This window comes from Providencia sp. PROV255 (genome assembly GCF_028478065.1).
In the GTDB taxonomy this organism is placed as follows: Bacteria; Pseudomonadota; Gammaproteobacteria; order Enterobacterales; family Enterobacteriaceae; genus Providencia; species Providencia rettgeri.
In genome coordinates this window covers 230687-346029 of sequence record NZ_JAMPMI010000005.1, presented here as the reverse complement: position 1 = coordinate 346029, position 115343 = coordinate 230687, and the positions used below count along the sequence as shown (strand labels likewise).

Genomic DNA, 115343 nt, shown 5'->3' with positions numbered 1-115343 from the left:
GCCAAGTGCTGCAAGCACACTATTCTATTACTATATTAACTTGCTAATTTATCAACCAGCCCATCTATTAGGACTTGTGGCACACCTTGCGAACAACGTTCAATACGACCCCGCACGCCATAAACCTCAGCAAGGCTTTCGGGGGTAATAACCTCAGCGGGTTCGCCTTGAGCAATTAAATTACCTTGTTTCAACATTAATACATGCTCCGCATGTTTGAGCGCAATATTAATATCATGAACCACCACAACCGTGATTATATTTCGACGTTTCGTCTCTTTTGCGACTAAATCCATCACATGATATTGGTAATTTAAATCTAACGCACTTAAAGGCTCATCTAATAACAATAAGTTGGGTTGACGAATTAAAGATTGTGCCAAACCCACTAATTGTTTTTGACCACCTGAGAGTTGGTCTAAATAACTTAACGCCAAATGCTCAATACCCAATTGACGTAATAACCCCATCACTTCGTCTTTACTATTCTCATTCCTCAAACCGCCTGAAGCACGTTGAGCAACAATCACTGATTCTAAAACATACAGGTGCACACCAGCAGGTAACGTTTGCGGTAAATACACCACATTTTGTGCTCGCTGGGCAAAACTCTGTTGGGTTAAGTCTTGACCATCCAGTAATAACTGCCCTGTTGCCTTATTTAACCCCGCCAACGAACGCAATAATGTGGATTTGCCACTACCATTTGGCCCAAGTAATACCGTGATCTTGCCGCGAGGCAAGATATCCGTCGATAGGTTCTCAATTACGGGACGTTTAGGGTAACCTGCATTAAATTGGTTAATAATCAGGCCACTCATGATACGTTCCCTCTATGACGCAAAATAATACTTAGGAAGAACGGTACACCAACCAACGAGGTCACGATCCCAACAGGGATAATCACACCCGGAATAATATTCTTCGACGCTATTGAGGCCATGGATAAAATTAACGCCCCAATTAATGCACTTGCAGGCAGATAAAAACGGTGATCTTCACCAAAAATCAACCTTGCTATATGTGGCGCAACTAAACCAATAAAGGCAATAGGACCGACAAATGCCACTGCTAGCGCCGATAAAATACTAATGCGTAATAACGTTGTTAACCTTAAACGGCGCACATCAATACCGAAACTGATCGCCCTATCCTCACCCAATCTTAAAGCCGTTAGCTTCCATGAACTCATCATGGCAATTGGGAAAATAAGTGCGAAAACTAATGCCATCACCCCAAGTTTCACCCAAGTCGCTTTTGATAAACTGCCCATCGTCCAAAAGACTAAACCCTGCAAGGTATCTTCTGTTGCGATGAATTGCATCATGGAAACCAATGCATTAAAGGTGAACACAAGCGCAATACCAAACAGTACGACACCTGAAGTTGCTACACGCGTCCAACGAGTGACTGCGTCTAACATCAGTGCGGCTAACAGGGCAAAAATAAAGGCATTGGCTGATATCACCCATTGGTCAGGCACGCCTGGAATTGCAATACCAGAAACAATCGCTAATGCGGCACCGAATGCTGCTGCATTAGATACCCCTAATGTAAATGGGCTCGCTAACGGGTTATTGAGGATTGTCTGCATCTCAGCACCCGCAAGCCCTAATGACATGCCAATCACCACGGCCATCAATGCGTAAGGCAAGCGAATGTCCCATACAATGACACGCGTTCCTGCATCAACCGACTCTGGGGTCATCAACGTTTGCCATAAGCGCTCAAGAGATAACCCTGAAGGCCCCAAGGTAAAATCTATAACCAGTGATAATAAAATTGCCGCGATGATAACAACTATCCATGTCAATCGACGGCGTAACATAGTTTGATAATGCTGTTTTACATTATCGTCAACCTGAATAGCCGCTTTTTCAGCCGTAATCATTGGCTCGCTCGTAATACTCATCAACTCTTACCCGTTTTCATTACTTTTCGCTGACCCAATATACACCGGTTGGTTCGATGGCGAGAAACTCTCGATGCAATTCTTCTAGTGTTTTTTGCGGTTCTAGATCGGCAAATTGTTCTGGGTAGAACCATTTGGCGAAAACTTGCGTCGCAATCACATTGTATGGAGAGTTATAGTAATTGTGCCAGATAGCATAATCTTGCTTATCTTTTACGGCTGATAACGAGCTAATCCCTTTACGTTCAGTAATTTTTTTCAGGCTTTTTTGTGCATCTGTTAATGTGCTTTGTGCGCCTAATTGAACGCCGGCATCTTTACTACCCGGTGCTTTTGCACCAGATGCAATGTAAATATTTGGGTCTGCTGCAATAATTTTCTCTAAGTTCATCGTACCAAGCGCGCCCGGCAAAACACCTTTAGCAATATTTTTACCACCAGCTAAATCAATAAAATTCCCCATATTTCCATCGCCAGCGGTACCACAGCAATCTTCAAAAGCACCAGCGCGTAATTCAATAAAAACACTTGGTTTTTTATCTTCTGGTATTTTCGAAGTAATATCAGTGACTAATTTTTGGTTTCTTTCATAAAAATCGACATATTTATTTGCCGCCTGTTCGCGGTTCAATGCTTTACCAAGTAAACGCATGCTTGGTAAAGTGTTTTCCAGTGGTTTATCACGGAAATCCACAAATACGACAGGTACACCAGCTTTTTCGAGCTGGCTAACTAATTCACTATTTTTACCCGGCCCATGGCCTGACAAACCAAAAATCGCAATATCTGGATTTAGAGTTAATACTTTTTCTGAACTGACGCTATCTGCACTGGTATTACCAATTAATGGAATGTTATCAATTTCAGGAAATTTCGCTTTATAAACAGCATAGGTTTGCGGGTCTAGTTTTCGAAGGTCACCTTGCCAACCTACAATTCGCTCAATGGGTTTATCACCTTCTAGCAGAGCTATTGCACTAAATAGGCGCCCTTCGCCTAATAAAATGCGATTAACATTATCAGGAACCTCAACGGTACGACCTGCAATATCAGTCACTGTTACAGCCCAAGCGCTCATACTGGCACTTGCTAATAACGCTAAACTTATTCCTTTTACTACCGACCTAGCTACAGACTTCTTGGCTACCGACGACATAGTATTAAGCTCCACTCTTAACCTCATTGACTTACTTTTTTTTATGCGGTAACAATAAAGCAAATAAGAATACTTATCAATACGATTATTAGTTTAATCATGGCTTTCATCAATAGAATTCTGTGACCATCATCGTAAACCTAAACATTCAGCCTATTTTACCGCCAAAATGCAGGTTTATTGCGCTATATATAAAAAAACAGCACCCTATTAAGAGTGCTGTTATTGATGATAGATATTTAAAAAAACTATTTATCTAAATTTTCGCGGTAACTTGGAAAGCTCATGTCTTTATAACGGATAAACGTCGTTTTCTTCGCTATCTTATAACCAAACCAAATTGCTAAAAATAACGGAATTCCAATATAAGTTGCGGTAACCCCTACCCAATCAATTTTATCTTCTAAAAAAGCTTGGTAGTTTTGACCCAACGTGATTATTAAGCACAAAATAAAGGCAAAAATAGGACCGATTGGGAAAAAGCCTGAACGATAAGGTAAGTCATTAAGATCTCTCCCTTGTACAATATAGCCCCTACGGAAACGATAATGGCTAATGGCAATACCTAACCAAGCAATAAACCCTGTCATCCCCGATGTATTTAACAACCACAAGTACACCGTTTGGTTGCCAAACATGGAACTTAGGAAACATAACCCTGCAACAACCGTCGTTGCTAACAATGCATAACGAGGTACGCCACCTTTAGATAAACGGGCGAAAATACGTGGAGCCTTACCTTCTCGGGCTAAGGTATACAACATACGCGTTGATGCGTACATACCGGAGTTACCTGCCGATAATACCGCTGTTAAAATAACCGCATTCATTACTGCTGCCGCAGATAATAAGCCTGCATTTTCAAATACTAAAGTGAATGGGCTTACACTAATATCTTTGACATCATTACGCAGTAAGTTTGGATCAGTGTAAGGAATGATCAAACTAATAATTAAGATTGCAAAGATATAGAATAACAAGATACGCCAAAATACTTTGCGCACGGCTTTTGGAATATTTTTAGCGGGGTCTTTCGATTCACCCGCAGCAATACCGATTAATTCAGTTCCTTGGAATGAGAACCCAACTATCATTGCCACACCAATCATGGCTGAAAAACCACCAGCAAAAGGCGCATCACCAATTTCCCAATTATGCCACCCGGCATTTTCCGCACCGCTCATGATGCCAAAAATCATTAATACGCCGACAACAATAAAAATGACGACCGTGGTGACTTTTATTAATGAGAACCAGTATTCAGCCTCACCAAACCCTTTAACCGAGATGAAATTCAGTAAGAAAATAATGGCAAGGAAAATGGCGCTCCAAATCCAACCGGGGGTATCTGGGAACCAGTAAGTCATCACTAATTGAGCGGCAACTAAGTCAACCGCAATGGTCACAGCCCAGTTGTACCAATAGTTCCACCCAAGCGCAAAGCCAAAGCCTTCATCGACATATTTTGCACCATAGGTTGCAAATGAACCTGAAACGGGCATATATGCGGCTAACTCACCTAAACTGGTCATCAAAAAATAGACCATTAAGCCAATGATAGCATAAGAAAGGAGTGCTCCGCCGGGGCCTGCTTGTGCAACCGTTGCCCCAGAGGCAACAAATAAACCTGTACCGATGGACCCACCGATAGCAATCATCGCAAGATGGCGTGCCTTTAGCTCACGGCGTAGTCTTTGTGGGCCGCCCTGCGAGATAGTATTGGTATGTTGTTCTGACATTTGTTCCCTGCATTTTATTATTCAGCTAATATCGCAGGGATTCTAGCAAAATAGGCTGTGAGAACTAAGCAACTCTTCACTGTTATAAGATACCTTCATAATTCACACAAAATTATAAGTAAAATGCGTTATCTCAAAAAATTCAGTATACCCTCTTAATAAGAGGACGACGTCTTATTTTCTTTATCGTGTCAGTAGCGGCAAATGTGACTGTTCAAGGCACATAAAAAGTGCAGCCAACAACGCGATAGCCTATCACAAGTGCAACACATTCACTGCAATCCTCTATAGCTTTTAGCGTGTCGCTAGGCGGCAATTGAGACTATCCAAGGAGCATACATTAGTATGTGACTTGGGTCGTCGATTGCAGCCAACAACGCGACAGGTTAAAAGATGACGAGGATTTTTAATTACAGTAAGACAGAAGGTTAGTAATCGCATTCGAAAGATGCTTTTGGCGGTGATAAATTAAATATAGCGTTCTTTCTAAATGAAGTTCATCTATTTTTAGTTCAACTAGAGAGCCATTTTCTAATTGCTCTTCGATCACCCGACGAGATAAACAACTTATACCTATTCCATAACGAACTGCATGTTTGATAGCTTCTGAATTCCCTAGCTCCATTAAAATATGAAAGCCAGGAAGATGTGCAAATAATAATTGGTCGAGCACGTCCCGCGTACCTGAACCTCTTTCACGCAAAATCCAAGGCGCATCACGCAAATCTTTTAAAGAAACTTTTTTATTCGCCAATGGATTTTGGGGTGAAACAAAAATAACGAGTTCATCTTTTAACCATGCTTTTGAAATTAACTCAGGGCTATGACAAACGCCTTCGATTAACCCAACATCGGCTCTAAATTCCATGACTGCTTTAATAATTTCTTCTGTGTTACTGATAAAAAGCTCTAAAGGAATATCCGGGTGGTCATGACGGTAACCCGCTAAGACTTCTGGTAAAATATAATTACCAATCGTTGTACTTGCTGCAAGACGCACTGCGCCCATCTCTTTTTTAAATAATTGCTCGACTTCTAACCCTTGCTCTAATAACGCTAAAGCTTTGGGATATAGCAGCCTTCCGTGCTCATTCGTAACAAGTCGTTTACCCACACGGTCAAATAATTGAACGCCTAATTGACCTTCTAAATCCGTTAGCGACGCGCTGACAGCCGATTGTGAAAGTGCTAATAACTGAGATGCCTGCGTCGTGGAGCCACTTTTTAATACTTCCGTAAAAACCTCAAGTTGCCTAAGTGTAATTCGCATAAAGGTAAGCCCCAACGTGATTTTTAGTATTTGTAATAATAATGTTAATATTAACGATTTATTCGCAATATTCCAGAAGAAACTTATAATCTATTTTGGTGGTAGATTATATAAAGATACTCAATTTAAATTATTATTACTTTTGTTATATCCTTATTACTAAATCTTATAAGCGGTAATAAAGAGTATTATCATGAATAAAAGTGACACCAACACCCTTGAGCAGAATAGCCTAAACCCTATATTTAAACTCATACCAGGTATTATTCTAGCGGGTATTCTAACTGCTATTGCAATTTACCTCGGTGACCAACCCTGGTTTATGGATATTGGTTTAGGTGCATTAACTCTCGCAATATTATTAGGAATTATTGTCGGGAATACTTTTTACCCCGTAGCCAGTCAATCTTGTGATGCTGGCATTAAATTTGCCAAACACTATTTTTTACGTGCCGGGATTATTTTGTATGGCTTTCGCCTTACTTTTCAACAGATCACTGACGTAGGCGCTACTGGTGTAATTATTGATGCTTTAACATTAACATCGACATTTTTATTAGCGTATTGGCTAGGCAAAAAAGTGTTCGGTCTTGATGAAGAAACAACATTATTAATTGGTGCTGGCAGTAGTATCTGTGGCGCAGCCGCGGTCATGGCAACTGAGCCTGTCGTTAAAGCATCCGCAAGTAAAGTCGCTGTTGCCGTTTCAACCGTTGTTATCTTTGGTACGATTTGTATCTTTGTTTACCCTTGGATTTACCAATTAAACGCACACTTTGGTTGGTTTCCGGCAACAGAAGAAACCTTTGGAATTTACATTGGTTCAACAGTACATGAAGTTGCACAGGTTGTTGCAGCAGGCCATACAATTGGTACAGATGCAGAAAATGCCTCTGTTATTGCCAAAATGATCCGTGTCATGATGCTTGCGCCATTTTTAATTATTTTATCTGCGTTTTTAAGCCGTAAAACGGCCGCTAACCAAACAATAAAGACCCAAAAAAGTAAAATTACTATTCCTTGGTTTGCTGTATTTTTTATTGTTGTCGCAGGTTTTAACTCACTCAATTTACTGCCTCAGGCATTAGTACAGCAAGTTATTGCTTTGGATACCATTTTACTTGCTATGGCAATGGTTGCTTTAGGGTTGACTACCCATGTTAGCGCTATTCGCCAAGCGGGCATTAAACCATTGCTAATGGCGTTGATACTGTTTGTTTGGTTGATAGTTGGCGGGCTATTAATTAACTTACTGATTCAAAACATTTTTTAATCTACATTTTCCTCGTTTTTAGCCACCTTAACTGGTGGCTTGTTTGTTGATTTCATTTATTCACTTATTAATGGCATACTCCAATAAAAAGGAGTCAAAAATGAAATATATTGGAGCACATGTCAGCGCCTCTGGTGGCGTTGACCAAGCCGTTATTCGTGCACATGAAATCAACGCAACCGCTTTTGCATTGTTCACAAAAAATCAGCGTCAGTGGAAAGCTGCGCCACTGAGCGAAGAAGTGATTAAAAAATTTAAAGATAACTGCAAAAAATATGGATACGGTAAACACCAGATCCTGCCCCATGACAGCTATTTAATCAATTTAGGTCATCCTGAATTTGAAGCTCTAGAAAAATCTCGGGTCGCTTTTATCGATGAAATGCAGCGCTGTGAGCAATTAGGTATTGATTTACTTAATTTCCACCCAGGTAGTCATTTAAACAAAATTGAAATTGACGACTGTTTAGCGCGGATTGCTGAATCTATTAATATCGCGCTTGCTGAAACCGAGGGAGTGACTGCTGTCATTGAAAATACGGCAGGGCAAGGTACTAACTTAGGTTTTGACTTTACACATCTCGCAAAAATTATTGATGGGGTAAAAGATAAAAGCCGTGTAGGTGTGTGTATCGATACTTGTCATGCTTTTGCCGCAGGTTATGACCTACGCACTGCCGAAGATTGTGATAAAACATTTGACCAGTTTGCAGAAATTGTCGGGTTTGAATTTCTAAAAGGAATGCACCTTAATGATGCGAAAAGTGAATTTGCCAGCCGTGTCGACCGCCACCATAGTTTAGGTGAAGGGAATATTGGTTTTGCACCATTTACTTACATTATGCAAGATAACCGTTTCGATGGTATCCCTTTGATTTTAGAAACCGTAAACCCCGATATTTGGCCACAAGAAATTGCGTGGTTAAAAGCACAACAAAATAATTAGCGATTTAGCCTACTTTCTAATAACAAAAACCCCCGCATTTATCATATGGGGGTTTTATTTGAACTGAATGACCTATAACGATTTCATTTCAATTTTTGCCATCATATCCGCTAATTTATTTCTATTTTTTAAGCCGACATCTGGCTGGGAAACTGAGAGTGCAGAAATTGCAGTCGCCATACGTAAGGTATGCTCACTGGACTCACCATTGAGTAGCCCGTAAGCTAGCCCTGCCACCATCGAGTCACCAGCCCCAACCGTGCTTATCACTTCACAATGTGGTGGTTTAGCTAACCAAGAACCCGAAGCATTAACCCACAGAGCCCCTTCTTCCCCTAGCGATATGACAACATGGGAAATGCCTTTATCTCTTAATTCATGGGCTGCAGCTACGACATCTTGTAAGTCTGGTAGTTTTCGACCAACCCAACTTTCTAGCTCATGACGATTAGGTTTTACTAGCCATGGTGACGCTTTTAAACCCGCCTTTAAGGCTTCTCGACTGCTATCAAAAATAATACATGGGCATAATTGGCGAAGGCGAGTCATCCACCGAGTAAATTCTTCTGGATCAATACCACTTGGCAAACTTCCGCTAACCACAACCATATCAAAATGGCCAAGCCAATTGAGTGATTCTGTCGAGAAACGGTTCCAGTCTTCTTTGCTGACCTCAAAACCTGAAAAGTTGAAATCAGTCGATTCCCCATTGTTTTCCGTGAGTTTTACGTTAATTCGTGTCCGTCCTGGCACCATACTAAAGCGGTTAGCCATGCCATTTTCACTGAAAAAATGTTGGAATTCTTCTTGGTTATCCTTTCCCATAAAACCACTAACAGTGATATCAATACCTAAGTCACGGAGTACTTTTGCGACATTGACCCCTTTACCACCCGCATTGAGGCTAGCGGTTTTGACTAAATTGACTTCCCCCACTTCGATAGTAGAGCATAAGCCCACAAGGTCGTAAGCAGGATTTAATGTAATTGTAGCAACCCGGCGAGTCATAACCACTAATCTCCCTTATCATGATTATCGTGTCTTTAAATTTAAGTATAGTTATAACATTAAAGCATATTGTTTTCAGTGATATTTGTACTTTTTCCTGCTTGTTTTTCTACAAGATTATGTCAGGATCAGCGCGCTGAAAAATAAAATAATAAGGAGAATATATGTCTGAGCCTGCTTACGTCGTCGTTGGTGTCGGTGTGCTAATCACTAACAAGTATGGGCAAATTTTGATAGGTAAACGCAGTAGTAAACATGCGCCCTATTGGTCCATTTTCGGCGGACATGTCGACCCCGGTGAATCTTTTGAAACCTGTGCAATTCGCGAAATAAAAGAAGAGATAGGTATTGATATCCAAGCCCCCACTGTTTTTGGCATCAGCAATAATTTACAAACTCACCAACAAGAAGGTAAACACACCGTTTCTGTTTGCATGCATGTTGAATATGACGGTGATGTTGAGCCTCAAATTATGGAACCAGATAAATGTGAAAGCTTAATGTGGGTTTCACCAGACAAACTCCCAGAACCGCATTTTGAGGCTAGTCGCAACGCGGTTGACCTCTGGCTAACACAACGTTTCTATCGCCAAAACGCCTAATTAATCGTAAGCGTACAAACATTCTCGCGTTGTACGTTTATTATCCATCCCTTTCTAATTACTCATTTTTCCCTGTTTTATTCTATTTACTATATTTACAATACTTCATGCTTGCCGTATCATTTAGCTAGTACAGTGAAACAATATATTTAGGAGCCACCATGGCTATTGATGGAACAACACAACAAAAAAATCCTTCTATATTAGGAGGTGCTATGATCATTGCCGGTACCGCAGTGGGTGCTGGTATGTTTTCTATTCCTATGGTGACTTCTGGCGTATGGTTCACAGGCTCCGTCATACTGTTGATTTATACCTTTATTTGCATGTTACTTTCTGGGTTAATGATTTTAGAAGCCAATATGAATTACCCTGCGGGCGCTAGTTTCCATACGATGGTTAAAGATTTGTTGGGTTCGACATGGAATTCAATTAATAGTTTATCCGTCACCTTTGTGCTTTACATACTTACTTATGCCTATATTTCTGCGGGTAGCTCTATCATCGCAGCGAATTTGTCAGAAAAAATACAGATACCTCAAGCAGGTGCTGGCTTTATTTTTGCCTTCATAGTGGCTTTTTTTGTGTGGCTTTCTACGCGTGCTGTCGATAGGTTAAGCACTATTTTAATTGGTGGAATGGTAATCACCTTTATTATGTCAATCGGTGGAATGGTTTCAACTGCATCTCCAGCTATCTTATTTAACCAAACTGAACAAGGTGAAAGCCAGTATCTTCCATATGCCTTAGCCGCATTACCTTATTTATTAACTTCATTTGGTTATCACGGTAATGTGCCAGGATTAGTAAAATATTATAATAAAGATAGCCGCAGTGTTGTTAAGAGCCTCGTCTATGGCGCAACCATTACCGTGGTTATCTATATTTTGTGGCAGTATGCGATTCAAGGAAATATTCCAAGAACTTCATTTATTGAAATCAGAGAAAATGGTAATAATATTGATGCATTACTGACCCAAATGAATATTTCCACCCAAAGCAGTTTTATTTCTCAGTTTTTGAACCTGTTCTCCTATATGGCTTTAGCGAGTTCTTTCTTAGGTGTATCTTTAGGGCTATTTGATTTTATCGCTGATTTTTTCAAATTTGAAGATAACAAATTTGGCCGCCTTAAATCCATATTAGTCACCTTTTTACCACCAACAGTACTCGCTTTAATTTTTCCTAATGGGTTTATTTATGCGATTGGTTTTGCAGGGTTAGCAGCGACTATTTGGGCTGTTATTGTCCCTGCCCTGATGGCGAAAGCAAGTCGTAAACGCTACCCTAACAACAGTTATAAAGCACCAGGAGGGAGCTTTATCATTGGCTTCGTGATCCTCTTTGGATTAATTAATGCGGTCGCTCATTTATTATCGCTATCTGGTTTACTTCCTATCTATTAACCATTCGAGTATGAATATAACCTACGGGTTATATTCATACTGATATTTATCTAAAAATTTTTCACTGAAAATTGACTTCAGCATCTTGCCTAATTCCTTATCTGCGAGTAATTTTGTCGCACTCTTTTTGACAACCCTAAAGAAGGTTATTTATGGCCAAGGCCAACGAAATTAAACGTGGTTTAGCAATTAACTACAATGGCAAACTATTACTTGTAAAAGACATTGATATTCAAGCACCTAGCGCTCGTGGTGCAAGTACGCTATATAAAATGCGCTTTACTGATATCAAAACTGGCCAGAAAGTTGAAGAGCGTTTCAAAGGCGATGATATTTTAGAAACCATTTCGCTAACACGCCGTGGAGTGAGTTTTTCTTATATTGATGGTGATGAATATGTCTTCATGGACAATGAAGATTACACTCCTTACATTTTCAAAAAAGCGGATATTGAAGAAGAATTACTTTTTATTCCTGAAGAAGGGTTACCAGGAATGCAAGTATTAACAATGGATGGACAAGTTCTTGCATTAGAGCTACCACAAACGGTTGATATGGTGATTGTTGAAACAACACCTGCAATTAAAGGCGCATCAGCAAGCGCACGGACTAAACCCGCAACCATGGCTACAGGACTAACAGTCCAAGTCCCTGAATATTTAACCAGCGGAGAAAAAATTCGTATTCATATCGCCGAGCGTCGTTATATGGGCCGTTGTGACTAATTTTTGTTTTTAATTTGATAGAAACAATTTTTTATATGCCTATGAAGTTACTGTTCATAGGCATATGTCATTAAAATTAAACATTGCATACCCTTCTCATATTAGTTTGCTACATTCAATTCTTATTCAACTCAAGATTAATCGTATTTTATTGTATAAATACCTAAGGTTTTATCTTTATTAATCCAATTAAATTGTTGAGTACCTTTTTGATTCGGAAGCAACATTTCTTTATTTTTTAATTTACGAATATCTGCAGATGCAGTTTCCAATTTACCATTATCATTCCAGCATTTAGTTTCAACTTTATTAGCATTCGCTTCGACAACACAAGGTGATGCAACTATGGCACCAGTAAATCGAATAACGCCTGTACTACTGCGTTTCGTCTCACTATTTTCTGACGCAACGATTGAAAAACTTGTGCTTAATGCCGTTACTGCCAGAAAAGTCATGACCATTTTTTTTACTGAGCTATTCATAATGAAATCCCCTTTTAAAATTATGTTATCGTCACTTTCTGTAATTTATTTACAGTTAAAGTATTTAATTTGGCTGAATTGCCTGAGGACGACATACTAATTCCAAAGGGATATTAATAATTTCATTTATGGTCGTAGTTTTTTATTTTTTGTTTTAATTATTTATCAAAACAAAATAAAGGACTTACATCACACTTAATTAACCACACAAAATGCAACACTTTATAAATAATATCTATTAGCATTAGCCCTATAATTTATGAAAATCGTCGCAACGCCACTTAAGGCTCATCTATACATCAAAAACTTTAGAATCGTTAAAGATAGTGTTAATCATCATGCATAAGAATTTAAATAAAAAAATCGCATTACCCTCTATCAATTTGATCGCATCAGGCCGACAGCGTGCTTGTTATCAGCATCCTGAATATGATGACCTATGTGTAAAAGTTCATTTAAGTGGAAGAGATGATAAAGAAACATTAAGAGAGGTTCGCTATTATAAGCGTCTATATAAAAAAAACTTCACAATAAAAACAATTTCTCATTACTATGGAACCCAGCAAACTGATCGCGGATTAGGATATGTATTCCAATTAATCAAAGATAAAACTGGAAATGTTTCACATACTTTAGATTACTACCTAAAAAACAAACAACTTTTTTTAAAACATAAAAAAAATATGAAAATTGCTTATGAGCAATTTAAAAAGAATATTTATAAAGAGGCTATCGCCACGATGGCACTTAAGACTTACAACATTGTTTACCAATTAGGTTATAAACCTCACGGCCAATTTCTGATTATTGATAACCTTGGGTCATCTAACTTCATTCCCATGGATTATTTTTCAGCTAGAATTGCTCGTGCTACCCTCAATCGCCGGTTTAATGATTTCGAGCAACGGCTTTATCGTGACTACAATATCAAGATATAGCACATACACTGATGGTTCACCTACATTATTACCGTTTGGTGGTCGACATAAATTACCTCTCACTCGCCAGTATCTATTTCATAAAGAAAATCCGAACAACAAAACCCCCTGATAAACATACAGTGAATTGACTTTCTTCATTATTCTTTGTTTGTCTTTTATTCTAACCATCCTTTTTAAAGTCTACTAAGCTATTCGTTTTACTCACAAATAAGCCGTCATTAGATATAAATTTAAACTTCTTTACATTTCAAACTTAAAAAGCACATATTTATGTAATTACACTGAGATAATAACCAAGAAAATGTGATTTAGATCATATTTCATTGACTGCAATTACCTGTGTTATAAGTAAAGATCCTTCATTGTAGACAGTTATCACATAAACCAATGGCAAATAGGCACTTTTATCTAATGTTTTGTAAATTTCACCTCTATTAACTCGCCATTTTGCTTTTGTTTATGTATGCTCTTAAAGGTTTGATTTGGGATTATTGCGATACCAAATCTTTTATGTAAAAAATGTAAAGAATGTCTTAGTAAATTTAGTCGATATTGATATATATCCTATACTCAATAAGTCATTAAATATGACTAGTACATTCGAAATTTAGTAGTGCTGCGATAAACACTTTCTGCGAAAAACACAGTTTTGGCATCTATAATGCGTTTTTCACAGGGATAAGTTTAGTTTTTTGTGTCTTTTTACACAATAAAGTACTAAAAAAATGGTAAGGGATATATATAAGAATGCTAACTCCTGAAAAACTTAAGCGCTATGCTTGGCGCATTGTTCCGGCAATTGCAATCGCCGTAACTCTCACAGCATGTACCAACCCAAAGTCAGCTAAAAACACACAATATACTGCCAAATCAGATGCACGTATGCTAAATGGTTCTGCTGGCGACTCCTTGACGATGGCATCTCAAGATGAATTCGAAGAATTAGTACAAAGTGTTGATACTAAATCTAAAATAATGGATCAATACGCAAGCTGGAAAGGCGTGGCTTATCGTCTTGGCGGTACAACAAAGAAAGGTGTTGATTGTTCAAGTTTTGTACAACGCACATTCTTTGAACAATTTGGTGTTGAACTCCCTCGTACCACTTCTGAACAAGAATCCTCAGGCAAAAGCGTAAAACGTAATAACCTAAAAGTCGGTGATATTGTTTTATTTAAAACAGGCCGAACTATGAAGCATGTTGGTATCTATATTGGCGACCAAAAATTTGTTCATGCGTCAACCAGTAGTGGTGTTATCGTTTCTGAAATGACTAACTCCTACTGGAGCAAAAGATATTATGCCGGTAGACGTATTATTAATGGCTCATAAGTTTTTTTAACATTCTATATCCCCCTTCCAATAAAAAAGCTTCCATACAATGGAAGCTTTTTTATTGGAAATCTTTATTAACTAAATTTAGTATAGCTATTTGATTCTTTTTGATAAAAATAGCTTAAATACCAAACCCACCTCACGATAACGCTCATTCAAAAACAAGTTATAAAACATAGCTGAACTAAACTTGTAACTAAAATAATAATGAATCATCGAGCCAATATAACCAAGCAAATATACTCAAAACTAAGCACTATAAAAGCCAGAAGACAGTTCTGCAATCGCGACGCCAGAAGCTTTTAAGCGACACATAGCAGCTAGCTCATCATTAGCATGAATGAATAGGCAAATTTCTTTTTGCCACTCTAAGATTGCGTTAGCGATCTGCATATCTGACAATGATTCAGACAATTGCTGCATTGCAATACAATCTGTCGCACAGTCATGGCTAAGTAGCTTCAGCCCCACAAGCTTATCGCTATCGGCATCATTCATAGGCACGACTTCAACATCCGTACCTATTTTGCCTGATAACCAGCGGTAGCTTTGCGGTAGCCTGTGCACCACCGAAAGACCTAATTTTTCCACAAAGATATCCTATTGAAACATTTTAGTATTTTGCCAAGTACTGATACTTACATTCTTACTTGACCTAACACGGGCTTAAGCCAATCATTCATCGTTCAAACCGAACTTTTAGTCATCCAAAAAGTAACATGAATGTTAAATGTCGAACTTTAAATATAACATTAAAAAAACAAAATGTCGTTAAATTTTTGTGACACAAATCATTGCACATTCATTTTAGTAGTAAATATATTAAAATTTAAACTAATTTTGATCTCTAAGCTCAACATCTCACTCAAAACACTTAACTTTTTTTTACATTTATGAAATGAAAATAGTAAAAAACAGTTTGTTTTTGAAGTTAAACCAAATTTTTATTAATGAATAATGTTGCAATAAGCATTAATTAATAAAACATAAATTTAACAAATTTAGCTCGAATGATAATTGATTTAGATCATTTTTCATTAAGGATTTTAATACCCCTACATTACTACTCGCTTTTATCGAGCAATGTTACTTTATCTCTAATAGATAAAATGAATGATCTAGGGAAGTAACTAGAAAATATTCTATTTTAAAGAAAGGGGAATTGTGTGTTCTCAGTTTCATCCATGAAACTTGAAAACATATGGTTTACTTTGCTTTTTTCGCTAATAGAACAAATAACATTGATAATGCTACACAAGCAACCATAGAACCAACCATTGGCCATGCGCTCTGAGCGGGTATGAGTGATAATAAAGTCCCAACGAGTGCGCCAATTGAAAACCTTATTGTTCCTGCCAATGAAGAGACGGTTCCGGCAATATGTGGATAATTATCCAAGATCACTGCCATTGCATTAGAAGTAATCATCGCTATGCCACTAACATAGATTGCAACACCGATAACCAATGTCCAAAAATCTAATGCAAATGCCGTTGTAACAAGCAACCACACGCCCATCACAAATTGGATAATGATGCCAAAGTAAAGCATTTTTTCTGCGCCAAAATGCCTTACATAGCGGCTATTTATTGTCGTCATAATAAACAGGAAGATAATGTTGATACCAAAATAGTAGCCAAAATTCTGTGGAGACACCCCATTCAAATCGATATAGACAAAAGCACCTGCATTTAAGAACGAAAACATCCCGGCAAAAGAGAATGAACTCGCTAATATGTAGAACAGAACCTGTCTTGCTCTAAATAAAGTCGCAAATTGCCTTAATGTTGTACCAATATGAAACTTTTGCCTTTTAGCAACGGGCAATGTTTCCCGCACAAAACAGCTCACTAAAATAACGGCAACAACCGCAGCAATGGCGATACTCCAGAAAATGGCATGCCATGAAAACCAACGCATTAGTTCTCCCCCTAAAATAGGGGCTAATAACGGTGCCACCGTCATCACTAATACAACAAAAGACATACTTCTTGAGAATTCATCACGAGTAAACATATCTCGCATAAGTGCGTTAATCACAACACTTGCAGCTGCAGCGGCAAAACCATGTAAAAAACGTAACCAAATCAGTGAATCAATCGATTCAGTGATAGCGCAAGCCGCTGAAGCGATGGCAAAAACGACAACTCCACCCAAAATAACAGGTTTACGCCCAATGCTATCAGCCATAGGACCATAAAATAATTGCCCTATAGCAAAACCAAAAATGTAGCTATTGAGCGTCATTTGAATGCGCCCTTCATCTACATTAAAATAATGCATCATCGTCGGAAAGCTTGGTAGGTACATGTCGATAGCCAATGGCATTAGCATCGATAATAAACCTAGAATTAATATCAGCCCCAAATAGGATGAACGCTGCTGTTGCACTCTTTAAACTCCTGCTATTTTTTTACGTGGTACATTAATGCTGTTGATCTCTTCTTCCGTCAGTGGGCGGTATTCTCCTGGCTCAAGAGCATCATCGAGCCAAATTTCCCCAACACGTTCACGGTGTAACCCACAAACGTGGTTTCCTACCGCTGCAAACATACGTTTTACTTGATGATAACGCCCTTCGCTAATCGTCAGCCTGACATCTCTAGGGCTAATAATTTCCAGTCTCGCTGGTTTAGTTGGATGTTTTTCCCCATTGAGCATAACGCCCTGAGCAAACTTCTCAGCAACATCTTGAGCAATATCATCACTCAATTGAACTCGGTACGTTTTTTCACAATGATGCTTGGGTGAAGTAATGCGATGTGACCATTGGCCATCGTCCGTCAATAATACAAGGCCGGTTGTATCGATATCTAAACGCCCTGCTGAATGCAGTTTTTGTGCAAGAGGCTCATCAATAAAAAAAAGAATTGTTGGATGTGTTGGGTCATCTGTTGAGCAAATATAGCCTTGTGGTTTATGTAACATAAAATAACGCGGCCCAGTAACTTGTACGAGGACATTGCCATCATAAGCGACTTCATGGTCAATCGTAACTTGAAAAGCCCCTGATTTAACGATTTCATCATCAACCGTTACAAGCCCTGCGCGCAGTTCTCGCGCTACCAAACTTCGGCTTATCCCTAATTGCTGGGACAAAAATTTATCCAGTCGCATAGATTCTCTTAACTTGATGGAATGCCAGTGAAGCGTACAATAACGCTCAACTGTCAGAATATAGAGTGAAAGGTTGTTGTGATTGTTATCACATAATTCATTATAACAATAACCCTTGTGAAGTGATAGTTTCACCGAAACAACTCACATCTTTAGACAGAGTCATCGTTTTAAATTAAATTTAACGTCATTCACCTGATTTAATTACATAATGCTGAATAATATGCCTTTTGTTTTACGCCCATACCAACAAGAAGCTGTCGATGCGACGGTTGATTATTTCCGTAAACAGACTCACCCTGCCGTAATTGTCTTGCCAACTGGAGCAGGTAAAAGCTTAGTGATCGCTGAATTGGCGCGGCTTGCTCGTGGCCGAGTGCTGGTATTAGCACATGTAAAAGAATTAGTTGAGCAGAATCATGCTAAGTACCTCACATATGGCCTACAAGCCGATATATTTGCCGCAGGTCTAAATCGAAAAGAATCTCAAAGCAAAGTCGTGTTTGGTAGCGTGCAATCTGTTGCTCGAAACCTTAAAGCCTTTGATGCACATTTTTCGTTAGTGATTATTGATGAGTGTCACCGTATAAGTTTGAATGATAAAAGCCAATACCAACAAATCATCCAGGCTTTACAGTCCAATAACCCTTCATTACGTATTTTAGGATTAACCGCCACGCCCTACCGTCTCAACAGTGGTTGGATTTACCAATACCATTACCATGGTATGGTACGTGGCGATGAAAATTGTTTTTTCCGTGAGTGTATTTATGAACTACCTCTACATTATATGATTAAAAACAAATTCTTAGTACCACCTGAACGCTTAGATATGCCTGTTCTCCAATATGATTTTAGCCAAGTTTCACTGACATCATCAGGTATTTTTAATGAACAAGAGCTTAATCTGTCATTAAAAAAGCAGCAACGCATTACCCCTAAAATTATTGAGCAAGTTATTGAATATGCAGCACCATTACAAGGCTGTATGATTTTTGCAGCAACGGTTGAGCACGCAAAAGAAATTTTGGGCTATTTACCCCAAAACAGTGCGGCATTAGTGACAGCTGAAACCCCTGCTGCTGATAGGCAAGCAATTATTAACCAATTTAAAAACAAAGAATTACACTATCTCGTTAACGTTTCAGTATTAACAACTGGGTTTGATGCGCCTCATGTTGATGTGATTGCGATTTTACGACCCACAGAGTCAGTCAGCTTATACCAACAAATTGTTGGCCGAGGATTACGCCTATCCGAAGGAAAAACCCGCTGTTTAATCTTAGATTATGCCGGTAATCCACATGATTTGTTTCGGCCTGAAGTGGGTTCTAGTAGACCCAACTCAACCAGTGTTCCCGTGCAAGTTTTCTGTCCATTGTGCCAATTTGCGAATATTTTTTGGGGTAAATGTACCTCTGATGGGCAAATTATTGAACATTACGGCCGGCGCTGCCAAGGCTGGGAAGAGGATGAAAATAGGCAGAAAAAACAATGTGAATTTCGTTTTCGCTTCAAGCAATGTCCACATTGCGGTGCAGAAAATGATATTGCTGCTCGTCGCTGCCAAAAATGCCAAGAGGTGCTTACCGACCCTGACGATATGCTAAAAGCCGCATTAAAACTTAAAGATGCATTAATCATTCGTTGCGGTGGTATGCAATTCATTACTGGAAGTGATTCCAAAGGTGAATGGATTAAAATAAATTATTTTGATGAAGACGGAACTAGCGTTTCTGAACGTTTTCGCTTAGCGACGCCCGCACAAAAACGCGTATTCGAATATCGTTTTTTACGAGAGCATCAGCGTGCTCCGGGTGTTCCATTTAAATGGAATAGTGCAAATGATATATTATTGCAGCAATCTTTATTGCGTTATCCTCAATTTATTGTTGCACGCAAAAAAGAGCGTTTTTGGGAAATTAGAGAGAAAATCTTCGATTATCAAGGGCGTTTTCGCGTTGCAGATTCTCTATCATAAAGCGAAAACGATCATAATGATTGCTGGATGATGGATTTTTCGTTAAAATGCCGCCCGCCTTCCGATATCTTGTTCGCTGAATGAAGTATCCATAGGCCAAATCTCGAACCTGCTGCTGGGTCGCCTGTAGCAGGAATTTATATTTTCTTTTTATAGAGAAATAGTAATGTTAACTATCAATGCAATTGAACGTAAAGAGCAGGGTAAGGGTGCGAGCCGCCGCCTGCGCAGAGATAACCAGCTTCCAGCTATCGTTTACGGTGGCAACCAAGAAGCTATCTCTGTAACTCTTAACCACGATGAAATCATCAACCAAGAAAGCAAAGCAGAATTTTACGAAGTTCTGAACCTGGTTATCGATGGTAAAGAAACAAAAGTAAAAGTTCAGGCTGTTCAACGTCACCCATTTAAGCCAAAAGTGACGCACATTGACTTCCTGCGCGCTTAATTAAAGCCCACAGCCGAGCTTTAGAATTTTCGGGACGCCGAGTAAATAACGCCGCAATTGCGGCGTTATTTATTTCTACCGATTCAACGCCACAGCCTATTTAGCCCCCCGGCGTTGTAACTGGTCACGCAAATTAGGTGGTGTACCGCGAATGGTCAACGTATCAGTGACAGGGTCCCAAAAGATACGCTCTCCCATAAGCATCGCATCAAAGCTAATCGTGATCCCTCCGCCACTCCCTGAGAACTTCGTTAATTGCTTCAACGTTCCTCTATCGGCAGGGAAACTTTCTTCGAGTTGATAATCATTTTGGCGAGCGAAATCATCGAAGCTTTGTTCTTCAACCATTGGCAGCTCTTTTGCCAGCGCCTGTAACTCAATTTCCTCTCCAGACTGTAATTGTTCTGTACAATAACTATGCACTTGCTGGCGATAAGCTTGACGTGTGTTTTTGTCCATTTGTGCATTATCACAAAAATCGTCAAGTGCCTGTACCAAGCCTTTATTCTGAACTTTTGCATTTAATCCCTCTGATGCAGCCAAAAAGTCCATAAAGAAATCAGATACTTTTCGCCCTACTCTACCTTTTAAGAAAGTTAAATAGCGTTTTGATTCAGGATTGGTCTCCCATTCCGTTAAATCAATACGAGCGACAATATCTGCATGAGGAATATCTAAATAATGTGTGGTGCCTAAATCCAATGATTCCGTGACAAACATGCTGTCACAACTATTGAGCACCGCAATTAATAAATATTCGACCGCGAGGTAACGGTATTGACAAAAGAGAACCACGCCCCCTTCAGCAAAAGGATATTTGGCTAATTCATCTTTCAAGCGAACGGTCATCGCACGGCTGAACCCTAAAAACTCTTCCTCGCCTTTACGCAATAACTTTAACGCATCGGCAAGTTCACTTTCTTCGTTAAATTCGCCAAATGCTTTACTTTTTGCACTATAGACGCGGTGTAACTCTGCCATCATGTCTTGTACGACACCATCTGCTGTCAATAAAGAATCCCGCAACATCACCTCTAGGGTTTGCTCATCTCTTTTAATTAACTGGTGTAAAGCTATCTGGTTAATTTCCAGACTCATTGTTGGCTCCTTCGTTATAGCGAAAATAATGTTGCGCGTATTCAAACATTGATATTATTCCTCTGCAACAGAAACCATCATTTGTTCTATTTTCAGCCTAATTACGCTGAACTAATACGCACTTTACGAATCTGAATTAGCATTATTATCACTTAAACAAAAATTTGTTGCGAAGAAAGAAGAAAAACCAGCTGTGATACGCTATGATATGTAGCTTTCATTAATTTAGGATGTCTCAATTTATGCCACAATCATCTCGCTATAGTGATGAAAAAGTTGAAGGTTTACTTTCTGACCTCGTGAGCGTGTTAGAAAAAAACCACACCCCTGTTGACCTTTCCCTCATGGTGTTAGGTAATATGGTAACGAATCTGCTGAATACGTCGGTTGCGCCTGCGCAACGTAAAATGATTGCAGAATCATTCGCAAATGCATTACTTTCTTCTGTTAAAGAAGATCAATCACACTAATTGATTAATGAAATAAACAGTATGGTCACCCACCTGCGCTACCGTGACAAAGTCTCTAACATGATTGGTTGGGGGCACTGGTTTGCACTATTCAATATACTGCTTAGCCTCGTGTTAAGTAGTAGCTATCTGTTTATTTTTGATTGGCCAGATACCCTAACTGGCCGAATTTATGCTTTCGTCAGTTGGATTGGTCACTTTAGTTTTGTGGTCTTTGCGACTTACTTACTAATTGTTTTTCCACTGACCTTTATTGTTATGTCTCAGCGGCTGCTGAGGGTACTTTGTGTTGCCCTTGCAACGGCTGGTACAACGCTATTAATTTTTGATATCCGTGTTTTTAGCCAATTTGGTTTGCATTTAACACCACAAGTTTGGGACTTGGTCATCAACCCAACTAAGGGTGAGATGGCTCGTGAATGGCAACTGATGTTTATCAGCATTCCGATTATCTTTCTTGTTGAAATGTTATTTGCGACTTGGAGTTGGCAAAAATTACGTAGTTTAAATCGCCAAACATTTGGCAAACCGCTTGCGGGTATTTTTATTGTGACCTTTATTATGTCACACCTGATGTATGCATGGGCCGATGCTAATTTTTATCGCCCTATCACCATGCAACGCTACAATTATCCATTGTCACAACCCATGACAGCCCGCAAGCTCCTTGATAGATATGGCCTGTTAGACTTAACTGAACATCAAAACCGTGTATTCCAGCAAGGTAGCCCAACAGCACTTAAATTAAACTACCCATTGAAACCTTTAAGTTATTATGACCAAGGCGCCGATTACAACTTATTATTGTTGGTCATTGATGATCTTGGAGACAAATCTCAACAAGATTCTATGGGTGCGTTAAACGAATTTAAAGAAATCAGTACACAGTTTACGAATCACTACACTGCCGGTCTACGTAACGATACCGCGCTATTTGGCTTATTCTATGGTATTTCATCAACTTATTTCGATAATATTCTCAATGGTCGCCATCCATCAGCGCTAATCGAAGCCTTACAGCATCAAGGATATCAGTTTGGTTTATTCTCAACAGATGGCTTTAATTCTCCATTATTCAGGCAAGCTATTTTAGCGGATTACTCATTACCTGCAAAAACTGCAGATAATGACAACTTAACAGTGACACAATGGAGTAACTGGCTAGATAGCCTTAAGAATGACTCTCCTTGGTTCTCTTTCCTCAATATTAAAGGAACACCTGGAAGCGCGAAAACCAATGAACAAATCAATCGCGTGATGTCTGTATTACAGCGTGATAATCGCTTGCAAAACACCATTGTTGTTGTGACCGCAAATTACAATAACCAAGGAAAAGCAGAAAACGAGTGGTTAGATGGCAAACGCTTCAATCGTAATAATATGCAAGTGCCACTATTCATTTATTGGCCAAACACACCAGCGCAGCAAATAGATAAGCTAACTAGTCATCAAGATGTCATGACAACATTGATGCAGCGTTTACTACATGTCAGTAATCCACCCGATGATTACAGCCAAGGTGAGGATTTATTTAGTGTTAAACGTACTTACCCATGGGTGATCACCGGTGATAACGACGATGTTGTCATTACCACAGATAATGCCACCCTCTACATGGATCAAAATGGTCAGTTTAATATCTATGATAAACAAGGTGCTATAGAACGAAATGAAAAACCTGACTTGGCTGAGTTGTTGAAGATCTTTACTGAGTTAAAACGCTTTAATGAAAATTAGTGTTTAAATATCAACCAGTCGCATCTTCAGTCTATTGCTTTTAGAAGTAAAATGAGTAGTATTAATCAAAGTTCGGCATGTAGCGCAGCTTGGTAGCGCACCGTCATGGGGTGTCGGGGGTCGTAGGTTCAAATCCTATCATGCCGACCAAAATTCCCTAAGAAAACCAACCTATTACGGTTGGTTTTTTTGTATGTGTGATTTTAAAAAGGTAAAATGGCGGTAAAACTGGTGTAAAACCCCGACATGGTTATACTAGCTTTAACCAACTGCTTATACAGTCCAAAATACTCTCAATTCAATTGATAGATAGGTATACATGCCTATTTAAGCGCTACTTATTCATATTAATCTTTTACCTAAACCAATCCTATGCTGTAATATTTTCAAATTAAGACATTTAGCATTGATAAACAACTGATTGATAATGAAAACTAACTTTAGAGCCGCAACACTAATTGATATAAATGCTATATTTTCCATAGATACCATTGCGACGACAGAACGCTATGAAGACATTACCCAATGGCTCGAACAAGAAATATGTTATGTACTGGAAGCCAACAACGAAATATTGGCGTATGGTGTTCTACATTATTATTTCTATTCCCATGCTTTTATAGAGTTATTAATGGTAAATAAAAACCATCGTCGGCAAGGCCTTGGACTCACCTTAATTAATAAACTAAAAATGCAGAGTAAAACCCCAAAAATTTTTACATCTACAAACCAATCGAATACAGCCACTCAACAACTCTTAATAAAAACTGGCTTTATTCCTAGTGGATACATTGAAAATTTAGATGATAATGATCCCGAACTTATCTATTGCTATATATCTGATTAAAACCATCTAAATGGTGAACTATAATAGCGCTTTATTCATCACAACCGTTTGCAAGGTGTGATTAAATTGCTGATACACCTCTTGAGCTATCACTTCTGGATAGCTTAATACCCTAAGCTCATGCGGCTTATTTTCTGGGTAATAACTTGGATGTGCGTGAGCGTATTCAGTTTGTTGAAAACCGCAATGTTGATAAAAAGACCAACGTTTTTGGCTAACTTCATCAATAATGGGGTCTATTTCTAGAATCACTTTACCAACATCATGACAAAACAGTTTTAATACCTTTTGCCCATAACCTTGCCCTCTTAATATGAGGGAAATAGCAAGATGCTCAATGTAATAATAATCTTCGATTTTCCAACAACCAATGAAACCAATAAAAGTGTCATTCTCTTTGAAATTGAGCAAATAATAATCGCTATGATTTAATATTGCCTCTCTTCCTTGGTAGCTTCTTTGTTCATATAATGGAAAAGCTGTGTCATACAACTGGTTAATCATTGCTATCGCTTCGCTATCTTCACTTGAAACTCTTAAAGCATGTAACATTTAATCAAAACTCACCTTATAAAAAATATTTTCTAGCATACCTATTTTAAATTTTCTGACAATTATTTATCGTGCACTCATAACATTAACCTGTTGTTTTATCTTGCTATTATTTTTTCACTCCATTCGCTGATAAAAATATTTGTAGCACTATATTGACTTTTTTACCTAATAGTTCTAAAAATACTGTATATTAATACAGTCTTTACTAGAGGCTATCATGTTACGTATCGAAGTATTATTTGATAAGAACGCTCCACAAAAACCGAGTTCAATTGTTTTGCAAGCACTTGAAACTGAGATTTTACGCAAACTTCAAAACCAATATCCAGATATGATAACGCGGGTTGGGTTTAGCTCACAACAACGCGTTAACATCTCTGGAACTAAAATAACGGAAGATAAAATTCGTATTGAAGAGATACTGGAAGAAATATGGATGGATGATGGTTGGATCCCAGAAGAAACAACGGTGGATTAACCTAATACTTAAAGGAATGTTTACCCATTGTGTAACATTCCTTTTTCTTTTACTAAAAGTCGTAATTAAACCCAGCCTCATCAACAAAAACACTTCTACTTGCAGGAGAATAAAAGCAAGACAATACGTTGATTATTAAAGAAACTACTTATTTAATAATTTCTCATATCTAAATTTTACTCGTTGTTAATTAATAGATTTTATGCCTAAGAAAAGCTTTAATTTCTTTCACTGGATTTAATTTTTTATTTCCTTCACGAGTTATTCTAACTTGTGAAATACAGCTATCAACATTCACGCAAGTAGAAACTTCATTTAGCGTTAGAGTTGATAAGCTTACTGAGGGTGAATTATTGAAATCTTTCCCCATAAAGATTAAAGCAAATAGGATTGCTACTATAAATAATGGCACCTCATAAAATACTTGTTTCATTATCAATGCTCTTATTGTTTGAGTGATGAAATGATAATAAACAATCTATTTCTTTGTACCTTAAAAATGAGTTAAACCAACCTTAAGATATGCTTAAATCTGATTCAAACTTGAACTATGCATATTGTCTGACACTCACTGCCTGCTTATACTTGTTCGTAGAGGTGATAATATGAATATCCTATTAGTCGAAGATGATCTTCAGTTGGGAAAGGCACTATGTCGAGGGCTGGAATTGGCAGGCTTTAGTCCTTGTTGGGTAAGGCTACTTGCAGACGCAAAATTACAACTTGCATCCCGTAATTTTGACTTAATGCTCTTAGATTTAGGCTTGCCTGATGGCGATGGCCATGAAGAACTCATTACTTGGCGTAATATGGGGGAAACTATCCCAATAATTATTCTTACAGCAAGAAACCAAATGGATAACCTAGTCTCTAGTTTAGACTCAGGTGCAGATGATTTTTTAACGAAGCCATTCGCTATGCCTGAGCTTATTTCTCGAGTAAAAGCGGTTAGCCGCCGTATGGCTGGTTTTTCATCTGAAATATGGCAACTAGGTAACCTGCAATTAAATCCTCTTAATCACCAAGTGACCCTTAATGAACAATTGCTATTGCTCTCCGGGAAAGAATATTTATTACTCTATGAATTAATAAGAAATGCGGATAATGTTGTCAGAAAAACAGATTTAGAACAGCGTCTATTCGGGTTAGACGATGTGGAAAGTAACTCTTTAGAGGTTCATATTCATAATTTACGCCGAAAAATAGGTAAAGAGCGTATAATTACTATCCGTGGTATTGGTTATTTATTAAAAAAAGAAGCACCACTAAGTGAAAGTTAAATCATTTTTTATTTATACATTCGGACTACAAATTAGTTCAGTTATTTTTCTTTGGCTGTTATTAGTTGGTTGGCTACAATTTTTTTATTGGCCTTCAATTCATGATGAATTAAATGAACAACAGAACGTCATCACTCAAGGGTTTGCTAAAACACTTGATGTGGTTGCTGATAAGCCAGAATATTTCAATAAAATTGCTGATAATCTACAAGAACTTTATTCTACGGCGATGGAAAGTGGCGACAATATTAGTTATCGACCGTTTATGATTGTTAGAGATAAAGAAGGAAATGTCTATTATCGAAACAGTGACAAGCTACACGTTCCATCGCTGAAATCCGTTTCTGAGCTCGCTGTATTACATAAAGACTGGCACTTTACGTCTGCATGGAATGACAAAAATACCTTTGAAGTTGTGATTGCCGAATCTTATAGTGACCGTAAATCTTTATTAGGTAGCCCAGCCGAAGGCACCGCCATCCCCCTCGCTTTTATTTTGGCTATTATGCTGTTAGCGATTTTAATTACTGCTTACTTTAGCCTACGGCCTTTAAGGCAATCTGCAAAACTAATTTCTAGCCGCCAGCCGGGTAATTTAACGCCAATAGAAACGAAAGAACAATATAAAGAAATTAGGCCTATCATTGCGGCAATCAATAACCTTATGTCTCGTGTTGATGCTGCAAATCAACGCGAAAAGCGTTTCATGGCAGATGCCGCACATGAATTACGAACACCGATTGCAGCTGTCATAGCTCAATTACATTTATTAATGCAAATTGATAATCCCAAAGAAAAAGAAGAAATTATTAATGATATGCAAGAGACTTTAAATCGAGCAGCTTCTCTATCACATCAATTAATTGACTTAGCACGCTTAGAAACTGAAGATTTTTTATTAAATAAAGAGCAAATTGATCTTCCTGTATTAATCAGTCACTTAATATCCTCACATATACCTTACGCCATTAACAAAGACATTGATGTCGAACTACAAAGCCCAAAATCTTTTTATATCCTCACTGATAAACTTGCACTGAGTAATATTTTTACCAATTTGATAGAAAACGCGATTAAATACTGCCCAGAAAAAGGGAAAATAAAAGTTATTTTAAAAGACCTGACTCCATTTGGTGGAACTATTTCCGTTCAAGATAATGGCCGAGGAATTCCAGAAGAAAGCCGTCAACTTATATTTTCTCGTTTTTATCGAGTACCTGGAACAATGGAAACCGGAAGCGGTTTAGGTTTATCTATCGCCCAAAATTTAGCCCATAAAATCGGTGCTGTAATTAGAGTTACTGATGGATTAGACAATCGAGGCATTGGTTTTATTATTGACTTACCCTAAATCTAATTATGTTATTGAGTTAACAGCATTCACTATTTTTTCTAGCTAGAATACACCTTTTATAAGTTATTATACGTACACTTAAAAGAGGCAATAATGTCCAAGGCATTAGTTATTATTGATCTCATTGAAGAGATAATTGGTAAAAATGGCTTATCTAATTCAAGCTATCAACAGACTTGCTCTCGCAAAATTGTTGAAAAAGCCAATCAAGCAGCACAATATGCAAGAAGTCATCATATCCCAGTTATTTGGGTTAAAGTTGGGTTTTCAGACAATTACCACGATGTTCCTGCTGGCTCCCCAATGTTTCAGCAAGCCAAAAGCCTTGGTGCCTTAAAATTAAGTGGTAATGGGTGTAATTGGGCTCATGACCTTGAAGTGGCATTTCGTGACCCTGTTATGATTAAAAAAGGGGTTTCTGCATTTGCAGGAAACCATTTCCATAAATGGCTTACCGAAAATGGCATTACAGAATTGTTTATTGGCGGAGTTAGTACCGTAAAAGCCATTGAAAGTACGGCTCGGCAGGCTCATGACTTAGGGTATTATGTCACTGTACTTGAAGATTTATGTGCCGCTCCAACGCCAGAACTCCACCAGCAAAGTATTCAGGCATTGGATGGAATGGTAACGGTTTCTTCCGTTAAAGAATTTATGCAATTAAAATAACACTTAGGTATCTCATGAGATTATTTTAATTTTTGCAAGTATATCTCCCGTAGCCGGGTAGCAAGTTTCCCCGGCTTACCTTCCCCAATTAATTGGTTATTCACCATAATAACTGACCAAACTAATGTCGTTGCAGAAGTAATAAAAACTTCTTTTGCTTCTAACATTTCATCAATGCTAAATGACTTTTCAACAATGTCTATTTCTTGCTCCCGAGCAAGCTGTAAAATTGCTTGGCGAGTAATACCTGGCAATATCTTATTACTTAGCCCTCGTGTTTGTATTTGGTTCTGAGGGTTAATAATAAAACAATTACTGGAACTTCCTTCCGTAACATAGCCATTTTTAACAAAAATAGCGTCATCTGCACCTTGTTGCTTAGCGTATTCTTTCGCCATAGAAGCCGCTAATAAGGCGACTGTTTTAATATCACAACGTTGCCAACGAATATCATCGACAGTGATGACTTTTATTCCATATTTAGACTTTTCATTTTCAACAATCTTCGTCTTTTGTGTAAATAAGACCAATGTTGGCTTCGTTTTATTATCAGGATATAAAAAATTGCGTTGTTTTGCATTACCACGAGTCAATTGTAAATATACAAGCCCTTCCTCTATATTATTTTGTAGAACTAATTGAAGATGAATTTGCTTTAATTCTGCTAAATCGTAAGGTAATGATAGCTGTAATTCAGCACAAGAACGCTGCAAACGAGCCATATGATGTTCAAAGTCAACTAGCTTACCGTTAATTACTGCTGTCACTTCATATACTGCATCAGCAAATAAAAAACCACGGTCAAAAACAGATACTGATGCTTCTTCTACAGGTAAAAACTGGCCATTCACATAAGCAATCATGCGCTGTATTCCTTTATCAATCAAATCATTACCTAACCTCTAATTAACCATACACCATATTATAAAAATTACCTTTCAATTCTTCACATTTTTGTAGTCATTTATAGATTTTCATCCGTCTTATCGGAGTATCTTTCAACCAAAAAGAATTCCAGCAAAGAGATTAAAATATAGTTTAATATTTAAAATTATTTTTAATATTAACTTGACATTAACATGCTAATGGCTAAAATGCTCTCACGTGATCTGGATCACATTTTAATTTGGGGTTACCGATGAACAGCATCAAAGAATTTATCAGCAGTGTGCAAGAAGTTATTGAATTACTCTCTAAACGTTTTATGTAAGCAAGTTAATCATTTTTCAGTCAATCAAACCTTTTAGTTACCTAATCATTAGCGTTAATTGCATTTATTTTGCACAACGACCTTGCAATCAAGGTCGTTTTTTTTATTCAAAAACATTTTCAATAATTTCAGCTACAACCATTGTCCCTATCGCAACTAAAATAAGATCCTGACCACTTACTTTCCATTCATAGCCGACATAAACAGGTAATTGTGCCAAAAATGGTGAAGGTAACGTTTTTTTTGCAATACCTGGAGGAAGCGGTTTTCCCCTACTCACTTGCTTTGCAATACCTGGCGGCAAGCCTCGATATCCCGTCAAACCATATTCAATAGCCAAAGGCCTTACATGACCAAAACTCACATTAAAACTCACATTCGAACCCCGTTGTTTATCGTAATACTTGTTCGATTTGGCATGTTTTAGCTGTTGATTGCCATTCTCTTTATTTGGTTTATCTTTGTTCTGATTTCCTTTATTTCCATGAATTTTTTGATTCCCCTTACCATTTTCTTGACCTTGATTGCCATTAGAAGATGAATTTGCAAATAATGGCGTACAAGCAATAACAGGCAATAAGATATACTGCAAAAGAACTGAACAAATCGGTTTTTTAAATATGTTCATAATAAATTCCTGCAAAGTTAATATAATATTAGGAGTATTTTTAAGAACATTATGCTTAGTTATAGAGACTCACAATCAGAAAATACTTATCACACGTAATGTTATGTAAATGTTACTTAACCCATCAAATTAACGAATGTCCTCCTTTATAATAACCTTTATTATCATTAGTATTGCTTTCATATACTATGCAATACTTAGAACTAACAATAAGAATTAGGACGGAGTTTAATATTGTTCGCCATGAATTTTCATTACTAATATGATAAGGTCGTTTGACTATCTAATATTTTTATAAGTAATCGTTCCTAACCCCTAAAGAAGGAGAAACCATGCAGCAGCAACTGCTAGACTGGGTACGTCAGTTCAACCAAGATTACGCTAGCCTTGCCTCTTTACTGATAGTGCTCGGTTTAATTCTGATCGTCGCCTGCGTATTACATTTAATTCTACATAAAATATTACTTCCACAACTCGAAAAGCGCGGGCAAAAAAGTGCAGGAACTTGGGTTCATTTAATCACTCAACATAATCTTTTTAATCGCTTTGCTTTTGTTATTCAAGGTGTTGTTGTCAATATCCAAGCAACGCTATGGTTGCATTCAGGTTCGACAGCACAAGCCGTTCTAAAGGTCGGTTCACAAGCATGGTGCCTATTATTTGGCTTACTCACCCTCTATTCTGTTCTTGATATTATACTCGGTGTGCTCCAGCGTGCCGCCAAAACTGCGCATTTACCGCTTAGAGGAATATTCCAAAGCCTTAAGCTGATTGCCACAATTTTAATTGGCATCATGATAATTGCGCTATTAATTGGTAAATCCCCACTAATTATTCTCAGCGGTCTTGGCGCAATGACCGCCGTCATGATGTTAGTTTTTAAAGACCCCATTATGGGCTTAGTTGCAGGAATTCAACTTTCAGCCAATAACATGGTTAATATTGGTGATTGGTTAGAAATGCCTAAATACGGCGCTGATGGCGCTGTTGTAGATATTGGTTTGACCACAGTAAAAGTGCGTAACTGGGATAACACAGTTACAACCATTCCTACTTATGCCCTTATTTCTGATTCCTTCAAAAATTGGAAAGGAATGACTGAATCAGGTGGCCGCAGAATTAAGCGTAGTGTCCGCTTAGATGCCAGCAGTGTACATTTTTTAACACCTGAAGAAATAGAGCAATGCATTAAAGCAAATTTACTTGAACCCTATATCGAACAAAAAATATCGGAGATTCAAGTCTTTAACTCTAGTCTACCTGATGATAAAGCGGTTCCTTTAAATCAACGCCGTTTGACGAATATAGGGACTTTCCGAGCTTATATTGAAGCTTATTTAAAATCACACCCTAATATTCACAAAAATATGACGATCATGGTCAGGCAGCTAGAATCTGACACAAATGGTATCCCAATCGAAATATATGCATTTACCAATACAACTGTATGGGTGGAATATGAAAGAATACAGTCAGACATTTTTGACCATATTTTTTCTATCCTTCCGCAATTTAATCTGATGGTACATCAATCACCTACCGGAAATGATGTTAGAATGATAGGCAATTCCCCAGAAAAATAATTAATACTAAGTGATTAGTTAAATTTTCTTATTCATCTACATCTAAAGTGGTATTTAAAAGAGGGATATACCCCTCTTTTTACTTAGTTCTTGCCCCATCGCTATATAAAAATTAATATTTCGATAGTTAATAAAAATAAAACTAATTTATGTTCTGATGAATAAAAAACCCTTATAAATTAAATAAATACATTCACCTTATCAGGGATAACATTGATGTAAGTCATGTAACTCAACAGAAACTTTTTTTAACATATAAAACAAGAAAGTAATGTTGTTATTTACATATAGGCAATGTCAATGCATAAAAATAAAATAAATACTCAATTTGGAGAACTGAGCAGGAGGGAGTTTATACAAACCTCTACAACCGTTGCGGGTGTCGCTGCTGTTGCTGGCTCAATCACTCTTCCTTTTGCTGTTCAAGCAAAAACACCAGCAATCATGCCTGACGAAGTCAGTGAAAAAATTAGCTATAGCGCATGCTTAGTAAACTGTGGTAGCCGTTGTCCGTTAAAAGTTCATGTGAAAGATGGTGTTATCAGCCGTATTTCCAATGAAACGATGTATGACGACTCAACATTAGGTGAACACCAAATCCGTCCATGTTTACGTGGTCGTTCAGTGCGGTGGAAAACCTACAACCCAGATCGTTTAAAATACCCAATGGTTCGCGTTGGTAAACGTGGTGAAGGTAAATTTAAAAAGATTTCATGGGATGAGGCGACAACCATTATCGCCGAAAAACTGAAGTATACCATTGATAAATATGGAAGTGATGCCATTTATTACCAATATGGCTCGGGTTCAACAGGCGCAAACTTACACGGCCGTGCCGCTTGTAAACGTTTATTAAGCTTAACCGGTGGTTTCTTGGGTGATTATGGCACATATTCATATGCTCAATTAATGGAAATCACGCCTTACGTATATGGTAGCGTAGAAGAATCCTATTTATCTGAAATCCAAAATTCTGACTTAGTTGTCATGTTTGGCCACAACCTTGCTGAAACACGTATGTCTGGTGGCGGTCAATTTTACGAAACTCTCAATGCGTTAGATAAAAGCAAAGCAAAAGTTATTATCATTGACCCGCGCCGCACCGATAGCGTCACAACCCTTGGTGCAGAATGGATCCCAATTTATCCAGGTACTGATGCAGCATTAGTTGCGGCTCTCGGCTATGTCATGATCGAAGAACAGCTGACTGATGAAGAATTTCTGAAAAATTATTGTGTCGGCTGGGATGAATCGACCTTACCTGCTTCTGCACCGCGCAATGCATCATATAAAGATTATATTTTAGGAAATGGCCCTGATGGTATCGCTAAAACACCGGAGTGGGCAAGCAAATTAACGGGTATCTCAGTCGCACGTATTAAGCAACTTGCACGTGAAATCGGCAATGCAAATAGAGCATGGATCTCACAAGGCTGGGGCTTACAACGCACAGAAAATGGCGAGCAAGCTTGTCGCTCCATTATGATGTTACCTCTGATGTCCGGCAACATTGGTCGTGCTGGAACAAATACTGGGCTGTGGGGGAATAGCTATGCTTACCCTGTTGCAGGTTTTGCTTTACCTAACCCAGTAAAAGCCTTGATTCCGACTTATATGTGGTCAGAAGCGATTGTTCGCGGGAAAGAATTAACTGCAGAAAATGGTGGCATTAAAGGTGTTGATAAACTAAACAACGACATCAAGTTTATGTGGTGTTACTCCAGTAATGTCATTGGTAACCAACATGGCGATTTAAATAAAACGCATGAAATACTGGCGGATGAATCAAAATGTGAATTTATTTTAGTATGGGATAACCATGATACCCCATCCGCAAAATATGCAGATTTATTATTACCGGATGTCACAACGGTTGAAACCAACGATTTAATCAATAACTCCTATGCAAGTGGTGCGTATCACTATTTAGTTCGCCTACAAAATGCGATTGAGCCACTGTGGGAAAACCGCCCTAACTATGATGTTTTAGCCGAAATTGCTGAAAAAATGGGTGTAAAAGAGCAATTTACCGAAGGCCGTACCTACGCTGAATGGATTGAGTTCTGTTATAACAAAACACGTGAAAAAATGCCTCATTTACCTGAGTTCAGCGAAACCGACGGAGCGGGTATTATCGATCGTAAGTTCCTGAACAGCTCAGAAAATATTGCATTGAAGAAATTCCGTGATGACCCAATCAATAACCCATTAAAGACGCCGTCAGGTAAAGTGGAAATCTATTCAGAACAACTGGCTGAGCGTGTCAAAAATTGGGAGTTACCCGAAGGCCAGCGTATTCCTGCAATTCCTGAGTATTGCGTCAATAAAGAAGGCGTTGAAGCCCAAGCAAGCCAGCAAAAGCATCCGCTATTAATGACGGGCTTTCATGATAAAGGCCATGTACATTCATCATATTACAATGTTGCGATGCTCCGTGAAGCCATTCCACATCAGTTTTGGCTCAACCCAATCGATGCTCAGCAACGCGGCTTGAACAATGGTGATATGGCGGAAATATTTAATGACCGTGGGCGTATTCAAATTAAAGTGAAAGTAACAGAGCGTGTATTACCTGGTGTTATCGCCGTTCCACAAGGTGCATGGCGTACTCTCAATGATGATGGGCTAGATGTCGGTGGTTGTATCAATACACTAACCTCACATGTCCCTTCGCCATTGGCTAAAGGTACCCCACAACATACTAACCTTGTTGAAGTTAAACGCGCTTAAGGAGTTGAATGATGAAACAATATGGCTTTTACTTTGACTCCACAAAATGCACTGGCTGTAAAACGTGTCAAGTCAGTTGTAAGGATGAAAAAGATTTAGATTTAGGTCCAAAATTCCGTCGCGTCTACGAATTTGGCGGCGGTAGTTGGCAAAAGCAAGATGGTATCTGGCAACAAAACGTCTTTAATTACTATCTTTCTATTTCATGTAACCATTGCTCAAACCCGACTTGTGTCGCGGGTTGCCCAACTGGTGCAATGCATAAACGTGAAGAAGATGGGTTAGTCGTGGTTGACCAATCCATTTGTGTTGGTTGTCGTTATTGTGAGTTGCGCTGCCCGTATGGCGCACCACAATTTGATGAGAAGAAAAAACTGATGAGTAAATGCGACGGCTGTTATGAGCGTGTCGCAAAAGGGATGAAACCTGTTTGCGTTGAATCTTGCCCGCAGCGTGCTTTAGATTTTGATGATATTAATGTTCTTCGTGAATTACACGGCACGGAGTGTGGTATTGCGCCAATGCCAGACCCAAGCCTGACGAACCCGAATATTGTTATCAAACCACATAAAGATGCGAAGCCATTTGGCGATAAAAGTGGCGAATTAAAAAACCCTGCGGAGGTATAAGATGCATGAATTACCACTCGTTTTTTTCACCGTCTTAGGACAGTCAGCTGCTGGGCTTTTCTTACTCGCTTATATCAGCCGTAGAATGGGTTCTATTGACGATAAACAGTTAAAAACTGCCAATATCGTGGCCTTTATTATTATGATAATAGGCTTAGGTATCGGTGGATTACACGTTGGCCAACCACTACGCTTCTTTAATATGCTGCTGGGTGTAGGCCGTTCACCAATGAGTAATGAAGCGTTCTTGAGTGGCGTATTTGTTGGATGCGCTGCTGCAACGTTGTTTTTTACTTTGTTTTTCAAACATACGTTATTACGTGAACTGGCTAATATTGCCGCGGTAGTGTCAGGACTTGCATTTGTTTGGTCAATACCTCAGGTATACAACATCGCCACTATTGCTAACTGGAATACCGGTTACACCACACTACAAATGTGGATGACGATGTTAGTCGGAGGCGGTGCACTCGCCATTGCAATCGGTGCTCGTGGCCTAGGTATTGCTTCATTCTTAATAGGTACTTTCGCTATTTTTGCTAGCCGTGCTGGTTACCAAGCTTTCTTAACCGAAACTGGTCCAGCTCTTAGCAACGAACAAACTGGCTTCTGGGGTTTCCAAGTCGTTGTCTTAGCCATTGCTTTAGCCGCATTCGTTGGTATGGCGTTAAAGCACCGCGCACCAAAAGCGACATTAGCGACTTGTGCTGCTGCAGTATTATTAGCTGAACTTGCTGGCCGCATCGCATTCTATAACTTGTGGCAAATAACCATGTAAGACGTTGTTATTACTATGTTATAGTGTTTCATAAAAGAACCCCACTTGGGGTTCTTTGTTTAGAAATCCAACACCATCCTGCATCAATATAACTGCAGGAAATCAGATAATGATGTCAGCCTTTAGCACGAAATAAGACGGATAAAATAATATGATTGACACGACAATGATCCGCATCCTTGGTGCGTTTTTCTACTACCCTCCGCAATCGGACACTTTACGCAATGTCTACCCTGTCTTGGGTGAAATACCACAATTACATTCTTGGGAAAACCCGGAGCAAATTCAGGCTATTTGTACTTTGTTGTCACAAATACAACCTGATGATATTGCGTATGATTATTCAATTTTATTCGAAGGACAAGGTAGTATGCCCGCTCCGCCTTGGGGCTCAGTGTATTTAGAATATGATAATACGGTTATGGGAGAGTCAACAACGGCTTATCGCGACTTCTTGCAAACGAAAGGTCTAGTCACTGATACAGGGCTACGAGAACCAGAAGACCAATTTGGCTTAATGATGATGGCCGTTTCTGCTTTAGCGGAACAAGAGGACGACAGCGCCATTATTACTTTATTTGAGCAATATTTATTGCCTTGGGCATATCGCTATTTAAAGTTAGTGCAGCAAAGCAAAACAGAGACTGCTTTTTACCCTACCCTTGCACAACTCACTGAAATTTATCTTAAATCACTACAATTGGAATTAGCGTTATCTCCAGTCAATACTGAATTATTCCGCTAAATAAAATACTAAACCAAATGAGCTTATTAAACAAAACATGGGCTCATTTGGTTGCAACCTAAAAAGAAGAGTTTGGCTCTTGTAAAAATGCAATTTCTTCTTGTGTTGATGCACGGCCTAAAATTTCATTACGGTGCGGATAACGGCCAAATTTATCAATAATCGCTTTATGTCGCATTTCAAAATCTAATGTGCCATCGTCACCCAGCATGCGAAATAGCTCAACTGCCTGTAAATGAATAAAACTCGATTCAGAGTGCATAAATGGCATTAGAACAAACTTGCGCTGTGATAATGTCAGGAGATTATAATCATGTTGCTTAATCGCCTCTTGCGCTAATGCTAAAGCCATTGCGTCTTGAGCAAAAGACCTTGGCGTATCACGCCATAAATTACGAGAAAACTGGTCTAGAACAATAATTTCCGCTAAGCGCCCACGAATAGATGCCCGCCAATAAGCTAATTCTCCCTTAGCTGCACGTTCGCAAATATGCGCAAACCGTTGTGCTATCGTCAAATCAAATTTAGCGCTTTTTTCAAACCATTGTTTTGGTGTCGATTCCTCAAACCAAAATGAAAGCACTTCTTCCATGGCATTCATGATTTATTCCTATCTATTTTCTTATTAGTGGTTGTCATAATCCTAGTTAAAAAGAGCCTTAATTGACAGGCTTGAGCTCTAATATCGGTTAATTGCAGATAATTATTTTGTTTTTTGCGATCTAACACAAAAAAACACTCATTATCAACAAGGTAATTTTAACAATATTCCGCGTTATTTATTATTAAATCATTTATTTTCTATTTATAATAATTCGCAACTTTTTAATTTATAAAGATTTGCTTTTTAGTGTGCATGAGAGAATTCATCATGCCTAAATACATACATTTGGTTAACTCAATGTTAGAATTTAACCTATAATGCGTATGTGAATTAGATAGTTACTTACAGTCATTACTTTCAGCGGTTCATATTGGTTCTTATTAAGGAAGGCAATGTAAATGGCAGGACATATGGTACTCATTGGTTGGGCGTTATGGGTTAGCCCTTGTGGCACAGATTCATGTGATGCGTTACCGGTGACTGAAACTATTTTTACACAAGAACAATGTATTAGCCGAAAAAATTACCTAGAATCTAAGCGACCGAACCTCTATTTTCTCTGTGGTGAGGTCTATCGTGATAGCAATGAAATGACCGCTGAAGAGAAACATACCATACCCGCACCGCATCTCCCTCTCAGAACATTGCCAGAACGGCTTTCCCGTTAGTTTGAGCTAACTCCTTTAGCTCAAACTAAACAGGCACCAAATTAAATAATTTCAGCTATTGGGCTCTCTGCTTCAACAAAATCCCCTTTAATAGCCCCGTGTTTCAATGTTCCGGCTCGGTGTGCAACAATTTGCACTTCCATTTTCATTGCTTCCATTACACCGATTACATCCCCTTTTGAAACATTATTTCCCTGAGGGATCAGCCAATTAAACAATATCCCAGAGATGGGGGCATTGACCGCATCAGGATTGTGGACCTTCTGAGGCGCAGAATGGGCTGCTACGGAGTTATTACCTGAAAAACGAGAAAACAATTGAGTGGGTAAACCTAACTCGCAACGCTTTCCATCGATTTCAATGAAAGTACGTGTTATCTCAGGGTCCGATAATGGAATTTGCCGTTTTGCCGGTGGAATTTCCACATTAAATTCGGTCTCTATCCAACGCGTATGTACACTAAAATTATCACAAAAATCAGTTTGTTCCATTACTGCACGGTGGAATGGTAAAACTGATGCAACACCTTCAATAGTAAATTCAGCCAATGCACGGCGTGCACGCGAAATAGCTTGCTCTCGAGTACGACCCACTACAATTAATTTCGCCATTAACGAATCAAAGGTGCCCGGTATTGTTGTTCCAGCCATTACGCCACTGTCAACACGCACTCCAGGCCCCGATGGTGCATCAAAAACGGTAATGGTGCCAGGGGTCGGTAAAAACCCGTTTCCAGCATCTTCAGCATTAATACGAAATTCAAAAGCATGCCCTCGTGGGATCGGCATCTCCTTAATACTTAAAGGTAAGCCTTCTGCAATTCGTAACTGCTCAATCACCAAGTCAATACCTGCGGTTTCCTCTGTGACTGGGTGCTCAACTTGTAAGCGCGTATTCACTTCTAGAAATGACAGCGTTCCATCTTGGCTTAACAAAAATTCAACGGTTCCTGCTCCAACATAACCTGCTTTACGGCAAATATCGGTAGAGGCTTGAATAATTTGTTGTTGTTGACTTTCGGATAAAAAAGGTGCTGGCGACTCTTCAACCAGTTTCTGATTACGACGCTGCAGTGAACAGTCACGGGTTCCCACCACCAGCACGTTGCCATGCGTATCCGCAATAACTTGTGCTTCAATGTGCCGAGGGTTATGCAAAAACTGTTCAATAAAGCATTCACCACGACCAAATGCCGCGGTCGCTTCACGTACAGCCGAATGATAAAGCTCTTCAACTTCATGGAGTTGCCAAGCGACTTTGAGCCCTCTACCTCCACCACCAAACGCAGCCTTAATGGCAATAGGCAAACCATGTTGATGGGCAAATTCGAGGACTTCTTGTGCGCTATTCACCGGGTCTTTTGTGCCAACCACTAGCGGTGCGCCGACCTGCATTGCAATATGACGAGCCTGAACCTTATCGCCTAATATATCAATACTGTTTGCGCTAGGCCCAATCCAGATTAACCCTGCGGCTTCAACTGCACGCGCAAACTCAGCCCGTTCAGATAAAAAACCATATCCTGGATGCACCATCGTCGCACCTGATTGCTGAGCGAGACTAATCAGCTTTTCAATATTCAAATAACTCTCTGTGGGGGAATTTCCTCCAAGCCCGTAGGCTTCATCCGCCATTTTGACGTGGAGTGCATCAATATCGCTATCCGCATAAACGGCAACAGACTGAAAACCATAATCACGACATGCACGGATAATACGAACTGCGATTTCGCCTCGATTAGCAATCAATACTTTATGGTTTTTGTTATTATTCATGTTCATAAGCACAATGGCTCCCTTACAATGCTTTAAATTCACCGAGTGGATTAAAACGTATTTTGGCATTCACCGGGATTTGTCCTGCTAAATCCAAATGGTATTCACATACCGCGCCAATAACGGGATAACCGCCAGTTAAAGGGTGGTCGTTGAGAAACAAAACGGGCTGGCCATTTGCTGGCACTTGAATAGCCCCAATGCAAGTCCCTTCACTCGGTAGCTCCTGTAATTGTTCTCGTTCTAACGGTTTTTCACTCAATAAGCGCAGGCCTATACGGTTTGATGACGCAGTGACTTGCCATAATTGATTCGTTAGTTGCTCAACGGCTTGTTTTGTAAACCAATCCGTTCGAGGTCCCAATACCACATCCAAAACCACTATGTCGCTTTCAGCGGGATAATCAAAAATAGGTGTTTCATACAATGAAACGGCTAATGAAGACGAATTGGTGTTAACCGTTAATGTTTGGCCTGCTGTAATTGGGGCTGGACCAACTTGCGCTAACGTATCAAACGAACAACTCGATAAAATAGGTTCTATGTTAAAACCACCCCGCACAGCAAAATAGCTACGTACACCTTTGTTCGGCCGGCTTAGTTTAATGGTGTCGCCTTTTGCTAAATGAATTGGTTGATAAGTATTAACTTGATATTGTTCGTGTTCTGCCGTGATAACGTCAATAATACAAGGCGCTCCAGTCACTGCAACAATAAGGTCTTTGTGTACCTGAGCCTTAAACCCACCTTGTGTTATCTCTAAAGCGGGTGAGTCTGATTCATTCCCCACAATACGGTTTGCACTACGCAATGCCGATTTATCCATACTGCCTGATTCTGAAATACCTAATGCCGATTGGCCAATACGCCCTAAATCTTGAAATAAAACCTGTAACCCCGTCGTTAAAACGGTTAAATCAGCAGTGGTACTCTCAGGTTTAGTTTCACTTTCTACTTTAGTTGGCAAGCTATAGCTAATCTGACTTTTCGTTGCATCAACAAAGTTGACCCGCGTTCCTGCCTGAACTAACGCAGGTTCAGGTCGATTGATATCCCACATTAATAGCTCAGTCACACCAATCAACTGCCATCCGCCAGGGCTAGCTTGTGGATAGACACTGCTAAACTCTCCCGCTAATGCAACAGAACCCGCAGGAATGCGCACCCTTGGTGATTGACGCCTTGGAACATTCAAATTAGCGCCTTTCGAAACCATGTAACCAAAACCTGGGGCAAAACCGCTAAATGCAACCTGAAATTCATTTTCTGTATGACGACGTATAACTTCAGCGGTGGATATACCTAAATGCAATGCAACATCGGATAAATCCTCCCCATTATAATGAACAGGGATAGTGACCAATTTGCTGGCCTTGCCGACGACACTTGACACATCCCTAAGCGAAATCTTTTCAACCAAATCATTTACATCAATCTTGATCGGGTTATAGCGAATTAAAATCGTCCTTGCTGCTGGCGTAATTTCGTCAATCCCATAAATTGGCATTTCTGTTAATGAATCAGTCAATGCCATTGTTTGTTCAAGACTTTCTAACTCCACCATAAAGGCACTTAAATTGACGGGTAAAAATCTCAATTGGCACCTCTATATATGATATGCGGCATCGGGTACATCCGTAATAAACATGTAACCAGGTGCATGGCTTAATGCGAAAGGAACCCCTGATTTCATCACTGCCGCTTGAGGCGTTACGCCGCAAGCCCAAAAAACGGGGATTTCCCCCTCTTCGATACGAACCGCATCACCGAAGTCAGGTTGCATAATGTCAACAATACCTAATTGTTCTGGTGCACCAATATGAACAGGCGTGCCATGCACTGCAGGAAACCTGCCAGTAATACTCACAGCATCCGCTACTCGATTTGCAGGTATTGGTCGCATTGAAACCACTAGCTCCCCTTGTAAACGCCCAGCTGGGCGACAAAGGTGATTAGTTTTATACATCGGAACATTGGATTTATCGGTGATATGCCGTACATCAATACCGGCTTCAATCATTGGTGTTTCGAAAGTAAAACTGCAACCAATTAAAAAAGTCACTAAATCAGGATATTGTTGGTAAATCGATGTCGCATCCGTAATTTCAGCGGTTAACTGACCATTTTCCCACACACGGTAACGTGGAATATCAGTACGTAAATCAGCACCTTCAGCTAAAACAGTTTGCCAACTCCCTGCTTCGCATACGTCCAAAACAGGGCAGCTCTTTGGATTACGCTGAGCATATAATAAAAAATCAAATGCCCAATCGCGTGGCAATGCAATCATATTGGCTTGAGTCATGCCCGGAGCAAGGCCAGCTGTTGGTTTGTCATATCCTTCGCGGATAGCAAGGCGTGCAAGACGAGCGGCTTCAATGGCCTGCTGTGATGCCTTCATTAGCGGTGTCATTCGCGGTCTCCTTTATGAGCAAAACCATAAATTTCAATACCTTGTTTCTCTAGAATAGCGCGTACCTGTTTTGCCATTTCAAGAGCGCCAGGACTATCGCCATGAACACAAATTGACCCCGCGTCAACCGGTGTAAATTTTCCATCAATTGACATCACACCGTCCTCCATGACCAATTGCAACATGCGGTCTGCGACTATCTGTGGGTCATGTAATACAGAGCCGGCTAATTTTCGAGATACTAATGTACCATCGCTGTTATAAGCTCTATCAGCAAAAGCTTCTGCGACGACATTTAAGCCACATTCTCTCGCCCACTCAATTAATGGCGATCCTGCTAATGCGACTAATATCAGCTGCTTATCAATGGCTAATATCGCATCAATCACCGCCATAGCTTGACGTTTATCATGAGCAATCGTGTTATACAATGCTCCATGGGGTTTAACATATAAAACTTGTGTTCCTGCTGCGGTTGCTAACCCTTGTAATGCACCAATTTGATAAATCACGTCCGCAGTTAATTCATTTGATGCAATATCCATATTACGTCGACCAAATCCCACTAAGTCGGGATAACCAACATGAGCACCAACAGCAACACCATTTTCCTTCGCTGCTTTAAGGGTTTTTAATATCCCTTCTGGCGAACCCGCATGAAAACCGCAGGCAATATTGGCACTACTAACAACAGGAAGAATGGCGGTATCGTTCCCCATTTCCCATTGCCCAAAACTCTCCCCAAGGTCGCTATTTAAATCAATTTGCTTTCTCATGGCTTCTCCTTGAGTTATTTCAGATAATTAAAGATTGCACCGACAGACATTGCGCCCATATACCAAGTGAGTGCACACGTCACAACACCAGACCATAATAGCCAACGTGGATAATGGTAACCTGACATTAAATCTGAGCGTTTCCAGCCGATATAAACAAATAAAGTTAAACCAATAGGTAAAATTAGCCCATTGAAACCACCGGCAAAAACCAATAATGCCGCAGGGGCTGTTCCCATAAATAAATAGACAATCAGAGAAACTGCAATAAATATGATAGTTGCGACATTACGTTGCCTTTCTGTGATAGAAGACTTAAATGCCGTTAAGAAGCTCATTGAGGTATACGCTGCACCAATCACACTGGTAAGTGCTGCAGCCCATAGAATTAAACCGAAGATACGTAAACCAAAATTACCCGCAGCTGCCTGAAATGCTTGCGATGCTGGGTTAGCCGCATGTCCAGAAATATCAATAGTCACACCACTTGCAACTACACCTAAGATAGCCAAAAATAAAATGTAACGCATCAACCCAACAACTAAGATACCTTTTGTCGCAGCGCTAGAAACAACTTTAATGTTTTCAATACCTACTGCGCCTTTATCCAATAAGCGATGAGCGCCTGCATAACAGATATACCCCCCAACAGTGCCCCCAACAATGGTGGTTATCATGGCAAAATCAACCGTGTCCGGTAGTACGCTTTGGCGTAATGCCTCACCAACAGGCGGATTTGATGCAATAGCGACAAATAACGTTAAGCCAATCATCACTACACCTAATCCAATAATTAACCTATCAATAAATGTGCTGGCCTTACGGGAGGAAAAAATATAAATGGCTAATAGTGCGCTAATCAAACCACCCCATTTCGGGTCTAAGCCAACTAAGGCATTAAGCCCTAACCCTGCACCTGCAATATTGCCAATATTAAAAATTAGCCCGCCAAAAATAACTAATATAGCAAGTAAATAACCACTCCCAGGAATTGTGGCATTCGCAATTTCGGATGAGTGCATTTTAGTCAGGGTAACAACTCGCCATATGTTCTGCTGAACAATGAAGTCAATCACAATAGACGCTAATATCCCGAAGGCAAAAGCGGCTCCTAATGTCACGGTAAAAGTAGCCGTTTGTGTGATAAACCCAGGCCCAATGGCAGACGTTGCCATTAAAAAAATTGCGCTTATCAGTGATGAACGGCGGCTTTTCACATATTCAGCCGTAGTTGGTGCACTTTCTTGAGCGGCCATGTGCATACTCCTCTAATAGTTATTGTTTTAATTATTGATGTAGTTGTTGATGTCACAATCACTAAGGCAATTATCGTGCCATTGTTCTACTTGTTACCTATATTGTTAATTCATTTTTAATGGATTGTTGAACAATTAGTATTAAATGATGAATAAACAATCAATAAAAATCGTAATTGCTCGTTTAAAAATCAAGACGAGATCACTTTTTTAACAATTTTCACTGCACATGCATATTGCTTATCGACTAGTTCGCACCAAGTTGGTGCGATAAATTTAGAATTTCACTATTTTTGTGCAAATACATGAAATGGGATGATGAGTAAAAAAGAAAGGAAACTTGCTGCCATAACTTGAATATGTGAATATAACGAATTATTACCCCTGAGACTAAAATTAGCCTTTATTATGAAAAAACAATCTGTTGCACAAACTTTATCTGTCACTATTGCAGAAGTTATACGTTATAAGATAACAGTTGGGGAGATCACGCCGGGTCAGCGCTTATCTGAAGCAACATTAAGTGAAGAACTCGATATCTCTCGCAACACATTGCGAGAAGTATTTCGCGTACTTACGCAGGAAGGTTTGTTAACTTATGCTCCAAATAAGGGTGTATTTGTCTCAGTCCCTGATATGGCCGCCATTATCGATATCTACCAAGTTCGCCGGCTTATTGAGTGTGATGCGTTAACTCATGCATATGCCTTGCATCCATCAGTTCATAAAATGAAAGAGGCTGTTCAAGAAGCTCGTGAACATGAAAAGACCGAGAACTGGGTCGGTGTAGGTACTGCAAATATGAAATTTCATACTGCCATTGTCGAGTTATCCGACAGCGAACGTTTAATTAAATTATACCGTAATGTGTCAGCTGAATTACGACTGGCCTTTGGTCACCTCAATGACCCTAAAATTTTGTATGCTCCCTATATTGATAAAAACCACTCTATTCTTAACTTATTAGATTCTGGCCAAAATTTAGATGCGGCTAATATGTTACGTAATTACTTAGACCTTTCTGAACGCACATTACTCGCTGCACTTAAACGGAAACAATCTGCTCTTTGAATTATTTAAAGTTTAATTTGTCTATTATTAAATTTCTTTATTCTTCACTAATTTCATTACATAAATTTTAGTGATAAATCATTTATCGCAATAACTTTTATATTTTAATAATGCTTCATTATCTAGCCATAATTTTATTAGATTAAATTCTATTTTTTGTTAACTAATTAAATAGAATGATTTAAACATAAAATCACATTCAGAAACCTTTCCAATAAAAATAAAACTTTTAGTGGCTATTTTTCACTCTATTTAGTTTTATCGGCGAAAAACAAGCACTACAACAAACCATTTCATTAACAAACTTAAAACATTTACTCCATTTACTTTAAATATTAATTTACCTTCAAAACTCACCTAAAACTCACATTCATATATAATATTTAACATAAAACGTTATTATTATAATATAATTTAACAAAACAAACAAATTGATATAAATTACACATTGGAATTACTCAAATTTATCGAGTTAATAGTTGTAGTTTTCTCGAATATTCGATATAAAATTTATGATAATAAAAAGACATACATAAGAATTATTAATATAAAATGAGATTTCATTATGACATTAAACCAAGTGACTAAAAAAAAACCGTTTAAATTTGGCCTAGGATGGCAAATATTGGTTGCTCTTATTTTGGGCGTTATTGCTGGTGCGCTTTTACATGATAATACAGAGTACAAAGATTGGTTGATTTTAAATATTCTATCTCCGGCTGGTAAAATATTTATTCAGTTAATCAAGATGATTGTTGTTCCTATTGTAATATCAACCCTAATTGTTGGAATAGCAGGCGTTGGTAATACCAAGCAACTAGGCTCTCTCGGTTTTAAAACTATTCTTTATTTTGAAATTATTACTACAATTGCCATTATCGTCGGTATCTCTTTTGCCAATATATTCCAACCAGGTGTTGGTATTGACATGTCGCAATTAACTCAAGTCGATATTTCACAATATGAAAAAACTACCCAAGAAGTTGAAAGCCACCCTTCCGGGATCATTAATACGATCCTCACTTTAGTTCCAAGTAATATTTTTGCAGCGATGGCGAGTGGTGATATGCTCCCCGTCATCTTTTTTGCTGTATTATTTGGCTTAGGGCTTTCTTCTTTACCATTAGAGAAAAAACAACCATTACTCAATGTATTACAGACTTTCTCTGAAACAATGTTCCGCGTAACAAATATGATTATGATGTATGCTCCAATCGGGGTTTTCGCATTAATATCCGTTACCGTTGCTAACTTTGGTTTCTCATCATTAGTTCCTTTATTGAAACTGGTTATACTCGTCCACTGTGCAATTATATTTTTTGCGGTTGTTGTATTAGGATTAGTTGCCCGTTATTGTCGAATTAATATTTTCACTTTGATGAAAATATTAAAAGATGAATTGTTACTCGCTTATTCGACGGCCAGCTCTGAAACCGTACTTCCTCGTATTATGGATAAAATGGAAAAATACGGAGCGCCTAAGTCTGTAACAAGCTTTGTTATTCCAATTGGTTATTCATTTAACTTAGATGGCTCGACACTATACCAAAGTATTGCCGCTATTTTTATAGCCCAACTTTATGGTATAGAACTCTCCATTGGGCAAGAACTTATCTTAGTATTTACTCTTATGATCACTTCTAAAGGTATTGCTGGTGTCCCAGGTGTTTCATTTGTTGTTCTTCTTGCCACGCTAGGAAGTGTAGGGATTCCATTAGAAGGGTTAGCATTCATCGCAGGTGTTGACAGAATTCTAGATATGGCACGTACGGCACTTAATGTGGTAGGTAATGCCCTAGCCGCTCTGGTTATTGCCAAATGGGAACATAATTATGACGATAAAAAAGCTCGAGAATATGAAAATAGTTTTTAGTTTATTCTAAAGTAACTCTATAATAGAATTGCCTTCGATTAATATCGTTATTGAAGGTAGTTCTATTTTTACGCAATAAATGATCAGTTATTTGTTAAATATTTTTAAATTAGATATTTTTACTTATTAAGCGCAATATATTTCACATTTTTGTAATATTTTATATACAAACTGGTATTTTATAATTAGCGTTACTACACAGAATAAAACTTTTTAATTAACTACTCTTTTTGTTAGCCAAAGCAGGAAACAATGAATCAAATAAGAAGATTTCTTTTGTTTTTAAAGGTACTCCAACACCTAATGGTAATTTTTATATTTTCATTATCATACTTTATGCTACACAGCTGGTTCTAACAAAAAAATCCGTACTAAACAAGACTATAACTTATGATTAAAACGAGATAAAAGGTTTATTTATCTCGTTTTATATTATGAGTCTAAAAAAACTATAATACAAAAAGGGTTATCAGTAAAAAGCCAACTAATTCCTTTTAATCACGATTGCCTTTACTGCTATAGATAAATATAAAGCTAACTATAAAGTGACACTTCCCCTTCCGGCCTAGTTTTAAACCGTCGATGAGCCCAAAGATATTGTTCTGGCGCTTTCATAATTTCCATCTCTAAAACCGAGTTAATTGCTGTTGCATCCTGTAATGCATTACAACTTGGGTACTTAGGTATTTCTTTTCCCAGTATCAAATCATAATTAGCACCACTCTTATTTCTCAATAATGTTACTGTGAGTGTTGGTGATTTAGATAATTGAGCAAGTATTGATGTTCCCTTTGAGGTGGAACTATTTTTAACAGAAAAAAATGGCGCAAATATCGTCCCTTTTCGTCCAAAATCTTGGTCGGGTGCAAACCATATGGACTTACCATTTTTTAACTCTTGAACCATAAATTTCAAATTTTTACGGTCAATCATTCCTTTACCTGAACGGCACCGTCCCTTTGTTTGAATATATTCCATCGCTTTATTATTATGCGGCCGATACATTGCATTAACAGGGAAACAAAGGCCCATAATCCGACCACCTAACTCAAGTGACATAAAATGAACCCCAACAATTATTACACCTTTGTTTTTCGCAATCGCATCTAAATAATTAGACATTCCTTTTACTTGAAAGAGTTTTTTAACTCTTTTATCGCTCCAAAACCAGGCAATTCCAGTTTCAAATAATGCGATCCCCAAAGATTTTAGGTTATCATTTACCAGAATATCTATTTCATTTTTATTTTTGTCCGGAAAACACAACTCTAAGTTTCGTTTAATTATTGATACTCTTCTTTTAATAAAATACCGCGAATTGATACCTAAAAAAGCACCTAACGATATCTGCCATTTATAAGGTAATTGAACCAATAAAAATAAGATAAAAACCCCCATCCATGTTACTAAGTACTTCGGATGGACCAATTTCAGTGAAAATGGGTTTTTGGCGTACATTATATCTCCCAATACTTCGCCTTTGCAGAATGCACGCTATTTTAGACAATATTTAGTCTTTTAAATTCAACATGATTACTACAACAAAATGGGTTTTCACCCACAACTAGCTGAATATCCTTAAAATTCATCTTCTACTTAAGTAGATAACGGTCGGATAACCTTTTCAAAACTATTAAGCAATATTTGATTTTTAGTATGCCAATTAATCAGCAGCTCTGCCGGATTCCTTTTTCCTCTTCAGAACGATACGCCGATTAAACTAAAAACGTAATCACTTAAACAGTAGTGAACTGACAAAATTATCACATATATGGGTTAATTAATCTCATTATTAATATGCATTTTTGTCATTTTACGGATTATTTTGCTTATATTTGTCAATTTAGTCGCTATTTTTAGCAACTTGATGCCATCAACCATAGACTACTATGAGAAAAAATAAGATCAGTAAATTCGCCTAAGATTGTAGCCACTTATAGAGTGGATAGCTCCTCCTATTATAGGAATACCCTAACCACCCTTCACTATTCTCCTCACCAGTTCTGTCGTTAACCCGAATATCCATCTGAGATTTTAATTTCATCTCAGCCATATCTACTCTCTCATTGTTTTAAAATTATTTGAGTGGTGATGTTCTTGATGTACTTATCAGCAACTAGAAGGGGTAAAATGACATGAATTACAAACAAGAAAAAACCCGTTATCTGGTTGAGAGATAACGGGTTCTTATTTGGTGCCGGCTACCGGAGTCGAACTGGTGACCTACTGATTACAAGTCAGTTGCTCTACCAACTGAGCTAAGCCGGCGAATATGGCGGAGAGATAGAGATTCGAACTCTAGGATGGTTTCCCATCGGCGGTTTTCAAGACCGCTGCCTTCGACCGCTCGGCCATCTCTCCATGGGGCGCGATTATGGAGGAATCCCTGCAACTTGTCTACCCCTGAAAGTAAAAAAATTGATTTTTTTACTTCGTTTGGCTAATCTTCACTCAATCACTCTCTCTTTCCCAAGAAAAATGGTAGTATCTGTGCAAAATCGGTGTCTATCCTTTCTCTAGGCGTATGATTTTTAATCTAATAATATTTTAGCCGACGGGACGACTTGCTACAGTATGTACAAACAATCATTATTAAAGCCAAACACTCTTTTTCGTATTTTCGCAGCATTTATTCTGTTGCTAATAGTAATGCTTTTTTTATCGCTATTTAACTACTATCAAGCATTGGTTCAAAGCCGTCAGACTAGTTTGAACAGTATGGCGAGTCGGTTAGCCTATCAAATCGAAGATTATCGTTATCAAGCGAGCCATATCTACAAAATTGCCAATGAAAAGACATCAGTACCTCCCGCCGATAATCTCACTGTGACAGGAATGCGCCATGATATTTTTTGGTTAAGTAGCGCCAACCAATCAATCGATGCCATTGTATTTGGTAATAATAAGCAAAGTAGTAATGTTTTAGCCTCTAAGCTTGCAAATTATATGGAGATTGTCTGGGGTGCCCGTAATGAATATAACTCGATGTATTATCTCAATGGGTTAGACAATACACTAGTCTTAGTAACCACCCATTCAATTCTTAAACCTGAGCTACGATTTAAAGAAAGTTATCTCACCTTAACGGCAGAAGAAAAGCGCGCTGATATGTTGACACAATCAACATTGTTAGATCGACGGGAAATAATTTCAAATATTCAAAAATACTCCCCTGATGACCTTTATTACTATACTTATCGGCTGATGTTTAATTCTCCAGGGCAGTTAACGAGTGTCATATCTTTTGATATTTCGATCAATTCACTGATCCCCCCAAATTTAAATGGGGATTTTTTTACGATAAATACACGCCCTGCAAGCACAGGAAGCAATGAGTCTCATACAACTTGGGTTGGAACTAACCTCATCTTCTCCCACCCTATTGACGGTACCAGTTATCAACTTTATTACCATATTTCATTAAAAAGCATTATTTTTAATGTCATTAGCTATAACTTATGGCTAATGACTGGCATGCTTATCATGATCTTTTTTGCTTTGCTGATTATGCTCTTTATCCGTAAACGCCTGATTTCTCCCAATACAAATATGCTGCAAGAACTGAATTTTAATGAAGCACTGACTAGCGATATTATCAGTCATATTTCGTACGGCATTTTAGTTTACGACTTTAACACTAACAAAAAAATTCTGAGCAATGATATTGCTAATCAACTATTACCTTCCATGGATCTGGTTCACATTAAAGAAATGGCCATGGAAAATCATGATGTTATTCAAGTTTCTATCGAAAATATTGTCTATGAAGTTGTTCTTGTCGATAACATATCAAAATCCAATACAGTTCTCTTCATTATTACGGATAAAGATAAAGAAGCATTAACCCAAAAACGCCAAGAATTAGCGAATCGCGAATACAAAAAAAATATTCATATGCGTAAAGCTGTATTTGAGAATATGTGTAGTGAAATATTGCCTTCACTAATTAAAGTTGATAATCAATTAACCAAACTATCCGAAATTGCCAATATAAATAATCGTGCATTTATTTTAGAAATTGAAAATCAGCTTTTTCATATTAATCGCTGGTTTAAAAATATTAACTTATTAAATCAACTTGAGTCTCAAACTGACCCCGTAAAAACAGAGAACGTTTCTATCAGTAACCTTGTGAGTCAATTTTTAAAACAAAACTTATCGCAGTGTAATAACAAAGGGTTAGCGCTTTATTTTCATAATAATCTCAATCCAGATTCGCTTATCGTGGCTAATCTGGATTATTTAAAGCAATTAATACAGCTAATTTGGGATTATTCTATTGCAACAACCTCTTTTGGAAAAATTTCATTCACGTTATCTTATAATGCTAGTAAAAATATCATCTTACTGAATATTAGAGACAGTGGGACTGGCGTAAGTAATCAAGAACTGAGTAATTTGCAAAGTCCTTTTACTGGACAGATTTTAAATTCCTCTAACTTTACACGTTCAGGTATAACATTTTATTTATGCAAACTACTGGTAAAAAAAATGAATGGTGCTTTTTCTATTCGTTCTAGTGATGCAATCGGCACTCATTATGAAATTACGCTACCTGCAGCTAAAGAGTTACTAGTTAAAGACTACCCGGCTTTATTGGAAGATGTTTGTATACGCTTAAACATACATAATGCAGATATTTCACGGATTGTTAGGAATATATTAACTAATTATGGAGCAGAATATTTGGACTTAAGTGAGAGTTCCCCTCATACCAACTGGGATCTCTTGATAACTGATAATAATGAGGAATATTTTGAAAATATTGTTAAAGTAAATGGTACTCTTTCAGGAATAAACCAATTACAACCTCATTACATCGAAGCTAACTATAATTTTGCTGATGAATTAATTGATGCCATCTCATTACTGATCGAAAACACGGATCATGAACATGAGCATTCTAATAATCTGATTTTTCACAATGTTGATGACCAAACGGTTTCACGAACCTCGAATGAATCAATAGAAGATGCAATTGCAAGTTATCAATTAATACTAGCAAATAGTGGATATCGAGATTTGTTTATCACAACAGTACCGATAGATATTAATAAACTGTATAATAGTGAAAGTGTTGAGGATTTGACCGAATTGAAAAACACTGCACATCGTTTAAAAGGAGTTTTTGCTATGCTCGAATTTACTTTTCTTCATAAGCTTTGTGAAGATTTGGAGCGTTACATAGCAGATGAAAACGGATTGGAAATAAAAAATTGCATTAGCATGCTGGATAATTCAGTCAAAAAACTAATGCCAGAAGGTAACCAATAATATGAATAACCTAAATGTCATTGTTGCCGATGATCACCCTATCGTTCTTTTCGGCATCAGAAAATCACTTGAACAAATTGAATGGGTGAATATCGTAGGGGAATTTGAGGACTCAACCTCTTTGATTAATAACTTAGCACGCTTAAATGCAGACGTGCTAGTTACTGATTTATCAATGCCAGGTGATAAATATGGCGATGGTATTACTTTAATCAAATACATCAAACGGCATTATCCTGATCTATCAATCATTGTTCTCACAATGAACAATAACCCAGCCATTCTTAGCGCAATATTAGAGCTGGATATTGAAGGGATTGTGTTAAAACAAGGCGCACCAGCTGATTTACCTAAAGCTTTAGCCGCTTTACAGAAAGGCAAAAAATTCACGCCAGAAAGTGTGAGTAAGCTACTGGAAAAAGTCAATGCAAGTGGCTACGGCGATAAACGCTTATCACCAAAAGAAAGTGAAGTACTACGTTTATTTGCTGAAGGCTTTTTAGTCACTGAAATTGCGAAAAAACTTAACCGTAGCATAAAAACGATCAGTAGCCAGAAAAAATCAGCCATGCTGAAATTAGGCGTTGAAAATGATATTGCGCTGCTAAATTACCTTTCTTCTGTAAGTATTGATAACTCGCCTTCAGAGTGAGTTTCATTTCAATGATAAGACTACACCAATAAAAACCCAGTTATGGGTTTTTATTTTTGCATTCATCTTTAAGTATATTTAACAGTAGCGCGTCAGGGTCTCTCGTAAAATTGCAATTGTTGTTGGTTTTGACAAACAATCATTCATTCCTGCATTAATACAGCGTTGCTTTTCTTCTGCCATTGCATTAGCAGTTAATGCGATAACGGGTAAGCTAAACTCTAAGCGCCGCAGTTCTTTTGCCAGCTGATAACCATCCATATTTGGCATATTTACATCCGTTAAAACAATATCAACGTGATGATTATTTAGATATTTTAGTGCATCTAATCCATCTATTGCAGTGCCTGTAGTAAAACCGATAGACGCTAATTGTTCACTCAATAATGCTCGGTTAATTGGGTGGTCATCGACAATTAACACATGGCATTCACCTAACGAATTATCAGCAACCAATGGTTGATTTGCTATATTATTTTTCTGCGATTGCTCAATCGTTTTCATGATGACTTTATCAATTAAAACAGGCAACTTATCTAATTGATATGTATTATAAATCCATTGGTGTGATTTTATTTCGTGAAGTTCACCGGCATAAAAACTTGATAACTGGATATGATCTTCACAGGTTATACCTCCGGTATACTCATAATCGGTTATTAGCAGGTCATAATTTTGTGTTTTATCAATCGAGTGATGACCCACAACCGTAAATTGCTCATGACTTAACAAGCGTAAAAGAAAATTCATTAAAAATTCATTTCGGCACGAGATAGCAATACGATAATGTGCACGATATTCTGGAATGTTTTTCTTAATATATTCTTGACCATATAAAGGAATACGAATAGTAAATGAGCTACCAAGCCCAATTTGGGAATTGACCTCAATATCACCATCCATAAGGTTAATCAGTTTTTCACAAATCGCTAATCCTAACCCTGTTCCTTTATGACCGATATTATTTTGGTCATGAACTTGAAAAAATGGGTCAAACAACTGCATGACCACTGCATGGGTCATTCCAATTCCTGAATCACGTATTTCAATCTTTAAATAATTCTCATCTTTCCAAACATACAGCAATACAAAGCCTGATTCTGTAAATTTAATACTGTTATTAACAATATTAGAAACCACTTGTTGTAAACGCACAGAATCGTTCAAAATGAGATCAGGAATGTTAGGTTCAATATAAGAATATAATGATATTTTTTTCTTAGACACTAATGGCAAGTAGTTCGCTAATACGAACTCAAAAACTTCACGACAATTAAACAGTTTGCTTTCTATTTTCAACTGCTTAGATTCAATTTTTGAAAAGTCCAAAATATCACTAATAATCTGTAATAAAAGCGACGATGAGTTATCCATAGTGGAAACCAAACGTGTCGCTTTCTCAGATAACTCATAACGTTGTAGCAATTCTATGTTACCAATAATGCCATATAACGGTGTTCTTAATTCATGGCTTACTGTCGCTAAGAACATCGACTTAGCATGGTTCGCTTGTTCCGCTGCATCGGCTACATCTTGCAACGATTTTTCCATTTGAACACGAATACTGATGTCCACTAATACACAAATAGCGACATCTTCATTCTGATAACGAGAGTTTACAAAGCTAATTTGTAAATGTGTGCCATTGGTTGTCACCACATCAATATAATTGCTCGTTTTTTGACGAATGATTGTTAATATTCGCTGTTTATCATCTTCATTTAATAGCCGGAAATAGTCATGAGCTAATTCATTACTAAGGATATTACCTCCATCGGTTAATCTTAAAATGATGATACCGACAGGTGCTGATGCCACTATTTTGTGATTGAATTGTTCATGCTCTTCAAGCCGTATCGCGGTGTTCTCTGCAGGTTCTAGCATTTTCCTTTCAAGTAACCAAATTAAAAAGAAAATTAGCCCACCCGTAAAAATATTAAGGACAATACCGTAAAAAATAGTATTTTCTAAACTAGTTAATATTTCAGACGTCGCAATGGAGAAAATGACCGTAATTTGAGAGGGCAGTAAGCGTTTTTTGAAGATTAATTTTGAATAATCTGAGTTAAAACCAAAGAATGAAGGCTCTGAAATATTGAGTAACGCTGAGCTCTTAGGGTTGATATCGATAGGAGAATATAAAACAGGCTGGTTATAGTCGTTAATTATTAGTATTTCGATAGCTTTATTTCGGCGTATATTGAATTGATTCAAGTTAATTGAACGTTCTAACCCAATAAACGCAGGCAGCATGTTATCGTGCTTGATTGCCTGAATTAAGTAAACTTGCCCATAATCTGGCTGTGCACCATGCATAATTGTAAATAAATTGCGCTCTTTTCCTTGTAACCTCAAGCCTTGGTAAGTCCGCACACTTTCATAGCTGACTTTTTTGAGTATTTCGATATCAGATATTGTTGAGCGGATCGGATAATCCACCATACAATAACTTCTTGAACCAACTAAAAAGACATGGTTTAAAGCTTGAGGTGCAGCAATACTCTCTTTCCAAAAGTAATTCAGTTGTTCAAAAGCCTGCAAGTAATTCTCTGCTCTATCCCTAAAATAATCACAATCCGTATTCGGCGTTAATTTATAGAAAGAGTAATTAGATGCGTTCGGTAATTCGAGAAATTTACTTGGAAGATTCTTTACTTCTGTCGATTCTTGTAGCTTTACTCGATATAGCTCAGTCATTGACTGGATAGAATTAAGTGTCGCTCCGGTTTGTTGAATATAGGCTTGCAGGTTTTCATAACCCGAATAGAACTGTTGACGAATGTCCGATTTGTATTCATTAAATTGCGAATAAAGGAAGAATAAAGTAATAAAAACGCCCATACCCCACAACATCAAGCCGAGGATACGAAATAAATCCCGAGAAAGTCTAAGTGATGTTTTAAACGAGGGTAAATATCTCAAGCGCTTTCCTGTATATTCGATACTATGACCGCTAATTATACTCGATTACATGATAAAAAAGCGACTAACATGAAAAGTATTAAAATTAAGACATTAAGGTTAGAAACTAAAACGGGCAGCTAATTACGCTACCCGTTCATTAAATTAAACGCGATGATTACTCTTGATCGTCGATATTTGCATCATCAACACCATTTTCTTCAGTGTTTTCATTTGCAATCTCATCATCATTGTTTTCATCGTCATCTGTTTCAGCAACGCGCTGCAAACCAACAACTTTTTCATCTTCAGCGGTTCTAATCAAGGTAACACCTTGAGTATTACGGCCAACTACGCTCACTTCAGACACCCGTGTACGAACTAATGTGCCGGCATCCGTGATCATCATGATTTGGTCTGTTTCATCAACCTGAATCGCGCCAACTACATTCCCGTTTCGCTCACTCACTTTAATGGAGATAACCCCTTGAGTTGCACGAGATTTAGTTGGGTATTCAGCTTCTTCAGTACGTTTACCGTAACCATTTTCTGTCACAGTTAAGATATGCCCTTCTCCACGTGGAATAATCAAAGAAACGACTTTGTCGTTATCCATTAATTTAATACCACGTACACCTGTTGCGGTACGTCCCATAGGACGAACGGCATCTTCAGCGAAGCGCACAACTTTACCCTGAGCTGAAAACAGCATGACTTCGTTTGAACCATCTGTTAAATCAACACCAATCAGTTCATCACCGTCATTCAAGTTCACCGCAATAATACCGGCACTTCTTGGGCGACTAAACTCTTGTAAAGGCGTTTTCTTCACAGTACCACTCGCCGTTGCCATGAAGACGTTGTAACCCTCTTCATATTCACGTACAGGTAAGATGGCCGTAATACGCTCATCTTGTTCTAGTGGTAATAAGTTAACAATTGGGCGACCACGAGCGCCACGGCTCGCTTCTGGTAATTGGTAAACTTTCATCCAATATAACCGACCACGGCTTGAGAAACACAAGATGGTGTCATGTGTATTGGCGACCAATAATCGTTCAATGAAGTCTTCGTCTTTAGTTCTTGCCGCAGACTTACCTTTACCACCACGGCGCTGTGCTTCGTAATCAGACAGAGGCTGATATTTCACATAACCTTGATGAGATAATGTCACCACTACATCTTCTTGGTTGATCAAATCTTCAATATTGATGTCTGCGGTATTTTCTGTAATTTCTGTACGACGAGGGTCGTTGTAAGTATCACGAATAATTTCTAACTCTTCGCGAATCACTTCCATCAAACGTTCAGGGCTGCGTAAAATAAACAGTAAAGCTTCAATTTGCACTAGAAGTTCACGGTACTCTTCCAGTAATTTTTCGTGCTCAAGGCCCGTTAATTTTTGGAGGCGTAAGTCCAAAATAGCTTGGGCTTGTTGTTCAGTCAGGAAATATTGCCCTTCATGCACACCAAACTGAGGCTCTAACCACTCAGGACGAGCGGCGTCATCACCCGCGCGTTCTAGCATCGCAGCAACATTACCCAGATCCCAAGAGCGTGCAATTAGCCCTGCTTTTGCTTCGGCAGGCGTTGGTGCTTTACGGATCAGTTCAATAATTGGGTCAATATTAGCCAGAGCGATTGCTAGTGCTTCAAGGATATGAGCACGGTCACGCGCTTTGCGTAATTCAAAAATCGTACGACGAGTGACAACTTCACGACGGTGACGCACAAAAGCAGCAATGATATCTTTTAAATTCAGTATTTTGGGTTGCCCTTGATGTAGAGCTACCATATTGATACCAAAAGAAACTTGCAATTGGGTCAATGAATATAAGTTGTTTAGTACAACTTCACCCACCGCATCGCGTTTAACTTCAATAACAATGCGCATACCGTCTTTATCCGACTCGTCACGCAGTGCACTGATACCCTCAACGCGTTTGTCTTTAACTAATTCTGCAATTTTTTCAATCAAGCGAGCTTTATTCACTTGATAAGGGATTTCGCTGACAATAATGGTTTCACGACCATTTTTCTCATCGACTTCCACTTCAGCGCTTGCACGGATATAGACCTTGCCACGCCCTGTACGATATGCATCAATAATCCCACGACGGCCGTTGATAATCGCCGCTGTAGGGAAGTCAGGCCCTGGAATGTGCTCCATTAAGCCTTCAATACTGATGTCTTCATCTTCTATATAGGCAAGACAACCATTAATCACTTCCCCTAAATTGTGAGGTGGAATATTGGTTGCCATCCCAACAGCAATACCTGACGACCCATTAACCAAAAGGTTGGGGATTTTCGTCGGCATAACTTCAGGAATTTGCTCTGTTCCATCATAGTTTGGAACGAAATCAACGGTTTCTTTTTCAAGGTCAGCCAGTAGCTCATGGGCAATTTTCGCCATACGGATTTCCGTATAACGCATTGCCGCTGCGGAGTCTCCGTCAACTGAACCGAAGTTTCCCTGACCATCAACCAGCATGTAACGCATTGAGAAAGGCTGTGCTAGACGAACGATTGTCTCGTAAACAGCGCTATCACCATGTGGATGGTATTTACCGATGACGTCCCCAACAATACGGGCAGATTTTTTATAGGGTTTATTCCAATCATTTCCCAATACATTCATCGCAAACAGTACTCTGCGGTGTACTGGCTTCAGTCCATCTCGAACATCTGGAAGTGCACGGCCGACAATAACGGACATTGCATAATCCAAATACGAACTTTTAAGCTCTTCTTCGATATTAACTGGTGTGATTTCTCTGGCAATCTCGCTCATGGAACCACTGTCCCTCATAACTTCGGATTCAAAGAGTAGAACTATACCACAATTCGCCAATTTAATAAAAATAAGAGACGGGTATTTGTCTTCCAAGCTATGTATAATAGCGGAAAATTAAGTTTATGTGTCCGAAACTTGAGGGTTTATCAATTAATAACTGCAATAATTGCATTGTTGTTTATATTTTAGCCATCAATTCTTATCGGACCGCTATCTCCCCCTACTGAACATAGTTTAAATATAATTATCGTTAATAGGCTTTAGGGAATAGGTTAAAAATAGGAGCTTCTTTGTATGAATGACACCCAAACCCCAACGTACCTTAACGTCGATAAGCAAGAGATCGAGAAATTTGAGTCCATCGCTTCGCGTTGGTGGGACTTAGAAGGTGAATTTGCCCCACTACACCGCATCAACCCTTTACGTTTAGGTTATATTATGCAGCGTGTAGACGGTGTTTTCGGTAAAAAAATTCTTGATGTTGGTTGTGGCGGTGGCATTTTATCCGAAAGTATGGCGCGTGAAGGTGCAGAAGTCACCGGCCTTGATATGGGGGCTGAACCCTTAATGGTCGCACGCTTACATTCTCTTGAGTCCGGTATTCCGGTTGAATATGTCCAAGAAACCGTCGAACAGCACGCAGACAAGCACCCTCAAGCCTATGATGTTGTCACATGTATGGAGATGCTTGAACATGTTCCGGACCCTCAGTCTGTCGTTAGAGCTTGCGCTAAATTAGTGAAACCGGGTGGACACGTGATTTTTTCAACCATTAACCGTAACAAAAAAGCATGGTTAATGGCTGTTGTCGCCGCTGAATATATTATGAAAATCGTGCCTAAAGGGACTCATGATGCCAACAAATTTATTCGCCCTTCTGAGTTAATTGGCTGGATTGACGGAACACCACTGAAAGATAAACATATCATAGGGTTACACTTCAACCCATTAACGGATAAATTCTGGCTAGGGCCAAATGTTGATGTAAATTATATGCTGCATACTGTGAGCGAATAGTCATTCAGTCGTGAAAAGAATAAATCACAAGCAGTACGTTTAAGAAAGCAGCAAACGATCGCAGTTTACAAAATTTATTTTAGTCCTCATGTCGGAAGCATTTTTTTTATTAATGCCTTTTACCATGCAGCTTACCGACATGATCTGTTTTCTTATCCAACCAGTTATCCACAAGATCCCTCTAATTTGTTCACTTGATAAAATCACATATTAACATTATCTTGTTATGGTATTCTAAACAAACTACTACATATAGTGGTACAAGCAAACATAACACTACTAGCCTCATGGCATTACACCATGAGCTTTTTTATGTTTTTTTAACCCATTTGTAGTTCAACCAAGGTGTACTTGCTCATGAACCAGAGTCTGTTAGTCACAAAGCGTGATGGACATAAAGAACGCATTGATCTCGACAAAATCCACAAGGTAATAACCTGGGCCGCGGAAGGCCTAAGTAACGTATCCGTTTCTCAAGTGGAGTTACGTTCACAGATTCAGTTTTATGATGGGATCAGAACTTCTGACATTCACGAAACGATGATCAAAGCAGCAGCAGATTTAATTACGGGTGATACACCTGATTACCAATACTTAGCTGCACGTCTTGCTATTTTTAACTTACGCAAGAAAGCCTATGGCCAGTTTGAACCGCCTGCATTATATAAGCATGTTAAACACCTCGTCGAAATGGGGAAATATGACAAGCATTTGCTGGAAGACTACTCTGAAGCAGAGTTCGAGCAAATGGATAGCTTTATAGACCATTGGCGTGATATGAATTTTTCCTATGCTGCGGTAAAACAGCTTGAAGGAAAATATTTAGTTCAAAACCGTGTTACCGGTGAAATTTATGAAAGCGCACAGTTTTTATACATTTTAGTTGCTGCTTGCCTGTTTTCACATTACCCAAAAGAGACGCGTCTCGATTATATTCGCCGTTTCTATGACGCCGTTTCAACATTCAAAATTTCATTACCTACGCCAATTATGGCGGGGGTACGTACTCCTACACGTCAATTCAGCTCTTGTGTACTGATTGAGTGTGGTGACAGCTTAGATTCCATCAATGCCACTTCAAGCGCAATTGTGAAATATGTCTCACAGCGTGCAGGTATTGGGGTAAATGCAGGCCGCATTCGTGCATTAGGCAGCCCAATTCGTGGTGGTGAAGCGTTCCACACTGGTTGTATTCCGTTCTATAAACACTTCCAAACTGCGGTGAAATCTTGTTCGCAAGGTGGCGTTCGTGGTGGTGCTGCAACCTTGTTCTACCCTATTTGGCACCTTGAAGTTGAAAGTTTATTGGTACTGAAAAATAATCGTGGGGTTGAAGGTAACCGTGTTCGCCATATGGATTACGGTGTGCAACTCAACAAGTTAATGTATGAGCGTTTGATTAAAAACCAAGATATTACATTATTCAGTCCATCAGACGTTCCAGGTCTTTATGATGCATTTTTCGCTGATCAAGACGAATTTGAACGTTTATATGTGAAATACGAACAAGATGAAAATATTCGCAAATCCAGTGTTAAAGCGGTTGAGCTATTTTCATTAATGATGCAAGAACGTGCGTCTACTGGCCGAATCTATATTCAAAACGTTGACCACTGTAATACACATAGCCCATTTGACCCACAGGTTGCCCCTGTTCGTCAGTCAAACTTATGTTTAGAAATTGCACTGCCAACTAAGCCATTAAATAACATTAATGACGAGAACGGTGAAATTGCGCTGTGTACATTATCGGCATTTAACTTAGGGGCGATTGATAGCCTAGATGAATTAGAAGAGCTGGCAATATTAGCTGTTCGTGCTCTTGATGCACTGCTTGACTACCAAGATTACCCAATCATTGCGGCGAAGCAAGGCTCAATGGGGCGTCGTACACTCGGTATTGGGGTGATTAACTACGCTTATTATCTCGCGAAGCACGGTGTTCGTTATTCTGACGGTAGTGCGAACAACTTAACGCACAAAACATTCGAAGCCATTCAGTATTATCTATTAAAAGCCTCGAATGAGTTAGCAAAAGAGCAAGGTGCTTGCCCATGGTTCAATGAAACAACTTATGCACAAGGCGTTTTACCTATCGATACCTATAAAAAAGAGCTCGATAAGTTAACTAATGAACCATTGCATTACGATTGGGAAGCTTTACGCCAAGATATTAAACAACATGGTCTGCGTAACTCGACTCTGTCTGCATTGATGCCTTCAGAGACATCATCACAGATTTCTAACGCAACCAATGGTATTGAACCACCACGTGGTTATATCAGTATTAAAGCCTCTAAAGATGGTATTTTGCGTCAAGTAGTGCCAGATTACGAAAATCTGAAAGGCGCATACGAGCTACTATGGCAAATGCCTTCAAACAGTGGCTATTTACAACTCGTTGGTATCATGCAGAAATTTATCGACCAGTCGATTTCTGCTAACACAAACTATGACCCGACTCGTTTTGAGAGCGGCAAAGTACCAATGAACCAATTGCTAAAAGATTTATTGCTCGCCTATAAGTTTGGTGTGAAAACACTTTACTACCACAACACCCGCGATGGGGCGGAAGATGTTCAGGGCGATCTGGAAGAAGTTGTTGAGTCAGCGGATTCCGATTGCGAAGGCGGCGCGTGTAAAATTTAATAGGAATTGTTATGTCACATACATATACAACATTTTCACAGAAAAAAAATGACCAAATGCTGGAGCCGATGTTTTTCGGCCAACCAGTTAACGTGGCACGCTATGATCAGCAAAAGTACCCTATTTTTGAAAAGCTGATTGAAAAACAATTGTCGTTTTTCTGGCGCCCTGAAGAAGTTGACGTATCTCGCGACCGTATTGACTATAACGCGTTGCCAGATCACGAAAAACATATTTTTATCAGTAATCTGAAATACCAAACGCTGCTGGACTCTATTCAGGGCCGCAGCCCTAATGTGGCATTATTGCCGCTGATTTCGATTCCTGAACTGGAAACTTGGGTTGAAACGTGGGCGTTTTCTGAAACTATCCACTCACGTTCATATACACACATTATTCGTAATATTGTGAATGACCCAGCCATTATTTTTGACGATATCGTTGAAAATGAAGAAATTTTAAAACGTGCTAAAGATATTTCTGGTTTTTACGATGACCTGATCGAAATGACCAATTACTATCATATGTTTGGTGAAGGCACGCATACTTGTAACGGCAAACAAGTCACTGTTTCTCTACGTCAATTGAAGAAACAGCTGTATCTGTGCCTAATGAGCGTCAATGCGCTCGAAGCCATCCGTTTCTATGTTAGCTTTGCCTGTTCATTTGCGTTTGCTGAACGCGAACTGATGGAAGGAAATGCTAAAATCATCAAGCTAATCGCACGTGATGAAGCGCTGCACTTAACTGGAACACAACACATGTTGAACCTGTTGCGCTCAGGGCAAGATGACCCAGAAATGGCCGAAATCGCGGCAGAGTGCGAACAAGAGTGTTATGACCTGTTCGTTCAAGCAGCAGAGCAAGAAAAAGAGTGGGCTGACTATTTATTCAGCGAAGGCTCTATGATTGGTTTAAATAAAGATATTTTATGCCAATATGTTGAATATATTACTAACATTCGCATGCAAGCTGTTGGCCTGAAATTGCCATTTGAAGCACGTTCAAACCCAATTCCATGGATCAACGCATGGTTGGTGTCTGATAACGTACAAGTTGCGCCTCAAGAGGTTGAAGTGAGTTCTTATTTAGTCGGCCAAATTGACTCTCAAGTCGATACCGACGATTTGAGCGACTTCGAACTGTAAGTATGGCAAGCCATAAAATCACCCTGCGGTTAACGCAGGGTGTTCAAGTCCCCTACCATACCGAAGTTCACTCCTGTTTGCTGGAAGCCTTAGAAGACAGCCGTATTCCTGTAGAATATCAATGTCGTGAAGGTTACTGCGGTTCGTGCCGAGTGACATTATTGCATGGTAAAGTGGGTTATAAACAAAAACCCATCGCATTTGTACAAGATGGAGAGATCCTTCCCTGCTGCTGCCATCCGCTATCGGATATTGAAATCGGTTAATCTAAAATAGGTGATTGCACAGCGGTTTATCCGTTACCTGTGCAATCACTTTTTATTCACTTACTTTATTGATTATAAATAACCATATAAACCTGCAAATACCCAGCCAAACACACAAGACACGCCCACCCCAATTAACCCCGGAAGAATGAAACTGTGGTTGATAACAAATTTACCAATACGCGTTGTTCCAGAACGGTCAAATTGAATTGCCGCAAGATCACTTGGATAAGTCGGTAAAATGTAGTAACCATAACACGCAGGCGCAGAAGCGATAATATAGGCAGGGTCAACACCAATACCTAATGCAATTGGCACAACAGCGGCTAGTGCAGCGGCTTGAGAGTTAACAAACTTAGAAACTAATAACAAGATGACAGCATAAGCCCAAGGGAAATCTTTCACTAAAGAACCTAACGTTCCTTTAATTTCATCCATGTGTGCGCCGAACATGGTTTCCGCCATCCAAGCGATACCATACACCGCCACGATAGCAATCATCCCTGAACGGAATACTTCATTCTTTGAAATTTGCCCAGGATTGGTCTTACAGATAATGATAATTAGCGCACCCGCTAATAACATAAACATCTGGATGACTAAAACCATAGATAACGGCTTACCATTAACTAACGGCCTTAGTTCAGAGAATGCGCCAAGTAGTGCAACAACTGCGATAGAGGCTAAAAAAATCCACATCGCGACCCAGTTAATTTTCGGTAACTTTGTATTTAGCAGTGTCACACTGTCACCATAAACATAATCATGGTTTTCAGGGACTGAGATAAACTCTTGGAATACAGGGTCTTTATCGAGATCTTTACCTCTAAACCAACTGAAAATACCAATAGCTAAAATACCAATTAACGTTGATGGGATAGTAATTGCTAATAAATCCAAAAATTCGAGTGACTTACCATTGATTGTCACACCATTTAGCATTGCTACTAGTGAAACAACCGCGACTGAAACCGGACTGGCGATAATCCCCATTTGCGCGCCAATACTACTCGCGGCCATCGGTCTTTCTGGACGGATATTATTTTTAATCGCCGCATCGTAGATGATAGGTAAAATCGTATATACCACATGCCCTGTACCACACAAAATGGTTAAGATACATGTCACAAAAGGTGCCACAATAGAAATGTACTTAGGGTTTTTCCGCAGTAGTCGTTCTGCAATTTGCAGCATGACATCTAAACCGCCTGATGCTTGTAACGTCGCTGATGCGGCAACAACAGCAATGATAACAAGCATAACATCAACAGGCGGTTTTCCAGGCGGTAAACCAAAACCAAAAACTAAGATAACTAGGCCAACACCACCTAATAGCCCGAGTGCCATTCCCCCTTTTTTTGCTCCATAGAATAAGCAAACAAGGATAATGGCGAGTTGAATCATAAAGTCCATAGTTCCATCCTTTATATATATGTTTGCATATATTATCGGGATGATTTTCAAGCATTAATTTGATTTATGATAACTTCAAAATCAATTTAGTTTTATTTTTTATGCTTTTATTTTGACCTCATCACATAATTTACATTAAGTAACTGACATACTGTACAGTTAGCTGCCATTTTAATAAAAATCAACTAATTACCACACCTTTTTTAACAAATCACCCCATTTAAATTTACCTTTAGTCACTATAAATCATCATTTTTTCTTCACTTAATTAACCCTGATTATTGTCTTTAGTTTCGCTATCTACTTGATTATCAGTGTAAACTTATAATTACACCAGCTGTAATTTACATTTGACAGCGAACTTTCGATCGCATAATCTGCATCACTTGTTAATTATTGAAATTCAATCAGAGGAACTTGTGAAGAATCGTACGCTTGGCAGTGTGTTAATCGTTGCAGGGACAACAATAGGTGCAGGGATGTTGGCAATGCCACTTGCCGCTGCAGGAGTCGGTTTCACAGGCATCGTTTGCTTGCTTGTTGGATTATGGATGTTAATGAGTTATACCTCATTACTATTAGTCGAAGTGTATCAGCATAACCCTGCAAATATGGGCCTAGGCTCCGTCGCTAAAAAATATCTGGGTCCTGTTGGCCAAATAGTGACTGGGCTCAGTATGCTGCTATTAATGTACGCATTAACAACCGCTTACATAGGTGGTGCAGGCGTATTAATTTCAGATAGCCTGTCTTCTTGGTGGGGAATTAACATTTCAACCAACACTGCCATTATCGCATTTACTATTATTGGTGGTGCAGTCGTGTGCATTGGCACACATTCAGTCGATTTTATTAACCGTATTTTATTTACAGCAAAAACGATTTTTTTGGTCATCATGCTCGTTGTGATGATGCCACATGCTGAAGCGGTAAACTTAAGCACTATGCCGATTGAAAAAGGCCTTGTTTTGGCCGCAGTGCCCGTTATTTTTACCTCTTTTGGTTTCCATGGTAGCGTACCGAGTTTAGTTAACTATATGAATGGAGATGTACGTAAATTACGTATGATTTTCATTACCGGAAGCGCAATTCCTTTAGTAGCTTATATTCTATGGCAAATCGCTACGTTAGGTTCTATTCCATCACACACCTTTATCGGGATCCTAGCGCAGGAGTCTGGCCTTAATGGGTTACTCACCGCAATTCGCGATGTTGTTGCTACACCTCGAGTCAATATTGCCGTCAGCCTATTTATGGATTTAGCGTTAGCCACGTCTTTCTTAGGTGTTGCATTGGGCTTATTTGATTACCTCGCAGATTTGTTCAAGCGTAGCAACCATTTTATCGGTCGTGCACAAACAGGCTTGCTTACCTTTGTTCCGCCATTATTGGCCGCCCTATTCTTTAGTAGTTTCGTACAAGCATTAACTTATGCCGCTGTCGCGCTCTCAGTCTTAGCACTGATTATTCCTGCACTGTTAACCCTACGTGTACGTAAATTAGAAACTCAAGGTGGGTATCAAGTTAAAGGCGGTACACCTATTTTAGCCTTAGTGTTGGCATGTGGTGTGGCAGTAATCGCTATCCAATTTTCGATTGTTGCCGGATTTTTACCAAACGTTGGCTAAACTATTCGCTTATTAATAATATTCTAAAGATATAAAAAAACCGCCAAACGTAGTATTTGGCGGTTTTTTCGAGATTCAAACGGTTAAATCTAATAAATGATAAATTTAACAATCTTAGAATGAAAGGCCAGCCCCTACATACCAGCCATCGGCAACTTTATCGCTACTATTGCCATGAGTCCCTTTCATTTCAATCAAGCGATAACCTGCATCAATAGATAAAGGTTTAAATACGGTATAACGTGCACCCGCTTTCGCTTCGACATAAGACTTGCTACCTGAGGTCAATGACTCAGGAGCACCATAGGCTTCACCATAAATATTTAATGAAGGCATAGCCTGCCAATTTAACCCACCACCAACCGCTAATGCAGCACCACTACTATTGTGATCCGGTGATAAATATAACCCTTTACCCCCGACAAATGCAGAGAAAGGCCCAACAGGTAAACCAAATGTGGCACCAATACTACCCGTTTGCCCATCATGGTCACTACGAGCCCAAGAACCATTAAATGCTAACCCTGCATTTTGGTTACCTAACCCTGCAGACAGCTCAGTAAAATGTTCACCCGCTTGTGCACTGACTGAAACTGCATGGGCAGTACCTACGAACAATGGTGACATCGCTGCTGCTAATAATAATAGTTTGCGCATTATTTTATCCTCTTGATATTATTACCTATGGATACTACGCGAATTTCACCCTATTTTCAGCCATTCTTACCTAGATTTACGCTATAGCCTTTATAAAAGCCGACTTTATTCATTACAAAATTTCACAAATCAAAAATTTTAGTGCGAAAAAGTGCGATGAATACCGTTTTTTTCACGGGTAATCACAGTAATTGGTTATATTAATTAGATAATCAATTCCATAATAACTATACTGAATTACAAGTTTATTGTAGTCCTGTTTTTTATTTTTTACAAAATATTAACTTATTAGTTAGGTTTGTGTAGTCCATTAATCCAAACAAAGGAGCATTGTGATGAAAAAGAAAGGCCTTACTACCGCCTCAGGCGCCCCGGTCGCCAATAATAATAATGTGATGACAGCAGGTAAACGTGGCCCAATGTTATTACAGGATGTTTGGTTTTTAGAGAAACTTGCCCATTTTGACCGTGAAGTGATCCCTGAAAGACGCATGCACGCAAAAGGTTCTGGCGCTTTCGGTACGTTTACTGTAACTCATGATATTAGCCGCTATACTCGCGCAAAAATTTTCTCTGAAATAGGGAAAAAAACTGAAATGTTTGCTCGCTTCTCTACCGTTGCAGGTGAGCGCGGGGCTGCCGACGCAGAACGTGATATTCGTGGTTTCGCATTAAAATTTTATACTGAAGAAGGCAACTGGGATATGGTGGGTAACAACACCCCTGTGTTCTATTTCCGCGACCCATTAAAATTCCCTGATTTAAACCACGTAGTTAAGCGCGACCCTCGCTCTAACCTGCGTACAATGGAACATAAATGGGCCTTTTTCTCTCAGTTACCAGAATCTTTACACCAGTTAACCATTGATGCTAGTGACCGTGGTATACCACAAAGTTACCGTCATATGCACGGGTTTGGTAGCCACACTTATAGTTTCATCAACAGTAATAATGAACGCTTCTGGGTTAAATTCCATTTCCGTTGCCAACAAGGTATTCAGAATCTGTCTGATGAACAAGCAGAGCAATTAGTCGGTAAAGATAGAGAAAGTTCACAACGCGATCTGTTTGAATCCATTGAGAAAGGGGATTTCCCACGCTGGAATTTGCAAGTGCAAATTATGCCAGAGAAAGAGGCCTCTCAAGTTCCTTATAACCCATTTGACTTAACCAAAGTTTGGCCGCACAAAGATTATCCATTAATTGATGTCGGTTATTTTGAACTTAATCGTAACCCAGACAACTATTTTGCTGATGTAGAACAAGCGGCGTTTAGCCCTGCTAACGTGGTTCCGGGTATTGGCTTCTCACCAGATAGAATGTTACAAGGCCGTTTATTCTCCTATGGAGATGCCCATCGTTATCGCCTTGGGGTTAACCACCACCAAATCCCAGTGAATGCCCCACGTTGCCCATTCCATAATTACCACCGTGATGGCGCAATGCGCGTTGACGGTAATAGCGGCAACCATGTGACCTATGAGCCAAATGAAGCCGGCTTATTCCAAGAGCAACCTGACTTTAGCGAACCGCCATTATCTATTGAAGGTGCCGCTGACCATTGGGATCACCGCGAAGACCAAGATTACTTCAGCCAACCACGTGCATTATATGAGTTATTAGATGATGCCGAGCACCAACGTATGTTTAAACGTATTGCGGGCGAACTGATTGACGCGACAGAAGCCACTCAAGTGCGCCAAATCGAGTTATTTAAACAAGTTCACCCAGAATACGGCGCTGGTGTTGAAAAAGCATTAAAAGCACTAAAATAGTGTAATTTATTAAGTGGTGGGGATAACCCCACCACTATTTCACCCTATTCCTGCATTCTAGCTAACAACCACTTTTTCACTTGTTGTCTCGACACTTTTATTCCCCCAGCTTTCAATTCAGGGTCTAAATAATAAAAGGCCATAGGATATTGGTATGGTGCGAGTTTATCTTTTAGCCAATCCGCCAGCTGATGTAAACCTACGGACTCATTTGCTTCAATAACCGCGACAGGGCGTTGCCCAAATTGCACATCATCAATGGGGATAATAAAACTTTGGCTGATATCAGGGTATGAATTGATGACTGACTCGATATCTTCTGGTTGAACACATTCCCCACCACTGATAAATAAATTATCTAAACGACCAAGGATCTGATACTCGCCATCAATAAATGCTCCTTTATCGTTGGTTTTAAACCAGTTATCTAGGCAATTTAAAGGGTGAATTTGCCCATCAAACCAATAACCAAGCGCTTGGCTGTCTGATTGGATTTGAATTTCACCACCCACAAGACGAATTTGCTTACCTTTTAAGGGTAAACCAACGCCTTTCTTGCCATCTGCCCGTTTAGCACAAACTGTAGAAGCCATTTCTGTCATCCCATAGCCACTCCAACACGCAATTCCATGTTGTTGTGCCAAGTCCGTGAGTGTTGAAGGGATACTGGCTCCGCCCAATAAAACAGCTTTCAACGCGATATTCGCCATTGAGTTATCATTCAATAAACGCCATAGCTGGGTCGGCACCAAAGAGGCATGAGTCACCCCATGTAATGCCTGGGCTAAAGGGATATTTTTTACCGCAAGTGCGCCGCCTTGCAAAAGCCAACGCCAAACAATACCCTGACCAGATACATGGAATAACGGCAGCGAGAGTAACCAACAATCATCTTGCTGGTAATTCATCATATTAACAACACCGGCAGCGCTATTGAGGTGAGCTGCAACACTGTGAACGGCGGCTTTAGGTAGACCTGTCGACCCCGATGTTAAAATCAGAGTAGCAGGCTGCTGAATAGCCTCTTGAAAAACAACCGGAGCAACCTTTTCATCACCAATAAAATGATAATAGAGTTGATAATCTAAATGGCGATAATTAGCTAATAAATTTGATTCATCAGTAAAATCAATGGCTGCGCTAACATTAAGATGAGGCAGTAATTCTGCTAATAACCGTTCTGGGAGGCGGGGATTTAACGGTAAGACACGAGCGCCACACGCAATAAGTGCCAGTTGACTCAATAATAATTCAACTGAATTTTTCCCACGCAAAACGATACACTGCCCTTGTGTTACACCTTGCATTAAAAAGTAAGTTTTAAGGTCAGTAACTTGTTGGCTTACGCTTTCCCAAGTCATACTTTGGGACTCAGTTACAAGGGCGATCGCATTGGGACGAAGATTGGCCCAGTGTTGCCAAGGCCAATCTTTAAAGTTATCTAGTTCTGCCATACAAGCGTTAAATCATCTAACTGCTGGAGCGGAATATCACATTGAGGCCAAGGCCGTATCAATTGAGATTGAATAAGTGATACCGTATCTAAGCCTGGAATGGTATTTGGCGTTAGCCAATGTGCTACACGAGCAAGTTGCGTTAAACCAAAGCTACTTTCAATGGATGAACTGATCACGGCTTGTAATCCTAAGCGATGCGCTTCTTCTACTAAGTAGCGGCAATAAGATAAGCTGCCTGTCAGTGTTGGTTTAATTACAATCGCAGAAACGCCTTCCTGCGCCTCAACCATAAAGCCTTCTTCTCGTACACTTTCATCCCAAGCGATACTAATGCCGGTATCCGCTGCAAATTGCAGTGACTCTTCACGGGTTTTGCACGGCTCTTCTAAGAATGCGATACGGTCACGGTAATCTGGGTTAACATATTTAGCAAAACCGTCAGCTTTTGTTCGAGTCCAACTGCGATTCGCATCCAAGCGCAGTTTCAGTTCTGGAACGGCCTCTAGTAATAAGTTAACCACCATGCCATCACGCACAGCTTCATAGAGCCCAACTTTTACCTTTGCAACCTTTTCGCCTTCCATTGCATCAAGGCTCAAAATGAGGTCATCAGGGTCACCACTGCACAGTGGTGCTTTGCGATAATCAGCCTCTTTCGGTAGCTCCCCTGTTAACTCCGCTAGAGCACAGCTACAACCAAAAGCAACAGAGGGTAGTAGACTATTAGAAATTTTGCCTTCTTTCACCCATTCATTCATTCGCTTAATAGTTTCGGCGGTTGCTTCTTCTAATGTTTCACGACTGAATTCAGGTAGAGGCGAAATTTCTCCCCAACCTTCATTATCCCCATCTTGTAAACACACTAAAAGCCCATCACGAGTTTTTAGTCGCTGATAACGAAGGATAACGCCTGCCTCCATTGGCAGGCTGAACGAATAAATACGGGCTTTACGCATTATGGATTACGCTTATATTTAGAGAAGTCTGGAGCACGTTTTTCATTAAAGGCATTACGACCTTCTTGCCCTTCATCTGTCATATAGAACAGCATAGTGGCATTACCGGCTAATTCTTGCAGGCCAGCCTGACCATCACAATCCGCATTTAATGCCGCTTTTAAGCAACGTAATGCCATTGGGCTATTTTCTAGCATTTCACGGCACCAACGCACGGTTTCTTTTTCAAGATCTGCGTATGGGACAACTGTGTTAACCAAGCCCATATCTAATGCTTCTTGTGCATTGTATTGGCGGCATAAAAACCAGATTTCACGCGCCTTTTTCTGTCCAACAATACGCGCCATATAGGATGCGCCCCAGCCGCCATCAAATGAACCGACTTTTGGCCCAGTTTGACCAAATATTGCGTTATCCGCAGCAATAGTCAGGTCACACATCATATGTAACACATGGCCACCACCAATTGAGAAACCTGCGACCATCGCAACCACAGGTTTTGGGCAAGTCCGAATTTGGCGTTGAAAATCTAATACGTTAAGGTGATGCGTACCGCTTTCATCACGGTACCCGCCGTAGTCACCACGGATTTTTTGGTCGCCGCCTGCACAGAAAGCTTTTTCGCCCTCACCCGTTAGAATGATAGTACCAATGTGGTCATCATAACGTGCATCTGACAGTGCTTGGATCATTTCTTTCACGGTTTGTGGACGAAAAGCATTACGCACTTCTGGACGGTTAATCGTAATTTTAGCAATTCCTTCAGGAGATTTATGATAGCGAATATCTTCAAACCCTGTAGAGCAATCTTGCCATTCAATTGGTGCGTATAATTTTTCTTCGCTTGGATAAATCATTATCAGATTCCTTTAACCACAGTGTGATAAAAAATGGTGTAGTGCAGTTGCAAAGCCCATGGGGTTTTCCCGATGTGCATTATGCCCTGCATTTTCAATCAGCGTTAACGGCAAAACATATTGTTGCGAAACGCTTCGAAACTTTTGATCCTTTTCGCCACAAAAATAACGATAAGGGCAGATTAATTGATGCAATTTGTCCGCCAAAAAAGGTTGCTTTGCTAATGATGTGTTTTCTAGCATAGCAGCAATGCTGTGCGGGTTATTTTGTCCACGTAACTGAATTAACTGTTGGCGCTGAGTGGCCGACAAATCAGCAAATACAGTTTGTTGATACCAGTCATCTAACACTTTTTCAATGGGTTCTGAACGAAAACGTTGCGCCCATGCCTCATCATTAGCAGCTCGAGCAACACGTTCTTGTTCATTGGCTAACCCCACATTCCCGCCTTCAATTACTAAACCTAATAGCCCGTTAGGCTGATAGTGACAGGCAAAATGCATTGCGAGCCGAGCACCGAGTGAATAGCCAACCAAGTAGTATTCATTAATTTGATGATACTGTAAAAGCTCGCTGAGTTGTTGATCAAAATGTGAAAAACTCTGGCATGGCTCTGAATGAGAACCGCCATGACCTGGCAAATCCACAGCTAATGATGGAAAAGTCCGTGTTTGATCAATCACGGGTGACCAGTCATCCGCACTGCCTAACAAACCATGCAACCAAATGATCCAAGGAGCCGATGAGGTAGAATGATGTCGATGAGCGGATAACATTACAATTCCACAACTTCATTAAGCAGCTGTTTTAAAGTACGCGCGCCTTCATCGCTTGCCACCTGTAATTCCACCAACAATGTTCCTTGCTGACTATGCCAAAATTGTTGAACAGTATTTTTTAGTGTTCCCCAATCTGTCGGCGCACAATATTGTAAGCCAAACATTTTCGCAGCAGGCTCGAAACTGACATTTTGCGGCATACAGTAATAATTTTGCCTTGCTTCGTCTGGTGTGGGGAGCATAGAGAAAATTTGCCCGCCATTGTTATTCACGATGATTAGGACTGTCGGTGCTGAAGGTTCTCGCAACAGCGCCAAACTATTCAAATCGTATAAGGCAGAAATATCCCCAACAATAGCTAATGTTGGACGAGCTGTTGCTCGTTGCACTCCCGCCATGGTAGAAATCAGACCATCAATACCACTTGCGCCGCGGTTGCTATATACCGGATAGCCTAATGGAAGTTGTGCGAGTGCATCCACCAAACGAACAATTAAGCTATTTCCAACAAATAGTTGACCTCGTGGTGAGAGTAGTTCTGGCAATTGAAATGCAACCGCCGCTTCGGAAAACTGGTCATGTAACTGTTGGTGTACATGGTGTTGGGCTTTTTGCGCTAACGTCTGCAGAGATTCACACCACAAACTTCTCGGCTGTGCAGGATGGTTGTCCAGCCAACCTTTAATTGAACAGGTTAACTTTCTTCCCCTATGATTAGCTGGGTCTAGCCGTTGAGGTATCGAGTCGATAATCCAATACTCTTGCGGTTCACAATTGGCTTGCCATTGTAATAGCCGTTTTCCTGTTAAGCTTGAACCAAACTGGACAACTAATTCTGCATGTTTTAAAACCTGTTGAGCATCGGGATGCTGAAGCCATAAATCTGCGCAAGGGTATGGCTGGCCTGTTTGAGATAACACATCACCTATAACTGGCCATCCGAGTTCTTGAGCCCATTTAGCAACGAGCTCCCCTTCACTCGCACTCATTCTACCGGCAAGCACAACGCCTTTTTTTTGCCGCCAAAAATACCAATCTGCCACTAGAGCGACAGAATGAGTTAACGGTTCAGTGAGCCACGGGTGGCTCGAATTCCACCATTCCCCAAGGGTTTTCTGCCATTCATGTTCCCCATCCATATCACCATATAGTGGCTCAGCAAATGGGCAGTTGATATGAAATGCACCATGGCGTAACTGGTTCATGCCATTATCAATAGCGGTTACCAACCATTTAGCTGAAATATCTTGTGTCGGCCTTGGCAACATTAATGATTGAGCAGGATGAGATGCAAAAATATGCGTCTGCCGAATAGCCTGATTAGCACCGCAATCAATCAATTCAGGGGGCCTATCTGCGGTGAGAAAAATAACTTTTTCTCCAGTTAGTCCAGCTTCTATCAATGATGGATAAAGGTTTGCAACCGCAGTCCCTGACGTCACAATGACACCTACTGGCTCATTGCTGGCTTTTGCCAATCCAAGTGCCAGATGACCCAAACCACGCTCATCGAAATGGGGGTGACAATGTAATTTGGCGTTATTGATGGCAGCCAGAGTCAAAGGCGTCGAACGAGAGCCTGGCGCAATACAGATATGTTTCATTCCGTGGCGAGATAGTGCTTCAATAATCACTTCAGCCCAACGGAGATTAAAAGCAGAATTCGACATAATATGCTCAGCAAATTATTAGTTATCAACTAGTTTAGACTGGCTGAAATAAATTTCTTGATCTCAGAACAATTTTTGGTGAACTAATTGAAATAAAAGAAAATAACCATTTTAACTTTATGGTTTTTCGTTATTTCCAAACAAAGATTTAAGCCCCGCCGCTTTATTTTCAATTTCTATCCACTCTTGCTCTGGGTCTGAGCCACTGACAATGCCCGCACCTGAATATAATGAGACATGCGCACCTTCTATTTGTGCACAACGTAGAGATACCGCAAATTCACTTTTATTTAAGCTAATAAACCCGCCAGTTCCTGCATACCAGCCACGAGAAAAGGGTTCATTACTTGCTAAAAATTGCCGTGCAACTTTGCGAGGTAAACCACATACGGCAGCGGTAGGTTGAAGACGTTGTAAGCAATCGCTATCAGAAGGATTGATTAATGTCGCAACAATAGAGCGATAAAGGTGTTGGATTTTTCTCAAGCGGATCACTTTTGCTGATGATACGTCAACTCCCGTCACTGCACCTTGTAATTGTTGGCAAATATCATCCACAACGACTAAATTTTCGTGTTGGTTCTTTTTATCTTCCATCAACCACTTAGCATACTCCGCAGCGACGGCGTCATCAGGGTCATTAGCGACAGTTCCCGCTAAGGCCTCAGAATTCAGTTGTTCATTTTGCCGTAAATATAAACGTTCCGGAGTCGAAGAGATGAACCCTGACTGTGCGTTGAAGGCCATCATAAAATGGTAACAATGATGATTCACCTGCTGGCTTTGGGCTAAAAACTCAGCAACCGCAATGGGTTTAGACAAGGTGAGTTTTGTTTCCCTTGCCATCACCACTTTTTCCATCTTCCCTGACTTCATGTCATCAATAGCGCAATTTAATAAACGACACCATTCATCATGCGTAGGAATATGTTCTTGTGCAGTAATATTGGCATTCAATGCCAATCTCACATGAGAAGCCGGCTTCAATTGCTGTAAAAGATGAATAGCATTCAAGCGGTCTTCTTCCCCCTCAATATTGACGCTAACACTAATTGTCGAACGTAATCGATGAATTTCAATGCGGGGCAAAAAACAAAAAGTTGCTTGGCGTTTTATCTCTTCAGGAATGCCCGCTCCAACCGCATTCCAGCCATTAAGCCCCCATAGGCGCATCTCTGGCATATCAGGATACTGGGATAAAAAAACTTGTGCCGTATCTATCGAATCAAAGGATTTCACCATACCAAGAGCACTGCATTCCTCGGCACCAGTGCGTTGATACCAATAAAATTGAGGATAACTTTGCTGTGCCGACAGCCATGAAAGTCCAGGAAAGGAGGTTTGTGCATCTAATTGCCAAACTAAACGAGTAACCGCTTGATTTTTTAGTGTCAATGTAGACAAATGGTCCAAAATTTCAGTTATCAATTGATCAATTTTTTTATAGTTCACTTTAGATTCCCACTGCTACATCACACAAATTCACTACGGTTATTATATAGCGCAATACAATTTTTTAATACATTGATGACTAACAGTAAATGCTATACCGCCCATTCAGCACTAAAAGTAGATTACCTGCAATTAAGAGATTGCTTTTAGTACTTCGCTATAATTATTTTTTATGGCTCAAATGACGATAGCCAAGAGCAGCTGTGTCAAAATAAACCTGTTATCACTCACTAATAGTGACCTTCAGGCTGTTGATAGTATAGCTTATTATGTATATTACATAGCACTTCATTCATTTAATTAATAGAAAATGTGATTTTATCCTCTTTAATCTTTGCTTCTTTCTCGAAACTGCATCATTTTTACCCAATGAAAATTTCATTTTGAAACATAGTGATATGTCAGCTTTAAACCCATGTTCCATTGCAAGCCTTTTTAATTCAAAACAAAAAAATTATCGTATATTTTAATTAATATCATATTCTTATTAGTTATTTTATTTAGCACTACTATAGATGATTTTCAAATAAAAATAATAGAGAATAATATTTAAAACACATATTAAATTATTCAAAATGCTATTTTTTAGCTCTGATTTTCATTTTTTAATATAAAACTTTCAGTCAATTTCTAGTAGGTTAACAAATATGAACTTTATATTTTTATTTGCAATAAATAGGTAATTTAACCATACAACAGTACTAAGAAAAATAAGCGTTCAATCTTTAACTTAATCAATGTGGAATTTAAAATGAATACAAAAGATAATTACGATAGAATTATTGAAAAAGAACATATAGGCCATACAACCTTAGCTTTATTAACTAATCAAGACACACTTTCAGCCCGTGAAGTCGGTATTTTCACATTAGATGATTTAATTAGCATACATCGCCACGTTTACTTTTCTCTTTCTTTGCCTTGGAAAAAAAATGATATTCTAAAATGGTTTGGTATTACCTCATCAACAACCTTGCCAATCGATACAAATGAACTAATTGGTACCATTATCAATATTCGTGAACATGCCAATAGCTGGGATAACGTTGAACAACATGTTAAAGAACAATCTGTCAATCTATCTCTAGTTAGCCGAAACATTATACAAACAGGTGGGCAAATTATTGAATATATAAACCATATGCCTATTTTGAAAAAAGTGTCTGAGAGTTTGAATGATATTAGTGAACATGAACTAGATGAAATATATTATCAAAATGATGACCAGCAAATAGCTACCGAGCTAACTAATATCTTACAATTAATTAGGGATGATATTAAAGACCAATCTATTAAGACAAGTAATATTAAAAATATCATTTCTGATTTCCGCGTACATATTACAGGAGGTTATTTATCTAATTATCAACATGTTGAATCATTGCTATTCAATGTTAAAGGGTTATATAAACAACTTGATCCCACTAATAATGAAACAACCGATTCCTATTTACAAGAATCACTTAAAATGAAAAAACAAGAACTCCAGCAATTAGAACTCGAGTATTCACACTTTGTGAAACTCAGTTTTACGGGTTTAGTTGGTGGTGTCATCGGCCTCATTATCACTGGAGGGATTTTTGGCTCAAAGGCTGAAAAAATTCGGGCAAAAAAGAATGAAACATTAACAGAAATACAATCAATTAGTGACCAAATCAACAAAGAAAAATTTGCCCAAAAAGTTATTTTTGATATTCAAATCAATCTCCATAAAATTGATAGTTTATTTAAAGATGCCCGGTTAGCCGTTGACCACTTAGATTATATGTGGCTAGTCCTCCTAACCGAAATAACTCAATCAATCGAGGTTTTCAAAAAAATCAATAACGCTGAAAAACTTATTCAGTTCATTACTCATTTTAAACGTGCTATTACATCTTGGTATACCATTCAAGAATACTCGACACATTTAATAAAGTTATTTGATGAAATTCAACCAAATAACACTCCCCCTCAATAAAAGGTACTAATATGCAAGATAAGCTTGATTTACCCATACTCCCCCCTATTGATATTTATCAATTGAGGCATATGTCAAACGAAATTTCCGCATTTAATAAAAACATAATACATTATGATTTTATTATCCATGGAAAAATACAAAAAATAGCCAGTAAATCTTTTAATATCAATGAAATAATCAGAAACTCAATACCGAAACTTAAAATAAAATTAAATTATATTTTAAAAAGCGAATTAAATAATGAAAATATCAACATACCTGATGAAATCTTAGTTAAAAGCTTCATTGAAGATTTAATTGATTTCAAGTTAGAATTAGAAAGAATAATTACCAAATTCAGTTATACCACTGATTCTTTATCACTCATTCATTTAGAAGAAAGCAATCAGCACAAACTACATCAATATACTGAGCAGAAAGAACTTCTAGTCACATCCAAAAATAGCAAAACTCTAAAAATAGATGAAATCAATCAACAGCACTCCGTTATCATCGCAGCAGAAGATATTATATTAAAATCTAAAATTACCGATTTCTTAAAGAAACATTTGTTAAATGACGAATTAATTGACTCAATTGATATGCCAACAAATAAAAAACAAATATTAAAATCAGCCGTTGCCTTTATTAAAAATTTATTATCAGTCATTGATGATGGTTTGGAATTTGCGCAACTTGTCGAGGTCAGATTAGATTTAGGTAATCAAATTTTAGAATTAAAAGAAGAAGTTAACCATATTGATAAAACAATATTTAAGCTTTCTCAGCTCATGCTATTAGCTGACCAAATAACCACTATAGATTCGCATAAATTGTCAATTATTACTCAGATAAGCTTAATTAAAGATTATTGGTTGCAATGGTGTCATTTTATTAATGAAAAATCGTCTGAAAAAATGTTGAATATTCAAAAAATTAACTTAGCAAGTCAGGTACTCATGTCTTTCTTAGACGATATGGAATATCAATATCAACGCCAGTTACCCGATTAAAAAAAACCGGCTACTTAGAAGTAACCGGTTTATTAGCAATAGGAAATTTTGGCCTATTAGTTAATCACAGCAAGCGCTGTTGATGTCATATCAATAAGTGGTTGTGGCCATACACCAAAGACGATAACAGCAATGGCGCAAATAACAGCAACAACAGTTCCTAACGTTGCTTTTTCAGGGCCTGTATAACGTTCTGCATGTTCTGCATCACGACTATATAGGCTAGCCATAAAGCTTAGGTAGTAATATAAACCAATAGCACTACCTACCACTACAGCACCCGTTAGCCACCATAACTCTGCATTCACTGCGGATGCAATCACATAGAATTTACCAATAAACCCTAATGTAATTGGAATACCAGCTAATGAAAGCATCATTACCGTCATTACCGTTGCAAGAATTGGCTTATGCCAAAATAGCCCGCGGAATGCACTAAAGTCATCCTGATCATCACCACGGTAAGGGCTTGAAACGATACTCACAACACCAAATGCCCCTAAACTCGCAAACAAGTAACCCACTAAGTAGATTGCGATAGTGACTTGTGACGCAACAGGGTCGATACGTAACGCAACAGGGTCGATACGTAACGCAACAAGAGCGACCAGTAAATAACCCATATGTGAGATAGATGAGTAACCCAGTAAGCGTTTTGCACTTTTTTGTGTGATAGCCAGTAAGTTACCAAACAGGATAGATGCAATAGCAATCACAGAAATCACAATCGCTAACGTATTGCTATTGGCGATTGGTGCTTCCAGAAAAATACGCACTAATACTGCGAAGATAGCGATTTTACTACCGGTTGCTAAGAAGGCTGACACTGGTGCTGGCGCACCTTGGTAAACGTCTGGTGTCCACAGTTGGAATGGAAACAGTGACAGTTTAAAGCCAAAACCTACAATCAGCATACCGAAACCAATCATCACCAATGGTGCGTGAATTTGGCTATCGGAAAGGCTTTGACCAACAGCAGCAAAGCTTAAACTACCCGATTCTGCATACAGTAACGCAATCCCGAATAACAGGAATGAAGACGCGGCTGCAGATAACAGCATGTACTTGATCCCGGCTTCTAATGTGCGACTGCGCTCAAAGGTATAGGCAACTAGACCAAACAGAGGCAATGAAATCAGCTCAATACCGATAAACATTGATGCCATATGGTTTGACATAGATAACAGCACACCGCCCGCTACTGCGATAGCAACAAGTAAATGGAACTCATCTCTATTATCACCAAAACCTTCTAACCAGTGGTAAGCAAAGATAGACGTTCCAATACCTGCAATCAGGACTAATGCGCTATAGAACAGTGCAAAGCCATCAACACGAATAAGCGAAGTCACATCCATTAGGTAGCCATCGGCTACCCAAATGAGTGAAAGCAACGCAATAATAAAGCCTGATACTGTCAGCGCGGCACTAGTCAGGTGATCGCGTCGCCACGCAATGGACAGCATCACAACCACCGCCGTCAACCCGACGATCATCAGTGGTAGTATTGCGATCAGTTCTTGAGGAGTTATTGTCATGGCGAATTACAGCCCTAATGTTGTAAGTGAAGCAGAATACAGGTTATGCAATGTTTCCATCGAACCAATTGAGGTATCTAAAATTGGTTGTGGGTAGAAACCGATAATAACCAGTAAAGCAGCCAGAGCCAGCAGCACACCAAATTCACGTGCCGTTAACCCTTTCATTTCTTTTTCAGACTTAGGTGTACCGTAGTAGGTCTGTTGCATCATCCACAGTGAATAGATAGACGCAAACACCACACCAAAGACCATAATGCAGGTCACTAACGCGAATTGGCTGAAGCTACCGAACAGGATCATGAATTCACCAATGAAGTTACCTGTACCTGGCATTCCTAACGTTGCCGCAGCAAAGAACAGGGACATTCCTGGTAACCATTTAATGCGTTTCCATAATCCACCCATCATGCGCATATCACGAGTTTGTGTACGTTCATACAGTTGACCACTGATGATAATCAGTGCCGCACCGGACAAACCGTTGGTGATCATTTGAATCACCGCACCTTGGTAAGCCAAGGTTGAACCCGCGTAAATAGCGACTGTCACAAACCCCATGTGGGATAAGCTACTGTACGCCGCCAGACGTTTGATATCCGTTTGTTTGAACGCTAACCATGCCCCGTAGAAAATACTGATCACACCCAGTGTCATCGCTATTGGAGTGAACTGGATAGACGCTTCTGGGAACAGAGGCAAGGTAAAGCGTAACAGACCGTATGCTGCGGTTTTTAGCATGATACCGGAGATATCCACTGAACCCGCTGTTGGCGATTGCTCTTGGGTATCTGCCATCCAACCATGGAAAGGGACCAGTGGCATTTTAACGGCAAAGGCGATAAAGAAACCTAACATCAACATAAACGCGACATTGCTAGAGAGTTCTGCACCCAGCAATTGGTTATAGTCGAATGTTAATACACCTGAAGTATTGTAGTTCGCCAACGCTAGGCCAATGATGGACACTAGCATGATCAAACCACTTGCTTGCGTGTAGATGAAGAACTTAGTCGCGGCTTTGATATGTTGTCTGTTTTCTGACCCTTTGTGTCCCCAATTGGCAATTAGGAAATACATTGGGATCAGCATCATCTCCCAGAAGAAGAAGAATAAGAACAGGTCAACCGCGGTAAAAATCCCCATCACACCTGTGATAATCCACAACAGGTTAAAGTGATACGCACCTTGGTTTTTCTGGTTTTCACTCCAAGAGCTCAGAATTGAGAAGCCCCCCATGATAGCCGTTAACACGACCATCAGCAGTGATAAACCGTCAATTGCTAAATGAAAGTCAATTCTCAGTGACGGGATCCACGGCATAAAGAAAACAGATTGCCATTGTGGAATACCTTGTGGATTGACAAGGGAGTAGCTCCCTTGTAACCACAATTGTACGGAAAGTATCAATGTTATTCCCATCGTTGCCAGTGCAATCCAACGCGGTGCGCGATGACTGAACCGGTCAGCCTGCCAGCTTAGCAGGCCTCCGATGAAGGGAATGAGTATTAGCCAGGGTAATAGCATGGCGCAATGTGTCCCTTAATTAAACCAAAAGCAGCAGAGCAAGAATCAGCACTGCACCCAGCCCCAACGAGGCAACATACCAACGAATTTGGCCGTTTTCACTCACTGCAAGCCCTTTATTTGCCCAACGTGAAAGATGTGCAGGGATATTCATCAGAGAGTTAACCGGATCGCTTTCTAGTAGCCATGCTATACCTTTAAATGGCTTAACAAAGACTACATCGTACAGCCAATCGAATCCCCACGCTTGGTACCACCATGCGCTGAAGAAACGACCCACTGCAGTTTTCGCGATAGCATCGACTATTGAACGTCTGAACAGATAGAGGAATACCGCAATTAATAGACCTGCGATAGCAAACCCGCCAGAAATCGCTTCGAGTAAGACTTTACCGTCTTCACTGCCTGCGGCTTCGGCTGGGAAAATCCCTTCGAGTGGTTGGTGGATTAATGCACCAACAAACGTTGCAAGAATAGCCAAAATGCCCAGTGGTAATGTGTGAGTGATGCCTTTAACCTTGTGCGCTTTGATTTTCGCTTCACCGTGGAACACGATGAAAATCATACGGAAGGTATAAATTGCGGTCATTAATGCACCGAGGATACCTGCCCACAACAACACAGTTTGTCCATCAAGCTGTGCACCCCACAAAATTGCATCTTTACTGTAGAAACCTGCGGTAAACAGTGGCAATGCTGCCAGCGCGCTTCCGCCGATTAACATCACAGCGTAGATGAATGGAATTTGCTTACGCAGCCCACCCATTTTGAAGATATTTTGTTCGTGGTGACATGCCAAAATGACTGAACCTGCTGACAGGAACAACAACGCTTTAAAGAAAGCATGTGTCATCAGGTGGAAAATGGCTGCATCCCATGCTTGTACACCTAGTGCCAAGAACATATAACCGATTTGGCTCATCGTGGAGTATGCAAGCACACGTTTGATATCGGTTTGCACCAGTGCAGCAAACCCAGCCAGTACTAATGTCACAGCCCCCACAACGCCGACTAAATGTAATACTTCAGGCGCTAACAGGAACAGAACATGGGTACGAGCAATTAAGTACACACCCGCGGTTACCATGGTTGCGGCGTGGATCAGTGCAGAAACTGGCGTTGGACCCGCCATCGCATCTGCCAACCACGTTTGCAATGGTAACTGTGCTGATTTACCGACTGCACCACCTAATAACATCAAGGTTGCCCAGTTGATCGCACTTGAACCTTCCGCAAATTTTTGAGGTGCTAACACCGCCATTTCGCTGAAATTCAGTGTGCCAAGCTCATTCCACAGAATAAACATACCAATTGCGAGGAACACATCACCGATACGCGTTACAAAGAACGCTTTCATCGCCGCTTTGCCGTTTTCTGGATTGGTATAATAGAAACCAATCAACAGGTAACTGCACAGCCCTACCCCTTCCCAACCGAGATACATCAGCATCATGTTGTCAGCGAGGACTAAAACCACCATGCTTGCGATAAACAAGTTAGTGTAAGCGAAGAAACGTGAGTAACCTTCCTCGCCACGCATATACCAAGATGCATATACGTGGATAAGGAAGCCCACACCCGTTACCACACCTAACATGGTCAATGACAGGCCATCTAACATTAGAGTGAATGGGATATTAAAGGTACCGACAGACATCCAAGTCCAAAGTGGCTGGATGAATACGCTACCTGCGTCTTGAGCTAAAAATTCATTGCCAGCATAGAATGCGACGACGGCCGCTAAGCCAACCGACCCCGCACCAATAATGGCCGAAACGTTTTCTGACCAGCGTCCACGAGAGAAGGCTAACAGCACCGACCCCAGTAAAGGCAACAGAATAGTTAAATAGAGTAGGTTCATCCGCGCATCTCACTGACTTTATCAATATTCAGGTTCTGACGATGACGATGGAGTTGCAGTAACAACGCCAATCCAATACTCGCCTCCGCTGCAGCCAATGCGATTGCCAAAATATACATAATTTGGCCGTCTGGCTGCCCCCAAAAACTCCCTGCAACCACAAATGCCAGTGCAGTTGAGTTAATCATGATTTCCAGTCCGATCAGCATGAAAAGCAGATTACGGCGAATAACAAGGCAACTGAGCCCCATCACAAATAAAATCGCCGCTAAAATCAGACCGTGTTCTAGAGGTATCATTTTTGTTCCTCCGCCTTCTCGATGCTGACAAGGTCAGCGCCGTTTTCTTTACGGTCACGTCCAACGTGGAATGCTACCACTAAACCTGCGAGTAATAACAAAGATGCCAATTCGACAGCCAGAACATACGGCCCAAATAGGCTAATTCCCACTTCTTTCGCCCCAATGATGGTTCCCTCAATGCCTTCTTGATAAGACAACGAGGTAATGCCGTAAACTAAGATAGCCAATAAAACCGCGGATAACACCGCAGGGCCAATCCAGTTTTTCGGCGTCAACCAAGCGCGCTCTTGTTCTTGAACAGAACGCCCTAAGTTGAGCATCATCACGACGAACACGAACAGGACCATAATGGCACCTGCATATACGATGATTTCCAACGCCCCAGCAAAATACGCGCCGAGGGAGAAAAACACCATTGACAGAGCCAGCAGAGAAACAACCAGATACAACAGTGCATGCACCGGATTTGTATTCGTTATCACCCTTAAAGTTGCTAAAATGGCAACTAGACCGGCGATATAAAATGTAAATTCCATGAATATCGCTCCTTATGGCAACAGGTCTTTGACGTTAATCGGTTTCGCTTCGTTATCCGCTTCACCTTTGTCTTTACCTGCAATCGCCATACCCGATTTACGGTAAAAGTTATAATCAGGATATTTACCCGGACCTGAAATCAACAGGTCATTTTTCTCGTAAACCAGATCCTGACGTCTCCAATCGGCCATTTCAAAATCAGGTGTTAATTGGATTGCCGTGGTTGGGCAAGCCTCTTCACACAGACCACAGAAAATACAGCGCGAAAAGTTAACGCGGAAAAATTCAGGGTACCAGCGGCCGTCTTCATGTTCAGCTTTTTGCAGTGAGATACATCCCACAGGGCAAGCAACCGCACATAAGTTACACGCAACACAACGCTCTTCACCGTCAGGGTCGCGTGTTAACACGATACGCCCACGGTAACGGGGTGGCAGATAAACCGGCTCTTCTGGATACATTTGCGTTTCGCGTTTATCGAACGCATGCAGGCCGACCATCCAAATACTACGTACTTGGGTGGCGAAACCGACCAATAACTCTTTCAATGTCATGGTTCAATCACCCCTTACTGAGCGTTGTATAAAATCACTGCTGCAGTACCCAGCAGATTAAGCAGTGTCAACGGCAGACAAATTTTCCAACCGAAAGACATCACTTGGTCATAACGTGGACGCGGTAAAGAGGCACGGATCAGGATAAACATCATCATGAAGAAGCCAGTTTTGATAGCAAACCACAAGAATGACGGCAGGAATGGACCATGCCAGCCACCAAAGAACAGCGTCACAATCAGTGCAGAAACCGTTACGATACCGATATACTCACCGACGAAGAACAAACCAAACTTCATACCTGAGTATTCAACGTGGTAACCATCCGCAATCTCTTGTTCTGCTTCCGGTTGGTCAAACGGATGACGGTGACATACCGCAACGCCCGCTATCGCAAAAGTCACAAAACCAAAGAACTGCGGAATAATATTCCACATGCCTTCTTGGGAGTTCACAATATCAATCAGGTTGAATGAACCTGCTTGTGCAACCACACCCATTAAAGAAAGGCCTAAGAACACTTCGTAACTCACGGTTTGTGCTGACGCACGCATCGCACCTAATAATGAGTATTTGTTGTTACTTGACCAACCTGCGAATAACACCGCATAGACAGCGAGACCCGCCATCATCAGGAAGAATAAAATCCCGATATTGAGGTCTGCAACATGCCAAGTCGGGCTAACAGGGACGATGGCAAATGCTAAGAACAGTGAACAAAACGCAATCACTGGTGCAAGCGTAAAGATTTTCTTGTCAGCAAACTGCGGGATCCAGTCTTCTTTAAACAGCATTTTGAACATATCCGCGATTAACTGGCCCATCCCAAACGGACCCACGCGGTTAGGGCCATAACGGTTCTGGAACAGACCGAGAATACGGCGCTCTCCCAGACTCATGTATGCCCCACAAGTCACAACAACCAATAATATGACGACAGATTTAAGGATGGAAATTAACACTTCCATCACTTCAGGAGAAATCCAATCCATCATGCTCCCCTCCGCAGATTATTGACTGACACGCCAGCCATTGAAGGTGCGATACCTGGCATTCCTAACGGTAAGCCAATTTGACCTGTAGACAGGTGATTACTTAGGCGGACAGTCAAGTTAAACACTTGACCTGCATGGCTAAACTCCGCTTTAGTTCCTGCTGACAGGCCGAGTGACGCAGCATCTTGCGTGTTCAGCATGATATAAGGCTCAGGCATACGCTCTTGAATTACTTCTGAACGCTGTGACATTTCATCACTGCCGAACAGGTGGTAATAAGGTGCGACAACCCACTGAGCTTCATTGGCTTGATAAGCCGCTGGAATTTCAGTGAAGTAAGCCAATTTGCTCTGTGTTGAATTGAACAAACGGATACCCGGGTCACCAAATAACAGGTGCCCCCCCACTTCGGCTTGGAATTTGTTCCAGGCTTGTGGTGAGTTCCAACCCGGCGCCCATGCAAATGGAATTTGCTGGCGTGGCGCGGTTGGGCTGTTGTTCCCTTCCATTGAGAAAGCAAATGGAGAGTCAATATCTTGCGGTTGACGAGGTTCATGAACAGATTGATTTGCTAGCATCGCTGTACGACCACTGTAACGATGTGGTTCACGCGCCAGTTTTTGACCACGAATACGGAAAGACGCTTTTGGTGCAGCATCTACCATACCCGAGAATTGTGGCATTGCGGCAACACAATCTGCGATAACGTGATCAAGTTGCGACCAATCCGCATCACGCTCTTGCGCTTCAGTTTGCAGTGAATGCATCCAGCGCCAGCTTTCGTTCATCACGATAGCTTTGTCGTAATAAGTTGGGTCAAAGACTTGGAAGAAACGCTGCGCACGACCTTCTTGGTTAATCAACGTACCGTCTGCTTCAGCAAAGCTTGCTGCTGGCAGAACCAATGTTGCTTTATCCATGATGTCGGTTTGCTGATGATCTGCAACAATCAAGTGGCTCAATTTCGCTAATGCGCTATTGACGGCATCCACGCTGCTGTGACGGTACAGGTCATTTTCGATAACGATAGCCACATCCGCTTCGTTCGCTTCAATGCGAGCTAAAGCGCTGTCTAATGGCTGTGCGTTCATCATTGCCAGACCGAAGCTATTGGCATGAGATGCTAAGTAAGATAACCCAACATTCGCGCCTTTGGCTTTTAACGCAAATGCCACGTTAGCGGCCGCTTGGATCATTGCCTCGCTGGCACTATGGCTACCACTAATAATTAATGGTTTTTTCGCACCAGCTAATGCCTGAGCAATGGTTTCAACTTTGGCTTTTAAGTCTGCGGGTAAATCATTCACCGCAGGGGCTTCGCCGTTAATCATATTGGCGATAGCAAAACCGAAACGTGCTTGGTCAGCTACTGGTGCACGATAATTAAAGGCAGCCACATCGTCTAAACGCGTATCATCAACGTTGGTAATAAACAGCGGATATTTTGCATGTTGACCAATATTCATGATTGCGGCGATTTGCCAGTCAGCGACTTTTTGCGCTGCGGCCATTTCACGTGCTTTACCTTTCACCGCTTGGCGAACAGATAGCGCCATACGTGCACCTGTCTGAGTTAAATCTTCACCCAGTACCAGTACCGCATCATAGCCTTCTACTTCACGCAATGTTGGCGTATAGATACCGCCGTTTTGCAGGATGTTTTGCATCAGCGCTAAGCGGCGTTGCTCTCCCGCAGAAATACCTGAATAGAAGTTATCTGCTCCGACTAATGCGCGCAATGCATAGTTGCTTTCAACGCTCGCGCGTGGAGAGCCGATACCAATCACTTTTTTCGCTTGATTGATAATTTGCGCACCACTTTGCATTGCTTCGATAGCCGAAATGACTTGTTTGACGCCATTTTTATTGAGTACCGCTTGACGAGGACGATCTTTACGGTTGACATATCCGTAACCAAAACGACCACGGTCGCACAGGAAATAGTGGTTTACCGAACCGTTATAACGGTTTTCGATACGACGGATTTCACCATAACGCTCACCCGGACTCGTGTTACAACCGATACTGCACTGTTGGCAGATACCGGGTGCAAACTGCATATCCCACTTACGGTTATAGCGCTCTGAATGTGTTTTATCAGTGAATACCCCAGTAGGACAAACTTCAACTAAGTTACCGGAGAACTCACTTTCCAGTGTACCGTCTTCAGTACGACCGAAATACACATAGTTATGTGCACCATACACACCCAAGTCTGTGCCATCTGCGTAATCTTTGTAGTAACGAACACAACGATAACACGCGATACAACGGTTCATTTCATGACTAATAAATGGACCGAGGTCTTGGTTAATGTGAGTACGTTTCGTAAAACGATATTTACGCATGTTATGACCGGTCATCACCGTCATATCTTGTAGGTGACAGTTTCCCCCTTCCTCACAGACTGGACAGTCATGAGGATGATTGGTCATCAGCCATTCCACAACACTTTCACGGAATTGTTTGGCTTCTTCATCATCAATAGAGATGTAAGTCCCTTCCGTTGCGGGTGTCATACAAGACATTACTAGGCGACCGCGTGTGTCATCTGCGTTCTGATACTGCTTAACCGCACACTGGCGGCAAGCGCCAACGCTTCCCAGCGCCGGATGCCAGCAAAAATAAGGAATATCTAGCCCTAGAGAAAGACAGGCTTGTAACAGGTTTTCAGACCCGTTTACGTCATATTCTTTGCCGTCTACATATATTGTAGCCATAGTCAGCATGCTTCCCAAAGGCCCGCATAAAGCAGGCGTTAATCAAAAATACGTTCTTCGTGAAAAATCTATTTAGCGGTTGCTCAATCGCTAAACAATTACCAGCGCTGCTTCAGCAGGTTGGGTTGGATACCCGCAATCTGCACAATGTTACGCAGATCTTTTTGCGAGATACCCGCTTCGAATTCATCACGGAAATATTTGATGGCACTTTGTAGCGGTTCGACCGCACCCGGTGCGTGAGCGCAGAAAGTTTTACCCGGCCCTAAGAAACGGCACAGCTGCTCTAGGGTTTCAATATCCCCCGGTTGCCCTTCGCCTTTTTCCAGCGCTTGTAAAATTTTCACACTCCATGGCAGACCATCGCGGCACGGCGTACACCAACCACAGGATTCACGGGCAAAGAAGGTTTCTAAGTTACGCACTAAAGAAACCATGTTGATTTCATGATCAACCGCCATCGCTAATGCAGTACCAAGACGGCTACCTGCTTTAGCAATATTTTCGAAATCCATCGGTAAGTCGAGGTGGTCGTTGGTCAGGAAATCTGTCCCTGCCCCACCTGGCTGCCATGCTTTTAATTTCAGTCCATCACGCATACCACCTGCGTAATCTTCCAACACTTCACGTGCCGTGGTACCAAATGGTAATTCCCATAAACCCGGATTTTTCACGCGGCCAGAGAAGCCCATCAATTTCGTGCCCGCGTCTTTACTCTTACCTGCGCTTAAATCGATATACCATTGGTCGCCGTGCTCTAAAATTGCTGGCACGTTACAAATAGTTTCGACGTTATTGACACAAGTTGGTTTACCCCAAGCACCTGATGTTGCAGGGAATGGTGGCTTAGAACGTGGGTTAGCGCGACGGCCTTCTAAGGAGTTAATCAGTGCAGTTTCTTCACCGCAGATATAACGCCCAGCGCCGGTGTGAACAAATAGTTCGAAATCAAAACCTGAACCGAGGATATTTTTGCCTAACAGGCCCGCCGCTTTGGCTTCTTCGATGGCACGGCGCAGATTTTGCGCAGCTTCAACATACTCGCCCCGTAAGAAGATATAACCACGATAGGCTTTAAGTGCATAAGCGCCTGTGATCATCCCTTCAACTAACAAGTGAGGGAGTTGCTCCATCAATAAACGGTCTTTATAGGTGCCCGGTTCCATTTCATCCGCATTACATAAGAAGTAACGCAGTTTCATGTTTTCGTCTTTTGGCATCAGGCTCCATTTCAGACCCGTTGAGAAACCCGCACCGCCGCGCCCTTTCAGGCCAGCGTCTTTTACAAGATTCACAACTTCATCGGGAGCCATGCCTTTGAGCGCACGCTCAAGACCTTTGTATCCGTTCTTACTGCGATACTCATCTAACCAAACAGGCTGATTGTCATCACGCAAACGCCATGTTAGAGGATGAGTTTCAGCAGTACGGATCACTGGATTAACAGAATTTGTCATGGATACTGCTCCAGTAATTTTTGAATATTTTCAGGCTGCACGTAGCTGTGAGTGTCCTCATCGATCATCATCGTAGGACCTTTGTCACAGTTACCCAAGCAACAGGTTGGCAGCAACGTAAAGCGACCATCGGCTGTTGTTTGGCCCGGGCGAATATTCAGCTGTTTAATGATTTCAGCTTCTAAGCCCTGATAACCTGTAATATGGCAAACAACACTGTCGCAATAGCGAATAATGTGGCGACCCACTGGCTGGCGGAAGATTTGGCTATAGAATGTCGCCACACCTTCAACATCACTGGCTGGGATGCCTAAGACGTCAGCGATAGCATGGATCGCACCATCTTCAACCCAACCGCGGTTTTTTTGCACAATTTTCAGTGCTTCAATTGAGGCAGCACGTGCATCTTCGTAATGGTGTTTCTCACCTTCAATCTCTTCACGCTCTTTCTCTGTTAAGACAAAGCCATGATTGACTTGCGGTTCAAACACATTCACGACATTGAGCTCATTGTGCTTCTCATTTTCGTTATGTTCATTATGCATGGTTAGCGATCCACATCCGACATTACAAAATCGATACTACCCAGATAGACGATTAAGTCTGAAACTAAACTACCTCTGATCACCGCAGGAATTTGCTGTAAGTGCTCATAGCTCGGGGTACGAATACGCGTACGGTAGCTCATGGTGCTACCATCACTGGTTAAGTAGTAGCTGTTGATACCCTTCGTAGCTTCAACCATCTGGAATGACTCATTTGCTGGCATCACCGGCCCCCAAGACACTTGCAAGAAGTGGTTGATCAAGGTTTCGATGTGCTGCAACGTACGTTCTTTTGGTGGCGGAGTTGTCAGTGGATGGTCAGCTTTGAATGGGCCTTCTGGCATATTCTTATAGCATTGCTCAAGAATACGGATACTCTGACGCATCTCTTCCACTTTGATCATCACGCGGTCATAACAGTCACCGTTATGAGCGATAGGAATATCAAACTCGAAGTTTTCATAGCCTGAATATGGACGCCATTTACGTACGTCAAAATCAACGCCTGTTGCACGTAATCCAGCTCCTGTCACACCCCATGCCAACGCCTCTTCTTTTGAGTACATTGCAGTACCGATAGAGCGACCTTTTAAGATGGAGTTTTTCAGTGCAGAAGTCACATAAGACTCTAAACGTTTTGGCAACCAGTCTAATAACTCACGCAGCAGTTTTTCCCAACCACGCGGTAAGTCGTGCGCAACACCACCGATACGGAACCATGCGGGGTGCATACGGAAACCGGTAATTGCTTCAATGACGTTGTAGACTTTTTGACGGTCGGTAAACGCAAAGAAGACCGGGGTCATCGCACCAACGTCTTGGATATACGTACTGATGTACAGTAAGTGACTGTTGATACGGAATAATTCAGACAACATGACACGAATGGTTTTCACGCGATCCGGCACTTCAATGCCAGCCAGTTTTTCAACGGCCAACACATATGGCATTTCATTCACACAACCGCCGAGGTACTCGATACGGTCAGTGTAAGGAATGTAGCTATGCCACGACTGGCGTTCACCCATTTTTTCAGCGCCACGGTGGTGGTAGCCGATATCGGGCACACAGTCGATAATTTCTTCACCATCCAATTGCAGCACGATACGGAACGCACCGTGTGAGGATGGGTGGTTTGGCCCCAAGTTCAGGAACATGAAATCTTCGTTTTCATTTCCACGTGCCATGCCCCACTCTTCTGGTTTGAAAGTCAAAGCTTCCATTTCCAGATCTTGTTTCTGCTTAGTCAGCACAAAAGGGTCAAACTCAGTCGCACGCGCAGGATAATCCTTACGCAGCGGATGACCTTCCCAGCTTGGAGACATTAAAAGGCGGCGTAAATTTGGGTGACCTTGGAAGGTGATACCGAACATATCCCACACTTCACGTTCATGCCAATTCGCATTCGGGAACAGTGAAACGATCGAAGGCACGTTTAAGTCTTTCTCATTAAGAGCGACTTTTAACATGATATCGCGGTTACGATCGATAGAGATGAAGTGGTAGAAAACACTAAAGTCTGCTTCTGGCAGACCTTGACGGTGAATTCGTTGACGCTCATCTACCCCATGTAAGTCAAATAACATGACATACGGTTTTGGTAATTTCTTTAGGAAATCGACCACTTCCAGTAACTGTTCACGACGCACCCAAACCACTGGCATGCCAGTACGAGTTGCTTGAACAGAAAAGGCATCCGGCCCAAATTGATTGCGCAGTTCCAGAAGCACAGGGTCGTTTAAATGATCCTGTGTCTGCCATCCTGGCTGGGTACTACTCGCTTGCGCTATCTGATCTGTCATCATTCTTCACCATAACGCTTGATCAGGTTTATTATTTCGCAACAACATTGCTCTGTTACGCTGTATGGCTTTAAGCCTTAAATTTCGTCTGGTGTACGCAGGTTAGTCACTGCAATACGTTCACCGTGCTTTCTTTCTCTTTCTGATTGCATATTGGCACGGTAAACCCCTTGGTCTCCAACAACCCAAGACAGCGGTCGACGCTCTTTACCGATAGATTCTTGCAACAGAAGCAGAGCCTGCATATAGGCTTCTGGACGCGGTGGGCAACCTGGAATATACACATCCACAGGAATAAATTTATCGACGCCTTGTACAACAGAATAAATGTCATACATGCCACCAGAGTTGGCACATGAACCCATGGAGATTACCCATTTTGGTTCAAGCATTTGGTCATACAGACGTTGAATAACAGGCGCCATTTTAGTGAAACAGGTACCTGCTACTACCATGAAATCGGCTTGACGAGGTGAAGCACGCAGTACTTCTGCACCAAAGCGGGCGACGTCATGAACAGCCGTGAACGAAGTCACCATTTCTACATAGCAACATGAAAGACCAAAGTTATATGGCCAGAGAGAGTTTTTGCGCCCCCAGTTAACCACATCGTGAAGTGCATGAGAAAGTTTCCCCATGTAAACACTGTTTTCAACTTGCTGCTCCAGTGGATCAGTGACGATTTCCTGGGTTTGCAGTGGGTAACGGTCGTTCTCACCGTTCGGATCTATGCGGGTGAGCGTATAATCCATTGTATAATGCCTCGCTTTTTACTGCGGATGACGATTGCTGATTTTAATAACTTCACTAGGATGCTTAACTTTTCCGCGGGAACGGACTGGAGTCCAATCCAATGCTCCTACGCGAACGAGATAAAACAGTCCCGCCAACAATACCAAAATAAAGATCGCGGCTTCGATGAAACCTACCCAACCGGCTTCGCGGATGGCAACTGACCATGCAAATAAGAACATGGCTTCAACATCGAAGATAACGAAAAACATGGCGACTAAGTAAAACTTAGCAGACATGCGGAGACGTGCACTACCGACCGAGTCGATACCGGACTCATAAGGAACATGTTTTGTTCTGGCTTTGGCGCGGCTACCTAAAAAGTGACCTGCGACCAACATGAAAGCACAAAGACCGATAGTGCCGATAAGGAATATCGCAAACGCCCAGTTATGGGCTAACGCTAGGATTGATGTAGACATACTCGTTGCTTACTCATTACTTATGGTGTGTTAACTGCTCTTTTTTACATCACGGCAGAGTTGCACCACAATTGCCCAGTTAATCGAGAAGAAAGACCAAAATTGATCACAAACTAAAATATCCCCAAACTTAAATCAGTCTGTTGACTGCGTTTGGTTTGTCCTCTCTCATTACAATTTATTTTACTTAAATTAAGTAAAATAACCCGTATTTGTTACAAAAACTTCACACTTTGAAAACAACAGAACAACAAAAAGTAACCATAATCTGCTAAAACGTGTCAGTGTAATGATACTCAAGTAAACACGCAAACTAGTTTAACTGATTATTCGTTTTTACTACACCATTATCTCAGGAAAAACCTGTCTTAACAGATGAAAAATTGCGCTTTTTATTTGATCTAACGCACACTTTTATTGAAAAAGTACTCAATTTGTTTACATAGCATTCAATTTCACTTTAAGTCTTTGTAACTCTTTTTAACGCATAACTTCAAGTAACTAACTGACATTCAAGCGCTATTTTATCTCTTCAATAAAAAAACATTGTTAATAACATAACAAACTGTTAACTAAACAATGAAATTCAGGTTATGCCAGCTACATCACAATTATTTCATGGTCTTTCACATTTAACCATACTTATTAAGTGGTTAATTGCTTTTTTTATGAGCGGATATTGATAAAAAATCGATAAATTTGAATTTGATAACCGATTAAAAATATCACTGAACATTATTCAAGCATGCATAGAAGCAAATTTCTCAATACCATTTCCCAATATTGAAAATTGAGTTCCACAATTTGAAATAATCGTTTCAGTCATCCGTATCAATTCACATTATCTGTTATCTAACAGCTTAATTAGTCTGTACATTAGCCATTTAATCAGAGATAACCACCTCAACCGCTGCTCACGTCTTATTTAGACTGCGATTAACATGTTGATTTTATTTGTACAGAGCCAATAACGCATTGATCACAAACAAGTGTTCCCGTAATAGATTGGCAAAAATGACATAAAAAAACGGTAATCCCAAACGTATTGGGATTACCGTCATTATAATAAATTAATTAAGTATTGGCGTTAAGATAACCAGATGAATCGATTAACTTAATTACCTTCCTCGCTGCTATCCATCAACTCACTTGCTGAGGCTGCAACATAAGGGATTTTTTTGTTTTCAATCGCACTGAATACTGTCAGAACAAAATCTTTTTGCTCGTCTGCATTCTTATACAACCAATACTGAATATCTGGTAAGCGTGGTAGCCCATCTGATTCATTCAAAATACGTAAATCTGCATTTTGCATTTCCATTGGTCTAGCGGTTACCCCAACCTCTGCATTGACTGCCGCACGAACAGCAGGTAAAGAAGCTGCTTCATACGCAACATGCCATGACAAACCTGCATCATCAAGAGCACTAGTACAAAGTTTACGATATGGATTGGTTTCATCCATAACAACTAATGGAACTGGCTCATTGGGACGCAATTGAAAATCAGGTGCACTGTGCCACAAAACAGGCACTGTTCTTAACGCTGTTTTAGGGTGGTGACTAATTCTTGCTGTTGTTAAAGCAAGGTCTATCTCATGATTATCAAGCATTGACTCAATAAATTGTGCTCGTTTAATGCGCACTTCTACGGCAATTCTTGGATAAACAGACGCGATACGATTAAGTAAGAAAGGTAATAAGATATCGACGGTGTCATCGGATGCGCCAATACGCAATTCACCATCAGCGTCATTATAAGTTAATGACGCTGTAGCATCATCATTGGCGCGAAGTATTTGCCTTGCGTAGCCAAGTAATTGTAATCCGTGCGCGGTGAGCAGTTTATTTCGCCCATGGCGAGCGAAAAGCTCACGGCCGACTAATTGCTCTAAACGTTGCATTTGCTGGCTCACAGCAGATTGTGTTCGACAAACGGCTGCAGCTGCGGCTGCAAATGTGTTAAGATCTGCGACAGCGACGAAAGTACGTAGCAAATCAAGATCTAGGTTCATGATGGGACGATTGGAATTTATCATCGTTCATTCTCTTATATAATTTTATGTTACCTGGTGTTTCTGCTCTCCTCCATGAGAATCAGCGAGTTTATAGCGACTACTAAGACTACTAAGTGAGTGCATTTCTAATCCATAGATCTGCAATGACTTCTCATTATTTTACTTTTTTGCATCCAGCTCATTAATCGCTAACGATAGAGCAGGGTACAAATAGCATACTTCCAAAAATCAAATAATTTTAATAAAAGTGGGATGATTTCCTAAAAAACACGCTAAAACGCGCTTGATAGGTTACGCTTAAATAGTAACATATTTAATGTAATCACAATTATTTTAATGTAAGCACATTATAAAATTCGTTTCACTATTTTTATATAGTCAAAAATATCAAATGGTTATAATTTTAAGCAGCACTTTTGGTTAAAGAAAGCAGCTTGAAACAATCAATATTACTAACAAAATCGCCCTGATTATTATAAAAAAAGGCTATTACAGCAAAAAAAATCATGTCTGATTTAATGATTCAATGCTTAATATTACATTTTGATACAATTTTCTTTTTTTCCGCTATTTTTATGCTTTTTTACTTTTTATACTCCAAAACATCAAAGAATGTCGATATTATAATTCAACCAGTTCAATATTATAAGAATATACAGCTAGCCTAAAATAAATAATAAGATACCAAACATTACATTTAAGCGTAAACCAACCTTTTACACCAAAAATAACCTTGCATCTTCAAAAGCTTCTGAGGGAGGAGTACAGTAAAGGAATAACGTCGGCCCGACCAATGCAACCCTTAGGGTAATGAGAGAACTATGAATAATCTAACTAAATCCAGTAAGCTCGATAATGTTTGCTATGACATTCGTGGGCCCGTATTAAAAGAAGCGAAGCGCCTAGAAGAAGAAGGCAACAAAGTCCTCAAACTCAATATTGGTAATCCGGCCCCGTTTGGTTTTGAAGCTCCAGATGAAATCCTTGTGGATGTCTTGCGTAATCTGCCAAGTTCTCAAGGTTATTGCGACTCAAAAGGCTTGTATTCTGCCCGTAAAGCGATTGTGCAGCATTACCAAGCTCGTGGCATTCATGAAATGACAGTAGAAGATGTCTACATTGGTAATGGTGTTTCCGAATTAATCGTACAAGCCATGCAAGCACTGCTTAATAATGGTGATGAAATGTTAGTACCAGCGCCTGATTATCCATTATGGACTGCTGCAGTTTCCCTTTCGGGAGGAAAAGCAGTTCATTATATGTGTGATGAACAGCAAGGTTGGATGCCTGATATTGAAGATATTCGCAAAAAAATCACACCAAGAACACGTGGTATTGTGGTCATTAACCCCAATAACCCAACGGGTGCGGTCTACAGCAAAGACCTATTAATGGAAATTGTCGAATTGGCTCGCCAGCACAATCTTATTATTTATGCTGATGAGATTTACGATAAAATTCTTTATGATGATGCAGTGCACCACTCTATTGCCGCCCTCGCCCCTGATTTATTAACCATTACATTTAATGGATTATCTAAAACGTATCGCGTCGCTGGCTTCCGCCAAGGTTGGATGGTATTAAACGGCCCGAAAAAACATGCGAAAAGCTATATTGAAGGTTTAGAAATGCTAGCCTCTATGCGCCTATGCGCAAACGTGCCGATGCAGCATGCCATTCAAACTGCACTGGGTGGCTACCAAAGTATTAGTGAATTCATTCAACCAGGCGGCCGTTTATATGAGCAACGTAATCGTGCATGGGAATTGATCAACCAAATACCCGGCGTTTCATGTGTAAAACCACAAGGTGCCCTGTATATGTTCCCGAAAATAGATATTAAACGATTTAATATCTATGATGACCAAAAAATGATTTTAGACCTGTTACTACAAGAAAAAGTGTTGTTAGTTCAAGGTACCGCATTTAACTGGCCTGAACCTGACCATTTCCGCATCGTTACGCTACCTTATGCGGATGACCTTGAAATGGCGATTAATAAATTCGGCCGCTTCCTTGAAGGCTATCGCCAATAAAAATTTATTCAAAATAATAAAAAGCCTCCTAATTCCGGAGGCTTTTTTTATTCTAAATTTAGCCATCATTAATAGACTGTATTATTTTGATAATCAAAGAATAGAAATAAAATAAATTGCCACAAGGAAAAAGCCCAATAATATAAATGGAAAATATTTCATATTGCCTCGTTATTTCCGGATTGAACATCCATTATATTTTTTTGATTACATAATTCAACACAATTAAAATAGCAGTTAAGTTATAATCTAAAATTGATTATATTATTATGATTATCTTAATATGCAAAATAGATATTAGAACATAATTACTAGAGAGTAACTTATTAAAAAACAATAAAATTATATCGCTGCTACATTATTTCCGTTATAATTTTTTTCGTTTGCAGACACTAAAGAAGAGGACTTATGAGCTACTTTTTCGCCCATCTTGCTAGAATGAAGTTAATCCACCGCTGGCCGTTAATGCGTAATGTCCGAACAGAGAATGTCTCTGAACATAGTCTCCAAGTAGCTATGGTTGCCCATGCGCTCGCTATCATTAAAAACCGTAAGTTCGCAGGGAACGTCAACGCAGAAAAAATTGCTTTGTATGCGATGTACCATGATGCTAGTGAAGTGATTACAGGGGATTTACCAACCCCAATTAAGTATCACAACCAGCAAATTGCTCATGAATACAAAAAAATAGAAAAATTTGCTCAGCAAAAACTACTCGATATGCTCCCAGAAGAACTACAAGCGGATTTTAAAGCGCTACTAATTGAAGATATACAATCAGAAGAAGAGCATTTTATTGTTAAACAAGCCGATACACTGTGTGCCTACTTAAAATGTTTAGAAGAACTGTCCGCGGGCAATAGTGAATTTAAATTAGCCAAAAGACGGTTAGAAAAAATGCTTGCGGAAAGAAATAGTCCAGAAATGGAGTATTTTATGAAAACGTTTGTGCCAAGTTTTACCCTATCATTAGATGAAATTAGTAATTAATTTAAAATAAGGAATGAGCGTATCGTTCCTTATTTTAACACTCGATAACTTTATATTTTGATGTAATTATTCAGTTTTTTATGCCGAACTGATACCCGTCGAACAATCTGAAGATGAAGAAAAATGTGCGTATAGTTTTCTAGACTCGCCATTAATTCCTAATATAACTCCACCACCATCCCCAGATGTTATATTACAACTAACATCATGTTTACATTCATAAACCTCACGTTCGTAAGTCCAAAATTTAATATGCCAAATATCAGACCCTACACCTATATAGTATTTGAACCCAAAACAATTTTCTAAAATACCTTTATTCGGTACATGTTCAATATGTTACTGATCTTTCGTATTCATCCAAAGAACAGACGCGAGATGTGTTAGAGTCACATTTTTATATCTTTTCCCCAAAAATTCTCAAATGTTGCATAACCATAATAATACCTTTCTTGTATATTTTTGACTTGAACCATAAATTCACCTCTTAATAATTGAATTAATATTATGTATTTTGATTCGAAATTAATGGTAAGTTAAAATACAGGAGAGTAAATTATAATTAATATCGTTTAATTGATAAATAAAAGAGGAATGGTTAATTAAAAATATCAATTAACCATTAATGTAATTTCTTAGAATGGAAATAAAATAGGCACAACTGCAATACTAATAAACATCACAATAATAGTGAATGGCACACCCACTTTCAAAAAGTCCGAAAATTTATAACCTCCAGGCCCTAAAACTAAGGTATTAACTGGTGATGAAACGGGGGTCATAAAGGCTGCGGATGCGGCAATGCCAACAATCATCGCAAAAGGCAACGGTGAGACATCCATTTGGCGAGCCGCAGCAATGGCAATCGGAGCCATTAGCACTGCAGTTGCGGTATTAGAAATAAATAACCCAATAGAGGCGCACAGAATAAACAGGCACAATAGCATCACATGTGGCCCTAACCCACCAGCAACTTTCATTAACGCATCAACGGCAAGGGCAATCCCTCCCGTTTCTTGCAGTGCTAGTGCAAAAGGCATCATCCCAACAATTAATATAATACTCGGCCAGTGAATTGACTTATAGGCACTTTCCATATCAATACAGCGAAATTTCCCCATTAACAAGCAGGCAATAAGTGCTGCAATAAAGTTAGGAATTTCATTGGTCACCATCATTGCGACCATTAATGCCAAACAAAATAAGGCATGAGGAGCCTGAGATGCAGCAGGTGCCACCGCCTCTACTTCAGCAGCCAGATTCAATACAATGAAGTTCCGTGGCTTAGTCGATAAAATGCGAATTAATTTCCAATCCCCAATGACTAATAAAATATCACCCAATCGAAGCGGTTCATCTACCAACTTGCCGTCCAACGCCCCGCCATCTCGACGAATACCAACCACGTTCAAGCCATAACGAGTACGGAATTTAATGTCTCTTAAAGATTTACCCAAGAGTTCAGAATCTGGATTCATCGATACTTCAGCCATTCCCACATCACGTGATTGGTCTGAAAAATAATCTCCCCGTAAAATCATCGGTTCAAGGAGTTGTTCGCTACAAAATTGGCGTAAATCGTCATCACTCACCGAAATATCGACTAATAAGACATCTCGCTCGCGTAACTCTGTTCCCCCAGTTGCACTCACCATCACTCGACGAAATTTACGCCAACGCTCAATCCCTACCACGTTGGCCTCATAACGGGAACGCAAGTGCAGTTCGTCAAGTGTATGGCCAATGAGTGGTGACCCCTTGCGGATAGCAAGACGGCGAGCTCTACCTGTCAATTTATAATCACGAATTAAGTCACGGAAAGTGCGTCGATAGCGCTCAGGGAGTTTGTCTGGTTCGTTACTGCCTAGCCAACGCCTTGTCAGCCACATGTAGGCAATACCTGCGAATAAAATTAAAATACCAATCGGGGTAATAGAGAAAAATTGGAAGCCTTTGATCCCTTCACGTACCAATTCACTGTTCACCACCATATTAGGTGGCGTGGCCACTAGTGTCATCATCCCACTGATGAGCCCCGCGAAGCCTAGTGGCATCATTAACCGACTAGGCGATGTTTTCATCCGTGATGCGACACTTAAAACGACGGGAATAAAAATAGCCACCACGCCAGTGGAGCTCATAAAAGCGCCTAACCCAGCGACGGTGAGCATTAGGAAAACCAGCATTTTGCTTTCGCTGCTTCCTGCAACGCGAACAAGCCAGTCTCCCATTTGGTAAGCGATGCCTGTGCGAACAAGCCCATCACCAATAACAAATAATGCTGCAATTAGCAGAACGTTAGGATCTGCAAAACCTGCGGTAGCTTGCTCTAATGTTAAGGTATCACTCAACACAAACGCGACAATGACAAGCAATGCGACCACATCCATGCGAATCTTATTTGTGGTAAACAGAACTATCGCAATTAATAGGAGGGTTAAGACCCACAGCAATTCTCCGTTCAAAATATCCCCTTTCGACGAAAAAAAACATTGCTAAGAATTTTATTCAGTTAAGCATGTTTTACGGAGAATTTCTTTGATTAAATCACCATTAAGTCAAATTAGACACGAAAAGTTCATAATCACCATTATTGTCAGGCCCCATAACAGAAATTTGAGCCAATGAACTTACAATTACTTGAATTTCATCACGACGTGGCATGCCTTCTGGTGCATGGACTGCGACCACTTGGCAACCTGCCGTTAATGCAGAATGGATACCTGCCTGCGCATCTTCAAAGGCAATACAGGATTTTGCAGGAAGCGAAAGTGCTTGGGCTCCAAGCAAGAACGGTTCTGGGTCCGGCTTTCCTTTCGTAACTTTTTCAAATGTCACCCAATGTTTAGGTTCTGGTAAACCCGCCGCTTGCTGGCGTCCATGGGCAATCGGTACGGTGCCAGAAGTGACAATTGCCCACGGTGCCCCAATTTCATTTAAACGTGACAGCAAGGCAATCGCGCCAGGCAGGGCAACCACGCCCTCCACATCTTCGCTTTCCATTTTTTCTAACCAGCGAAAATACCCCATAATTTCTTCATCACTCGCCTCGGGTAAAAAGTGACGCAAACTGGTTAACGCGGGTTTTCCATGAATAAAATTAATGACTTCGGCTGAGTCTACACCAATTCGTTCGCCAAACTTACACCAACAGCGCTCAACCACAGCCAAGGAATCTGCCAATGTGCCATCTAAATCAAATAGAAACCCTTTTGCCTTTAATTTCACGTCTACCCCTTTATTTGCTATTCACGTAATAATTGAATCGATTCTGGCCCACTAGTTAACGCTAAATAGACGCCAATGCGCAACCTCAATAACAAAAATAATCAAGATTTGCGTTAATAACTTAGATTTGAATGCACTTGAGAGTTAAAACAGGAAAGGAATGTTGATTTAAAATTGGGATTTTTTAAAACTTTATTTACTTTTTATACTCTATTTGCTCTAAATAATTCGCGTTGTCGCTAAGCGACTAGAGAGGATATCTCGGGGAGCATACAAAAGTATGTGACCCGAGTAGCCGAACGCAGCCAACAACGAGACAAGGTGAAGTATGACGAGCAAACTTGCTCTAAATTATTCGCGTTGTCGCTAGGCGACTAGAGAGGATATCTCGGGGAGCATACAAAAGTATGTGACCCGAGTAGCCGAACGCAGTCAACAACGCGACAGCGCGAAGAATGACGAGCATTAGGCGTTTAAGATCTGGGAAATCTCCACCGCTGATAAATGATACTGACGCGGGCACGCATGCCAAATCGCTAACATACGATTGTATTTTTCCCACATCGGTGTTTGCGAATTAAAGCCATGCGTTCCACTGTCGAAGTGGGTATAACGCCCTTCTGTGTTAACCATAAAGCGAACGTAGCTCAAATAACGTGCTTCTGTTGCAGCATCAAAACCTAAAAATTGCACGCGTCGGCCATCAATGTCTTCCTTGTTAGCCATGTTACTGTAGGAGACTTGCAGTGCATGGTACATTTCCATGATATCAATAACAGTACGGCAGGTGTCTTCACTTAAATGACCGAAGTCTCTGTCTAACTCACGCATTTGTAAACCAAAGCCACGTTCAATAATGGTTTGTAGGCGGCGATAACGTTCTGCATTATCGGGGTCAAGCATGGTCATCATTTTATATTGATTAGATAAGATCAAGCGTTGTGCGTTAGTCATTTCCATCATGGTTCTCCCACTAAAAAGTATGGCTTATCTTCGCATTCAACACCAATCATAGACAGTGAAAACATCGCTTTTATTGATCTAAACATGCTTTTTGCATTACTTATTGTTAAATCTACCTTTTAGTGGAAATCATCCCTTAGATATCTTCCATAAAAGAGCGGTCTAACTGGTTAAATGCACGTTTTAGCAAGTCAGCTAACGCCATATAATCGGGTTGGTGCTCAACCGGCGCCATAGCGATCCCCGCCTCTGTAAACTTATCACGGATCTCATAAAACCAGCTCAATAAGCTAGATGGCAGAGGCGTCGAAGCACGCTTTCCTAACCACCATAGACCTTGCATTGGCAAACTACAGGCAAAAAGTGCCGTAGCAATGGCGGGTCCCAATTGCCCACCTAACGCGATTTGCCATGCTAATGTGAAAATTGCAATCGGTGGCATAAAACGAATACCAAAGCGGACAGCTTTGTTGATGCGAATTTCGGGGAAGATTGGCGACAGTTTTTTCTCCATAGGAAAGGTCTTCAGATAGCGGTTACCTAATCTAAAGCGTTTAAAAAAACCGGGCGGTGTACTTTGTAATGTACTCATGAAACGTTTCCTATCGACTTCTTAAAAACTGAGGCAATAATTTATAGATTGCGCCATAGTAAAATGATAGCACATTTAAGATAACGAAATTATTTCATTACATTTACCTTAAGTTAAGTCACTTTACTAAATATCAGCTATTCTAATAGCAATGTAACCCTGTGCTATAACACCACTTTATACGTCACTTATGATTTTAATCAATCAAAGTCCCTATTTTTAAAAAAAACGTATAAAATATAAAATATTTTTAGTAGAATCTGCCACATTTAGAATTGCTGTTGCATTTGTTACTTTGTAGCTTTATCCATTTTCGAAACTGAAGATAGACAACAGTTATATATATTGGGGTTTTTGGTCGTTATTTCAACACTAGGTGCGAAGGTTTACTTTTATATACCTTGGCAAAAAAGATAGCGCCTGTTTTATCAAACCCCTAGAGGTCTCACGATCTTTAACTTTTTCGCCTTTAACATGATATCAATCATGATGTTTCAGGTCATAAATACGCTAGGCTCTAGCAGTATATTTTTAATCTGAGTCTTTTCATGTTGTTTAAAAGGCTTCACAACAACAATTAACGATAGGTATTTCCATGTCAAGTAAGCTGGTACTGGTTCTAAACTGCGGTAGCTCCTCACTGAAATTCGCCATCATCGACCCAACTAATGGCGATGAATTTTTATCTGGATTAGCTGAGTGCTTTAACCTCCCGGAAGCCCGTATTAAGTGGAAAATGGATGGTGCTAAGAAAGAAGCGCCTTTAGGTGCTGGTGCAGCGCATAGCGAAGCATTGGATTTCATTGTTAACACTATTCTTGCTGAAAAACCTGAGCTATCAGAGCAAATCACCTCCATTGGTCACCGTATTGTTCATGGTGGTGAGAAGTTTACCTCCTCTGTATTAATTACAGACGAAGTGATCGAAGGCATTGAAGCGGCTATTCCATTCGCGCCATTGCATAACCCTGCTCATCTCATCGGTATTGAAGAAGCAAGAAAATCCTTCCCGCATCTGGTCAACAAAAATGTCGCTGTCTTTGATACCGCATTCCATCAGACCATGCCTCAGGAAGCTTATCTGTATGCACTGCCATACGAATTATATTCAGAGCATAGTATCCGTCGCTATGGTGCGCATGGTACAAGCCATTACTATGTTTCCCGTGAAGCTGCGAAAAAGCTTAACAAACCTGTTGATGAGCTCAATGTTATCACTTGCCACTTAGGCAACGGTGGTTCTGTTACTGCCATTGTTAACGGTAAATGTGTTGATACTTCAATGGGCTTAACGCCATTAGAAGGCCTGGTAATGGGAACACGTAGCGGTGATATCGACCCTGCAATTATTTTCCATTTACATGATTCTTTAGGTATGAGCGTTGATCAAATCAACAAAATGCTAACCAAAGAATCGGGGTTATTAGGCTTAACTGGTGTAACAAGCGACTGCCGTTATGTTGAAGATAACTACGGCGCTAAAGAAGACGCAACTCGCGCAATGGATGTTTTCTGCCATCGTTTAGCGAAATACGTTGGTGCATATAGTGCACTGATGGAAGGCCGTCTTGATGCTATCATCTTCACCGGTGGTATTGGTGAAAACTCAGCACAAGTTCGTGAAATCACCTTGAAGAAACTGGCTATCCTTGGTTTCGAATATGACCACGAACGTAACTTAGCGGCACGCTTCGGTAAAGAAGGTTTAATCACTACCGATAATAGCCGTCCAGCGCTGGTTATCGCAACCAATGAAGAGTTGGTTATCGCCCAAGATACTGCGCGCTTAACCGCATAAGTAACTTCTACCGCCAGCAACTTGCTGGCGGTATCGTTTTGTCATTAGAGTAACCGAAAGAAAGAGGTTCCCGTGTCCCGTACAATTATGTTAATACCTACTGGCACCAGCGTTGGCTTAACTAGCGTTAGCCTAGGTGTCGTTCGCTCAATGGAACAAAAAGGTGTTCAATTAAGCGTTTTCAAACCTATCGCACAGCCACGCGTCTCTGGCAATAAAGACCAAACCACTGAAGTCCTGCGTTCTCATTCAAGTATTACCACCATTGTTGAACCACTGACAATGGAATACGTTGAATCGCTACTGACCTCTTCTAAAAAAGATGTGTTAATGGAAGAAATCGTAGCTCGCTATCATGACCACACAAAAAATGCGGAAGTAATTTTAATTGAAGGTTTAGTGCCAACGCGTAAACACTCATTTGCTCAATCATTAAACTATGAAATTGCCAAAACATTAGGTGCAGAAATTGTTTTCGTCACTGCACCAGGCAACAGCTCTATCCCACAAATGCAAGAGCGTTTAGAGTTAGTACGTAACGAATTTGGTGGCCAACGTAATAAAAATATTATTGGTGTGATCATCAACAAGGTGAATGCCCCTGTTGATGAACAAGGTCGTACTCGCCCTGACCTATCTGAAATTTTTGACGATTCAACTAAAGCGACTGTGGCTAACCTCGATACTAAGCAACTTTCTGCGCTGAATCTGCCGGTTCTGGCATCTATTCCATGGAACTTCGATTTAATTGCCACCCGTGCAATTGACATGGCAAAACACTTAGGTGCAGAGATTGTTAATGAAGGCGAAATCAAAACTCGTCGCGTTAAATCTGTGACTTTCTGCGCACGTAGCATCCCGCACATGCTTGAACACTTCCGTCCAGGCTCATTATTAGTGACCTCAGCGGATCGTCCTGATGTATTAGTTTCTGCATCACTGGCGGCAATGAACGGAGTTGAAATCGGTGCAGTTCTACTAACTGGTGGCTATAACATCGATGCGCCTATTCGCCAACTTTGTGAACAAGCCTTCGAAACTGGCTTGCCTGTTTTCATGGTGAAAAGCAATACATGGCAAACATCGCTGAATTTACAAAGCTTTAGCTTAGAAGTTCCAGCGGATGACCATGAGCGTATTGAAAAAATTCAAAACTATGTCGCTCGTCATATTAGTAGCGACTGGATTGAATCATTGGTTGCAGACTCTGAGCGCCCTAACCGCTTATCACCTCCTGCATTCCGTTATCAGTTAACAGAGTTAGCTCGTAAAGCGGGCAAGCGTATTGTTCTTCCTGAAGGCGATGAACCACGCACAGTTAAAGCTGCATCTATCTGTGCAGAGCGCGGCATTGCAACTTGCGTACTGTTAGGTAACCCAGAAGATATTCGTCGTGTTGCTTCCGCACAAGGTATTGAACTCGGTACCGGCATTGAAATTGTTGACCCAGTTAAAGTACGCGAAGAATACGTTGCTCGCCTTGTTGAATTACGTAAGAGCAAAGGAATGACAGAGGTTGTTGCTCGTGAGCAGTTAGAAGATAACGTCGTATTAGGGACATTAATGCTGGAAAAAGGCGAAGTTGATGGCCTAGTTTCTGGTGCTGTTCATACGACAGCAAATACCATCCGTCCACCGCTGCAATTAATTAAAACAGCGCCGGGCAGCTCATTAGTTTCTTCCGTCTTCTTTATGCTATTACCTGAACAAGTATTTGTTTATGGTGACTGTGCTATCAATCCAGACCCAACTGCAGAGCAATTATCAGAAATCGCTATCCAATCTGCTGATTCTGCAAAAGCATTCGGTATTGACCCACGCGTTGCGATGATTTCTTACTCTACAGGTGATTCAGGTGCTGGTAGTGATGTTGAGAAAGTGCGTGAAGCAACCCGTTTAGCGCAAGAAAAACGCCCAGATCTGATGATTGATGGCCCATTACAGTACGATGCCGCGGTAATGGCTGATGTGGCTAAATCCAAAGCGCCTAATTCGCCAGTTGCAGGTAAAGCGACCGTATTTATCTTCCCAGACTTAAATACTGGTAACACCACGTATAAAGCCGTACAACGTTCTGCTGACCTTGTCTCCATCGGTCCAATGTTGCAAGGTATGCGTAAACCAGTCAATGACTTGTCTCGTGGTGCGTTAGTTGATGACATCGTTTATACCGTTGCGTTAACCGCTATCCAAGCAGTACAAAACGAAAACGCTTAACTAAAATTTCATTTATCTTTTATAAGTAAAAAATGCCAACCAGTTCAAACTGATTGGCATTTTTTTTATGATGATAAAGACTGAATTATCACTTAAAAATATTATCCTATTTGTCGAAGGTGCAAGTCATAGATGTACTCATTCACCTTTGCCTGCTCAAGATAAACCACCTGTATTTGCAATGGAAGTTCAATACCCGGGTCGATAGTATGTCCACTCGTATTACCTAAAATAACATTTCCACCCACTTCTTCCTTCGTCAACCAGTTTTTTTGACTTTCATACCAGTTTTCAGAAACTTTAGCACCAGCTGGTAATTGGAATGTGAGTTGCCATTTATTAACGCGTGTATTTTGTGATTTTAATGTCAACATGTAGCTGTAAAGATAACCACCTTCCCCAGCCCAACTAGCTTGATACTGTTGTAAAACTTCTAATTCTCTTTCTGCTGTCACCGTAATCGCAGAAATTGCATTATTATTACCTTCATTTTCATAGCCTTTCGGTAGTGTCAGGCTACAGGCTAATTGCGTATCACCTACTGTCGTTAAGCTTGCATTTAATGGAATATTAACAACCTTTGAACTATTTCGGTCTATATCAACCGTTGAGCCAAATTCACCCACTATAACAAGAGAGCTATTCCCTGAATTCGCATTTATAATCGCACTACGAACCAATGTATCACTGTTATTCGTGATCTTAAGTGGGACTGACTTTGACTCTCCGGTTAATAACGTAACTTGTGTATCTATCGTTAAATTTAATTCAACCCTAGCTTTTACCTCGACTTTTACATCATAAGTATTACTTCCCTGATTAATAACACCAATCGGAGTGTGGATCCGAACACTTAATAGTGTTTCACCCGTATTCTTCCCTTCAAGAGATACAGGGATTGTGGTGATCATATTTGAGTGAAGATCAATTAATTCAGGGTATGAAATGACATTGGCTACATCACTATTTTTTGTGGTTATCTCTAATGTGACACCATAAACAGCAACATTGCCTTTATTAACTATATCAATTTCAATATTATTAACTTTACCTAATGTACTTTGGAGAGGGCTTTCAAAAGATATTTCTAAAGTAACTAACTCAACGGGGGCAGCAACAACAGAACGTGTTAGATCATTCCAACCTAAACCAACCAGTGACGCGATTGAAGACAATGCAGGGACTCGTAATATTTCACCATCAAGATTAAGACCTGCGACAAGCGTAGCTGCTTTAGACATATTGTTAACAACACAGGAAACGCCATCATGATGCCCCACATCAAATCCATATGATTCAAGTTCCTTCTGATCAAGTTGAATATCTGGAGATATTAAAAGAATATCGCCAATTTCTGAATTGTTATAATCAATATTTGTATAGAGTGCTAATTTATTAGGTGGGCATTTATCTTTTCCTTTCTGATTTTTCAATAATTCAACTGACTCATTTTTTTTCATAATAAGAATCCTTCATATCAAATAATATTTAAGCGTGTAAAAACTTAAGAAATCCACCTTTTAAAACAGTAAGAAATTAGCCTAAAGGAAGATTCATATAAGTAGCTTAAATTACTATAAGGTTAAATTTATTGCTGACAAGATAAATAAGATAATAATATTCATCAATTGATTGTTAATTATTAAATGAATTTAAATTCAAACTAATCAAATAAAAAATACACCCTGCGATATAATCACAAGGTGCAATATTAATAAAAAATTAAAATATCACTTGTTACTTTGTTTTGCTAAATAATGAAATTATTACCGCCACAATAATATTCAGAATAAATGCAGCAATACCGATATTCATGAAACTTAAACTTTCCCCTAACCAAGGGAACAATTGCGCTAAAGAAATTTTCTCGATATAGGTTACCGCGAGAAATAAAACCCCCGCGGAAATCCCACAAATAGCGCCCGCAGGGGTCATTGGATTTTTCTGTTTAAAACTCATCAACAAAGCTGGGAAAAACTGCGCAACAATATTGACCCCGAGTAACATAATAGCCACCAAGGTATCGTTACTGTGGAAAATAAAATACAAGCTGACTAACGCAACGACAGGCACCATAAAGCGTGCATAAACACCAGACTGGCGTTTTTCTTCACTCACCCCCATCGCTTTTTGTACAACTCCCGCTAACATATTAGAGGTGGTTAGTAGCAACATTGAACCAGGGACGAGTGCCGTTAACATTCCAGCAGCACCAATAAAACCGACCACAATAGGTGAGAAGGTGCTTTTAGATATCTCAAACAACGATAAATCCACAGCTGAACCTTCAAGATGCGGAATTTGTAATATAGACGCATAACCCACAAAAAATGCAAATAACATAATTAAGCTATAGGCAGGAATTAAAATACTATTGCGTTTTAAGGATTTTTCATCTTTAGCCGTAAATACCGCAGCCATATAATGTGGCCAACAGAAATAGGCAACCACAGATAAGAATATTGTGGAAATATACCAAGGGATATTTAGACCCGTTTCGGAGAATGTTAAAAAGCTTGGCATCGCCGTATCTATCGCTTTAAACATCTCCCCAAAGCTACCGTAATAATGAAGTGGGATATAAATACCAATAAATACGACCACAATTAAAATCATTAAATCTTTCAGTGCTGATGTCCAAGCTGACCCATGAATACCGGAGATCATCACAAACAACGTCACTGCAATAATTCCAATCCATATGGCAATATCTGCAGGAATTGCGCCATAAGACGCTTGTGAAACAATAATGCCTAATCCTTTAAGCTGCAAAACAAATAAAGGCACCATCGCAGCAATAGAAATCAAGCTAATTAATAAACCTAACCCCGGGCTTTGGTATTTCTTGGTAAATAACTCAGAAATCGTTCTGACATCATTATCTTTTGCAAAGCGCCATACTCTTGGGTGTACCCAGTATAAAAAGATCCCCATAAAAGCATTGACCGCTAAGGTATATAAAATTGCAGGTCCTTTACCGTAAGCCCAGCCGCTTCCACCAAGAAAAGTAAACGTGGTATATATTTCCCCTGCACTTAGAAGGAAAACCAGCAATGCACCATAGCTGCGCCCACCGACAGACCACCCTTCGTGATCCATCGTTTTGCCCTTTTTAGCACGGATAGCAAGATAAATGCTAAATAGGAAAAAAATTGTAATAATAATTAATGCGGAACTCATGATGTTTCCTTCGTATTTTTATTATCTAATACATTGATTAATAACATAACTAAGGCTGTAACAATCACCCATGAGACAATCCAGAACATTAAAAATGGCAAGCCCATAACAAAAGGCTCTACTTGATTGGCATAATAGATACCTACGGTTAATGCGAGGATTGGAAAAATAACTAAATAATGATACCACTTCATATACCACCCCTTATTCCACTGGCCCGAAAGAAATTAATTCACGAGGCAAATGACTTAACATTTCTACTCCGTCTTCAGTAATAAGCAGCATATCTTCAATCATAATGCCACCAACACCAATCCCGTAATACGGCGTTTCTAAACTCATCACCATCCCAGCTCTAAATATTTCTGTCGTCGCAGCGCTCACAAAAGGGGCTTCTTCTAACCCAACGAACACCCCATCACCATGGCCTAGGTGCCCACGATTATAATGAGGCAAACCTGAAGAACGAATGAGAGCCATTGTTTCATTAAAAACATCACTTAATGCAACGCCAGGTGCAACTCGGCTTAACATATATTGATGACCTTTTAAGATAGTTTGATAAATATCAGCGACTTTTTCATTCGGTTGACCAACCACAAATGTCCTTGCAATATCTGCACCGTAACCAGCCACATCAACACCACAATCAAATTTAATTAAGTCACCTTCTTTTGCTGGTTGATCATCTGGGATCATTTTGGGTGAAAAATTACTGCCCACTGAAATTAAATTGAAGCGACTATAGTTCGTTTCAGGGAATTCCATCACTTTAGCTTTAAAAGCAGCGGTTAATTCCGCTGAAGTACAGCCAACCCTGATTAATTTACTCGCAGCAGCGATACCGGCTTCTGTAATTTGTGCGGATTTTCTGAGATGAGCAATTTCCCACTCACTTTTAATCATGCGTAATTCATTAAATAACGGCGAAGAATCAACCAAATTTAAACCAGGAATAATCCTATCCAACCATACCTTACCAGTATGTGTAATTTGGTTTAATTCAATCGCAACCGGTTTTCCATAAACCCCCGCTTCAGACAACGCTTCTTTGAGTAAATTGAAAATTGTTTCTATTGGGCTATTAATTGGCCTTGGTTTTACCACTTTGCCATTTTCCGGGTTGTAAGGGTCGTCTACATCCACCCAAATTGGAAATGTTTTAATCTTTGCATTAGGCATTTGAAGTGACAAGTTTGCTGCTTCAAATTCATTCATAATAACCAATGATTCTATGGAAGGATCGCGAAAAATAACCGCAATCGCAGAGCCTGTTTGCCTGAAAGTATACATAAAGAAGCTCGCAAAACCGGTTAGGTGATAGAAGTTATCACCCACGGTTGCGATTAATGCTTCAATTCCTTCACGCTCCATAATCTCGCGAGCTTTATTGGTTACGTTCTCAAGGTGTTGTTGTTTCAAAAAAGTATTCTGTTTATCAATTGTCATTTTTATTCTCTCGAAGCGTTATATATACATCAAGCAGTGCATCATATCGCAAACGATAAATGTTAAGTTCTGTCACATTATATCTAGTGTGGAAATGAATACATCGTTTAGCATGCAAGTTGGTTATAACTAATCGTTATATATTAGCCAGAAATTAACTTTGCTAGAGATTTGATTTTGGGAGAAAAAAATTAAAGGGCTAAATAAAACAGCCCTTTAATAATTTAAATCTGATCGGTTATGAATTTTCAGCACAAGTGATGGTTTTTTCTAACTCATTATTGCGAGTTAACCATAAGGAAAGTGCTTTGAGTGAATCTGGCGTAAATTCATCACAGCGCGCGCTGATCTCTTTAGGGGTCAACCAACTGACTTCAACAACTTCAGATTCTTGTAAAGCAAATGGACCATGACTCACACAGCTAAACAACCCACCCCATACACGACAATGCGCATCTTCAAAATAAAAATGGCCATGTTCCGCAAAAGGAACGCCTGCAATACCCAGCTCTTCTTCAGCTTCGCGCTTTGCAGAATCAAGGATGTTTTCCCCTTTTGTCACGACTCCACCTGCTGTTGCGTCGAGGAAACCAGGGTGAAAATCTTTAATATCAGTGCGTCGTTGAACCAATATTTTGCCCATTCCGTCATGAACAACAATGTAAGTTGCACGGTGGCGTAGGTTTTCTGCCCGCATTTGGCTACGTGTTGCCTGAGCAATCACCGTATTGTCTTCATCAACAATATCGACCCATTCAACGACTTCGGTTGGTTGTTCCATCCTGTAAACCTTTTATTTTTAAGCTAAAAATGCTTATATCATTAGACTGATTATTATTGTATGCCAGACAATACCAATCCGCATTGATCCGCACCTATGGAGATGATCCTAGCTGAATTTGTAATTAGTTGCCATCATAAAAAGCACTTCTTTATTGCAATGATAATGAAGCCAGGTTTCTTTATGATACTCCAAGCAAATCATACAAATTGTATTCACAAATGCTATAGTTAAATCATAATGCTGTAGTTTGTTACTGATCTCAGGGATATCCCCTAAATAGTTCAAATTGCAGCTAGGCGCTAAGAGATGGCATCTTTAGGAGCATACACAAGTATGTGACTAAGGTGATAGAACGCAAGCAACAACGCTGCGGTTTGAAATATAACGGGGATGGCGATGAAAATACTCATAACAGGCGGCACCGGGCTAATCGGAACACCACTTATCCAAAAACTGATTTCTCTTGGGCATCAGGTTACTGTGTTAAGCCGTTCTCCGCAAAAAGTTTATAGCCATTTTTGTAAGGCTGTTGAGTGCTGGACGTCTCTTAATGAGCAAACTCACCTGAATGACTTTGATGCTGTTATTAATCTTGCTGGCGAACCGATCGCTGATAAGCGCTGGACCGAAGAACAAAAAAAGTTATTGTGTGATAGTCGTTGGAAATTGACACAAAAGCTAAGCGAATTAATCCTCGCCAGTGAAACGCCACCACAGGTATTTTTATCGGGTTCTGCTGTTGGTTATTATGGTAACCAAGGCCAGTCAGTCGTAACTGAAGACGAACAACCCCACGATGAATTTACTCACCAACTCACACAGCATTGGGAAGCATTAGCCGTTAATGCACAATCGGAAAAAACTCGCGTTTGTTTACTACGCACTGGCCTAGTGCTATCGGCGAATGGCGGTTTACTGGCTAAAATTCTCCCCATTTTCAAAATGGGAGCGGGAGGTCCAATAGGTGACGGAAAACAATACATGCCATGGATACATATCAACGATATGGTTCGGGCAATTTGTTTTCTATTGGATAGCCCTACTCTTTCTGGGCCCTTTAATATGACCTCACCTTATCCAGTCCATAATGACTTATTTTCTGCCACGTTAGGTGATGTTCTCAATCGCCCTTCATTTGTGCGAACACCCGCTTTTGTGATTAAGG

The 115343-nt window shown here is 40.0% G+C and carries 94 protein-coding genes and 3 tRNA genes (1 of these 97 cut by a window edge); 40 read left to right on the top strand and 57 right to left on the bottom strand.

The genetic code is table 11. The annotated features are described in order from the left end of the window. Positions 1–35 precede the first annotated feature (35 nt). The 5 genes from PR725_RS05270 to yieE form a co-directional block, all read right to left on the bottom strand. Positions 36–824 (bottom strand): ABC transporter ATP-binding protein, encoded by a 789-nt coding sequence (locus tag PR725_RS05270; protein ID WP_109911588.1) that lies wholly within the window; start codon positions 822–824, stop codon positions 36–38. Then, positions 818–1912 carry a FecCD family ABC transporter permease gene (locus PR725_RS05265; RefSeq protein WP_109911587.1) on the bottom strand — a complete coding sequence of 365 codons (1095 nt, stop codon included), beginning with the start codon at positions 1910–1912 and terminating at the stop codon, positions 818–820. The genes PR725_RS05270 and PR725_RS05265 overlap by 7 nt, the downstream gene beginning before the upstream one ends. Positions 1913–1931: 19 nt before the next feature. Next, positions 1932–3095 (bottom strand): ABC transporter substrate-binding protein, encoded by a 1164-nt coding sequence (locus PR725_RS05260; protein ID WP_109911586.1) that lies wholly within the window; start codon positions 3093–3095, stop codon positions 1932–1934. A gap of 221 nt (positions 3096–3316) precedes the next feature. Next, on the bottom strand, positions 3317–4807 hold the full coding sequence (locus tag PR725_RS05255; protein WP_272567925.1) for an amino acid permease: 1491 nt from the start codon (positions 4805–4807) through the stop codon (positions 3317–3319). Between the two features lie 406 nt (positions 4808–5213). After that, positions 5214–6077, bottom strand: coding sequence for a DNA-binding transcriptional regulator YeiE (yieE, locus tag PR725_RS05250; protein ID WP_004911888.1), 864 nt, complete (start codon positions 6075–6077; stop codon positions 5214–5216). A gap of 193 nt (positions 6078–6270) precedes the next feature. On the opposite strand from yieE, the gene PR725_RS05245 reads away from it, so the two are divergent. After that, entirely contained in the window at positions 6271–7350 is a 1080-nt protein-coding gene (locus PR725_RS05245) for a YeiH family protein (RefSeq protein WP_123381708.1), read from the top strand. Positions 7351–7450: 100 nt separating this feature from the next. Continuing rightward, complete coding sequence (gene nfo, locus PR725_RS05240) at positions 7451–8296, top strand: deoxyribonuclease IV (protein ID WP_123381707.1); 846 nt, start codon at positions 7451–7453, stop codon at positions 8294–8296. Between the two features lie 72 nt (positions 8297–8368). Here the strand turns inward: nfo and fruK are convergent, their stop codons facing one another. After that, entirely contained in the window at positions 8369–9304 is a 936-nt protein-coding gene (fruK, locus tag PR725_RS05235; RefSeq protein ID WP_004253135.1) for a 1-phosphofructokinase, read from the bottom strand. A gap of 164 nt (positions 9305–9468) precedes the next feature. Between fruK and PR725_RS05230 the strand changes: the two genes are divergently transcribed. From PR725_RS05230 to yeiP, 3 genes are all read left to right on the top strand, one after another. Further along, entirely contained in the window at positions 9469–9906 is a 438-nt protein-coding gene (locus PR725_RS05230) for a nucleotide triphosphate diphosphatase NUDT15 (protein ID WP_004911901.1), read from the top strand. Positions 9907–10067: 161 nt separating this feature from the next. Continuing rightward, complete coding sequence (mtr, locus tag PR725_RS05225) at positions 10068–11312, top strand: tryptophan permease (protein ID WP_109911582.1); 1245 nt, start codon at positions 10068–10070, stop codon at positions 11310–11312. Between the two features lie 152 nt (positions 11313–11464). Then, positions 11465–12037: an elongation factor P-like protein YeiP gene (gene yeiP, locus PR725_RS05220; protein WP_004911909.1), complete on the top strand. Its 573-nt coding sequence runs from the start codon at positions 11465–11467 to the stop codon at positions 12035–12037. Between the two features lie 137 nt (positions 12038–12174). Here the strand turns inward: yeiP and PR725_RS05215 are convergent, their stop codons facing one another. Further along, positions 12175–12519 (bottom strand): hypothetical protein, encoded by a 345-nt coding sequence (locus PR725_RS05215; protein ID WP_004911913.1) that lies wholly within the window; start codon positions 12517–12519, stop codon positions 12175–12177. 338 nt (positions 12520–12857) lie between these two features. Here PR725_RS05215 and PR725_RS05210 point away from each other — a divergent pair, with 338 nt between their 5' ends. Next, complete coding sequence (locus tag PR725_RS05210; RefSeq protein ID WP_109911631.1) at positions 12858–13457, top strand: YrbL family protein; 600 nt, start codon at positions 12858–12860, stop codon at positions 13455–13457. 750 nt (positions 13458–14207) lie between these two features. Further along, positions 14208–14792, top strand: coding sequence for a bifunctional murein DD-endopeptidase/murein LD-carboxypeptidase (gene mepS, locus PR725_RS05205; RefSeq protein WP_004911920.1), 585 nt, complete (start codon positions 14208–14210; stop codon positions 14790–14792). 252 nt (positions 14793–15044) lie between these two features. Here mepS and PR725_RS05200 read toward each other — a convergent pair whose 3' ends face one another. The 3 genes from PR725_RS05200 to rsuA all read right to left on the bottom strand — a co-directional run bounded on the left by PR725_RS05200 (position 15045) and on the right by rsuA (position 17912). Next, positions 15045–15386, bottom strand: coding sequence for a hypothetical protein (locus tag PR725_RS05200; protein WP_004260080.1), 342 nt, complete (start codon positions 15384–15386; stop codon positions 15045–15047). A 615-nt stretch (positions 15387–16001) separates the two neighbouring features. After that, positions 16002–17186 carry a Bcr/CflA family multidrug efflux MFS transporter gene (locus tag PR725_RS05195; protein ID WP_109911581.1) on the bottom strand — a complete coding sequence of 395 codons (1185 nt, stop codon included), beginning with the start codon at positions 17184–17186 and terminating at the stop codon, positions 16002–16004. Positions 17187–17189: 3 nt separating this feature from the next. Next, positions 17190–17912 carry a 16S rRNA pseudouridine(516) synthase RsuA gene (gene rsuA, locus PR725_RS05190; protein WP_272567908.1) on the bottom strand — a complete coding sequence of 241 codons (723 nt, stop codon included), beginning with the start codon at positions 17910–17912 and terminating at the stop codon, positions 17190–17192. 223 nt (positions 17913–18135) lie between these two features. Here rsuA and PR725_RS05185 point away from each other — a divergent pair, with 223 nt between their 5' ends. Both PR725_RS05185 and rplY read left to right on the top strand, forming a co-directional pair. Further along, positions 18136–19893: a DEAD/DEAH box helicase gene (locus tag PR725_RS05185; RefSeq protein ID WP_110731997.1), complete on the top strand. Its 1758-nt coding sequence runs from the start codon at positions 18136–18138 to the stop codon at positions 19891–19893. 166 nt (positions 19894–20059) lie between these two features. Continuing rightward, a complete protein-coding gene (gene rplY, locus PR725_RS05180) occupies positions 20060–20341 on the top strand; it encodes a 50S ribosomal protein L25 (protein WP_004260060.1) in 282 nt (93 codons plus the stop codon). Positions 20342–20437: 96 nt separating this feature from the next. On the opposite strand, the gene yejK is transcribed toward rplY, so the two are convergent. After that, on the bottom strand, positions 20438–21439 hold the full coding sequence (gene yejK / locus PR725_RS05175) for a nucleoid-associated protein YejK (RefSeq protein WP_004911936.1): 1002 nt from the start codon (positions 21437–21439) through the stop codon (positions 20438–20440). A 242-nt stretch (positions 21440–21681) separates the two neighbouring features. On the opposite strand from yejK, the gene PR725_RS05170 reads away from it, so the two are divergent. The 4 genes from PR725_RS05170 (at position 21682) to PR725_RS05155 (ending at position 24493) form a co-directional block, all read left to right on the top strand. Then, entirely contained in the window at positions 21682–21909 is a 228-nt protein-coding gene (locus tag PR725_RS05170; RefSeq protein WP_004911940.1) for a YejL family protein, read from the top strand. A 21-nt stretch (positions 21910–21930) separates the two neighbouring features. Next, positions 21931–23646: an LPS biosynthesis-modulating metalloenzyme YejM gene (gene yejM / locus PR725_RS05165; RefSeq protein WP_109911578.1), complete on the top strand. Its 1716-nt coding sequence runs from the start codon at positions 21931–21933 to the stop codon at positions 23644–23646. A gap of 73 nt (positions 23647–23719) precedes the next feature. Next, positions 23720–23796: transfer RNA gene (locus tag PR725_RS05160), tRNA-Pro, on the top strand. 277 nt (positions 23797–24073) lie between these two features. After that, positions 24074–24493: a GNAT family N-acetyltransferase gene (locus PR725_RS05155; RefSeq protein WP_117162373.1), complete on the top strand. Its 420-nt coding sequence runs from the start codon at positions 24074–24076 to the stop codon at positions 24491–24493. A gap of 18 nt (positions 24494–24511) precedes the next feature. Here PR725_RS05155 and PR725_RS05150 read toward each other — a convergent pair whose 3' ends face one another. Then, positions 24512–25045 (bottom strand): GNAT family N-acetyltransferase, encoded by a 534-nt coding sequence (locus tag PR725_RS05150; protein WP_211889061.1) that lies wholly within the window; start codon positions 25043–25045, stop codon positions 24512–24514. 220 nt (positions 25046–25265) lie between these two features. Between PR725_RS05150 and PR725_RS05145 the strand changes: the two genes are divergently transcribed. Then, positions 25266–25526 carry a DinI-like family protein gene (locus PR725_RS05145; protein ID WP_004912115.1) on the top strand — a complete coding sequence of 87 codons (261 nt, stop codon included), beginning with the start codon at positions 25266–25268 and terminating at the stop codon, positions 25524–25526. 190 nt (positions 25527–25716) lie between these two features. On the opposite strand, the gene PR725_RS05140 is transcribed toward PR725_RS05145, so the two are convergent. Beyond that, the gene (locus PR725_RS05140; RefSeq protein ID WP_272567904.1) at positions 25717–25959 is read right to left on the bottom strand and encodes a hypothetical protein; all 243 of its coding nucleotides are present in this window, start codon (positions 25957–25959) and stop codon (positions 25717–25719) included. A 172-nt stretch (positions 25960–26131) separates the two neighbouring features. Between PR725_RS05140 and PR725_RS05135 the strand changes: the two genes are divergently transcribed. The 3 genes from PR725_RS05135 (at position 26132) to PR725_RS05125 (ending at position 28829) form a co-directional block, all read left to right on the top strand. Beyond that, positions 26132–26806 (top strand): response regulator, encoded by a 675-nt coding sequence (locus PR725_RS05135; RefSeq protein WP_004912118.1) that lies wholly within the window; start codon positions 26132–26134, stop codon positions 26804–26806. Then, complete coding sequence (locus PR725_RS05130) at positions 26796–28157, top strand: sensor histidine kinase (RefSeq protein WP_123382599.1); 1362 nt, start codon at positions 26796–26798, stop codon at positions 28155–28157. The genes PR725_RS05135 and PR725_RS05130 overlap by 11 nt, the downstream gene beginning before the upstream one ends. A gap of 96 nt (positions 28158–28253) precedes the next feature. Further along, positions 28254–28829, top strand: coding sequence for a cysteine hydrolase family protein (locus PR725_RS05125; RefSeq protein WP_004912122.1), 576 nt, complete (start codon positions 28254–28256; stop codon positions 28827–28829). Between the two features lie 20 nt (positions 28830–28849). Here PR725_RS05125 and PR725_RS05120 read toward each other — a convergent pair whose 3' ends face one another. Together PR725_RS05120 and PR725_RS05115 are read right to left on the bottom strand one after the other, a co-directional pair. After that, on the bottom strand, positions 28850–29692 hold the full coding sequence (locus tag PR725_RS05120) for a D-amino-acid transaminase (RefSeq protein WP_117162374.1): 843 nt from the start codon (positions 29690–29692) through the stop codon (positions 28850–28852). Positions 29693–30142: 450 nt separating this feature from the next. Then, complete coding sequence (locus PR725_RS05115) at positions 30143–30667, bottom strand: anti-virulence regulator CigR family protein (protein WP_117162375.1); 525 nt, start codon at positions 30665–30667, stop codon at positions 30143–30145. A 332-nt stretch (positions 30668–30999) separates the two neighbouring features. Between PR725_RS05115 and PR725_RS05110 the strand changes: the two genes are divergently transcribed. From PR725_RS05110 to PR725_RS05090, 5 genes are all read left to right on the top strand, one after another. After that, a complete protein-coding gene (locus PR725_RS05110) occupies positions 31000–32250 on the top strand; it encodes a mechanosensitive ion channel family protein (protein WP_117162376.1) in 1251 nt (416 codons plus the stop codon). Between the two features lie 300 nt (positions 32251–32550). Next, on the top strand, positions 32551–34980 hold the full coding sequence (locus PR725_RS05105; protein WP_272567901.1) for a DMSO/selenate family reductase complex A subunit: 2430 nt from the start codon (positions 32551–32553) through the stop codon (positions 34978–34980). Between the two features lie 11 nt (positions 34981–34991). Next, complete coding sequence (locus PR725_RS05100) at positions 34992–35609, top strand: DMSO/selenate family reductase complex B subunit (RefSeq protein ID WP_110731999.1); 618 nt, start codon at positions 34992–34994, stop codon at positions 35607–35609. A gap of 1 nt (position 35610) precedes the next feature. After that, a complete protein-coding gene (locus tag PR725_RS05095) occupies positions 35611–36387 on the top strand; it encodes a dimethyl sulfoxide reductase anchor subunit family protein (protein WP_004912143.1) in 777 nt (258 codons plus the stop codon). A gap of 151 nt (positions 36388–36538) precedes the next feature. Then, a complete protein-coding gene (locus PR725_RS05090) occupies positions 36539–37132 on the top strand; it encodes a TorD/DmsD family molecular chaperone (RefSeq protein WP_272537685.1) in 594 nt (197 codons plus the stop codon). A gap of 58 nt (positions 37133–37190) precedes the next feature. Here the strand turns inward: PR725_RS05090 and PR725_RS05085 are convergent, their stop codons facing one another. Further along, complete coding sequence (locus tag PR725_RS05085; RefSeq protein WP_004912147.1) at positions 37191–37733, bottom strand: DUF924 family protein; 543 nt, start codon at positions 37731–37733, stop codon at positions 37191–37193. Between the two features lie 401 nt (positions 37734–38134). Here PR725_RS05085 and PR725_RS05080 point away from each other — a divergent pair, with 401 nt between their 5' ends. After that, positions 38135–38404 (top strand): hypothetical protein, encoded by a 270-nt coding sequence (locus PR725_RS05080; RefSeq protein ID WP_004912150.1) that lies wholly within the window; start codon positions 38135–38137, stop codon positions 38402–38404. Positions 38405–38445: 41 nt separating this feature from the next. Here PR725_RS05080 and PR725_RS05075 read toward each other — a convergent pair whose 3' ends face one another. Genes PR725_RS05075 through PR725_RS05055 form a run of 5 tightly spaced genes read right to left on the bottom strand, consistent with a single transcriptional unit; the run spans position 38446 to position 44624 of the window. Then, a complete protein-coding gene (locus PR725_RS05075) occupies positions 38446–40185 on the bottom strand; it encodes an acetyl/propionyl/methylcrotonyl-CoA carboxylase subunit alpha (protein ID WP_196718742.1) in 1740 nt (579 codons plus the stop codon). 16 nt (positions 40186–40201) lie between these two features. Continuing rightward, positions 40202–41776: a 5-oxoprolinase/urea amidolyase family protein gene (locus PR725_RS05070; protein WP_117162378.1), complete on the bottom strand. Its 1575-nt coding sequence runs from the start codon at positions 41774–41776 to the stop codon at positions 40202–40204. Between the two features lie 9 nt (positions 41777–41785). Continuing rightward, a complete protein-coding gene (locus PR725_RS05065) occupies positions 41786–42592 on the bottom strand; it encodes a putative hydro-lyase (protein WP_004912159.1) in 807 nt (268 codons plus the stop codon). Then, positions 42589–43368, bottom strand: a complete 780-nt coding sequence (locus PR725_RS05060) for a LamB/YcsF family protein (protein ID WP_109911569.1) — start codon at positions 43366–43368, stop codon at positions 42589–42591. Before PR725_RS05060 ends, PR725_RS05065 begins: the two co-directional genes overlap by 4 nt. A gap of 14 nt (positions 43369–43382) precedes the next feature. Continuing rightward, entirely contained in the window at positions 43383–44624 is a 1242-nt protein-coding gene (locus PR725_RS05055; RefSeq protein WP_004912166.1) for an NRAMP family divalent metal transporter, read from the bottom strand. A gap of 408 nt (positions 44625–45032) precedes the next feature. Here PR725_RS05055 and PR725_RS05050 point away from each other — a divergent pair, with 408 nt between their 5' ends. Further along, positions 45033–45695, top strand: coding sequence for a GntR family transcriptional regulator (locus tag PR725_RS05050; RefSeq protein ID WP_004912169.1), 663 nt, complete (start codon positions 45033–45035; stop codon positions 45693–45695). Positions 45696–46260: 565 nt separating this feature from the next. Then, positions 46261–47568: a glutamate/aspartate:proton symporter GltP gene (gene gltP / locus PR725_RS05045; protein WP_109911568.1), complete on the top strand. Its 1308-nt coding sequence runs from the start codon at positions 46261–46263 to the stop codon at positions 47566–47568. 534 nt (positions 47569–48102) lie between these two features. Here gltP and lpxL read toward each other — a convergent pair. From lpxL to PR725_RS05030, 3 genes are all read right to left on the bottom strand, one after another. Continuing rightward, positions 48103–49026 carry an LpxL/LpxP family Kdo(2)-lipid IV(A) lauroyl/palmitoleoyl acyltransferase gene (gene lpxL, locus PR725_RS05040; RefSeq protein ID WP_109911567.1) on the bottom strand — a complete coding sequence of 308 codons (924 nt, stop codon included), beginning with the start codon at positions 49024–49026 and terminating at the stop codon, positions 48103–48105. Positions 49027–49760: 734 nt separating this feature from the next. Next, positions 49761–49836: transfer RNA gene (locus tag PR725_RS05035), tRNA-Thr, on the bottom strand. Positions 49837–49841: 5 nt separating this feature from the next. After that, positions 49842–49929: transfer RNA gene (locus PR725_RS05030), tRNA-Ser, on the bottom strand. Between the two features lie 213 nt (positions 49930–50142). Here PR725_RS05030 and rcsD point away from each other — a divergent pair. Beyond that, entirely contained in the window at positions 50143–52842 is a 2700-nt protein-coding gene (gene rcsD / locus PR725_RS05025; RefSeq protein ID WP_117162379.1) for a phosphotransferase RcsD, read from the top strand. Between the two features lies 1 nt (position 52843). Further along, positions 52844–53494 (top strand): response regulator transcription factor RcsB, encoded by a 651-nt coding sequence (gene rcsB / locus PR725_RS05020; RefSeq protein ID WP_004259923.1) that lies wholly within the window; start codon positions 52844–52846, stop codon positions 53492–53494. 78 nt (positions 53495–53572) lie between these two features. Here rcsB and rcsC read toward each other — a convergent pair whose 3' ends face one another. Further along, positions 53573–56359 carry a two-component system sensor histidine kinase RcsC gene (rcsC, locus tag PR725_RS05015; protein WP_238563288.1) on the bottom strand — a complete coding sequence of 929 codons (2787 nt, stop codon included), beginning with the start codon at positions 56357–56359 and terminating at the stop codon, positions 53573–53575. A 214-nt stretch (positions 56360–56573) separates the two neighbouring features. Continuing rightward, positions 56574–59189 (bottom strand): DNA topoisomerase (ATP-hydrolyzing) subunit A, encoded by a 2616-nt coding sequence (gyrA, locus tag PR725_RS05010; RefSeq protein ID WP_004912190.1) that lies wholly within the window; start codon positions 59187–59189, stop codon positions 56574–56576. Between the two features lie 297 nt (positions 59190–59486). Here gyrA and ubiG point away from each other — a divergent pair, with 297 nt between their 5' ends. From ubiG to yfaE, 4 genes are all read left to right on the top strand, one after another. Next, positions 59487–60209 carry a bifunctional 2-polyprenyl-6-hydroxyphenol methylase/3-demethylubiquinol 3-O-methyltransferase UbiG gene (gene ubiG / locus PR725_RS05005; RefSeq protein ID WP_004912192.1) on the top strand — a complete coding sequence of 241 codons (723 nt, stop codon included), beginning with the start codon at positions 59487–59489 and terminating at the stop codon, positions 60207–60209. Positions 60210–60566: 357 nt separating this feature from the next. After that, positions 60567–62858, top strand: coding sequence for a class 1a ribonucleoside-diphosphate reductase subunit alpha (gene nrdA / locus PR725_RS05000; RefSeq protein WP_004912194.1), 2292 nt, complete (start codon positions 60567–60569; stop codon positions 62856–62858). An 11-nt stretch (positions 62859–62869) separates the two neighbouring features. Next, a complete protein-coding gene (nrdB, locus tag PR725_RS04995) occupies positions 62870–64006 on the top strand; it encodes a class Ia ribonucleoside-diphosphate reductase subunit beta (RefSeq protein WP_004912195.1) in 1137 nt (378 codons plus the stop codon). A gap of 2 nt (positions 64007–64008) precedes the next feature. After that, positions 64009–64272, top strand: coding sequence for a class I ribonucleotide reductase maintenance protein YfaE (gene yfaE, locus PR725_RS04990; RefSeq protein ID WP_109911563.1), 264 nt, complete (start codon positions 64009–64011; stop codon positions 64270–64272). A 72-nt stretch (positions 64273–64344) separates the two neighbouring features. On the opposite strand, the gene PR725_RS04985 is transcribed toward yfaE, so the two are convergent. Further along, positions 64345–65685: an anaerobic C4-dicarboxylate transporter gene (locus tag PR725_RS04985; RefSeq protein WP_109911562.1), complete on the bottom strand. Its 1341-nt coding sequence runs from the start codon at positions 65683–65685 to the stop codon at positions 64345–64347. Between the two features lie 419 nt (positions 65686–66104). Here PR725_RS04985 and tyrP point away from each other — a divergent pair, with 419 nt between their 5' ends. Then, positions 66105–67313 carry a tyrosine transporter TyrP gene (tyrP, locus tag PR725_RS04980; RefSeq protein WP_004912200.1) on the top strand — a complete coding sequence of 403 codons (1209 nt, stop codon included), beginning with the start codon at positions 66105–66107 and terminating at the stop codon, positions 67311–67313. Positions 67314–67427: 114 nt separating this feature from the next. On the opposite strand, the gene PR725_RS04975 is transcribed toward tyrP, so the two are convergent. Further along, positions 67428–67970, bottom strand: a complete 543-nt coding sequence (locus PR725_RS04975) for a YfaZ family outer membrane protein (RefSeq protein WP_004912202.1) — start codon at positions 67968–67970, stop codon at positions 67428–67430. A gap of 335 nt (positions 67971–68305) precedes the next feature. Here PR725_RS04975 and PR725_RS04970 point away from each other — a divergent pair, with 335 nt between their 5' ends. Then, positions 68306–69745 carry a catalase gene (locus tag PR725_RS04970; protein ID WP_162598830.1) on the top strand — a complete coding sequence of 480 codons (1440 nt, stop codon included), beginning with the start codon at positions 68306–68308 and terminating at the stop codon, positions 69743–69745. Between the two features lie 44 nt (positions 69746–69789). Here PR725_RS04970 and menE read toward each other — a convergent pair whose 3' ends face one another. From menE to PR725_RS04940, 6 genes are all read right to left on the bottom strand, one after another. Further along, positions 69790–71199, bottom strand: coding sequence for an o-succinylbenzoate--CoA ligase (menE, locus tag PR725_RS04965; protein ID WP_196718733.1), 1410 nt, complete (start codon positions 71197–71199; stop codon positions 69790–69792). Then, the gene (gene menC / locus PR725_RS04960) at positions 71187–72158 is read right to left on the bottom strand and encodes an o-succinylbenzoate synthase (protein WP_004912210.1); all 972 of its coding nucleotides are present in this window, start codon (positions 72156–72158) and stop codon (positions 71187–71189) included. The genes menE and menC overlap by 13 nt, the downstream gene beginning before the upstream one ends. Further along, positions 72158–73015 carry a 1,4-dihydroxy-2-naphthoyl-CoA synthase gene (gene menB, locus PR725_RS04955; protein WP_004912212.1) on the bottom strand — a complete coding sequence of 286 codons (858 nt, stop codon included), beginning with the start codon at positions 73013–73015 and terminating at the stop codon, positions 72158–72160. The genes menC and menB overlap by 1 nt, the downstream gene beginning before the upstream one ends. A gap of 12 nt (positions 73016–73027) precedes the next feature. Continuing rightward, on the bottom strand, positions 73028–73792 hold the full coding sequence (gene menH / locus PR725_RS04950; protein WP_123382590.1) for a 2-succinyl-6-hydroxy-2,4-cyclohexadiene-1-carboxylate synthase: 765 nt from the start codon (positions 73790–73792) through the stop codon (positions 73028–73030). After that, on the bottom strand, positions 73792–75465 hold the full coding sequence (gene menD / locus PR725_RS04945; RefSeq protein WP_272567878.1) for a 2-succinyl-5-enolpyruvyl-6-hydroxy-3-cyclohexene-1-carboxylic-acid synthase: 1674 nt from the start codon (positions 75463–75465) through the stop codon (positions 73792–73794). The genes menH and menD overlap by 1 nt, the downstream gene beginning before the upstream one ends. Before the next feature lie 117 nt (positions 75466–75582). Continuing rightward, positions 75583–76917 carry an isochorismate synthase gene (locus PR725_RS04940; protein ID WP_196718731.1) on the bottom strand — a complete coding sequence of 445 codons (1335 nt, stop codon included), beginning with the start codon at positions 76915–76917 and terminating at the stop codon, positions 75583–75585. Between the two features lie 751 nt (positions 76918–77668). On the opposite strand from PR725_RS04940, the gene PR725_RS04935 reads away from it, so the two are divergent. Beyond that, the gene (locus PR725_RS04935; RefSeq protein ID WP_117162384.1) at positions 77669–78877 is read left to right on the top strand and encodes an alpha-xenorhabdolysin family binary toxin subunit A; all 1209 of its coding nucleotides are present in this window, start codon (positions 77669–77671) and stop codon (positions 78875–78877) included. An 11-nt stretch (positions 78878–78888) separates the two neighbouring features. After that, positions 78889–79872 carry an alpha-xenorhabdolysin family binary toxin subunit B gene (locus PR725_RS04930; protein ID WP_164528669.1) on the top strand — a complete coding sequence of 328 codons (984 nt, stop codon included), beginning with the start codon at positions 78889–78891 and terminating at the stop codon, positions 79870–79872. Between the two features lie 56 nt (positions 79873–79928). Here the strand turns inward: PR725_RS04930 and nuoN are convergent, their stop codons facing one another. The 14 genes from nuoN to PR725_RS04860 form a co-directional block, all read right to left on the bottom strand. Beyond that, the gene (gene nuoN, locus PR725_RS04925) at positions 79929–81410 is read right to left on the bottom strand and encodes an NADH-quinone oxidoreductase subunit NuoN (RefSeq protein ID WP_117162385.1); all 1482 of its coding nucleotides are present in this window, start codon (positions 81408–81410) and stop codon (positions 79929–79931) included. 6 nt (positions 81411–81416) lie between these two features. Beyond that, positions 81417–82937, bottom strand: coding sequence for an NADH-quinone oxidoreductase subunit M (gene nuoM / locus PR725_RS04920; RefSeq protein WP_117162386.1), 1521 nt, complete (start codon positions 82935–82937; stop codon positions 81417–81419). 19 nt (positions 82938–82956) lie between these two features. After that, the gene (gene nuoL, locus PR725_RS04915; protein ID WP_272567870.1) at positions 82957–84798 is read right to left on the bottom strand and encodes an NADH-quinone oxidoreductase subunit L; all 1842 of its coding nucleotides are present in this window, start codon (positions 84796–84798) and stop codon (positions 82957–82959) included. Further along, positions 84795–85097 carry an NADH-quinone oxidoreductase subunit NuoK gene (gene nuoK, locus PR725_RS04910; RefSeq protein ID WP_004912233.1) on the bottom strand — a complete coding sequence of 101 codons (303 nt, stop codon included), beginning with the start codon at positions 85095–85097 and terminating at the stop codon, positions 84795–84797. The genes nuoL and nuoK overlap by 4 nt, the downstream gene beginning before the upstream one ends. Then, positions 85094–85636, bottom strand: a complete 543-nt coding sequence (gene nuoJ, locus PR725_RS04905; protein ID WP_004912236.1) for an NADH-quinone oxidoreductase subunit J — start codon at positions 85634–85636, stop codon at positions 85094–85096. The genes nuoK and nuoJ overlap by 4 nt, the downstream gene beginning before the upstream one ends. 12 nt (positions 85637–85648) lie before the next feature. Then, the gene (gene nuoI, locus PR725_RS04900) at positions 85649–86191 is read right to left on the bottom strand and encodes an NADH-quinone oxidoreductase subunit NuoI (protein WP_004259834.1); all 543 of its coding nucleotides are present in this window, start codon (positions 86189–86191) and stop codon (positions 85649–85651) included. A 14-nt stretch (positions 86192–86205) separates the two neighbouring features. Beyond that, a complete protein-coding gene (gene nuoH / locus PR725_RS04895) occupies positions 86206–87183 on the bottom strand; it encodes an NADH-quinone oxidoreductase subunit NuoH (protein ID WP_004912244.1) in 978 nt (325 codons plus the stop codon). After that, positions 87183–89915: an NADH-quinone oxidoreductase subunit NuoG gene (nuoG, locus tag PR725_RS04890; protein WP_164528668.1), complete on the bottom strand. Its 2733-nt coding sequence runs from the start codon at positions 89913–89915 to the stop codon at positions 87183–87185. Before nuoG ends, nuoH begins: the two co-directional genes overlap by 1 nt. A gap of 89 nt (positions 89916–90004) precedes the next feature. Next, complete coding sequence (gene nuoF / locus PR725_RS04885; protein WP_004259820.1) at positions 90005–91363, bottom strand: NADH-quinone oxidoreductase subunit NuoF; 1359 nt, start codon at positions 91361–91363, stop codon at positions 90005–90007. Next, a complete protein-coding gene (gene nuoE, locus PR725_RS04880) occupies positions 91360–91908 on the bottom strand; it encodes an NADH-quinone oxidoreductase subunit NuoE (protein ID WP_004912250.1) in 549 nt (182 codons plus the stop codon). Before nuoE ends, nuoF begins: the two co-directional genes overlap by 4 nt. 2 nt (positions 91909–91910) lie before the next feature. After that, a complete protein-coding gene (gene nuoC, locus PR725_RS04875; protein WP_375372756.1) occupies positions 91911–93713 on the bottom strand; it encodes an NADH-quinone oxidoreductase subunit C/D in 1803 nt (600 codons plus the stop codon). A gap of 74 nt (positions 93714–93787) precedes the next feature. Beyond that, entirely contained in the window at positions 93788–94462 is a 675-nt protein-coding gene (locus tag PR725_RS04870) for a NuoB/complex I 20 kDa subunit family protein (RefSeq protein ID WP_004912254.1), read from the bottom strand. Positions 94463–94480: 18 nt separating this feature from the next. After that, positions 94481–94924 (bottom strand): NADH-quinone oxidoreductase subunit A, encoded by a 444-nt coding sequence (locus tag PR725_RS04865; protein ID WP_004259806.1) that lies wholly within the window; start codon positions 94922–94924, stop codon positions 94481–94483. A 1114-nt stretch (positions 94925–96038) separates the two neighbouring features. Continuing rightward, positions 96039–96962, bottom strand: a complete 924-nt coding sequence (locus PR725_RS04860; RefSeq protein WP_004912258.1) for a LysR family transcriptional regulator — start codon at positions 96960–96962, stop codon at positions 96039–96041. An 800-nt stretch (positions 96963–97762) separates the two neighbouring features. On the opposite strand from PR725_RS04860, the gene PR725_RS04855 reads away from it, so the two are divergent. Together PR725_RS04855 and yfbR are read left to right on the top strand one after the other, a co-directional pair. Further along, entirely contained in the window at positions 97763–98977 is a 1215-nt protein-coding gene (locus PR725_RS04855; RefSeq protein WP_004259802.1) for a pyridoxal phosphate-dependent aminotransferase, read from the top strand. Positions 98978–99385: 408 nt separating this feature from the next. Next, positions 99386–99967 carry a 5'-deoxynucleotidase gene (gene yfbR / locus PR725_RS04850; protein ID WP_109911551.1) on the top strand — a complete coding sequence of 194 codons (582 nt, stop codon included), beginning with the start codon at positions 99386–99388 and terminating at the stop codon, positions 99965–99967. A gap of 635 nt (positions 99968–100602) precedes the next feature. Here the strand turns inward: yfbR and PR725_RS04845 are convergent. The 4 genes from PR725_RS04845 to yfbV all read right to left on the bottom strand — a co-directional run bounded on the left by PR725_RS04845 (position 100603) and on the right by yfbV (position 104750). Continuing rightward, the gene (locus tag PR725_RS04845) at positions 100603–102432 is read right to left on the bottom strand and encodes an SLC13 family permease (RefSeq protein ID WP_109911550.1); all 1830 of its coding nucleotides are present in this window, start codon (positions 102430–102432) and stop codon (positions 100603–100605) included. A gap of 88 nt (positions 102433–102520) precedes the next feature. Further along, positions 102521–103195 (bottom strand): sugar phosphatase, encoded by a 675-nt coding sequence (locus PR725_RS04840; protein WP_004912267.1) that lies wholly within the window; start codon positions 103193–103195, stop codon positions 102521–102523. A gap of 465 nt (positions 103196–103660) precedes the next feature. After that, the gene (locus PR725_RS04835; RefSeq protein ID WP_004912269.1) at positions 103661–104155 is read right to left on the bottom strand and encodes a YfbU family protein; all 495 of its coding nucleotides are present in this window, start codon (positions 104153–104155) and stop codon (positions 103661–103663) included. A gap of 139 nt (positions 104156–104294) precedes the next feature. Next, positions 104295–104750 carry a terminus macrodomain insulation protein YfbV gene (gene yfbV / locus PR725_RS04830; RefSeq protein WP_004912272.1) on the bottom strand — a complete coding sequence of 152 codons (456 nt, stop codon included), beginning with the start codon at positions 104748–104750 and terminating at the stop codon, positions 104295–104297. A 595-nt stretch (positions 104751–105345) separates the two neighbouring features. On the opposite strand from yfbV, the gene ackA reads away from it, so the two are divergent. Next, a complete protein-coding gene (ackA, locus tag PR725_RS04825; protein WP_004912276.1) occupies positions 105346–106548 on the top strand; it encodes an acetate kinase in 1203 nt (400 codons plus the stop codon). A gap of 87 nt (positions 106549–106635) precedes the next feature. Further along, on the top strand, positions 106636–108765 hold the full coding sequence (pta, locus tag PR725_RS04820; RefSeq protein ID WP_181937056.1) for a phosphate acetyltransferase: 2130 nt from the start codon (positions 106636–106638) through the stop codon (positions 108763–108765). 101 nt (positions 108766–108866) lie between these two features. Here pta and PR725_RS04815 read toward each other — a convergent pair whose 3' ends face one another. The 5 genes from PR725_RS04815 to yfcD form a co-directional block, all read right to left on the bottom strand. After that, the gene (locus PR725_RS04815) at positions 108867–110225 is read right to left on the bottom strand and encodes a hypothetical protein (RefSeq protein ID WP_272567860.1); all 1359 of its coding nucleotides are present in this window, start codon (positions 110223–110225) and stop codon (positions 108867–108869) included. A 277-nt stretch (positions 110226–110502) separates the two neighbouring features. Then, positions 110503–111945: a sodium:solute symporter family protein gene (locus tag PR725_RS04810; RefSeq protein WP_109911547.1), complete on the bottom strand. Its 1443-nt coding sequence runs from the start codon at positions 111943–111945 to the stop codon at positions 110503–110505. Next, positions 111942–112139 (bottom strand): DUF3311 domain-containing protein, encoded by a 198-nt coding sequence (locus PR725_RS04805; protein ID WP_004912288.1) that lies wholly within the window; start codon positions 112137–112139, stop codon positions 111942–111944. Before PR725_RS04805 ends, PR725_RS04810 begins: the two co-directional genes overlap by 4 nt. A gap of 10 nt (positions 112140–112149) precedes the next feature. Next, on the bottom strand, positions 112150–113394 hold the full coding sequence (locus PR725_RS04800) for a M24 family metallopeptidase (RefSeq protein WP_196719434.1): 1245 nt from the start codon (positions 113392–113394) through the stop codon (positions 112150–112152). Positions 113395–113632: 238 nt separating this feature from the next. Then, the gene (gene yfcD / locus PR725_RS04795; RefSeq protein ID WP_004912292.1) at positions 113633–114175 is read right to left on the bottom strand and encodes an NUDIX hydrolase YfcD; all 543 of its coding nucleotides are present in this window, start codon (positions 114173–114175) and stop codon (positions 113633–113635) included. A gap of 399 nt (positions 114176–114574) precedes the next feature. Here yfcD and PR725_RS04790 point away from each other — a divergent pair, with 399 nt between their 5' ends. After that, positions 114575–115343, top strand: the 5' portion of a protein-coding gene (locus tag PR725_RS04790; RefSeq protein WP_109911545.1) for a TIGR01777 family oxidoreductase. Its footprint extends 143 nt past the window's final position; only the first 769 of its 912 coding nucleotides appear in the window; its start codon is at positions 114575–114577; the stop codon falls past the right edge of the window.

Coding starts and splice junctions, on each gene's coding strand:
- PR725_RS05265 (WP_109911587.1), bottom strand. CDS start 1,912: ATGAGTATTACGAGCGAGCCAATGATTACGGCTGAAAAAGCGGCTATT.
- PR725_RS05260 (WP_109911586.1), bottom strand. CDS start 3,095: ATGAGGTTAAGAGTGGAGCTTAATACTATGTCGTCGGTAGCCAAGAAG.
- PR725_RS05255 (WP_272567925.1), bottom strand. CDS start 4,807: ATGTCAGAACAACATACCAATACTATCTCGCAGGGCGGCCCACAAAGA.
- yieE (WP_004911888.1), bottom strand. CDS start 6,077: ATGCGAATTACACTTAGGCAACTTGAGGTTTTTACGGAAGTATTAAAA.
- PR725_RS05245 (WP_123381708.1), top strand. CDS start 6,271: ATGAATAAAAGTGACACCAACACCCTTGAGCAGAATAGCCTAAACCCT.
- nfo (WP_123381707.1), top strand. CDS start 7,451: ATGAAATATATTGGAGCACATGTCAGCGCCTCTGGTGGCGTTGACCAA.
- fruK (WP_004253135.1), bottom strand. CDS start 9,304: ATGACTCGCCGGGTTGCTACAATTACATTAAATCCTGCTTACGACCTT.
- PR725_RS05230 (WP_004911901.1), top strand. CDS start 9,469: ATGTCTGAGCCTGCTTACGTCGTCGTTGGTGTCGGTGTGCTAATCACT.
- mtr (WP_109911582.1), top strand. CDS start 10,068: ATGGCTATTGATGGAACAACACAACAAAAAAATCCTTCTATATTAGGA.
- yeiP (WP_004911909.1), top strand. CDS start 11,465: ATGGCCAAGGCCAACGAAATTAAACGTGGTTTAGCAATTAACTACAAT.
- PR725_RS05215 (WP_004911913.1), bottom strand. CDS start 12,519: ATGAATAGCTCAGTAAAAAAAATGGTCATGACTTTTCTGGCAGTAACG.
- PR725_RS05210 (WP_109911631.1), top strand. CDS start 12,858: ATGCATAAGAATTTAAATAAAAAAATCGCATTACCCTCTATCAATTTG.
- mepS (WP_004911920.1), top strand. CDS start 14,208: ATGCTAACTCCTGAAAAACTTAAGCGCTATGCTTGGCGCATTGTTCCG.
- rsuA (WP_272567908.1), bottom strand. CDS start 17,912: ATGCGACTGGATAAATTTTTGTCCCAGCAATTAGGGATAAGCCGAAGT.
- PR725_RS05185 (WP_110731997.1), top strand. CDS start 18,136: ATGCCTTTTGTTTTACGCCCATACCAACAAGAAGCTGTCGATGCGACG.
- rplY (WP_004260060.1), top strand. CDS start 20,060: ATGTTAACTATCAATGCAATTGAACGTAAAGAGCAGGGTAAGGGTGCG.
- yejK (WP_004911936.1), bottom strand. CDS start 21,439: ATGAGTCTGGAAATTAACCAGATAGCTTTACACCAGTTAATTAAAAGA.
- PR725_RS05170 (WP_004911940.1), top strand. CDS start 21,682: ATGCCACAATCATCTCGCTATAGTGATGAAAAAGTTGAAGGTTTACTT.
- yejM (WP_109911578.1), top strand. CDS start 21,931: ATGGTCACCCACCTGCGCTACCGTGACAAAGTCTCTAACATGATTGGT.
- PR725_RS05155 (WP_117162373.1), top strand. CDS start 24,074: ATGAAAACTAACTTTAGAGCCGCAACACTAATTGATATAAATGCTATA.
- PR725_RS05150 (WP_211889061.1), bottom strand. CDS start 25,045: ATGTTACATGCTTTAAGAGTTTCAAGTGAAGATAGCGAAGCGATAGCA.
- PR725_RS05145 (WP_004912115.1), top strand. CDS start 25,266: ATGTTACGTATCGAAGTATTATTTGATAAGAACGCTCCACAAAAACCG.
- PR725_RS05140 (WP_272567904.1), bottom strand. CDS start 25,959: ATGAAACAAGTATTTTATGAGGTGCCATTATTTATAGTAGCAATCCTA.
- PR725_RS05135 (WP_004912118.1), top strand. CDS start 26,132: ATGAATATCCTATTAGTCGAAGATGATCTTCAGTTGGGAAAGGCACTA.
- PR725_RS05125 (WP_004912122.1), top strand. CDS start 28,254: ATGTCCAAGGCATTAGTTATTATTGATCTCATTGAAGAGATAATTGGT.
- PR725_RS05120 (WP_117162374.1), bottom strand. CDS start 29,692: ATGATTGCTTATGTGAATGGCCAGTTTTTACCTGTAGAAGAAGCATCA.
- PR725_RS05115 (WP_117162375.1), bottom strand. CDS start 30,667: ATGAACATATTTAAAAAACCGATTTGTTCAGTTCTTTTGCAGTATATC.
- PR725_RS05110 (WP_117162376.1), top strand. CDS start 31,000: ATGCAGCAGCAACTGCTAGACTGGGTACGTCAGTTCAACCAAGATTAC.
- PR725_RS05105 (WP_272567901.1), top strand. CDS start 32,551: ATGCATAAAAATAAAATAAATACTCAATTTGGAGAACTGAGCAGGAGG.
- PR725_RS05100 (WP_110731999.1), top strand. CDS start 34,992: ATGAAACAATATGGCTTTTACTTTGACTCCACAAAATGCACTGGCTGT.
- PR725_RS05095 (WP_004912143.1), top strand. CDS start 35,611: ATGCATGAATTACCACTCGTTTTTTTCACCGTCTTAGGACAGTCAGCT.
- PR725_RS05090 (WP_272537685.1), top strand. CDS start 36,539: ATGATTGACACGACAATGATCCGCATCCTTGGTGCGTTTTTCTACTAC.
- PR725_RS05085 (WP_004912147.1), bottom strand. CDS start 37,733: ATGAATGCCATGGAAGAAGTGCTTTCATTTTGGTTTGAGGAATCGACA.
- PR725_RS05080 (WP_004912150.1), top strand. CDS start 38,135: ATGGCAGGACATATGGTACTCATTGGTTGGGCGTTATGGGTTAGCCCT.
- PR725_RS05075 (WP_196718742.1), bottom strand. CDS start 40,185: ATGAACATGAATAATAACAAAAACCATAAAGTATTGATTGCTAATCGA.
- PR725_RS05065 (WP_004912159.1), bottom strand. CDS start 42,592: ATGACACCGCTAATGAAGGCATCACAGCAGGCCATTGAAGCCGCTCGT.
- PR725_RS05060 (WP_109911569.1), bottom strand. CDS start 43,368: ATGAGAAAGCAAATTGATTTAAATAGCGACCTTGGGGAGAGTTTTGGG.
- PR725_RS05055 (WP_004912166.1), bottom strand. CDS start 44,624: ATGGCCGCTCAAGAAAGTGCACCAACTACGGCTGAATATGTGAAAAGC.
- PR725_RS05050 (WP_004912169.1), top strand. CDS start 45,033: ATGAAAAAACAATCTGTTGCACAAACTTTATCTGTCACTATTGCAGAA.
- gltP (WP_109911568.1), top strand. CDS start 46,261: ATGACATTAAACCAAGTGACTAAAAAAAAACCGTTTAAATTTGGCCTA.
- lpxL (WP_109911567.1), bottom strand. CDS start 49,026: ATGTACGCCAAAAACCCATTTTCACTGAAATTGGTCCATCCGAAGTAC.
- rcsD (WP_117162379.1), top strand. CDS start 50,143: ATGTACAAACAATCATTATTAAAGCCAAACACTCTTTTTCGTATTTTC.
- rcsB (WP_004259923.1), top strand. CDS start 52,844: ATGAATAACCTAAATGTCATTGTTGCCGATGATCACCCTATCGTTCTT.
- gyrA (WP_004912190.1), bottom strand. CDS start 59,189: ATGAGCGAGATTGCCAGAGAAATCACACCAGTTAATATCGAAGAAGAG.
- ubiG (WP_004912192.1), top strand. CDS start 59,487: ATGAATGACACCCAAACCCCAACGTACCTTAACGTCGATAAGCAAGAG.
- nrdA (WP_004912194.1), top strand. CDS start 60,567: ATGAACCAGAGTCTGTTAGTCACAAAGCGTGATGGACATAAAGAACGC.
- nrdB (WP_004912195.1), top strand. CDS start 62,870: ATGTCACATACATATACAACATTTTCACAGAAAAAAAATGACCAAATG.
- yfaE (WP_109911563.1), top strand. CDS start 64,009: ATGGCAAGCCATAAAATCACCCTGCGGTTAACGCAGGGTGTTCAAGTC.
- PR725_RS04985 (WP_109911562.1), bottom strand. CDS start 65,685: ATGGACTTTATGATTCAACTCGCCATTATCCTTGTTTGCTTATTCTAT.
- PR725_RS04975 (WP_004912202.1), bottom strand. CDS start 67,970: ATGCGCAAACTATTATTATTAGCAGCAGCGATGTCACCATTGTTCGTA.
- PR725_RS04970 (WP_162598830.1), top strand. CDS start 68,306: ATGAAAAAGAAAGGCCTTACTACCGCCTCAGGCGCCCCGGTCGCCAAT.
- menE (WP_196718733.1), bottom strand. CDS start 71,199: ATGGCAGAACTAGATAACTTTAAAGATTGGCCTTGGCAACACTGGGCC.
- menC (WP_004912210.1), bottom strand. CDS start 72,158: ATGCGTAAAGCCCGTATTTATTCGTTCAGCCTGCCAATGGAGGCAGGC.
- menB (WP_004912212.1), bottom strand. CDS start 73,015: ATGATTTATCCAAGCGAAGAAAAATTATACGCACCAATTGAATGGCAA.
- menH (WP_123382590.1), bottom strand. CDS start 73,792: ATGTTATCCGCTCATCGACATCATTCTACCTCATCGGCTCCTTGGATC.
- menD (WP_272567878.1), bottom strand. CDS start 75,465: ATGTCGAATTCTGCTTTTAATCTCCGTTGGGCTGAAGTGATTATTGAA.
- PR725_RS04935 (WP_117162384.1), top strand. CDS start 77,669: ATGAATACAAAAGATAATTACGATAGAATTATTGAAAAAGAACATATA.
- PR725_RS04930 (WP_164528669.1), top strand. CDS start 78,889: ATGCAAGATAAGCTTGATTTACCCATACTCCCCCCTATTGATATTTAT.
- nuoN (WP_117162385.1), bottom strand. CDS start 81,410: ATGACAATAACTCCTCAAGAACTGATCGCAATACTACCACTGATGATC.
- nuoM (WP_117162386.1), bottom strand. CDS start 82,937: ATGCTATTACCCTGGCTAATACTCATTCCCTTCATCGGAGGCCTGCTA.
- nuoL (WP_272567870.1), bottom strand. CDS start 84,798: ATGAACCTACTCTATTTAACTATTCTGTTGCCTTTACTGGGGTCGGTG.
- nuoK (WP_004912233.1), bottom strand. CDS start 85,097: ATGATACCTCTAGAACACGGTCTGATTTTAGCGGCGATTTTATTTGTG.
- nuoJ (WP_004912236.1), bottom strand. CDS start 85,636: ATGGAATTTACATTTTATATCGCCGGTCTAGTTGCCATTTTAGCAACT.
- nuoI (WP_004259834.1), bottom strand. CDS start 86,191: ATGACATTGAAAGAGTTATTGGTCGGTTTCGCCACCCAAGTACGTAGT.
- nuoH (WP_004912244.1), bottom strand. CDS start 87,183: ATGGATTGGATTTCTCCTGAAGTGATGGAAGTGTTAATTTCCATCCTT.
- nuoG (WP_164528668.1), bottom strand. CDS start 89,915: ATGCTGACTATGGCTACAATATATGTAGACGGCAAAGAATATGACGTA.
- nuoF (WP_004259820.1), bottom strand. CDS start 91,363: ATGACAAATTCTGTTAATCCAGTGATCCGTACTGCTGAAACTCATCCT.
- nuoE (WP_004912250.1), bottom strand. CDS start 91,908: ATGCATAATGAACATAACGAAAATGAGAAGCACAATGAGCTCAATGTC.
- nuoC (WP_375372756.1), bottom strand. CDS start 93,713: ATGATGACAGATCAGATAGCGCAAGCGAGTAGTACCCAGCCAGGATGG.
- PR725_RS04870 (WP_004912254.1), bottom strand. CDS start 94,462: ATGGATTATACGCTCACCCGCATAGATCCGAACGGTGAGAACGACCGT.
- PR725_RS04865 (WP_004259806.1), bottom strand. CDS start 94,924: ATGTCTACATCAATCCTAGCGTTAGCCCATAACTGGGCGTTTGCGATA.
- PR725_RS04860 (WP_004912258.1), bottom strand. CDS start 96,962: ATGATAAATTCCAATCGTCCCATCATGAACCTAGATCTTGATTTGCTA.
- PR725_RS04855 (WP_004259802.1), top strand. CDS start 97,763: ATGAATAATCTAACTAAATCCAGTAAGCTCGATAATGTTTGCTATGAC.
- yfbR (WP_109911551.1), top strand. CDS start 99,386: ATGAGCTACTTTTTCGCCCATCTTGCTAGAATGAAGTTAATCCACCGC.
- PR725_RS04835 (WP_004912269.1), bottom strand. CDS start 104,155: ATGGAAATGACTAACGCACAACGCTTGATCTTATCTAATCAATATAAA.
- yfbV (WP_004912272.1), bottom strand. CDS start 104,750: ATGAGTACATTACAAAGTACACCGCCCGGTTTTTTTAAACGCTTTAGA.
- ackA (WP_004912276.1), top strand. CDS start 105,346: ATGTCAAGTAAGCTGGTACTGGTTCTAAACTGCGGTAGCTCCTCACTG.
- pta (WP_181937056.1), top strand. CDS start 106,636: ATGTTAATACCTACTGGCACCAGCGTTGGCTTAACTAGCGTTAGCCTA.
- PR725_RS04815 (WP_272567860.1), bottom strand. CDS start 110,225: ATGAAAAAAAATGAGTCAGTTGAATTATTGAAAAATCAGAAAGGAAAA.
- PR725_RS04810 (WP_109911547.1), bottom strand. CDS start 111,945: ATGAGTTCCGCATTAATTATTATTACAATTTTTTTCCTATTTAGCATT.
- PR725_RS04805 (WP_004912288.1), bottom strand. CDS start 112,139: ATGAAGTGGTATCATTATTTAGTTATTTTTCCAATCCTCGCATTAACC.
- PR725_RS04800 (WP_196719434.1), bottom strand. CDS start 113,394: ATGACAATTGATAAACAGAATACTTTTTTGAAACAACAACACCTTGAG.
- yfcD (WP_004912292.1), bottom strand. CDS start 114,175: ATGGAACAACCAACCGAAGTCGTTGAATGGGTCGATATTGTTGATGAA.